We start from the raw sequence: 114,467 nt of genomic DNA on the forward strand, positions 1-114,467 counted from the left end.
CGGTCGGTTAAAACCGCTTCATCTTCCCCTTCAATTGAGAATTGCAATCTTTTTTGGATAAAATAATTTGCTTGCGTACGAACAACAGATTGCACAATTTCTTTTAAAGAATATTCTTGGAGTAAATAATCTCGAGAAAAGCTGTCCAGTCTAGCATAATATAGGACTTGCTCGACATATTCATCAATTTTCCCTAACTCATTTTCCAATAGATAATATTTTTTCTCTGGAATATCATCTTCGACAGATTGTACCAGTAACGTGATAGCCGCTAGGGGGACTTTGATTTCATGAACCCAAGAGTCAATGTAATCTTTTTGGTCCTGTTGGTTGTTAATTGCTTGCTGCATGGTTTGTTGGTGCTCTTGCAATAAACCGTTAATATACGTTTGGACAAGTAGTTCTTCTTCTTTTTCTGCTGTATTCAAATATTCTTGTAAAGAAGGCGGCTCTTTTTCCGTTGCCAACGAAAGCCACCACTTACGTTTTAAATAATAATCAATTGTTAAAAATAGCGATAAAAAAACACTTTGCAGTAAAAAGATATAGCCAACCACTGTCCAATCTAAGCGGACATTAGGAGCCAACCATAAAATAAAACAAGTTAAGAACAGAAAAAATAACCAACCAATTAGTAATAACCAGCGATCTTTTAAATACTTTAGAATGGTCATTGTCTACTCCTATCTAGGGCACCATATAACCGACGCCCACTTTGGTTTCAATATAGCCAGCAATCCCTGCTTGCTCAATTTTTTTTCGTAAACGATTGATATTTACCGTCAACGTATTGTCATCCACAAAACGTTCATCGTCCCATAAAGCGCGCAATAGTTTTTCACGTGTTAAAATTTTTCCGTGCTTTTTCATTAAAAGATACAGTAATCGGTATTCATTTTTACTTAAATCGATCATTTCGCCTTTGATTTCCATTCGTCCATTGTCCACATTTAAAGTAATGCCATTATGTGAAAGCACTTCACTATCCGTATCGGAATAGTTATAAGAGCGGCGCAACAAAGCATTGATTTTAGCAATTAAAACATCTATCTGGAACGGTTTTGTAACAAAATCATCCGCGCCCATGTTCATCGCCATAATCATATCCATATTGGTACTACGACTCGAAATAAAAATAATTGGTACTTTAGAAACTTCACGAATTTTTTGACACCAATAGTACCCGTCGTACACAGGTAAATTAATATCCATCAAGACTAATTGAGGATTCTCCTCTTGAAAATCATCCAATACATCATTAAAATCGGTTGTTCCAATCGTTTCAAATTGCCATTTTTGTAATTCCTCGCTAATTAATTCTCGAATGGTTGTTTCATCTTCGACAATCATGATTTTAGCCATGCAATCCCACCTCTTTTATTTCTAAATTTTCATCTTTCTTATCCTAACAAACTTCATTCTTTTTGGATATAGGACTTTATGATGATTTTTACACTATTTCAAAAATAGGCGCTAATAATTCCCATTCTGATAACATGATGAATTTGCCAACGAAAGCAAAAATACCATCTAATAATAACACAGACATATTAATTCCTAATACAATAGAAGCTTTTTCGACAATTGGCATGGACTTTTTATTTTTCAAAATAAGATATAAAACAAAGTTCGTTCCATAAGTAAAAACTGTTAACAACACAATTAACTCAATCATTTTACCACTTCCTATTTTGGACTTTTCATTTTTCCTTCAATAATTTACTACTCTTAATTATAGCATAATCTTATAAAAAAATCGGCAGAGTCCTAACCATTAAGTAAACAACATAATAGAAGTGGCTTCTTTGGAACTCGCAAGAATCGAGCCTTTTTTAAGAGTTGAAGGTCTTGATCCTTAAAAGACAAGTCCTTCAACTCTAGTATGTTCCATGTATTGGAATTGATACCAACGTAACGAAGTGTAGTCGATCAGACAACCTCAGTTTTTCTAATGATTATATTTGTCATACACTTCTTTTAACTGGTTTAAATCTATTTTTTTCATTTGGTACAATTTTTTGGTCACTTCATTTGCTCTAGCTGGATTTGAGTCAGATAAATAACGTTTCAGTTCAGGATTGCCTGTTTGCCAACTGACCCCAAATTGATCTTCCATCCAGCCACACGGCCATTCTTTCCCTTTAGCAGTCACTTGTTGCCATAGCCGATCTATTTCCTCCTGATTTTCACAATCTTTTTACTTCGTGAAACTGAATAAATTTGTATGTAAAAACCTTATTAAACAGGCTTTTCCATTATTTTATTACTATCTTCAAAACCTCTGAATACCACTAATTTGGTAGTCAAATGGTAGTCAATTTCATACCTAGACGAATAAAAATAATCTTAATATAATATAGTTAACTACTAGCAAGGAGTTGATTTCTATGAAACCAAATTATGTAGGAACAATTCATAAAATCAAGGTATTAACCACTTATCCAGAAATGTTAGTCCGATTTTCTTTGCAAACTCAAAAAGAGACTATCAATTGCATTATTTCAAAAAAAGAATTGGCGGATGAATTACTCATGTTACCTGATGGCACAGAGCTTGCTGTTTATGGTAGGTATAATCAAAAAAGGCAACTAGTTGTGGTGAAAATGTGTGTGCGGAAAATACAAAAACTATTCCTTAAAAAGGAATAGTTTTTATTTTTACATATATTGTTCTACATGTTCAATTTCTTTTTGTAATTCTTTTTCATCGTACTTATCATACTTACCAGCTTCATGTGCAATCTTTTTAATTTCATGCATAGCTCTTTTCTCAACAAGCCATTTTTTCATACTATGTTTTTTTGCATCTTCATTTAGAGAATCTAACTCTTCTAAATTTGAATCCAGCTTGTTCAAAACATCTGCAATTTTCACTAATGCTTTTGCTTCTTTTTCTTCATAGTTTGACATAATAGATAACACTCCTTAAGCATTTGATACTTTAAGTGTACTCCTCTATTATTTTATTTGCAAATAAAAATATATGGACCATACAGGACTCGAACCTGTGACCGAACGATTATGACCCGTTTGCTCTAACCAGCTGAGCTAATGGTCCAAGTAAGAACCACCTTATTGGGGATAAAATAGTTCTTACTGGTTATAGCTTGATATATAATAATTTTACTTTACTGATTTTCAATTTTCAACAAAAAACGACCACCTTATTGAGAAAAGGCGGTCTGCGTGAAAAAATAAGAGTTTATATGTATAAATATTTTACAATATCTTTTTTTTGAGTTCAATATTTTTTATGTAAAAAGATGCCGCCTCATTGGGGAGAGACGGCAAGAGGTTAAAATGAAAAATAAAAATTGTTTGGTGAATATATTTTACCACTTTCTTTTCTATATTTCAATAAAAATAAGACTCTCTATATAAAATAGAGAGCTACGTGGAAATTAAGAACCCAGGTGACCTTTATCAAAAAGGTCTACTACTATTCTATACCAATGTTCACTATACTTCAATACAAAAACACTCCTATCTTTAGGACTTGGAAAAAGATAGGTGCACCCTTCTTTTACTCTCATAAAAGAAGGTCAAATATGGAAATATCAAAAGGTAATTATATTTTAAATCAGATATTTTTTATTTTCAACCGATTTTGCAAAAAATCAATAGCTCAATGTTTGACCAGGATAAATCAAGTTAGGATTTGCTAATCCGTTTAATGCAGCTAAGGCTTGATAATTAGTGCCGAGTTTGGCTGCAATACTAGATAAATTATCGCCGTATTTAACCGTGTAGACATTACTTGTTGCCGATCCATTGACTTTCAAAACTTGACCAGGGTAAATTAGATTTGGTTTAGCCAATCCATTTAATGCCGCCAACGTTTGATAATCTGTTCCGTATTGGTAAGCAATACTTGATAATGTTTCGCCGTATTGTACTACGTGTGTTGCTTCTGGTTGCTTATCAGGAACAGTTACCGCATCTGGCAATAATTCAATATCGCCTTTGCTGATCCATGACAAGATACCTTCAAGCAATACTCTGCTCTCAGTTACTTCTTGTACTTTATAGCTGTTTCCTTTTACCCATTGCGGAATAGCTTCGCCAGTTGCCCAAGCATCAACACTAAATTTCACTTTAACAGTGTCGCCCACTTTAACATCGGAACTTGGCGTATTTTCTACTTCTTTACCTTCCTCAATAGCTGGTGTGTTTGTTGCTGGTTGGTTATTCTTTGTATAACCATTATCAGTAATACCTGTTAAATCAACGTTACCATCTAGCCCTCCTGCAACGTAGGTTGACGTGAACTGAAAAATACCGATATTTTCAAATGAAGGAAAATAATTGTAATTTGGATAAGGTGTCACTTCATAATCTGGATATTCTGCCATCCATAATTGATACTTCTTTGCAATTCGTGATAAATCATAAGATGAAGTAAGATACCCTTTGTATCCGTAAAGCATCGGTGTATATCCAGCCTCTTTGATATAGTCTAACGCCCATAGCGTTACATCCGTCGATTGAACGCCGTCTTCCGCATCTAAGGCGACAATTGATCCCTTTGGTGTTTGAACTTTAGGTAAAAAGTAATCTAATACTTGCTTTGCATTTTCGTAGGTAAGGACGTTTTGCCACCATACATACGTATGCGCTCGTTTACCTTGAGCAATCGTACTAGCTACTTGACTAGAATAAGTAACTTGATCATAAATCCCATAGTTGTTTTGCCCACCAATTTGTGAAATTGAGAATTTATCATGTGCATAACCAAATGTTGCTTGATACCCATTCCAAATAGACAAATCAACGCCTTGGTCTCCTTTTGCAGCAAATGTGCTAATTGGTGATACAAAAAATAAGACTACCAGTAACGTTGCCAATAGTTTCTTTTTCATTTATTTATCTCCTTTCCTATCTGATAATCCAGGTGTTGTGGGATCTGTCACAATACCTAGAATAGTTAGCACAACAAATAATGCATTAACAACATCTAACAGTTGCTTATTAATCATTTCAATTTGAAATTTATATCCAAAAGGAACTGCTACTACTTGAATTAATAATAGAACTGCTGGAATAATCGAAAGCCAAAATTGTTTGTTCTTTATTCTTGATTTCCAATTAATCATTTTTATTTCCTCCAATCCCTCTAAAGAGGGTTTTATTTTGCTCTTCCAATCGGCTAATGCGTATTTCATGGTTATTTAAACGTTCAACAGCTTCCTTTAGTTCTTTCATGCTATCTTCTAATTGAGAAAAGACATGATAAAATTTCATTAATGCGAAAATAATTCCCCCTAAGAATGTAATCACTGCTAACCATTGTTCTACTGTTAAGTTCATCCTGCACCTACTTTCTACTTACAAGAAAAACCGCTTAGCTTTCGCTAAACGGTTCTCCACAAATTTTTGTATATTCTTCTTTTGTTAAGCAATTCATATTCACGTAATCTACTAAATCTTGTTTTGTATAACAATTCCAATCATACAACTGTTTAATATTATCGAAACCTGGAAAAGCATTCGTTTTCATCTTATTCCGCTCCTTTCGTAAGTTCAGCGACTTGTTTCATCAATTCGCCAGTCATTCTTTGTGTTTGTTGAATAACTTGATTCTGCTGAGAAACTTGCTTCATTAATTCCGCATTTTGCTTTTGTAAAAGTTCCAATTCCGTTGGTGGTGCTGGCTCTGGGTGTGGTGCATTTTCTGGATCATGAATCAATTGTGCGCCATCATAACGCCAATTCATAAAATCAAACGGTTCTTTTTTCACTTCAAGCTCAACATTATCTGGTTGTTCCATTGTAGAATAACCTTCTAAATAGCCAATTCTATTTTCAATCCAAATTTTCATAGCTAACTTTCTCCTTTCTTAAATTGCATACACCCGTGTCAATACAAAAGTTTTTGAAGCAGTATTATTATTTTTATGGCCTAAAATTTGCGTATTGCTTATATAAATATATTTGTTGTATTTTGCTCCATTCAATGTTTCTAAATGATGAACAACCGCACGACCTCCAAATTCCACTATATGCGTTTTTGGAACAAATACATAGTTCAAATCCCAATTGTCTCCTAGGCTTGTACTTGTGTTATATGGTTGATATAAAAATAACCAGCCAGAAAGACATTGATCCAATGGTAAACTCGGATTAATTGATTGATTTTCCCCCATATACCATGCTCCTGACCAAACTTTTTTACCTACATTTAAAATATTTGTTTCAGATAACTTATTTAGTAACTTTTCAAGACTATCAAAATTTTCTTCAATAGCTTCTGCTCCGTTCTCCATCCCTCGATAAATTCTGGTTAATTCCATATTCTCAACATCCTTTCTATATAATTAAATCAAACACTATGGATCGACTATTTTTTTCATCTATAAGTAAATATTTATATTCATTAATTTTTACTGGTAAAAATTCCGTTGTATAATCCAAAGGAATAGATACAATGCACTCTGAAGAATTAACATGTCTTACAGTGCTTTGAATTGATTGAGAAGCACTACCGCCAAATAACCCTGTTGGTTCTGTACCTAAAGGCAGTACACCTATACCATGTGTCCAAGTACGAACATTAACGACTGGTTGAGCTCCTAAATTGTGAACAATAGTTACATCAAAACCAACTGGAATTACAGAAGCAATAATATTTTCAAAATATTCTAGCCGTTCATCCAACGTTTTAAAATTCCCCAAACGTTCACTACTTCGAGCATCGATAACTTCGCTATCTGTTGTAGCATTTGCGATTACATCTTTAAAACGTTCCTCTAAATTGGTTTGACGTTGTTCTACTTTAGATTGGCGTTTTTCTGTATTTTCAGAAATAGCCTTTATTTTATTAAATAAAACACTGGTATACTCCATCATACGAGCTAAAGATTCTCGAACATGTCGTCGATACATCTTTGTTCGAATCCACAAAGCGAACGTTTGAGAAATAGGATCAATCACACCGTTTTTTATTTCATCTTGCACCTCATCGACATCGGTCGGGTCTTGATAATCAACTGTTGTATTTGGTTCATTTGTTGGTCGAGTATCCTTAAATTCTTGTGCCAACCGTCTCACCTCTCTTATTTTTCTAATTTCTCTACGCGCTTAATTAAATCGTCTAACGCCTTTTTCATCTCAGTTTGAGCAGTACCTACAGATTCGACTGTATTTGTTAAATCACTTGCTAATTGTTTAAAGGCTTCCGTCGATTCTGTCACGGTTGTTGATAATTCACTGGTTAAGTCTTCCAAAGAACTAACTTTACTACTTTGAACAGATAAATCATTGTCAAATTCTTCCTGTCTTTTTATCAACTCTGATATGTTTTGAACTCCTGCCGTCGCAAATTTTTTTACGTTTACTAAATTGGATTGAATAGCTTTTATTTCGTTTTGATAATCGGTCAGTTTTTTCTTTTTCGAACCAATAGTCAAAGTAACCTTTTGCGGTTCTAAAATACTAAATTTTTTCTCAATCACTTGTAATCGTTCTACAGCATAAATAAATTGATTATCTACTTTATAACTGTTTCCTAAAGTGATTAATTCATACCGTTTATCCAATAGCCCTAACTCAATGGCTTCAACTGTCCAAGTTACCAGCATCAAGCTTTGGTCTTTTAGCCATTGCAACCCTCGACGTTTTAAAATTGATGGGTCTTTGACATTTGAAAATTCTACAATGCCCGTGTTTAATCCAAATTTTTTCATTAACGCTTCATCATCAAGGTAATTCTTACCGCCATTTACTTTTTCGATGGTGTATTTAGGTCGTGAAAAATCTGTTCCCACTTCAATATCAGTATTTGACGTATCTTCAATATCTTGACCGACGGGCACAATCCTTGTAAACAATTCAGAAATATCAATATCTCGAGTAGCACTTTTTAGATTTTTGATTAACTGTAAAGGAGTTTCACTGTTCACACCATAATTAGATAGATAATCTAAATAATTTATATTTCCAACGCGTCGAAGTGTTAACGTACCGCCCAGCCTATCCAACAATTTTTCTTTAATGGTATCAGCTGTACTTTGATAGCCTAATCCTCTTAGCAAGTCCCCATTATCTACAACATTCACTTCACCAAGCCGAAACTGCTTATGCGCTTCAACTTGTTTATTGTGTGCATCGAGTATTTTTTGTAAATAAGCAGATACAGTCATCCGTGTTGGTTTCATATAGGTTTGAACAGAATCATATAAAAAAGCTTTCTCATCCTCCGCTAAAAGAGTTTGAGAAAAGCTTCCTGATGCTTCCATTTTATTCGTGATTTTAGCAACTCTACCATAAAAAATTTCTTTATTTCTTGTAACATCCAGAATCTGGATAAAGTGAATAATCGGCTCAATCTTTTGATAGTATTTATTGTTAATATTAAAGGTAAATTCAAAAGTAGAAATTCCTAATCCGTTAAGCGATAAATATACTTCACTATCTTTGATTTTCTCACCATAGCTATATGGCTCATGAATAATCTTTGGATTCTTTCTGTTCGGATTATCAAACAATAATACTCGATACATTAGACCATCACCTCACTAGACATAAAGAAAGAGATATGACCTTCGCCATAAATAGTTAAGTGGTTGGTCCCTCTTTTTAATTTAAAGAAATAATCTTGCGATTCGCCTTTCGGAACTTTTATTGTTGTTCCGTCATCAGTAGTTAATTGCATTGTAGACGTTGCCTTTATTGTTGGACTAGAAGCATTCGCTCCCATATTGATAAGAAAAATTTCTCTTTTTCCGTGAATATAGTAGCCTGTCCAATTGTCGGCGCTATCGTCTGTGAAATAGTCCTCGTCAAAGACATCGGAATAAGAAATATTTTCCCTTAAAGCAAAAGGATACACGTCAAATTCTACGGTTAACGTTAATGAATTACTTGACGAGTCATCTTCTGCTTTCACACTTTTGCATTTTCCATACCAGCGAAGCCCTGAACGTAACCAAGAATCATCAATGTAATCAATTCCATCCATCATCAACTCTTCTTTTACTTTCGCCTCTAATGCCTTTCGTTCTTCGTATGGCGTATTAGGTCGCCAAAAAGTAACAGTGACAATGCGATTACTAAAAATTCGTTCTCCTGTAAGCATGGAAAAATCATACTGACCTTGCATGAAAGGGATCTGTTCAATAATGTAGAAACCATGTTCTTTGCTATTAAAACGACCTTTGGCCATATATTCTACAATTTCAATCAACTACGATACCTCCCATCTTGCTTTTGTTGTTCTGCTAAATTAAGATTCATTGGGCTACCTAGCGCTCCTACTACTTGACCAGTATCCATAACAACAGTTAAATGTCGTATTTCTTCTAAGATTTCTACCATTTTTCCCATTGGTGTATTATCTATAGAATGTTTTACCTCAATTGCATTTGAACGTTTCATCAAACGGCTACCCGTAATGGATTGATGGATACTTGAAATCATATCTTTTGCACTTTGTACGGCAACTGACGTATCTTCTCGAATACCTGCAGCTACACCTTGTGCAAGGAAAACACCAACATCATATTTCAATAGGCGTGATGGTGATTTAATTTTTGCTTTTTTCTGTGCTTCTGCATTAACTGCGGCTACTAAATTTTGCATAGCAGCCACTGCTTCGCCCTGACTTGCACGAATACCAGAAGCAACACCTCTAGCCATATTTGAACCTACAGGGCTCATATCTACAGAACCTGCACCCTGACTTACCGCATTTCCTAAAGACCTTCCAGCATTATTTGCAGGGGGTAACTGAGTTAAATATCCTTGAATCGTTGCCGCACCTAGCTGACTTCCAGAATTCTTAGCATTTCCTTTTTCAGAATTTATTCCAGCATTTGTCTGTTGAGCATTGCTTTTACCAGCATTTTTATGTTCATTACTTTTACTTCTTGTTCCAGAAGCAGCTGCACTACTATTATCAGCGGCAGCTTTCTTAGAATTAGATTTTTGCGAAGATTGACCACTATTCATCGAAGACATCAATTCTTTACCAACATTATTAAGTTGTGTTTTCCCAGAGTTTAATCCATCAATTAACTGGTTTTTTCCGTCTTGACCATTTCTAAATAAGTCAGGAGGCAACGCTTGTAAAGTATTCACAATGTCAGCTCTTGACATATTCGCCCACTTCGTTGGATCATTACTTTGTAATCCCTGAACTAGTCCGTTAGAGCCATCAATCCCTCGTTGACGTAGCATTCCTGCCAATAAAGCCATTTGTTGGTCAATGCTAGCACCATTATTTACATAAGATTGATAAATGCCTAAAAGCTGTTGGTCTGTAACGCCTTTAAGTTGTGCTAAATTATCAGCTGTCACTGCAATTTTATTTGCACCATTTTGTGAAATAATCGATAGAAGTTGAGCTCCTTGCTCTAATTCACTTTGTCGTATTTGAGCATTTTGCGTTTGTAATTGTGTAATTTGATTTTGGAAAGCTGCTTTTTCAGATTCTGTTTTTGCTTGGTTCTTTTGTGTTTCTAGTTGCTGAATTTGGGCGTTATTTTCTTGCACTTGTTGCGCTTGAATTTCCCCAAGCGTTCGCAAGCTTGTCAAAGTTTGTTCTTTTTCTTGCTCGCTTAATGCTTGTTTATTAGCCAACTTATTCATACCAGCCTCAACAAATTGTTGGTTCTGTTGTAATAATTGATCCCGAATAATATTCGTTTGATTTTGTAAAGTAGCTCTTTGCTGTTCTGTCAATTCTTGACCCTCTACTGTTTTATTATTCTTCAATTGGTTAGAATAATCAGTATATACCTTCAATAAATCACTATTATTCGTTTGAACAGCTTTCATATACTGGCTTGAAGCATTGGCAAAAATCTTTTGCTTCTCTGCTTCTGATTTTCCTTCTGCCGCTTCAATTTGCTTGTTATAGGTTTCAACAGCCTTTTTCTGTTGTTCCTTTAAATTCGTAACTAAATCAAGTGTATTCTTGAAATAAGTTTCTACGCCAGCAGTACTACCATTTTGCTGTGAGAAAAGTTCAGTCATTGCCTGTTTAGCTTCATCAAGTTTTGAAGAATAATTTTCAACACTTGAAGAGGCTTCTTCCATATTTAACGAAATTGCTTTCGTAGTGTCTTTGGACTTTTCACCTAATTCTTCGGTGCTTTTAGCAGCCTTTTTTAAGGCAGAATCAGAAAACATTGTATCCCAATCTTTTTCTATATCAGATAAGCTTTTCTTCATATCTTTAAATGCTTTATCAGCACCTTTAGAATCGCCTTTTAATCGTTTCCAAAGTCCTTTTACACCGTTTGAAATTGCCATTATTGCATTTACTACCGTTTTTCCTACAGTAACGATAGCACGTAATCCATCTACAAAACCTGCTATTGCAAAAGTGACACCAACAATTGCTCCAGTACCTAACCATTTAAAGGTATTTCCTAATCCTTTTATTGTTTTAGTAACACTCGAGGAGCTAGGAAGTACACTTTTAAACGATTTTACTATTCCGCTAAAAGCAGTTTTCACGTAGCCTTGAATGTTCATAAAATTGGATTTCCAAGCTTGCACTACACCAACTATCGTAGCGGTTATTGCTACTAAAATTGCTGTTATGGGATTGCTCAACATAGCTCCTGTTAAACTAGCTATAGATCGTATACCCGTTACCGCAAATGTTCTAAAACCTCCACCTGCTTTTGAGGCAGCTACGCCAAGCCCTGATAAAACCGTTCCCGATTTGCCAGCTGCAGAGGATAGGTTTCTTAGCGACCCTACAGGATTAATAACAACAGAGGCAAATTTCGCTAACTTACTGTTAGATAATTGTAAAGAAGCAGAAAAAGAACGAAAAAAGTTAGTAACTTTATTCCCTTCTCCTAGCATATTTAGCTGTCTTTGGCTTGCTCGTAGATTTGCTCTAAATGTATCTAACGTAGGAAAAAGACCTGAAATAGTCTCTCCTAACGTGGTAAATCTTGTTAGTACATTTACATTAACTCCCGCATTTTCAAGCCCAACCAGATTTGCTTTATATTTAGAAACAAACCCTTTTACAGCTTGTAATGCGCTATTAGAACCCCTAATAATAGGATTATTGATAAATTTCTTCCACTTGCTATCGATATTTCCCGCGGTTTCAAACATTGTTGAAATTGTTTTTCCAAAAATGCTTGTCATTTTTCCAAAGACTTTTAACACGGGACCAACTGAAGCTGCTAACGCAATCATTTTCATTATATATTCTTGAGTTTTAGGATTGGCCTCTGAAAAAGCTCTTGCCATCTTTCCTAAAGTTTCAACTAAAGGTTTAGAAGCCTGTAGTGCACTTCTTAATGCATCTACAAAAGGACCACCTAAATCTATTCCCATATTTACGAATTCATTTTTTAACATTCCAAGTTTTGCTTCAGTTGTCTCGTAACGCTTACCAGCTTCATTTGCTAGAGCTGTATTTTCTTTAAAAGCTGAATTACCTCGTTTTACAGCACCTTCAAAGACATCACTTGCATTAGCCGCACGTAATAAACTATCACGTAATCTAACTTCTGTAATTCCCATATCATCTAGCACTTTAATAGCTGATATTCCGTGTTTTTCTGAGTCTTTTAAGCCCTGGATAAATTCAATTAATGCTTGAGATGGATTGCTTTTGAATAATTGTGCAAACTCTTCTCCAGTTCGACCTGTTACATTCGCGAAATCTTCCAGACTACCTGAAGCTTTGCTGGCTTCTTTATACATTTTTTTTAATTCTGAGGTAGGCATTCCCATTTGCTTAGAAATTGCCGTCAGTTCTTTTCCACCCCAGTTTACAGCATGCACAAAAGATTCCCAAGACACGCCTTGCTCCGCTACTGCTTGTTTCAGCGGCGCAAAAGCTTCAACACCTGTTTCTGTTGCTAATTGCATTTGAACCATTAACCGAGAGAACGCTGAACCACCCGCTTCGGCCTCTATACCAACAGATGATAACGCCGCCGCAAAACCTACAATATCTCCTTCAGTCATACCAATTTGTTTTCCTGCACCAGCTAAACGTAAGCCCATCTCTGTAATCTCTGATTCGGTAGTCGCTAAATTATTCCCTAAGTCAACAATCGCTGAACCAAGGTTGCTAAATTTATCTTGTGACATCCCTGTAATGTTAGCAAAACGGGCTAAGGAAGTAGCTGCTGAATCGGCTGACATGTTTGTTGATTCGCCCATATCAATCATAGTTTTGGTAAATCCTACAACTTTATCAGTTTGGATACTTAATTGCCCCGCCGCTTCCGCAACGTTTGCAATTTCTTTGTGACTTGCTGGCAATTCTTTTGCTAAATCTCTAAGGCCTTTTTCTAAATCATCATAAGAATAAATGACGTTACCGTTAGAATCGACCATCTCATCGTTGGTCTTTTTAACTCCAGTAAAGGCGCTTTCCCATTTTACCGCTGCGGTTGTTACTGCACCAACGGCGCCCGCAATTGGAAGTGTGATACCTTTAGTCATAGAGTCGCCGACTTTTTCAATGCTTTGACCGATACTTGCGGTTTTATCACCGAAACTTTTCATCGCACCATTCACTGTATTCAAATTACTAGGAATATCAGAAGCATTTGAATTAAGTTTTTTTAGCGAAGACACAGCACCATTCATCGCACTGGTAAAATTGTTATCACGTGCTGTAAGTATAGCTGTTACCGTTTTACTTTGTGTCACGTTGTTTCCTCCTTTCCTCAACAATTTTTCTTGCTTGTTCTAATCGACGAGCGTTTTCTTCTAGCTCACTTAGCTTTTCCACTTCTCGTTGCGAGATTTCCCCTCGCACATCGCGTTCAAGCTTTTCAAAGTCATAGACATCTTTCACTTCGTTAAAAATATAGCGTTGCCCCTTTTCATCTGGTGTTGTAAAAATACGTGTAGCTAACGCGTTAACGTATAGTTTCCTTTCTTCGTTAATTGCACGTAAATTTACAGCTTTTATCCGTAAATTAAATTCATAAGGAGTCATACGCTCAATTTCTTTTAAAGTGATATTGGGGAAATGTTGAAAACAAGTGACAACTATTTCGTCATAATCTAGGCTGTCGTTTCTTGTTGATTGGCTTGTATCTGTTCCATGTAAGCCATGATTTTTTTGATTGCTTCTAGCGCTTTTTTCGTCCGAAGAGCCGTTAACGGTGCTTGCTCCAAGAAAGAGATAAAATTTTCAAACAACGTTAAAGCCTCATCTGACGTTTCTAAGTAGTCGTCAATTTCTTTCGTTGTTAAGTCATCATAAGTAATTAATGCTGCGTGTATTAATTTTTGAAAGGCAAAAGCGTCGCCATCTTGTAATCCGCCAACCAATTGAACGAAGCCGTCCACTTCTTCAACGTCAGGTTTTAATGCGTTAATTTCGTTTAAAAATTTAAAACCGAAAACCAAAGGATATTTTTTTCCGTTAATTGTTGCGACAGGTTTTACGTTTGTTGACATGTAAAATTCCTCCTAAAAAAGCGACAATGCCTTCACATTGCCGCCTACTTCCTGATTTTTAATTATGGTACTAATGCTAATAAATCTGTTTTCGTTGTTTTTCCTGTAAAATCAATACTGTGAGCAGTTAACCATTCTTTGATTTCAGGAATCGTATTTGCTTCTGTTGGTTTATTTTCCAAAGAGCGCCCCGCCAATACAGTAAAAGCTGGAATAGCTACTTTTTCAGATTCTTTTTCATCTTGCACACGTACAATATGGTACGTTCCTGCTGCTACTTTTGCTCCTGCATCAAGTCCTGTAATAGTTAATGGACTTGCTCCTTCAACCACTTTTTCACTACCTTTATAAATACGATAAGTAATTGCCATGATTATTCTTCCTCCTTCACTTTTACAACGGCGCCATCTGCTGTTGGCGTTACACTTTCAACTTTAGGCACTTCAATTGTTTTTGGTGTGTATTTTTCTACAGGTTCTTCTGGTTCCGCACCAGCCACTGTGTCGTAGAAGAAAGCACGTGCAAGTTCTTCGTTTTCGGTGTCAACCGTTGCCCATCCTTCCACTAGGTCACCATTTAAAACTAGGGTTGGTTTAATGCTTGAATTAGAGTCAGATTCAGCAGAATCTCCGAATGAATCCAATAAACCTGTGCCAAATTCTGCTTCGTATTTTCCTGTTTTTGGGTCTTTTTTATCAAAATTAATGCGCCATACATCAATTTCTAGCCCGTTACGGTACGCATATTTCAACATGTTGTAAGTTTCTGTGCCTGTCCGTAAAAATTCCATTTCGATGGAAGCTGACGGCATTCCAGAAGTTGGGACATTCCCATCTTTTGTTGATTGCGTATCTGTTTTTGTTTCTGACTTATATTCGTGTGAAATTTCTAAAGCTAATAACTTCGCTGCTGTTGTCGCACGTTCACGTGTTAATCGAAACATTAACTTGATTTTTTTACCTTGGATTGCTTTCTCCATTTCTAGTTTCCTTCTTTCTTTATTCAAATTCTAACGTGATGTCAAGTACACCGTGTGCAAGGCTCGTACCAAAATTAGTTGTATTTTCGTAAATCACTTCTGTACTACTTTCCGTTACTAACCAATTAAAGTTCTCAGTTTGATGCAATTCATGAACGATTTTTCGTACATCGGCTAATACTTGATTTAATTCTCGACGTTTGTCGTCATGATCATAAACATGAATCATAATATTGGTTGAACCTAACGTTCTTGTTTTTGTTTGTCTATCCTTAGACCATTGTTCACCTAAGAAAACAAACGGATAAGAAGCCTCATCATCTGGCAAATGCGCATAGATTTCATAGCCTGCTTGTTCCAAAGTGCCAAATAAGGCTTCGTAAAGCTCTGAATACGGGTCTTTAAAGGTCATTTTACTAACGCCTCCATATTATCAAGAAATCTTTTAGCTGCTGCTGTATGCCCTTTTTTCATATAGAAACGTCCGTACATATAACGCGTTCCATATTCTACATATGCTGAATAGTCAGCCATCGCTTCGACTTCACCAGTCATTCCATCATCTTTAATAGAAGGTGTCTCACTTCGTTTTAAGTATCCACTTCTGACTGGTGTTTCTTCTGCAATTTGATTTGCCATATAAGCAGTATCATTTTTGACGACCTCTTTTACATCGTCTAGCTTTTTCGCTTCTTCAATCGCTTCGATTAAATCATCCAATCCTGAAATATCTACTCGGTAAGTCATCGATATTCACTTCCATAAACCGAAGTTCCTTTACTAACACGCAAATTTTTAACAACGGTAAATTTTCGATTTTTTTGTTCTTCTTCGTCGTAGTATTCAAGAAAACCTGAACGAATGGATAAGCGGTCTCTAAAACGAAAAATGACCATCTGCTCCTTTATGTTAGGGAAAATGGTCATTTGTTTTTCCGTTCCGACTTCGGTTACACTGCCTATCAGTTTTTCCGAAATCAGCTCGTGCTTTTTGTTGTAGTAATTAATGCAGATTCTCATAAAAAGGACACCTTCCTTTTACGAATCAAGCCTTGTTCTTCAAGATAATCGTTAATCTCATCTTGAAATTCCCCGAAGTCGTCCAAATTATAAGAAATTGTTTCTTCTGATTGAGAATGCTGTTCCATGCCTTCAAAACCTAAACGGTTGTAACGTTTCACTACAATTGATGGAACAATATAGTCCAATTTTTCTGGTATCTCATCTGTTTTTAGCTTTACTAGCAGTTGCTTTTCAGTAATGTCCCAGATTTTGATAATTTTTTCCTCATCTTTTTTGTAGGTATCATCTGAAATATCCAGCAATACACGATATTCTGAACGAAACATTTTCTCACCTACTCTGCTTCAATAACTGCCCCATCTGCCGTTGGTGTTACCTTTTTAACGGTCGGGGCGCTTACTTTGAATCGTAAGAAACGTAAATGGCAGGGCGAGCTTTTTCAGTTACAATAGCATCGTAGTAGTTCAACCCTTTAATAGTGTCTCTGTAGCCGTCACGGTCTTGTGAAGCTGGAATTAGATCAATAGAGTTGTATTTTTCAACTGGCGAACAAACCATCAAAGGCACAAGAATATAATTAATTTTCTTCGTAGAATCAACTTGTAAGCGAGATTTAGCTACTTTTTGAATAATAGTATCGGAACCGTCTAACTGCGCAACTTTACGGTTAATACCTGAAATTTGTTGCTCGTTCGTAGTAAATGTTTTTGAAACACCTTTTGCATTTTTTAATGCTGAATAGTAGTCAGTGGATGCAAACATAATAAACGGACCGACAATTTCTGCATCTGTCATATACGCTTCTGCCGCATCATATGAAGCCAAAGCATTTTCTGTAGTAATGGTTTCTTTTACCGTTTTTCCAACGTATTTTCCTTCGCTATCATCATCCGCTGCTTCCGCAAATGCCGCTTCCAATAAGCGTTGTACCGCAACGCGATCTTTTTCAGGAATCGCAACTAAACGAGTGTGTTCTTCCACAATCGCTTGAACTTCATAGGAAGCATTTTCTGATTGATCTAATGTGTCTAAGTCATAACCAAACCAACGTTCTTTCTCTAGTTTGACCGTTTCTTTTGCCACATCAATTTTAGAACGTTTATTGTCTTCGTTACGTTTATAATCACTAGCAGTAAAACCTTTCATTTTGTTGATGCGGACTTCTTTTGCGCCTACAAAATCTGCTTTTGTTACTGCAGCAGCTCCACCTTTCAATAAATCCCAAACTTGCGAGCCTGCGGCAAATTCTTTGTCAATTGCTTTTAAATCTTTGCTATCTAAAATAACTGGCATAATTTTTCATCTCCTATTTCTTTTCTAAATTTTTAGTCAAATTGCTGCGCCAATCGGTCTCTTTTGTTGCTGTAGCAACGTTTACAGTTTGACCTTTCAGCAATTCTTTTTGGATACCATCTCTAGCTTTTGAAATAATTTGTTTTAATTCATCTACAGCTTTCTTTGTATCCTCGTCCGTATCTTTCACAAGCAATAAATCGGCTTGTGCAGCACTTACGTAGTCGGAAAGACCATTCTCGGATAAATCGTTACGAACAGATTCGGCACGCGTTAAACGATCGAGACGAGCTTGTGCTTCCTTTTCTCGTTTTTCCGCTAAAGCTTCTTTTTCTGTAGCTTCTTGTTCTTTCGCCTTAACACGTTCTTCCGCAGTCATTTGCTCGTAAGATTTTTGCTTTTCCCAATCGGATTTTGCTTGCGCCACAGCTTTTTTAGTTTCTGCTGCGACCATCTTGGCAACATCATCACGGGTAAAAGTCTTTCCAGTTTCTTTTCCGTCTGGATTTTCATTTTTTGGATTTTGAGAATCCTTTGTCGATGAATTCCCAGATTCGTTTGAATTATCAGAGTTTGGCTCATCAGAATTTGGCTCATCTGCAAAAAATTGTAAATCCATCGGTAATAATAAGTGTTTTTCTTCGTTCATGTTAAAACCTCCAACCATTACGTGGCTAATCGAAATTAATAGGTTACGCCTATCAATCGAAACAGCTTTCTCTTTAACGCCTGTAAGCAGTAAGAAGGCAAATAAAAAAGCCTAACTTTCGCTAGAACTTTTTGTCTTTATAAGCAGGTGCAGTACTACACCGACACCAGTTGTGAATAGGACTTGCATTGATTCCTGGGCTCATTTCAGAAACCTTATGTGGATTTGCACTTGCTATTCCTACACAAATAGGACAAGCGCTTGGTTCTACAATTAGGTTGTATTCTTCATACCCGTATTTTTCGTAGCTTTGCTTTTGTACTTCGCTTTGTATTCTTGCAGATTCACTAATCATTAGCCGACGTGCGACATAATCAGCCGTTTCCTTTCCTCGCAAGCTGTCAATCACAACTAATTTGCGTAATTCCCTAGCTAGAATATCTGGATGTTTGCCTGCTGATAGACCAACTGTTAACAAGCGATCGATACTTGCTTTCAAAACATCTTGATTCACCCACAAACGTTGAGAAAATGTCGCGTTATGAAACGACCCCTCAATAATCGCTTTAGCAAACATTCGGTAGGTTTCTTCGGAAAGAATGGACCCGCCTAATATCCCTGCCTGTCGCACAAACTCCGCTATAGCTTCCTCTGTTAACATTGTCGTAAAATAGGTCTGTAGCTGATTCGTATTGTCTGTTAAATACAAACCTATTTTCGATTTTAAAAGCTCTAAACGATTAACCTTCATCGTTAAATTGTATAACCTTAATTGCTCGTTAGCTTCTTTTGAAAAATCTCTTGTTTGTACATAACGTTTCGCTTTTTCCGCGAAAATTTGTACGTCATGTTTACTTGCACGTCGTTTCGCTTCATCAATGCTAATCTTCTCTTTCCCTGCATAAGCGACGTAAAACTGCTGAATTTCTGCTTCTATCGTTTTCCATAACTGTAAATACCGTCTATGAATTTCTTGTTCGTAATTCACATGTCGTTTCAGCATTTCTTCGATATGTTTTGCTTCTCGTTCCGCCCAATAATTACTCATGTTCTTCGGTCACCTCTTCCGTATTTCGAGTAAATTTACCGAAATCAACTTGTGGATTTAAACGTTCGTCCGTTTCTTCGTCCTTTATGCGTTCCATTTCTTGAGTTACGTCAGGAACAATCGATAATACGCCTAATTGCGTTTCTCTTGAAACAATCCCTTCAAGTTTTTGTGCAGTTTCCGCTTCGTCTTTAATATTGCGCGGAATATTAAAATCAAAAGTGTATTCTAAATTAAACCATTCCTTAGCTTTATTGGCAGGTACATTCGTAGGTAATGAAAAAATCATTTTGTACATTTGCGCATATGCTTTTTTAAACTTCCTAGCTTTCGCTTGTGCTAAATTCCTAGGATTTTGCATTTTAAATTCTAGCGAAATTCCAGAAGCGTTATTGCTAAAACTTTCATCGTTTGCATTATAAGTCATAGACATTTGATAAATTAACCGCTCTAATCGGTCTAATAGATTTTCTTGTGTTGTATCTGAACTAGGTTTATCCAAAAAATTAATATCTACCGATTCACCTTCATTTAAAGGCTCGGCACTGTTAATCACTCGGTTATCACGTAAATAGGCAGCGACGTTTTCGTCAGCTAAATCTACCCCTATCATTTTTAAGTAGGCATCCGCAAAATAACTCACATCATTCGCTTTTTCTGATAGAGCTTCGTTGTAATTATTAATCAGCGACCACACAGATTCGATACGTCCTTGTCGTTCGTCGTTTTCCATAAACTCAATCATAGGCACTTCACCGTACGGATTAGCGATTGCCTCTTTTCCACCTAGCAAATAAGACAAGGCTTTCTGAAAAACGGTCGGTCCTTGTTTACTCTCTAACCGTTTAGAAGTCTTGTCTTGTGTAAAAATAAACGTTTCTGTGCTGTTTTGTGGATAAACAGTTGCTGTTAGCTCGTCGTTTGTCATTTTGTTGTAAAGCACGGCAAACATAGGCGCTTTTAATAAATCATCTGCGTAAACAATAAATCCTTGTGTAGGTTTTAAATAAGTCACGCACGTTTCCGCTTCTTCGTTTTGGTATAAAAGCTTATAAGCATGCCCATAAATAGCAGTTAACTTAGAAAGCTCCGCGTCGTTGTCTTCTTCATCGTTTCGTTTACGGAAATCTTGAACAAATTCCTTTAGCTCTTCGTCTGGATGAGTAATTTTTGTTGGTTTACCGTTAAAGAAAGCTGCAGAACTATCTACAACATAACGGGCAAAGTTAACCGCGATACGATGGTCGGGCTTTCCAATCCCTTTGCCTTTTTGATAATAAATATCGTGTTGACCGTTGTAGAGCTTTTCTAATTCTTCGTAAAAGCCAATTAGTTTCCGATGCTTATTGATGTATTTATCCACCAAGCGCTCGTCAATCTTTGCGTTTTTATCACAATAAAAGACACGATTTCCTAAAAGGTCAACAAATTCTCGTATTTTACCTTCCGTGTTCGGTCTACTTACTCTGTCTGTCATCAAATAACCCCCTTCACACTTTGTAATTTAATTCCACGTGCTTTTTTACTACGATGTTCAACTGCGTATCGTAAAGCATCTATCACGTGATTATAGCTATCAATAGGTTCATTGGTGTACTCCCCTGTTTTCTTGTCTTTAGCCCACGTGTAGTTTTCTAATTCCTCAATCAGTTTTACGCAACGATCGTCTACGATTAGCTCGTATTGCAATAAAAAAGAAAGCCCCTGTCGTATTGAATCAGGACCTTTCTTGGCTGCACGTATTCTAGTAATTCCGTTCTTCTTGATTTCTGCAATAGATTTCTTTTCAGCTGAATCCGCAGTGATAACTTCTTTTGCATAGCCTAAATCTTTAATAACCGTTGAGATTTCATCATTCAGCAAGCCTTTTTTGACGTATTCTTCAAGAACATAAATACGTTTGTTCTTCTCGTCTACCTTTGCATGCACAAAAGCGGAAGGGTCGTTTACATACCCAAAGTCTAAGCCGAAATCTGAATCAATCTGTCTTAACAGTTCGTCGTACTTGTCTAATCGTTTTCTCTGATAGTTTGGAAATACAAGTTTATCTAGCGTAGCAAATTCTCCTAAAGCATATATGCGATAATACGCTGGGTTTCGTTTGGCTAAATCCTCAATCACCTTTTTATTTTCACTATCAAGAAACCGATTGTCTTTATAGGTGCTGTGATAAATACCCGTTCTTCGTTGATCGACTTCTGCTTCCTCATCAAAGAAAGACTTATACACCCAATTCAGTTTAGAAACTGGGTTAAACATTAAAAAGATTTGACGTTTCACATGCTTACGTTCACGTAAACGTAAAGTAAGCTGCGTATAATCTTCTAGCGTAAATTCTGTCGCTTCTTCCATCACGACATCGGACAACCCTTTGATGGATTTTATTTTCTCTGGGTCGTCCATTCCCTTGAAAAGGAACTCTGCGCCGTTTGGTAACGTGATTCTAAAATCAGTGTTATTTACTTTACACTTGTCTAGCAGTCCCCAATCAGAAAGACACGCTTTCACATCCTCAAAAATAGAATCTTTTAAGCTACGCCCTACTTTTCTTGTAAATAAAATCTTTCTTGGTTTCTTCCATCTTTGACAGGCTTTAAAAACGACCTTTTGAACGACACCGTGACTTTTGCCAGATGAAGCGCCGCCCCAATAAACCTCGGTGAATTTAGAATAATCCACCAATCGATCATAAAACGATTTGTTAAAAACTCTTGACGGGAAGTTAAACTCTAAAACGATATTACGTTTCTTCGTCTGCATCCCACTCACCAACCTTAATCACAATATCGCCCGTTTGTAAATCGACTTTATCAGTGAACAGCGCATGACGTTTACCAAGAAGCTCGGCTGCTTTTAAACGGTCTTTTGCGCCCACATCGATGTCTACAACGGCTTGTGCGCCTTCGCCTACACCAATTAGCGTTGCTTCTTTGTACTCACCGCGCATAACAGCTGTTAGGTACTCTAGCACCTCTTGGGCATCGGCTGTTCGTTCGTTTTTCAGTTCTGCGAGGCGTTCGTCTATATAAGCTCTGAGGTCAGGTTTAGTCAAGTTTTCCTGTCCTATCTGCTTTGCAGTCTTTTCGCTATATCCCGCTCTGATAGCAGCCTCTTTGGCATTTCCTGTCTCGATGTAAAAGTCACAAAATCGTTTCTGTTTCTCGGTCATTCGCATGTTATTCACCACCTTTCTGTATAAAAAATAAGCTAAATCAATCTTTTTAACGTTTTAAACGTATCACTTAGTAACCACATGTTGTAAATTTGCGAACAATCTTTTAAAAACGTAGTGCTATTTTTTACCCCACGTTTATCTTCGTAATAGACTTTAATTTCGTTTTCTGTGATGGTAACAGAGGTTACACCATCCTCAATGTGTTCGGCTTTCTTTGTTCCTTCTTCGTTCAATCGCATTGCATATTGTAAAATCATAGCTATTCTTCCTTTCTGTCTAAAAAAGACACCCTCCCATTTTTTTGGGAAGATGCCTTTTTGTCTCTATTTACTCTTATTTCACACTACCATAATAACACAGAAACACCGTTAATTTTTTCAACATTTTTTTAACATTAACTGAAGTCAATTGCCTCTATACCAAACAAAAGGACCGACATATCTTTAATCGCTAATTTTGTATCTCGGTAAACTGTCCCCTGCTCTATATGAAATTCTTCGCATAATTCTTTGACACTTAATTTATTTTCTATCAAGTATCGTTTTTGAAGTACTTTAAATCTTCTTTGTTCTTCGATTGATCCTTTGGCACAGTTCCACTCATAAGCAGTAAGCATTCGGTCAACATGATTCAGCATTTTAAAAGTTTTTTTACGGTATATACTTAGGCTTTCTAAAGTTAGGTTTTCTAAATCAAATTCAGGATAATCCACGGGTATTTCTTCTTGTAAAGTCTCATTACACAAATCTTTTAACTTGGTGTAGTTCTTTAATAACAAGCCCGTATTTCGCAAATTTCGCTTTTTTGCTTCTTTTTTCACACGCTTATGTTTTTTCTCATAAGCTCGGATTGCTTCCGTTGTGGCGGCACTAGCGATAATTTCAAGCTGTTCTTTTGTTAAATGGCTTTCCATTGCACTTATTACCTCCTGTACTCCTCAATTTTGGCTTTCACTGCAGCCATTAGCGCTGATTGCCCTTGTTCTTTTGCTTGTAAAGCTTTGATTACTTGTTCGTCAATAGTTCCTTTCGTCACTAAGTGATGAATAATAACAGGCTGTGTTTGTCCTTGGCGGTCTAACCTGGCATTGGCTTGTTGATAAAACTCCAAAGACCACGTAAGCCCAAACCATACGATAATGTGCCCGCCTTTTTGTAAATTTAGGCCGTGCCCTGCTGATTGCGGATGGGCTAAAAGCAACGGAATTTTTCCCTCGTTCCATTTCTCAATATCCCCGTCAGACACATTTAAAGACTTTGCTTGTTTAAATCGTGCTTGGATTCTTTCTAAATCATGTTGGTATTGATAAAAGACTAAAACCGATTGCCCTTGTGCGTCCTCTATAACGCGTTCTAGCGCATTTAACTTTTCTTGGTGTATTTCCCTTCCGTCGCCGTTTTCGTCGTATACAGCGCCGTTAGACAGCTGTAAAAGCTTGTTTGATAGTGTAGCCGCATTACTAGCTACAACGTCTGTTCCTTCGAGTTCTAACACGTATTCCCGTTCTAGCTCTTTGTACTGTTTCCAGCTTGTCGGGTTCAAGTCTAGCTCGATAATATTTTCCGTTCTCGGTGGGAGTCGCAAATAATCTTTTGCTTTCATACTCACGCATATATCGCTTATTTTGTTGTAAATCGCTTCTTCTGCTCCTGGGATTAATTGCCAAGAATACACGATATGCCCGTTTTTTTGTGCGGGGACAAAATATTTATTACGGTATTGTGTGATAGTTTTTCCTAGCCGTTCGCCTTGGTCCAATAAATACATTTGCGCCCACAAATCCATCAAGCTGTTTGGGGAAGGTGTTCCTGTTAGCCCGATAACACGTTCCATCTTCGGGCGTACTTTTCGTAATGCTTTAAATCGTTTGGCACTACTTGACTTAAAACTGGATAACTCGTCTATAATCACGGTTTTAAAGGGCCAGTTTCGTTGATAGTAATTGACTAACCACTCCACATTTTCACGATTGATTAAATAGACATCTGCCTTTTTGAATAAAGCTTCTTCGCGTTGCTTTGGGTTTCCTAACACTTTTGAAAAAGTGAGGTGCTGTAGATGATCCCACTTTTCGATTTCATCGGTCCATGTCTTTTCTGCAACTGATAACGGGGCAATTACTAACACATTCTGAATAATTTCAAACGTGTGTAACAACTCGTCAATAGCTGTCAAACTGGATAAGGTTTTCCCTAGTCCCATATCTAACAGCAAAGCACAGTAAGGATGATCAAGAATAAAATTCTTAGAGTATTCCTGATAGGGATGTAACGTTGCTTTCAAACTCAATCACTCCTTTTTATGGGACATATCAGGCATAACTCTTGCTATACCGCTTTGCATTGCGTAGATTAACGTATCCACTCCTTGCTTGCTGTCAATGACAAACACTGGGATAAGCTGCTCTTTGAATTTCTCTATAATTTTTAACTGGTCTTTTCTTGATTTACCTCCAGGCCTCTTTAATTCAACGAAAAACACGTTGCCTTGATATAAAATAATCCTGTCAGGAACACCCCTAGTTCCTGGGGAAGTGAATTTATAACATAAAGCTCCTGTGCGTTTTACCTGCCTAACCAGATACTTTTCAATGTCGTTTTCAATTTGCATTACTTCGGCCTCCCATCCGATAAGATATTGGTTGATATGTTCCATCATTTCTGTTTTCTTCAACCTCCGTTTAAAAATACCGTGTCACATGTAACACAAAAATTCTTCAACTTATATATATTTCCCATGTACATATATACATATATAGTGCGTATATGTATATTAATTATTTCTATATATGAATAGAAAATAGTGTTACAGGTGTTACGATTGTTCTTCATTCTTACTCTCCCAAGGTGTAATAGCGTAACACTCCCTGTAACACCAACGGGAAATAAGGTGTTACAGGTGTTACAGTAAATATTTTAGGTGTAACACTCGTAGCTTTTTTAGGTGTTACACCTAACCCCGCGTCATTACTACCTTTTTGTTTTAAGGTGTAACACGTAAATAGGCTACTTGTACTCCATACCCAGGGCCAAATCTTAAACGTCCTTTATTACCTTTGCTGTTTTTCTCCCAACCAGATAAATGGCTTAAAACTTGACGAATTTCTGCCGCTTTTGCAGGATGTATGTTTTTAGAATCACCGTTGTACAATTCATTCCAAACCTCCGCAATACATATTTTGTTTCTAACAATCTCGCCTTCTTCCTGAATATCCGTCCCCCACCCCTGAATATACTCTCGTCTTTCTTGCTTACTTCGTTTGTACCAATCTTCCGTTATTGGGATTTCCAAATATTCAAGGATTTCGCCTTCCATGCTAGAGGTTTCCGTGTGCATTTCTTGGGCTTCTAGCGCTAGTTTTTCTTGTTCGTCTGTTAAATACAAAGGTTCTCCTGCTTGCCACAACTTAACGGCTTCTGCCCATATCTGGTTGCGCGTTTCGTCAGTCATTTCCCACACCTTATTTTTAATCGGTTGAATGCCAACATCTACTGGCCAAAAACGCCGATTTCCTGTTTTATCTCTTAGAAACTCGTTGTCGTTCGTTGTTCCCCAAAAGACACAACGGCGTTTAAAATAGGACTTATGCCGACCGTAAGCAACGCGGAAAATGTCTTCTTGCTTGCTAATAAAATGCTTGGTGGCTTCAATGTCTGCTTTTTTTGTCGCTGACAATTCGCCCATTTCCATGATCCAAACACCTTGCAACGCTTCGTAAGAGTCTTTCCCCGTCACACCTTCTAAGCTGTTAGAAAACCAGTCTCCCGCCAATTTTGCAGGCAATAGTGTTTTTCCTATTCCTTGCGGACCGCTAGTCACTAGCATGTAGTCAAACTTAATCCCTGGCACAAAAATACGCCCTACGGCAGCTGTAAGAAATTTTTTCGTAACTACTCGATTGAACGGTGTATCTTCTGCACCTAAGTAGTCTATTAGCAAAGTTTCTACGCGAGGCACTCCGTCCCAGTGCAAGCTCTCTAGGTATTCTTTTACAGGGTCATACGAGTTTCTTTCAATTTCTTGGACTAGCGCATCATCGATTTTGCCACGATTCACAATACCGTAAATTTTTTCGATGTATACACGTAACCCCGCATCGTCGCTGTCCTTCCACATCTTGTTTCGGTCTAATTTTCGCCAAGGTAGATTTTCTTTCACCTCAATACGATTAGAAAAACTGTTCATAAAAATTTTCTTTTTGAGGTTCGGGTCGTTCAGCATAATGACTTCTAAATTTTTCGCGGAAGCCATAATCTGACCGTATTCATCAATTTCGAGGTCCAATTTTGTAAACCAGTCTTTGTCGTCCTCTTCCAAGTCATCTAATTCGCCGTCAAAGTCTTCTAGTGCTTGTGACAGCTTTTCACTCTGAATCAAGGTCTTAACTTGCTTGTCTTCCATTGCGAACTCTCGCATCGCTTTAAACGATGGATAACGGTCAATCCGAGTCGTCGGTTTGACATCCTCATCTAAATCGCCAAACAAATGAATGCGGACAAGGTCAAACGCGTTCACCAGTTGATCGCCTACAGGATCCGTACCGTGGTGAGAATAAGCGAACTTATCATCATAAATCACTAACCCACCACTAGTAGAACCTTCTAAAAATGTCCAACGGTCTTCTCTTCCTGTTGGTCCGTAGATGTCAGGTAAAAAGGTTTCAATCGCTGAAATGATGTCATACGTGCGACAAAACGCCCCGACAATCCCTTTTTTCTCTAAAGGATCTCCTGCTTTTTTTGCTTGTCTTTCACGAATTGAATGCCCTCGTGAACTTTCTGGCCAAAAACTTGCATCTCGCCAGTCTTCGTATTGGCTTAGAATTTCGTCAGGAGCGACCCACGGCAAATCGATGTTATCGGTGAAATATTCCCCGTCTATCGAATGACTGGGCCAATACATCAAACGTTCTGCCTGATAGGTCGTATCATCGAAGTTATCCATGCCGAAAAACTCCGCAAGCTTTCTCGCTAGGGGCTCATACTCTTCGGCGGTCACTGGGCGACTTAACGGAATAATCAAGCGATAACGCGGACCTTTCACTAAATGGCTGTGTGTCGTGTAGACAGCTGCGGCATGGTCAAATAACAGCTGTATATCGTCCCAAAAGTCTAACGTCGTGCTGTCGGCATCTAACGTAACAAGGCTACGCTGTTGCGTGTTTCCTCTTTTCCGTCGTCCTTCTTTTAACCAACCACCAATAAACGCTCCAACGTCTTTGACCTCGCCCTGCTTAGACTTCGGCATTTTTTTGTAGTCTTCGACAGTCTCTTGTGTCACTGTCGGAGTCTTTAGCCGTTGAATAAAATCAGACCAAGACATCTGCCGATTTTTCCATTTTTTCTCGGTTTTTGAAGCACCAACTGCAAGATGGATTTCACCATCATAGGCTAATTTGATGTTTTTTTCTGGCTGTTCCATCTTTCCGCTTCCTTTCTTTTATTGTTTAAGGATGAAACCTAAACAGTCAAGCCATCCTTTTTGATAATCACTTGTGGGTAATTCCCGCTCATAATTAAGCGAAGCGCTTATCGCTTTCAGGTATTTACGAATGCCAACAAAATAGCCTAACAAAAAACAAATCGCAAAGCTTGCTAGTATAAGTATGTTGTTTTCCATTTATTCGTCATCCTTTACATATTCGTATTCATGAATTAGATCAGTTAACCAGCTATAATCTAGCTCTTGCTCTTCGTCAAACTCCTGTTCGTTAACATAGGCGGCAAAATCTACGACATTTTCGATACGTACCTCATCATAAAAACCCCAACTCCAATAAAAAGCTTCGATGCGAACGAGCTCGCCGTTGTCTTTTTCAAAAACAAAAACGGGCTCATTAACCATTGCAACTCTCATACAAAATTCACACGTGCCTACTTCTTCTTCGTGAGGGTTAGTTTCAACATCAACTAGTTTTAGTTTCATTTTCTCTCGCTCCTTTTTCTAACAACTCTCTGATTCTTTCTTCCGTTAAACAAATGTTTTCATCGTTATAATAATCGCTAAACTTGAAACTCATTTTTAATCAACCTTTCTTCGGTCTGCGATATATCTTCAAAGGTTATACACTCAATAGCCTTGATAGGAATAAGCGACATTGATGGTAGATTACCTATTGAAATCCATTCACTCTTATCATCTAAAAGCCCATCCAGCCAACGCTCTATTGTTTCTTGATCTATATCCAATTCAAGGTAAGAAATAACTTTGCCGCTTCTCAAATGTATACTTATTTTAATTTCCATCTATTCTTCCTCCTCACTTAATACGACCGCATTTTTTACATTTTAAATATCCGTGACTGTTGTATATTCCATAAGTACCTTTTTGCCTATAGTCATGTACACAGAACGTTTCTTTAACTACCTGTCTTAACCACAAAATAAAGTCTCCTATCATTCCGCTTCCTCCGTCTAATCTTTCATATAATATTTCGTTTCAAATCCTTCGGCATTCAACGGTAAGCCTTCTGCCCAATCAGGAACTATAGACATGATTTCGTTCATTTCTTCAATGGACTTTTCACCATCTGGCACTTCGGCTACTGCCTCATCGTGCACGTGAAAAACGATAGGGTATCCTGCTTTTTCTAAACGGACCATCGCTTCTGCTAAAACATCTCTTGCCGTTCCTTGGACAATGTTTTCCACCAATTTACCGCCGTAAGTTTGCTGTTCCGTGAAAGCGACTTTATCGCCTTGCCCTTCATAAAAAATAGCAGGACCGTAGTCACCTTCTTTTAAATGCGCTTTTGCATACGCTAGTTTTCGTCCGCTTGGTAGCTGAATAAACAAGAATCCTGCTTTTTTGTAGAACTTCAACCCTCGAGGGCCTTTTTTGATTCCGCCGTTTTGCAGGCAGTCAATCACAGCTTTTTGGGTTTCATGCCAAAAATTCTTAATGCGTTTATTGGCTGTACGCCAGCGGTCCACAATGTCTTGTAATTCGTGTTCTTCAATACCATTTTCTAATGCGCCCATCGCTTTAAGCGCCCCTGGTCCGCCTTGGTAACCAAGCGCCAATGTCGCCACTTTTCCACGTTGGCGCATGTCTTTGCCTTCGTGACTTTTCCAGTCGTAGTCTGCTACTTCGCCTAAATGGAACATCTGCGCCGCTGTTGCTTCGTAAATTTTGCCGTGTGTGCGGAATACTTCTAGCACCCAATCTTGTTTGGCGTACCAAGCAATCACTCGAGCTTCGATAGCTGAAAAGTCAGACACAATGAAACGGTGCCCTTCTTTGGCCACTAACCCTGTTCGGATAAGTTGTTTCAACGTGTCTGGTACATCTTCATACATTAGTTCGATGCCTTCGACATCTTTTGCTTTTACAAGCTGACGGGCAAAATCAATTTCACCTAAATAGTTTCTAGGCAAGTTCTGTACTTGTAATAATCGCCCCGCCCACCTTCCTGTGCGGTTGGCACCGTAAAATTGTAAAATGCCATGAATGCGATTATCTGAACAACGTGCATTATCCATCATCAAATATTTTTTTGTACTTGAATTGGATAAGCTAAGGCGCAATTTTAGTACTTCCGCCACGTTATCAGGCAAGTTTCCTAATGATAAAGCCTTTAACACAACCTCTTTTCCTAACTTCTCGAAAGGCGTTCCCTGTTCTTCTAGCCACTTTTTCAGTTGCGCTAAGCTGTTAGGATTTTCTAATCCTGTTAATTCCTTCATTTCGTTTAATCCCGCTTCACTTAAATCGGCCATAATGTCAATAGCGGCAGTTGCTAACTCGTGGTCAATTTCTGCCCCTCGGTCATTAATTCGTTGATCCAGTGTGTAAAGCTTCCACTCACTTTCGGGGACAGGGAAGCGATTCAACTTATTCGCGATAGCCATTTCGACATTGACGTCTTGAATACAATACTCTATAAACGTTTGCCATTTTTCGGGAGCGTGTTCAGGTAAATTTCTTGTGCGCATACCGTTTTTCTTTGTTGGCTTACATGGTTTAGAAAAAAAGTTAATCAGTTGCGTACCTCTCGTATCTTTTTGCTGTTCGATGTTTAAATATTTCGCACACTGACCTAACGAGGCAGGCAACCCTAATTCGTTTGCGTGAACCATCGTACAGTGCCATTGTGCAGGGTCTAGGTAGTACGGAACACCTAAATACTTAGACAAACAAACGCGCTCAAATTGGGCATTAAATGCAATTTTAAGCACGTTCTTATCTGTTAGCGCAGTCACTATCTCGTCAGGTATTTCGCTAATTGTTAAGTCCTCACATTCAACGGGCTGCCCATCAACTGAATAAGCAAAAAGTAAAATTTCAAAGTTGGGGCTATCAGCGTATTTATAAACCCCAACTTTGGTTAAGTCTTCATCCGAATACGTTTCAATATCAATATTTAATGTTTTCATTTGCTATCAGCCGTTTCAGATGGTAACCGCAATTTACTTTTATCAACGGCAATCATGGGAAGCTGCGCTTCTTCCTCTTTAAAAACATCAACATTGAATCCTAGTTCTTCAAGATAAGCCACCCCTTGTTTAGCAGGCACTCTTTCTACATTTGCAACAATCGCATTGTACGTTTCTCTTACCTCTCGGATTTCTTGATCGTAAACAGCTTCTACTTTCGCAAGCCCTTTTATTGAATCGTACCGAAGTTTGTCAAGAAACCATTTCTTATAGGTTTCAAAATCTCTAGCATCCGTATCACGATAAAAGCTCCACATTTCCAAACTGTTTTCTTCTAACAAATCGACAAGTTCATTTTTTAAGTTTTGGCGAATCTTGAGTGAGCTGAAATATCTACGTAATTTCTCAAATTCGGGATCAATTTTCAGCCACTCCGATTCAATATGTGCACGAATAGCCTTCGTCTTTTTTACTCTTATTTCTTTTTCCACTGAATTTTTTAAGGTATCCACATAGTTTCTTAAACGCGCTTTAGTTGGTTTCATTTTTTCCTACCTCCTGATCTTCTACTGGTGTATATTCTTGTTTGATATAAAAATTAATATTTTTAAGGTCTTCAAGACTAAATTCTCCATTTGCAACATTATCCAAACAGCCACAGTTTTCAAAATACAGATTTTCTACTTCACCATTTTCAATTAGTTCAAAAACATCGTGTAATTCGATCGGTAAATAAATTGGCCGTTTACTCATTTTGTAACCTCCTCAAAATCCATAGGTTGAACTTCAATGTTAGATAATAAAGCTTCGGTTATTTTTCTGGGTGATACTTTGTGCTTATTGGCTAAATATTCAACAATCATTGCTGCGCACACCATATTTTCCGCATCGTCTGCATCCACCCAAGATTGTATAAAATTAGTTCCGTCTCTCTCCACCCATCTGAAACCTGCAACTACTCTCTTACTCATTTCAATTTCTCCTTTCAAAAGAAAAGGGGCATTTTAGCCCCTTATTCAATTTTTAGCTAAACATGTCGTCTTCTTCGTCTTCCCATTCTAAATCACCAAAATCGGATTCAGCATTGGCGCGACCACCTAAGAAGTCCCCTTTACATAACGTTAAAATGTTGTTTAGCCCAGCGGTAACCCCTTTGTTTCCTGCGGTACTGTAAGCATAAAAGTTAATAGAAACATTCGCATAAACACCTGAATAAACTTCGTCTGGATCGTCTGTTTTTACAAGCACGCCATCTTCGCGTTTTACAACTTGTGGTTTCGTTTTACTTGATACATTAATAAACATTGCGTTTTCAAATTCTGGGCGTTCTTCGGTATCCATTTCTTCATCGCCATCGCGTAAGGTTGTTTTTAAACGGTCAAATTTAACGCCTTTTAATTTGTCCCCTTTTGCGCCTTCATAGGCGGTTTTGATTGCTTCTTTCATCGCTTTAAGTGTTTCTTTATCGTCTTTTGGAATAATCAACATGCAAGAATATTTTTTCTCTTGTCCTTCTTCCATTGCGTGAGGTTCTAACACATGCACAAAACTTAATCTCACTTGATTTGTAATTACTTTCGTTCCAGTTACTTTTGCCATTTTAAATTCCTACTTTCTTATATTTTTTAGTTGAATAATTCGTCTTCTTCTAAATCATCTAACGAATTAGAAGCTTGTTCTGTAAAATACTGTTTAATGTCCGAGATGATTTGTTCTTTCATCTCTAAAATAGATTCTTTATAGGTTTTTAGGTTCATTGTCCACGTTTCATCTACAAGCAATGAGTTAGTAACTAACGACGATAACGCCGCTTCAATCGTGTTAAAATATCCTTTAAATAACACTTTATTCTCACTGAATACATAAAGCCCAACATTGCGTGTATCTTCTCTTGTGATGTAATAACCTTTCCCGCTAAAAATCACAGGCTTTTCTTTACATGCTTTTTGAGGCATTTTACTCAACCCCTTCAAAATCATTAAGCGCATTTTCTACGCTGTTTAACGCTGGTCGCTTGTCACTTTCAGGAACAAGGACAGGCTTTCCTTCTGGTTTGATAATGAAGTCTGCAGCTAATTCCGCAAATTTTTTCTTGCCAACAACTTTTTCTAGTTGCCCAATGGCTTTCAGTTCCTGCGGTTTTAAAATGTCTTCATCTTCAAACCCTTCGGCTTCTAAAACCATCAGCAACCCTTCATTATCTGAAATTTTTCGATTACTTCGTCCAGCAACTACTTTCCAACCAGGGAACTCTTCGCCTTCGTCACGTGCTTTCTGTAAAGCGTAGGTTTCCACATGTTCCAACCATTTCTTAATTTCTGGTGCACGTTCTAAAATTTCAGCAATTTCTTCATTGGTTAAAAGCGGTGCTTCTTTCAGCTCGTGCTTGTCAATCAGCTGAAAATTTCTCTCCGCACGCGGTCTTAGTTGGGCACGAACTTTTGAAAACTTCACAACGTCGTCTGTAATCGTCCACTCTCCTGTACCTTCCCAAGCCTGCACTGCTCGAGGTGCCACGTAATTATCTGCCCAATAAAGCAACTCTTCTTTTTCAATTTCAAAGGTTGAAATATTGTCTAAACGAGGTTGAATAATCGTCATTCGTACGGTTTCAAATTCGTAAATGATGTCGTACTTATCCACCGCGCCAAGCGCGTATAACATCAGTTGAGGGTTTAAATACGCATCAACAGGAACACCTTTGCCGTATTTCAAGTCGATAATTTCAATCGTCTTATCTGATAAGACAACCACGTCCGAAGTTCCAAATCCTTCTGGGACCCATTTTGAAAAATCTACTTTTTGTTCTAATTCGACTGTGGCATTTTCGTATTGATTGACACGTTCTTCTACTAAATCGCAATAAGCAGCGACGTATTCTTTCATAGATTCATCACAATACGGATGGTCTTGTTCAAAAAATTTCAATCGAGAATTAACCGCTCTAGCGGTTAATAGCTTAAACCGCTTCGCCAAATACAACTCTGCTAATTCATGCGCAGTTGTTCCCTCCTCCGCATAAGAGCTGCCGCGATCTTTTACTTTTTCTTCTAGTCGTGCCAAAGGTGGGCATATTAGCCACCGATGCGCACTACTCGCCCCTAACAAGGCATGACTTCCTACTGGCATGCTTATTCACCTACCAGCGTTTCTAAGTCAGTGATAAATTTACCGTAATGTTCTTCTTTCAAGTCTGAAAGTTTTTCTGCGTTGTAACGGCCAAAGCACATTTTAATCCGATCACGATTGCCGTTTGCCATTGCTTTTTTCATTGCTGCTTGCACATCTGCTTTTGTGGCCCCTGGGTGTAAATCGGCTGTTGCTGATACTTCTTCTGTTTCTGAATCAGTAGGCGCGACTTTCTCCCCAGTTTTCGATGGTTCGGTGTCTGAGGTTGAGGCCGTAGAAACTTCTTCTTTCTTCTTCGCAGTTGCTTTTTTCTTTTTTGCAGGTTCTTTCTTCGCTGCTTTTTCCTTATTTATGAATTCCTCATACTGTTCTTTTGTACGAGGATCAAAACAATCTTTTTCTAAAAATTCTAATGATTCCCCTTTTTCAACTTTGATAAATTCGCCCGAAGCATCATGCTCAAAGTACATCGTTTCAGTTGCAATATTTTCAGTTGGTACATATAAAGATTGCGTTACTTCTACAACGCTTCCCGTTGCTAATTGAGATAAAATTTCTTTCATTTCTGTTGCTGAATCTGCTTCAATTGCTAAGTTAATTTTTGGCATTTTTTATTCCTCCAGTTGTTTTTAATCGGTTAATGTCTTCATCTGTTACATTGAAAATCGCTTTAAAATTTGCGTGATAATGCAACGGTGGATCTACGTTACGTTTTTCATAAACTTTTATCAGCTTCACAGGAAGTAGCATTCTTTTTGCTAATTCTTCTTGTGACATGCCCGCTTTTCGCCTAATTTTCTTGTACGGTGATAACATGAGTTGCTACACTTCCTATCTGAGCCAGTTCTAGAGTTAGGCACTCCCACGCTTCAAATGCTTGGATTCCCTGTTTTCTAAGGCAATTAACAAGTGTTGTTTTTCCCGTAGGCCCCTGCGAACCTGTCACAATGATTGGTTTTCCCCATTTATATGCTTTTAATATCTGCTCTTTTTGCTTCGATGTTAAAAAGTCAGGAAGGATTATCTTTCTATTACTCATCAACTTGCACCGCCAATTTCCGATAAAATTCAGGTACTTTTTCTTTTAGTTCTGTTTCTGTGAAACGTTGTTTTAGCCAAGTATGTTTTCTACTAGCAAACCATTTTTTATCTTTATAGCTTAGATACTGAACTTCACCATCCGTTGTTTTTAAACAAGACAAAGGAATTTCATACATCGGTTCTTCTTTCACTGTGTAACCATCAAGAATCGCACGTGTATGCAGTTCTTTGTTTTCATGTACTTCGTTCGTCCACTTGGAGCCTTCCGAAGTAAACAACAGTTCATTTGTAATAGGATCTTCCAACCAGTGACCCCATCCCATCTTATTAATTTGCCAAATACACCAGTTCTTATAAGAATCGTTATATAATTCTTTGACCTTCTGTACCCACTCATCAAATTCTTTTGAGACTTCAATTTTCTCTTTTGAAGCAACTGCTGGCCATTCAATCAAACTTACACCGTCAATTTCGATAATTAGTTTAGATGTATGAGTATCCATATACTTTAATTTCTTTTTCTTTCCGTCTACCTCTATAACTGTTGCCGCTTCAAGTTTATGAAAAATATCAAATTCCGTTGGCTTGTCGCCGGTAGTCCATCTACACCCTAACGTTTCCAAAATAGCCATTAAACTATCGTATGCTTCTTGCGTTTTTACGTGATAATAGTTTTTCATTTGCGTTTCTCCCCCTAAACCTTTGACAACTTAATCGTTGTTTGTACTTCGTAAACTTGACCACCCAATTGTTCTGCTACAAAATTGGCGTACTCTAGTCCGTTAGAGCTAACAACTTGAACAGTTCTTCTGTCGTATCGTTCATTTTTTACAGTTGTAACAGGTTCATCTTCGTAAAAACGTTTTGCCTCGTTTACGTCACTGGTAAACCCAAAGCCTAGGTACTCACGGCTATTCCCTTGATAACTTCTTTTGATATAAAGTTTTCCAATTTTAATGACAAATTCTTTTTCCATGTGTTACACTTCCTTTGTATAGAATATTTATTTAATGGCTTACTTCGTTGGCGGACGAGGTAGGCTCTTTTTGTTTCAATACAGCAATCATCAACTAACACCCCACTTCGTTGAGCATTTTTTGATAAGCAACTTCGTAACGTTCTAACTCTGCTTGAAAATGCTTTAGCGTGCGGAGGTCCTGCATTGTCGGATGCTTTGCACTTTCGTGACGTACTGCATCTCTTAACGTTTCAATCTTTTCTCGTACTGCTTCGCGTACTAAAAAAGCTTCATTAGCTGTTAACATTTATTTCACCTCTTTTTGATATTTCACTTCGTCGTGATGTACCCACAACAACGCAGCCACAGGTCCGCAAATTAGTAACAGAATATTTAAACTTGTACTTTCCCTTGCGATAATTCCAAAAAGAAATGCGGCAAATAAGGTCAACGCCAAACGAGATTGATAAACTTTTTTCAATGCTTTCACCTCCCTAATACCATCACAGAACCGTTAAAATTTCGAATTGCTTTTGCTTCTGGTAACCGTTCATCGCCGCCGACAATTTCATTCGTTCGATGGTTATACACTCGTTTTTGCCCTTTAAACAACACAACTGAAATGTTGTCATAGGTGCTACAAGTCTCTTGCACTTTTAAATCTTCGCCTTTGTAGCAAATAATCATTTTGAAAAACCTCCTTAAGTAGTTATTAATAATCAGGTAATTCGATATATAGCCGTTTTAAAAACGGTCTAATGCGTTCAGCATCAAACAGCCATTGTGCATTTACACTATCACTTTCTTTTTTAGCTAGCTTATTCTTTTTTACATATGGATCATCAACAATGTTTTGCATAATCCACGCCCGTTTATGTCGAGTGATTTTTTCCATATCTGACATTGTGTACCATTCAGGCTGTAAAAATTTTCTACAATAGTGTTCAACATATTCTTTTAGATGTTTATCAAGATATTGATTATCCACTTGTACGTTAACCTGTACTGGCACTTCGGGTTGCGAAAACATAGTTACACCCCCTATCTAATTTTGTAGTAAGAAATAATATCGGTCATTTGCTTCAAGTGTTTTTCTGGATTGTTTAGAATTTTTCGCAAATACTGTTCTGTGATTCCTAAAGCAGTTGCTACATCAGGAATCTCCCATTGATTTTTTTCAAAGTGATCCAAAATTTTTTGACGTGTTTCTTCGGCCTTCGCCATAGTTGCAAACCTCCTTTTTCTAAATTAGTAAACAAGTTTATCAACTATTTTCTAAATTCAGTTGACACAAATAGAGTTTTATTCTATAATCAAAGCGTAATTAAATAAGACATTAAAACATTGATTTATAAGCTTTCTTGGCGGTTAGCATTTATTTATCAATAGCGTTTTTTGTTGTCTTTTTAGTTGATTAACTTGTTTACGAAATAAAGTATAGAGCTTTAACTCTAATTTGTCAACCGAAAATAGAGTTTTTTTCTAAACTTTTTTTGTAAGCATTCAGAAAGGTTGTCAAATCAATGAATACTTATGAAATAATAAAAGAATTGGCAAAAAGAAAAAAGATGTCCATTCGACAATTAGAAATTACTCTAGGCTACTCAAATGGTTATTTTAGCAAATGGAAAAAGGTTTCCCCGAACTCAGAAGGCCTACAAAAAGTAGCAGACTATTTTGATGTATCTGTAGATTATCTCTTGGGACGTACAGAAAAAAAGAAATACTACGATTTAACTGATAAAGATGAACGTAGTATACAAAAACAATTACAATCATTAATAGATGATTTATCTAACGATGGCGCTTTGGCCTTTTCAAAAGAAGATGGGGAAATGAGCGAAGAAACAAAAGAGGCGTTAATCAGTTCCCTTGAAAATGCTCTTAGAATTTCAAAAATAGAAGCGAAGAAAAAATACACGCCTAAAAAGTACCGTAGCTAAAAGGAGCTGTGTTCTTTATGTATTTACCACAAATTGATGAAAAGATTAATAAACTGGTTAAATTATATCAAACACGCGATCCTTACAGACTTGCAAAAGAGTTAAAAATACTAATTTTAGAAGAACCTTTAGGTGAAATATACGGTTATTATAGTATGTTTAACCAAATAAAAATAATTCATATAAATTCAGAATTAAGCGATACCGAAAAGCGTGTAACTTGTAGTCATGAACTAGGGCACTGTATCTTCCACCCTAAAGAAAATACACCTAAGCTCTCTAAAAACACGCTTGTTTCTGAATTAAAGATTGAAAAAGAAGCAAACTATTTTGCTACCCATCTAATTTTAGACCCTACGACAGAAGGGTTTGAATACATGACAAAATATGAAAAACTTATCTGCTTTGGATTACCAAATGAGTTTGACAGATTCTTGTGAATAATAATACAATGATTGTTATGTTGCGTAATAAAAAACACTATCTAGATAGATTGGTGTTTTGAAAATAAATATTTTTAGAAATGAGGATTATTACATGAAGAAACTTTCACTTACATTTTTAGGAATTATTTTTCTTTCAGCTTTTATCTCAGGATGCAGCACAGCTTCTGACCAAACGTCAGAAAGAAGTTCCGAAGCCAAAACTTCAAGCTCCCAAACCGATATTACTGAGCCATCAAATGAGTTATCAGTAACTTCAGAAACTGCCAATAATACAGAGCCATTACAAACCAACTCATCCAATAGCAATATTGATAGTTCAGCCTACTCTTCCACTTCAAACGAAAATGAGTTTGAAGCCAATGCAAAAAAATACCCTGCTGATTCTGTAGCTACTTTTGAAGGTGCTAAATTTTCAGGCATGAAATATCTATATTCAGGCAAAGTGTTAACAAAAGTAACTGCAAATTCTGTTAGTAATTTGATTTCAACTTCATATTTAGTTGAAAATGATCGCGGTTATAGAATGTTAGTTACACCTCCCTATGAAGTAGAAATACCTGACGGAGTAACTTTAGAAGTAAAAGGTACTCTAAACGGAAACGTCTACGATTTAGAAAGCGCTAGTCTAAGTGGAATTAATAAAAAAGCTGGGTTAATTAATGGGAGTACAATAATTATTAACGGCAAAACCTTAGGGATTGATTATTTTTCTCCAAGTGATTTGTAGCATTTTTTAAGCCTTCGGGCTTTTCTTAAAAAGCAAAAAACGAACGTAAGTTCTTTAAGAAAGTGAGGTAACTAAATTATGGCAAGTATTAAACAACAACCTAACGGAAAATGGCGCTATCGCATTCGATACAAAGAAAATGGAAAATTTAGAGAGGTTTCAAAAAGTGGTTTTAGAACTAAAAGAGATGCACAAGCTGCAGCAAACGAGCTAGAAAGAAAGCTAAATTCAGGACTAGTTGTACAACACAACAAGGATATTTTAGTTCAGGAATATTTGAATAGTTGGATAAAACTAAAAGAAAAACAAGTAAAAAAATCAACCTCGGCAAAATTAAATAGAGCAATTCGTTTACACATTCTACCCAAATTTGCTTATTATAAAATAACAGAAATTCGTCGTATAGATTGCATAAATTGGGTAAACGAGATGTGTTCTCATCTATCGATTGAATCAGCTAAATCCTATTGTTCAACTTTTAATAGTGCTTTAGAGGATGCAGTTAACGACTTTAAATTAATAGATTCTAACCCTATGAAAAATATTAAATATCCTAAAACAGAAAAGAGAAAAACAGCAATTCAGTTCTTTGAAAAAAGAGAGTTACAAACTCTTTTAGTCACTGCTGAATCTTATAAAGGGACAAAGCCTTTCATTAACTATCAATATTATGTACTTACTTTTTTACTTGCTCGAACTGGATTAAGGCTAGGTGAAGCGTTAGCGTTAAAATGGGAAGATGTCACAGAAGATAAACTCACAGTGAGCAAAACTCTATACCGTGAAAACAATCAAAATTTTATTACCACACCCAAAACCATATCAAGCTATCGAACAATTATGCTTGATAAAAAATGTATCGAACTCTTGAAAAGCTTTAAAATAAAGAAAATTGAACACTCTTTAAAATCAAACGCTTTCATATTGAATAAAGAGTTTTTATTCACAGATTCAAAAGGTGACTTCTTAAAACAGTGTAATTACAGAACGTATTTTACGACAATATGTACATTAGCAGATATTTCTAAATTATCCCCGCACGCACTAAGACATTCGCATGCTGTGCATCTTTTAGAAAGTGGTTCTGATATAAAATTTGTTTCAGAACGCTTAGGCCATCACACAATCAATATGACCGCAAACGTTTATCTACATGTATCTAAAAAAATGGAAACAGATTCCATTTCAAGATACGAAAATTTTTTATAATTTTTTTGTGGCAAATTTGTGGCAAGTAATTTAAAACATCGATACAAACCTTTATTTATAAAGGTTTTCAACGATTTACGCTATTCGGTTGATGAACCTTGGTTACAATTGCAACAGTTCACATTCTAATATGGAAAGTCAAAATAGTCAATGAAAGCCCTGTTTTACTTTGCACTTATTTGCAGTTTTCACCTCTCATGCATTGTTTCGTGCCTTTTTCTAGTCATTTTTTACTTTTTTAAGCAATCTTTATTCGCAGAAGTTCCTCCCTCTGGTATAATGGACAATAGCGATTCAAAGGAGGAGCTCAATGAACATTCACTACTATCTTATTATCAACGAGCAGGCAAGTAGCGGCAATGGCCGAAAAGTCGCTAGAAAAGTGATTCAACAACTCAAGCAACAAGAACTTAAATATACGGCTCTTTACACTGATTACGCTGGACATGAAAAAGAATTGACGAAGGAACTTGCAGAAACAACTTTACTTCCTTGGTCTGAAGACTTAGACGTTTCAACTTTTCCAATCCTAGTCGTGCTAGGCGGCGATGGCACACTACATAATGTCATTAATTCATTACTTCCATATGATTCAGCTATTCCTTTAAGCTATATTCCATGCGGCTCTGGAAATGATTTTGCACGAGGGGTGGGATTATCAAGGAATATTGATAAAGCATTGCATCAAATCCTGCGCACCAGACGACCAAAAGAAATTCAAACGATTCATTATGTAGAAGCCAACCAAGAAGAAATCGGCTTAGCCACCAATAATGTTGGCTTAGGGTTAGATGCGGCAATCGTGGAAAAAACCAACGAATCGTCATCAAAAAAAGCCTTAAATAAATTTAAGCTTGGCTCGCTTTCCTATATTTCTTCAATCATTCATGTCTTTTTTAAACAAAAAGGCTTTCCAATTTTAGTTGAAATGAATGGTAAACAATACACATTTAATCGTGCTTTCCTATGTACGGTCACAAATCATCCTTATTTTGGCGGGGGCGTATCAATTATGCCGACGGCCAATCCTCGCAAAGCAGTCGTGGACTTAGTTGTCGTGGAACGAATCAATATTTTTAAAATTTTGTGGCTTATTTTCCTATTGCTTCGCCAAAAACAAGGGAAATCTAAGCATTTTCATCATTTTCAATCAAGCAAAATTCGAATTGTTTCGACGATTCCACAAACCATTCACGCAGATGGCGAGATTTTAGGCAAACGAAGTATTGATATGGTTTATACCACACAAAAACGTTTGTTTTGGTTTTAACTGAGTCCCTTAAGGTTGAAAAAGAGCCTGGGACAAAAATCACTTTGGATTTTTGTCCCAGGCTTAAAAATTGATAAACAGCGGGAACAGAAGCAACTCCTTCGGAAATAAGCCGAAATTCTCCAAAAATTATAGAACAATTTTCGGAAATTTCTTCTTATTTCTCGGAGTTAAACGCTTCTGTCCCGACCTCTTTCCTCTTCTCACATAAATTGATAAGGCGTCGTATCCTTCATTCCAATCATTGGATCAACAGCATTTGTTTGAATAATTTCGACTGTTAGTCGTGGTTCTTTTGGTAATGATTCTTCGACAACTTTTGTCGCTTTATTTACTGTTTCTGGGGTTGACTCTTCCCCTTCATCAGCAAATAGTGAAACTTCTTGTACCGTTGTTTCAACTAATTGCTCGTCTGTTTCTTTTATCTGATCGGCTTTCGTTGATTGCTGTTCAGTTTCATAAGAGACAGCTTTTGTTTCCTTTTCAGTAAATGGATGGTCTGCCGTTAAACCTTCTTCATAGGCTTCTAACTGAGTTCTAGTCGTTAAGGTCATTTGTTCTGCGTTCACGATTCGTTCTTTTAGCATCGTCATGCGACTAGCCGATTCGTTTTTGACACATGTTTCAAAAGCAGAAACCTCACCTAGTAGAATTAATAATTCTTTACTACGTGTCACTGCTGTATACAGCAAATTTCGTTGCAGCATTCGGCTATACTGATGAACCATTGGCAGTAACACCATGCGGAATTCACTACCTTGCGCTTTATGAATCGAACAACAATACGATAGCGTAATTTTATTCCATTCATTTCTTTTATACGTTACTTCATTATTATCAAACTGTAAAACCAACTCGTCCACTTTGTCCTCTGAGTCTTTGGCTAAAGTAATTCCGACGATTTCTCCCATATCTCCATTGAACACATTTAATTCTGGCGTATTGACTAGTTGCAAAACTTTGTCCCCAATCCGATAGACGGTGTCATTCCATTTGACTTCTTTTTTCTTACCATCATTTGGATTGAAGATTTCTTGCATCATCTTATTCAAGGCATCAATGCCGGCTGCGCCACGATACATTGGCGCTAAAACTTGGATATCTTGTGGCGTAAACCCTTTTGCTTTTGCCTTTGTGACGATTTGTCGAATGTATTCTTCGATATGACCAATATCACTTGCAAAGAACGAGCGATCCTTTTGATTTTTTTGAAAATCAGCAGGCAACTTTCCTTCTTTAATTTCATGGGCAAGAGGAATAATACTTGAACCGTCTCCTTGACGATAAATTTCGTTTAGCTCACATTTGGGAATTTCGTTAATTTGCAATAAGTCATGTAAGACTTGACCTGGACCGACAGACGGTAGCTGATCCTTATCACCAACAAAAATCACTTGCATGTTTGTCGGAATAGCTTTTAATAACGTATTGGCTAACCAAGTATCCACCATTGACATTTCATCTACAATTAGCAAACCGCCTTCTAATTCTTTGGCGGTTAAACTCGGATTTTTTTCACGACCTGTCAAGCCTAACAAACGGTGGATGGTACTTGCAGGTAAACCTGTCGTTTCGTTCATGCGTTTCGCTGCTCGCCCAGTTGGCGCCGCTAGCAAGATTGGAAACATCTCCTGCGTGTAGTCTTTGAGATCTAATGAAAGACCATTTAGTTCCGCAAACAACGAGACAATCCCATTAATAACAGTTGTTTTCCCTGTTCCGGGCCCTCCAGTTAAAATAAATAACGGCGATTTAATCGCTTCTTCAATCGCTGCTTGTTGCGAGTCGCCATACTGAATATTTAAACGTTTCTCAATCATTCGGATATTTTTTTGGACTTCTTCTTCCTCGTAATGAATTTCTTTTTTACGAGAAAGTAAACGTTGAATCGAAGTACCAATGCCCCATTCAGAAAAATAGAGACTGTTCTCAAAAAGTTTAGTCTCTTCTTGTTGGATTTTTCCATGTTCGACTAACGTAATGATTTCATTGGCCACTTGATCAGGTGAGATTTCCACTGGGCGACTTGCTTCCAAGGTCCGAATCGCTTCTTCTAACAAAACATCTGCTTGAACATACGTATTGCCTGAGCGAATGGAGTGTTCAAACACTTCATGTAAAATCGCTGCCCGAATTCGAACAGCAGAATCCGCCTGAATGCCGATTTGTTCAGCAATATTGTCCGCTCGTTTAAATCCGACTCCCTCAATATCTTCAACTAACTGATAAGGATTTTCTTGAATCACAGAAAGGGTTTCTTCTTGATAGGTTTGATAAATTGAAAAAGCTAACTGACTACCGAAGCCGTATCGATTTAGTCCCACAATCACTTGCTCCATCCCGTGATTCAAACGAATTGTTTCGACGATTACTTGACGTTTTTTTTCATTTAAAACAGTAACTTCTTCCAAAACACTCGGGTCATCAATAATTCGGTCAATCGCACTTTCCCCTAATACTTCAACAATTTTTTCAGCGGTTCGTTTACCAATGCCAGGAAATTTGTCACTTGATAAATAGTTAACCACCCCACTAGCCGAAGTCGGTCTTTCTTGCTGATAACTATCCACCTGAAACTGTCTGCCATAACGAGGATGGTCCACAAAATGACCAAAGAAACGGTAGGGTTCCTCTTCTTGAACTTGGCCAAAACTTCCAGTTACTACAATTTCTTTTTCTAAATAATCTGTATTTGTATCGGTCACATTTACAAGAACGACTTTATAAAAATTACTGGGATTTTCAAAAAAGATTGCTTGTACAGTCCCAACAATAAAGGCTTTTTCTTCGTCCTCACCAAAAAGTGTTACCACTACAAGCCCTCCTTTCTGTTGTGCGCTTATTGTACTTTTTCTTTAGCTAAAAAAGACGTATCATTCCATAACGTTAAGTCGTACGGCATGTTCCTTGATGTCTCTTTGGTTTCAAGGATTGAAAGGCTATTGTTTAACAGCCCGCCCATTGTCCGTAATTCTGATAATGGTTTACCAGCCATCGCTTGGATTGCCGCCGTCAGCGCTGCTCCGTGTCCGACAAATAGAACTGGACCTTCGTGCTGTTTCGCCGCTTCAGCAACTGTTTCTGAAATCCGTTGAATCGCTTGCTCGATTGGTTCACCATCAAAAATTGTTGGATCATACAAATCTAAACGATGCCGTAAATGATCTAATTCTTCTCCATAAAAATTACGCATTTCTTCAATATATTGTCCTTCTAGACGCCCTAAACCTAATTCTTTTAAGGTATCTGTATAAACAATTTCAACTGGATGATTCAATTCTTGTTGAATTCCCCGCGCAGTATTTTTGGCACGTAATAGCGGACTCGAATAAATTTTTTCAAACGGAATATCTTGTAAATATTGGCCTAATTGTTTAATTTCGTCATAACTAGTTGGTAATAACGGCGAATCTCCTGTCATTCCTTGAAATCGTTTCTGTTGATTCCATTCAGTTTTTCCATGTCGTGTAAAATATAATTTCATGTAACTTCTCCAAACTTCTTTATCTCTTCATATGTCTTTCTAGTTTATCACTTCCCTGCGAAAATATCCATGGAAGTTTCTAGTAATCCAAGCAAAATAAGCCTAGAACAAAAATCTAAATTGTTTTTTGTTCTAGGCTTGGAAATTGGCCAACAGTATAAATAAAACCACTTTCTTCTGACATTTTTGAAAAAAGCGCTACTGTCTTAACTTTTTTTAATCCAATTTATCATTTTCATAATGATGCGTCAGTTCTAAGTTCGGAAAATTTTGCTGACGTAAGGCTTCATAAACAATTAGTGCGGCAGTGTTAGAAAGATTCAGTGAGCGCACATGTTCATCATTCATAGGAATTCGGATACACTTTTCTTCGTTTTCTCGCATAAACGTTTCTGGTAAGCCCGTTGTTTCTTTTCCAAAAAGGAAATAATGGTCCTCGCCATCATTATAATTGACCTCGCTGTATGTTTGGTGAGCAAATTTGGTTACTAAATGCAAGTGTTTGCCTGCCACATGGGCTAAAAAGGCAGCCAAATCTTTATGATACGTAATATTTACATCATTCCAATAATCTAATCCGGCACGTTTTAAGTGTTTATCATCTGTTGAAAATCCTAAAGGTTCAATTAAATGCAACGGTGTATTCGTCGCTGCACATGTCCGTGCAATATTTCCAGTATTTGCCGGAATTTGTGGTTCAAATAAAACAATATGGTTCGTCAACTATCTTCAGCTCCTCAAATATCAATCGTGTTCATTTTAGCATAAATTCAAAATAAATAGCGCCCACAATACTTATTTTCAAAAAAAACCGCATGACGCGATGATGTCAGGCGGCAGCTATTCTAACCAATAAAAAAAACGTACCGTCTCGGTGTCTAGCACGGCGAGTCGTTACGTTAGTGAAGGTCTCTTCACTAACTTTTATCAGAACAGGACCCTGATAAAAACCAATGAAAAAACAACTTGTAAGTAATATAACACCAATGTCACTTTATTGCAAGACTTTTTTAGGATTTTCTTCACAAAAAAGTCTATCTTTTACGACCTACTAACAAGCGGACGTCAATCGTGATTTTTTCCAATGGTCGCTGTTGTAGCTCGGCTTTAACTTCTTGAGAAACTTGCCACTCTAATGGCGACATTTCTAATAAATCCAACCGTCTTTCCTCGGGAATGTCAAAGCAATAAGTTATTCGTTCATCTACTTCCACTGCTAATTCCTCGGCAAAACGTTGGACTACTTTTTGATTGGAATAACTTTGTTTCTTTTCGTCATTGGGATAAAAAGCCGCTCGTAATTCCTTTAAATAATTCTCTTCAGGAATAATTTTAATCACAGTCCCGTCAGCTTTTAATACTCGCCGAAATTCTTGATAATGTGAAGGAGAAAAAATATTCAAAATCGTATCAAGCCCTTCATTCGCAAATGGCAAATTCGTTAAATCCGCCACACACCAAAACGCATCAATTGGCTGATTACTTGCTAAATAGATTCCTTCCTTTGATAAATCAAACCCGATTTTCAGTCCAGATAAGCCTGCTTGACTTAACTCAGCTAGAAAACTCCCTTCACCACAACCAACATCGACTACTGTTTTATTTTGAGGAAGATAGTGCATAATTTTGTTTAAAACAGGCGCGTACATGTCACTTTGAATCATTTTTCCTCGAGAAGTAAACATTTTTTTATTATATTCTGTCTGAACGCCATGATTTAGAAAGTATAGCGTACCTTTCTTGGATAAATCAAATTGATGCCTCTGTTGACAAATCAGACCAACCCCTTCTACATGCATTGGTTCATGACAAGTTGGACAGCGAAATACGGCTGCTTCTTTTTTCAATAATTGTTGTGCTCGTTCAATTTTCTTTAACATTTAAAACTCCTTACGTTCATCAAATGAACATTTTCTCTTATAAAAAGTTGCACTCTTTTTTTCAGGGCTATGGTAGTAAGCAGAATTATGGTACAATGCCTGTGAAGAAAAAGCAAGGAGCGATAAGAAATGATTAAAGAATTCTGTGCCGAAAATTTCACTAAGATTCCCCAAGCCATTCAAAAAGGTGCGAATCGCATCGAATTATGCGATAACTTAGTCGTAGGTGGAACGACGCCAAGTACTGGTGTTATTGAAGAAGTCTTAGCATACGCTGGCGAACATTCTGTACCAGTGATGACAATCATTCGTCCTCGTGGCGGCAATTTTGTCTATAATGATATTGAATTAAAAATTATGCATACCGATTTAATCGAAGCAAAGAAATTAGGAACCGACGGCATTGTTATTGGCTGTTTAACTGAGGACGGTTGGTTAGATGAAGAAGCTTTGGACTTATTCATTGAAACAGCTGAAGGCTTGCAAATCACTTTCCATATGGCTTTTGATGCCTTGTCGAAAGAAAACCAATTTAAGGCGATTGACTGGTTAGCTGAGCGTGGTGTGACGCGTATTTTAACTCATGGCGGGCCAGCTGGTACCCCTATCGAAGGCAACTTTGATCATTTAAAAGAATTAATTGCCTACGCAGATCAACGGATTCTTATTTTACCAGGTGGCGGTATTTCCACAGAAAACGTTCAAACTGTGATGGACACTTTAAAAGTCACAGAAGTCCATGGCACAAAAATTGTTTAATTTCTTGTATCTAAAAAAGTGAGGTAGCCGTCGTATTAACGGCTATCTCACTTTTTTGATTTCAAGCAAACCAACGAATCCTTTTACCTCAGTCTCATGATAAATAAGTGCAATTTTTTAAACAAAATAACGCATAAACATGCTGGCAATATTGAAATAAATTAATACACTGGTTAAATCACTTAAGGTAGTAATAAACGGGCCACTGGCAACTGCGGGATCAAACCCTAATTTATCCATTAACATCGGGATTAAACTCCCTGCTAAATTCGCCACAGTAATTGCACAGAGCATTGCCATCCCAATCACAAATCCAAGCGGAAGATTATGTTGCCACACGCCAACCACAATCATAATGGTTAAACCTGTCACAGCCCCCGTCACTAGTCCCGTGAGTACTTCACTTAAGATTAAGCGACCAAAATTACTATCCTTTTCATCTTTCATAGCCAAACGGCGTACCGCGACCGCCAATGATTGTGTTCCGGCATTGCCGGCTGTTCCGGTAATTAAAGAAATAAAAACGGCTAAAATACTCGCTTCGCTAACTAACGACTCATAATTACTGATTAACGAGGCCGTAGACATCCCTAAAAACAGCAGCGTAATTAACCAAGGTAATCGTTTAGAAGCGGCTTTTAAAGGGTTCTCACTAACTTCTTCAACGTCGACCCCGGCTAAACCAGAGTAGTCGCTAGCGGCTTCATCATCGATAACATCAATAATATCATCAACTGTTACAATCCCCAACAAATGATCATCATAATCTGTAACTGGCACAGCTAAGAAGTCATAGTCCCGAATTGTTTGCGCGACATCTTCTTGGTCATCGCCAACATGAACTGAAATAACCCGTTCATTCAAAATATCAGCAATCAAGGTATCATCATCATTAACAATTAAATCCCGCAACGAAATAACGCCGACTAAATGATTTTCTTGGTCGACTACGTAAACGTAATAGATTGTTTCCGCCATGTCCGCTTGATTCTTTAAGACGTACATCGCAGAACGCACTGTTTGATTCGCCACAATCGAAACAAATTCGGTGGTCATAATCGCCCCAGCAGTTTCATCTTCGTAATGAAGTAACTCTTTAATTTCGCCTGCTTCTTCACTACTTAACAAACTAAGATATTTTGCCTTTTGACTCTTATCTAACATATTTAGTAAATCCACCGCATTATCGGTATACATCTCAGCTAACATATCGGCTGCATAACTTGGACGCATTTCAGCTAAATAATCTTTCATATTCTCATTATCTTCTTCGATAACATCAAACATATCCGCTAGTTCTTTCGGAGATAGGTAATTGTATAAATGTTGTCGGTCTTTTTCATCTAACGATTGGTAAAATTGTCCTTGTTCATAAATGTGTAACGCTAAAAATAGCTCACGAAATTCGTTCATTTGTTGATTTTTTAGCGTTTCTAAAAGAAGGGCAAATTGCTCTTCCATTTCTTGGCCTTCATTCATCCTACACTTTCCCCTCCTGCCTCTTTATTATTATAACGTATCATCTACACTTTTCATATCCTCCGCTAGTGGGGAAATCAGATGAACCGTTTCTTTGGTAAAAGGATGAGTAAAAATTAGTTCCATGCAATGCAACGCTTGCCGCTCAATTCCTTGATCCATCTTTCCATGATACATCTCATCCCCTAACAATGAACAGCCAATTGCTTCAAAATGTACCCGAATTTGATGTGTTCGTCCTGTATGGAGCTGAATGCGCACAGCTGCTGCTTGGGCTCCTCTTTTTGCGAGCCAATATTCTGTACTAGCAAATTGACCTGTTTCGATAACTTGGCGTTTTAATAAAGAGGACAAGTCGCGCCCAATTGGCTTTTCAATCAATTGATGCTCGTTTAACTGCTCAATCGCTCCACCAACAAGGGCATAATAAATTTTTGTCACCTTTTTTTCTCGTAATTCTTGGTCAATTAAAGCATGAGCAAAGCCGTGTTTCGCAAATAACATCAGCCCAGAAGTATCTCGATCTAAACGAGTCACGACATGAATGACTTGATTCACGTAATTTTGTCGCTTGTAATAGCCCTTAACACGATTCGCCATCGTTCCTGAAGGATGATACTGAGCAGGTATTGAGGCAATGCCAGCAGGCTTATTAACTACTAAAAAATGATCATCTTCAAACACAATTTCAATCGGTTCATCATCTGTTAATAATGTCTCATGTTCCGCTTCATATGGAATCGTCATTTTAACGACATCGCCAGTTTGTAAAGGATAGATGGCATTTTGAACGGTCCCATTCACTTGAATTTTACCACCCTGAAATTTCACCTTAGCTAATAACCCTTTTGAAACGCCTTGTTCCTTTAAAAAATATTTCACTTGTTGTGTTGTTTCTTTGTCATATGTCCATTGAAATTCCATCGTTTAATTAATCCTCACCAATAAAGGCATCTTTCACTCGATGCCAAAAATGCATGTGCCGATAAGAGGCAAAATGAATCCGTTCGTCTGCAATTCGATAGCAGACAGAAGCGATATTTTCTTGATAAATATCTAATTGGTCCACCGTGACAAAATAATCATCACTTTCCTGTAATTTAATCTCCAGCCACTCCGTATGTGCGATTACAATCGGTGACCCCAATGTTCGAAAGACACGATTGTTTAAGGAGGCGATTTCGGTTAACTGAAACGCATTAATGCTAGGATGCAAAACAGCCCCACCAATACTTTTATTATACGCAGTAGAGCCGGTTGGGGTCGAAATCGACAACCCATCACCACGAAATCGTTCAAACAGTTCGTCTTTAATAAACACATCGCCCACCATCGTCCGGTTTCCTCGTTTAATTGTTGATTCATTTAATGCTAAAAAATGTTTATCTGGTTTCCCATCTCTAAACCGAATCCGCACATCTAATAATGGATAACTCGTACTTTTTTCACGATGAATACACAAACTCTCAACTAGTTCTTTTAATTCATAATCACGCCAATCTGTATAGAAACCCAAGTGTCCGGTATGTACACCTAAGAAACTTACTTCGTTTAACAGATGATTAAATCGATGAAAAGCGGAAAGAAGCGTACCATCTCCGCCGACTGAAATCACAAGTTCAGGTTGACGATTGTCTATTTGAATTTGGTTTTGCTCTAATAGTGTTGTCAGTTGTTTTGTGACTTGTTTCGATTTTTCTTCCGAGTTATGAACAATCGCCACTTTCATAAGCAGACTCCTTTACTGATTTTCTGGTGTTTCGTTTTTAATTTGCTTATAGTATTCGTTTTCTAGCAATCCACGGCCATGAGAGAAGTAATGTTGTGCTTCTTGAATTTCTTCACGAATAGATGACATTTCTTCATCTAATAAATAGGCTGCCTCTGCCGCTCGCTGAAGGCGTTCTTTCATTTCTTCAGGAAAGACACCTTGATATTTATAATTCAAAGAATGTTCAATCGTTGCCCAAAAATTCATGGAGAGTGTCCGAATTTGGATTTCGGCCAAAATAATCTTTTCCCCGGTGACTAATTGCACAGGATATTCCACCACCACATGGTACGAACGATAGCCACTTTCTTTTTTATTTTCAATGTAGTCCCGTTCTTCCACAATTTTTAAGTCTTTACGATTTCTTAAAAGTGCGACTACCTGGTAAATGTCTTCCACAAATTGGCACATAATCCGCAAACCAGCAATGTCTTGCATTTCTTCTTCAATCCGATTTAAAGGAATATGCCGAATAGCCGTCTTTGTCAAAATACTATCTACTGGTTTCACACGTCCTGTAACGAATTCAATTGGTATGTGTTTATCTTGCTCCCGAAATTGTTTACGAATACCTCGTAGTTTTACTTTTAATTCGCTGACCGCCTGTTCATATGGCGCTAAAAACAGCTCCCACTCTCGTTCCATGGTAGATCCCTCAATTTCCTTGAATTTCATTCACTGATTATTTTACCACAGTCCTCCCTAAAATAGGGTGTTATTCGCTATTTGATTTCCAAACGCCTTTCATTAGAAAAAATTTTCACAGAGAAGACCACTTTTCTTGACGGAAACCTATATAATATGTGAAAATTGGAGTGATTTAAGAAAGAGAGAGAACCCCATGAGTGAGCACTTAGAAATTGAATTTAAAACATTAGTTAGTCCGAAAGATTTCAAACGATTAATCGACCATTTTGCTATTCAAAAAACGGACTTTTTTACGCAAACAAATCATTATTTTGATACGGACGATTTTCAATTAAAAGCACAACGAATGGGCTTAAGAATTCGCGTATTAGCAGATCGTGGTGAGTTAACCTTAAAAGTTCCTGCGCCAGAAGGATTATTAGAAATCAATGACCCTTTATCGCTTGAGACGGCGAACCACTTTATCAAAAGGAATCACCTCCCTACTGAGGGGGCTGTGGCGAAGAAATTACAAGAATTAGGTATTGAAATCGCCTCGATCCATTTAATTGGTTCATTAAAAACAGCACGTGCAGAAAAACAAATTCCTCAAGGATTACTTGCGTTAGACGAAAGTTGGTATAACCAACAGCACGATTTTGAATTAGAGTTAGAAGTTACTGAAGCTGAAAGCGGCAAGCAAGCGTTTCAAACATTAATGGCTGATTTGAACATTCCCATTACGCTTGCACCTAACAAGATTCAACGCATGATGCGGACCACTGCCCCTTAGTATTCGAAGCACTGACGTTCTGGCACCTGTATTTGAAAAAGCATGGCATTGGAGGAAGTATGAATGGTTGAAATTTATTTGTTCGTCAATCCTTTAGGCGGCGTCTGTTTAGAAATTGAAAAAGAAATTATACAATTGTCTGTTAACGACAAGAAAAAAATACAATTGCGCTTTATCCCTTTATTAAACATGAAAACGATCAATGAATTTTTGAGTCGTCAACATATTCCGATTAATGACATTAAACGACGGAATCGAATTTTTGAAGATTTATACTCAGCCGCTCTTGACTATAAAGCAGCACAGTTACAAGGCCGAAAAAAAGGCCGACAATTGTTGATTGGCTTACAAAAAGCAGTAGCTGAAGACGGTCTAGCTTACTCTCCTGAGTTATCAGAAGAACTACTTCTAGCGGCCGGCGGGGATATTGATATGTATCGTAAAGACCGACAATCCGATTTTGTCAAAGAATCTTTCCAAACCGACCAAAAAGTTGCTCGAGAAATGGGGATTAAACAACATCCTACCGCAGTCGTTTACAACTATACTTGCGAGAACGATTTCGGCATTTTAGTCGAAAATTTTGAAAACATGGATGAAATTAAACAACTTTGTCGTGTCCATCCACATAACGAACCGTTGCTGGACCAAGGTGACGCAACCTTTGAATTTAAACGTCGCTCCAATTATCATTTTCCAAATGGACATTTACATTTATTATAAAAAAGAAGGACCAGTTGACTGGTCCTTCTTTTACTATTTTCACCATGTTCTATAATAATAGATAAAGTCTAATACTACTACATTTGATGCTTTGTTCTTATAAAAGACAGCTATGGAATGGGTCCATGTATATATATTATGTACTCTTAAATATTAACACCGAAATTTGTATCAACCACCAATATCTATTTCAGTTCATCGACTAATCTCTTGGAACGCTATCAGACAATACTCGCCGATACTAACTCAAAAAATCGAGTAAATTTTATTCGGTTTAACACAAGCTAATTTATTTCTTCCCATTTATTTTTAGTCTGTTTATATAATATGGTTAGTTCTTTTTTATCCTTATCTAAATTTTTATTTATTAATTCCTGAATCTCATAAGAAAATTTATTTCTTTGATTTACATTGTCAAAGATGAATTCTTTATCAAAAGATAACTCTAACCCATTTAATGCTCCTGTTGTCCAGTAAATTTTTATATTCGAATCATCACCGCTATAATACATATTAAACTTTTCGTTTTCAGAGATATACGAACTCATTAATTCCAATTCTTCTGGAATTGTAAACAGATTATAATTATCAATTTTAACCACATGATATTGAATGTTATCTTCTATTAAATTATAAGTTTGACCATTTTGATTCCATTCTTTGACACCGCTATACAAATTATTCAGACGAAGTTGTAAAATAGTAAAATATCCACCTATACATAGTACTATAATTAATAATATTAAAAATAATTTTTTGTACTTCTGTCCCTCTCTAATATCTTTCGAAAGTTTCTCCACCATCGTATTGTCCTCCTTCAATAATCGATCCAAGGTCATTTCATAAAGATTACTTAGTTCAATTAAACAATCAATATTAGGATATGATTTATTATTCTCCCAGTTAGAAATTGTTTGCCTAGTAACGTATAATTTCTCAGCAACCTCTGATTGTGTCAATCCTAATTCATTTCTTCTCATTTTTAATGAATTCCCTATGTTCAAAAAAAAACCTCCTTTTATTACTCTAAAGATAATAGAAGCTTGATATAAAAGAAAGCAAAGAATCTTTGCTTTCTTTTATATAACAGCAACAATCTATTTAATTATATAACTAAACCTGGTTTTACACAGATATATTTACTATTCTGTATAAAACCAGGTTTATATTTTATGTTTACTAAGAAGTTACGACTTATAATTTTTCAACCAAAGCTTCTAATTCCGTTAAACGTTCTTCAAAAACTTTCATTGCATCTTCGATATACGCGGCTTGTGTCATATCCACGCCCGCTTTTTTCATCACTTCAATTGGGAAGTCACTACTTCCTGCTTTCAAGTAGTTAAGGTAGTTCTCTAAAGCTCCCTCTTCTCCAGCTAAAATATGTTTAGACAATGCCGAAGCGGCTGAGAAGCCAGTTGCATATTGATAAACATAGTAATTGTAATAAAAATGTGGAATTCTCGCCCATTCGTAACTGATTTCTTCGTCTCTAACTACTTCTGGTCCATAATATTTAGCATTGAGCTCGCCATAATACTCACTCAAATATTCACTCGTTAATGGCGTGCCTTTAGCATCTTCCGTGTGAATAAAATGTTCAAATTCCGCAAATTGCGTTTGACGGAAAATGGTTCCCTTAAAGCCGTCTAAATAGTGATTTAAGACATACGCACGTACTTTAGGATCTGTTTCTGTTTGTAATAAATATTCTGTTAAAATATTTTCATTTGTGGTTGAAGCAATCTCAGCTAAGAAAATTGAATAGTCGCCATAAACATACGGCTGATTATTTCTTGTATAGTAACTATGAACACTATGGCCCATCTCATGGACTAATGTAAATAGTTGATCCAAACTATCATGCCAATTCATTAAAATGTATGGGGCTGTATCATAAGCTCCTGAAGAATATGCGCCGCTTCGTTTTCCTTGATTTTCAATCACATCAATCCAACGACTTGAAAAAGCTTCTTTGACAATAGATAGATAGTCTTCACCTAGTGGTTTTAAAGCCTCAATTGCTTTTTCTTTTGCTTCTTCATAGCTGTAACGAATTGGTGCTTCACCTAGCAAAGGCGCATACAAGTCGTACATGTGTAATTCTTCTACGTTTAATAATTTTTTTCTTAATTTTACATAACGATGTAGCAAAGGTAAATGTTTATTTACTACAGCTACTAATGTTTCGTGAACACTTTCAGGAATATGATTACTTGCTAAAGAGGCTGCCCGAGCAGAATCATAATTTCTAATTTTTGCTTTATAGTTATGTGTTTTAACATGTGCACCTAAAGTTGAGGCTAATGTATTTCTAAATTGTTTGTATACTTTGTACAACCCTTTAAATGCTGCTTCACGAACAGATGGATCGACACTTTCCATTAATTGACCATAAACGCCATGAGAAAGTTGAATTGTTTCGCCTTCAGCATTTTGCACAGTTGGAAATTCTAAGTCTGCATTATTTAAAATTGAAAATGTATTACTTGAGGCACCAAAAATTTCACTAGCCCCCGCCAGTAAAGCTTCTTGTTCCATCGATAAAACATGGGGACGTTCATCTAAAATATTTTGAATATAGTGACGATAAACAGCTAATTTCGGCTGCTCTTCAAAATATCCCCAGATTTGTTCATCACTTAATGTTAAAACCTCTGGGTCAAACCAAGAAACAGCTTCACTAACTTGTGCAAATAAAGAACTAGCTCTGGCATATAAAGCTTGGTAAGCTGTATTTGTAGTGTCTTGATCATTTTTTAAATGAGAATAGACATATAATGTTTCCACTTTTCGATAGACATCTAAAACGTATTCTAACGCAGCTAGAAAAGCTTCTGCACCATTCCCTAAGGTACCTTTAAATGATTCTGCTTGATTTAGCTCTTCTGTCAACTGATTATACGCAACATCAAAAGCAGCATCATCTTTAAAAATTTTGGTTAAATCCCAAGTCAATGGAGTTGGAACTTCATCACGTGTTGGTAATTGTTTAATTTCGCTCATAGTTTACTCTCCTTTAAGAAACGTTTTACTCATTATACTATCATAATTTAACACGTGTGACTAAAAAAATGTTGTTTTTTCACTTTTTTTAGCCAATGAATGAGCTTTTCAGGATCTTCTCTTAGGAAAATACTAGTTATTAGGTACTTATTGTTTACTTTAATTAACACATAACATTCTTGTAACCAGCTCAATAATCTATTCCCCACGATTTTAAAAAGCTTTTTTAAGCCAATATTCGGCAGTGGCTGCCAAACAAAGTTCCCTTCTTCCAAAAAAATAGCTTCCAAGATACGCCATAGTTCCTGTTTGGTCACTAAACGCTCTTCTTCGGTTTTTAGTGCTTCCCAAACAAGCATTTTTAAATGAATATCTTCTTCAGAAGAAGGTAATAGCTTCAATCCAGGATAGTAAAACCAAGGAGGTAACTGGAGAAGGTGACAACCTTTCGTATATAAAAAGCTCTGTGTTCTAAGCAACTGAGCATTTCTGTAACCAAGTTGTTGCGTCAATTTTTGATAATAATCATGCATCAATTGACCAGTGTGCCGTCTATTTGGCAGTAAATTTAAATTAGCGGTCGGTAGTCGGAAGATTTCTAGTAATTTTTTTTCGTAAAAATCCCATGATTGTTTTCTTCTATAAAATTGTTGACATTGACTCTCTTCAATATGACAAAGTAATTCTATTCGTTCTTGCTTCTTATTGGCCGTCCATAAATAAAATCCCAAGGACTCCGAAAAGTAAAGGAATTGTTTCGTTAATTGCGTGAGCTTGTCTTTAGGCACTAATCGTTCACCTAAAATCCAAACAACTTGATAGCCATGAGCTTGATAAGTCTCCGTCCGTTCCACCAAATGTTTAATTGGCAATGGACTACATTGAATTTCAATGGCTATCTTGCCAATGAGTAAATCTGGGCGTTGCTTCAAGGTGGGTAAGTATGCCTCAACTTGAAAGGACAGCTTTTCGCGTAAACACTTTTCCGCAAAAAGCTGCTTCAAGCGGAGGTGTTCTTCTGTTTCAGCTTCTGCTTCGTACCAACAACTATTCTTTTTACGATGAGCAAAATGGGGTATTTTAATGGGGCCTGCCTTCAAAATGACCGATTGATAACACATTGGACACACAAAAGCTTGTTCGCTTCGTATCTGTGTTAATTCATCAATCGAGCAATCGATTAAAGAAAATAATTCTTGGTTGTCTGCCGTTAAAGCTGTTAACATGATTTTCACCTCTCATAAATAAACTACGCAAAGTTTCTTAATTTTCATCAAAAAAAAAAGCAAAAACTCGAAAGTTTTTGCTTTTTTGCTTAATCATTAAAGTAATAACGTGTTAACTCCAGCGCACTGCGTTCCATAATACAAGTGCCATATTCGACTAAAGTATCCTGAGTGACAGTTGTTTTATGAGCGAATTCTAAAATCTGTGCAATTTCATTGTCAACATTTGTTTTTTCTAATTCATCGGTTAAGAACAAAACTTGTAAGTAATAACGATCGTTGTACGTGTATAAGTTAGTCAAAACAGATTGCATGAAGACTTCTTTGGATAATTGGATCATCGCTTCAAAATTATCTAATTCAAAGATTACATTTCTGTTTGTTTCATCTGTGGCTTCCATCTCATCAAGTTCATCGGCGGCTGCTTTGTCTGCTTCAATTTGTTTGCGAATCAATTCGCTAACATCTGCATTGACTTCGCTCAGACCTTCTAAGGAAGACAAGTCGTCCATAGCGACATTTTTACTAATAAACAGTTCTAAGCCATCATTTTTAGGCAAGACTTGGAAAGTGACTGCTTCACTACCTTGGAATTCATCTTCGACATCAACTTCTTCTAAAATACTATAAAAGAAATTTTCAACATCTTTGTGGTTTCCTAGTAAGTCAAGAAAAGTAATCCCTCTATCCGCCAGGTCTTCGTTGCCAATTAACACACGAATCGTATTTTCATTAATATGTTCCATTTCCATAGCGCTACACCTCTCTTTGCTTCAATCAGGAAACTTCTTACGTTCATTGTAGCGAAAACTACACAAAAGTAAAGTGGAAAGTCTGTAAATCCTCGAAAACTAGCGAACGTTTTATAAACTTTGAACTTTTTTAACGAGTGGTTTTTCGCTCCTTCTACCTCTTCATCTTAACGCAGTCTCTCCAAAAAAGATACTATTTTTCCTTGACCACGTTCTGCCAAATCAAATGAATACAAGTTCTAAATATGTATTAAAAAGCCAGAGATAAAAATCCCTGGCCCTAAATTCATATGAATCGTTCTTTATTAAAATTAACAAATAAAGAACAAAATTTTATATTTTTTATAAACCTGCCATTAATTGTGCTTGGCGCAATTCCAGTTGTCGAACATCTCTTGGTAAGAATCGGCGAATTTCATCTTCGTTAAAACCGACTTGTAATCTTTTCTCATCAATCATAATTGGCCGACGCAACAATCCAGGGTTTTCTTGAACCAACTCTAATAAATCTTGAAGTGGAAGCTCGTCCAAATCCATATTTAATTTTTGGAAAACTTTAGAGCGAGTAGAGATAATCTCTTCTGTTCCATCTTCTGTCATGATTAAAATTGCTTTTAATTCCTCAATATTTAAAGGTTCAGAAAAAATATTTCTTTCTTTAAAAGGAATTTCGTGCTCTTGCAACCAGGCTCTAGCCTTACGACATGACGTGCAACTTGGGGAAGTATAAAGTGTCAACATTGTGCATCACTCCTTTTCGCGAATCATCGCGTTTCTGAAACAGGGAACTGTACTGTTCCTCTATTTAAAACCAGTATACCTAATTTCTAATAAAAATACTAGGGGTTTTTAAACATTTTTTATTAACTTTGTTTATTTTTCCTTCATTACATCCGTGTAAAATTAGGGTTAATTTTTATGAAATTTTATGGATATTCGTTATGATTCTGTAAAAAAGTAATACAGTTTTCTATTTTTATGGTTGCTGTTATAATTTACTTCTCTTGGTAATTTTTCAAGAAGTTCCCATGTATTTTTTTCTAATAAAATGTATAATAGAACTATTCACTATCTTAAGTCTAAAGTCAGGTGGTTATTTAATGAAAACAATTTTTTCTGGTATTCAGCCCAGTGGTACTCCGACAATCGGAAATTACATTGGTGCAATGAAACAATTTATCGAATTACAAAATGAATACAATTGTTATTTTTGTATTGTAGATGAACATGCCATTACCGTTCCCCAAGAACCGCAAAAGCTACGCCAACAAATTCGTAGTTTAGCAGCTCTTTACCTAGCGGTTGGTTTAGACCCACAAAAAGCAACAATTTTCATACAGTCTGAAGTGAGTGCGCATGCAGAAGCTGGTTGGATCATTCAGTGCAATACTTCTATTGGTGAGTTAGAGCGAATGACACAATTTAAAGATAAATCGCAAAAAAATGGTCGTGCTGGCGTAAGCGCTGGTCTTTTAACATACCCTCCATTAATGGTTGGTGATATCGTGTTGTACAACGCTGACTTAGTGCCAGTCGGAGATGATCAAAAACAACACTTAGAATTAACACGTGATTTTGTGGAACGCTTCAACAAACGTTACGCCCAAAAAAATCAAGAAATTTTAACGATGCCTGAAGTAAAAATCGCTGAGCAAGGTAGTCGAATTATGAGCTTACAGGAACCAACGAAAAAGATGAGTAAGTCTGATACAAATGTGAAGGGCTTTATTTCAATGCTTGATGAGCCAGCAGTGATTCGCAAAAAAATCCGCTCTGCCGTAACTGATTCAACTGGTGTAATTGAATATAATAAAGAAGAAAAGCCTGGCATTACTAACTTACTAAATATTTATTCTGCTGCGACAGGTCAAACTGTTGAGGAACTTGTTCAAGCATACGAAGGCAAAGGCTATGGAGACTTCAAAGCAGATTTAGCAGAAGCAGTAGTTGCCTTATTAGAACCTATTCAAGTGCGCTACCAAGAGCTTCTAGCTTCAGAAGAATTAGATATGATTTTAGATGAGGGTGCAGAAAACGCTCGCCAGGTAGCCAACAAAACACTTCAACGAATGAAAAATGCTGTTGGTTTGGGAAGAAAAGTTCGGCGCTAACTAAACATAATAAAAACCCGCGAAGTTTTATTCGCGGGTTTTTTATGTTCTAAATTGAGCATCGTACAGCCGACGATAGTGGCCTCTTTGCGCGTACAAAGTTTCATGTGTTCCATCTTCTAAAATTCCTTGGTCACTCACTACGATTATTCGATCAGCATGTTTAATCGTTGCCAGTCTGTGGGCAATAATTAATGTTGTTCGCCCGTCAGCTAACGAGTTTAATGACTCTTGAATCACTTGCTCTGTTTCTGTATCTAATGCAGAAGTCGCTTCATCTAGAATTAAAATCGGCGGGTTCTTCAAGAACATTCGCGCAATTGCCACTCGTTGCTTTTGACCGCCCGATAATTTCACGCCACGTTCGCCAATAATTGTGTCCAAGCCATCTGGCATTTGCTGAATTACATGTTCTAAATGTGCTAATTTCACCGCTTGTTGAATGTCTATTTCTGTAGCATTTAAATTCCCATAAGCAATGTTTTCTCGTAATGTTCCAGGGAATAAAAACACATCTTGTTGAACAATTCCAATTTGCTTACGTAATGAAGCCAAGGTCATTTGCTGGATATTTCTACCGTCAATCGTAATTTCACCACTACTGACTTCATAAAAACGAGGCAACAGATTGCACAAGGTCGTTTTTCCTGAACCACTTTGTCCAACGAAAGCAACGGTTTCACCAGGTTGAATTTTTAAATTGATATGGTCTAAAACTTTTGTGCCATCTTCATAAGCAAATGAAACATCTTTATAGGCAATCGTTCCTTCTAAATGTGAAACAGCAACAGCTCCTGGCAAATCTTTGATGGACGGTTGTTTGTCCATTTCTTCCGTAAAACGTTTAAAACCAGCAAATCCTTTGGGATAACTTTCAATCATATTGTTGACTTTTTCAATCGGCCGAATAAAAATATTGGCTAATAAAATAAATCCTACAAACTGACCTTCTGTAATTTCTCCTTTAATTGTATAATACGCACCAAAAATTAATGAAAATAAATTTATCAAACGAATTAATAAGTAATTATAGGCGGAACTGACACCCATCACCTTATAAAAATATAATTTCGATTTTCGATACATTTGATTTAAATAATTAAACTGTTCTCGTTCAAATGGTTCATTTGCAAAAGATTGCGTGACACGTATTCCACTTACTGACGCTTCAATCCCAGCATTAAATTCACCTAAATTATCGTAAATATCCGTATTCGCTTTTGTCATTTTTTTATTAAAATAGCCTAGCGCAATCGTGATAAATGGCAATAAAATAAACGTAGCGATGGCTAATTTCACGTGAATGGTTAACATTAATAAAAAAGAACCTGCTAACGTCATAATCGTAATAAAGACGTCTTCTGGACCATGATGCGCCACTTCCGAAATTTCAAAAAGATCAGTGGTCAAACGGCTCATTAATTTCCCTGTTTTTTGATTATCATAATACTCAAACGGTTGTGTTTGAAGATGTTGATATAATTCTTCACGCATATCTGTTTCAATATTCACGCCTAACATATGACCAAAATAAACCACAATAAATTGTAAAAACGTATTGATTATATAAAATGCAAATAAGCCCGCACTAGCTAATGCAATGAGGCGAAAATCTCCTTTTGGCATAATCTTATCAATTACTTGGTTGACTGCTACTGGAAAAGCCAACTCTAACAGCCCCGCAAAAACGGCACACCCAAAATCCAAAATAAATAATCGACGATAAGGTCGATAATACCCAAAAAAACGCTTTAACATAACTCCCTAACTCTCCCCCTTCATTCTCATTCATTATACGGAAAAAGACTGTCTCTTGCAAAATTCTAACTTCTATCAGAACACGTGTTATTTAAGTAACTTTGACTCAAAATCATTTTCACAAACTTTTCATTATCAGAATATTTTTTCATTTATCGTTTCCATTTTTTCGGTAAAAATAACTATAATTGTCTTTTCCCGCAAGGCTTTGATTTCTGTACAAAACCTTGAAATACAGTGAAAAATACTCTATTTATTTGTGAAAATATCGGCTACAATATAACATATGAAAAGTTTTGTAAAAAAGTTAAGAGGTGCACTTGTTAAATGAGAACCATTGTTTTTGATGTTGATGACACGCTGTACGATCAGCAACAACCCTTTCGAAATGCGATGACTAAAATTTTCCCGAACGTTGCGACAGAGGATATGCATGAATTGTATCTTCGTTTTAGACACCACAGCGATGAAACGTTTCCGAAAGTTTTAGCCAATGAATGGTCCCTAGATTTCATGCGGTTTTTCCGAATGAATGAAACATTAAAGGATCTAAACTATCCAGGAATTTCACAAGAAGAAGGAAAAATTTTCCAACAAGTTTATGAAGAAGAATTGGATAATATTACGATGCATCCAGAAGTTACTAAGCTTCTTGATACTTTACAAGAGAAAGAAATTCCGATGGGGATTATTACAAATGGTCCAACAGACCATCAATTTAAAAAAGTTAAACAATTGAATCTTGAAAAATGGGTTCCAAGCCAAAATATCATTATTTCTCAAAGTACGGGTTTTCAAAAACCTGAAAAGGAAATTTTTGATTTAGCCTGTAATCAATTTTGTATGGAACCTGAACATACTTTATATGTTGGTGATAGTTATGACAATGATATTGTAGGCGCACGTAATGGTGGCTGGCATTCTCTTTGGTTTAACCACCGCTCTCGTGAACTACCAAGTTGCCAACCTGCATCACACCTTGCAGAAGTCACTTGTTTCACCGAACTTTGTCCGACTGTGGAGAAATTATTTAATCTTTAAAAAAAAGCCGCTCTTCAAATTGAAGAGCGGCTTTTTTTATTTATTTTTTTGTTTTTTCAGACGTAAAATGATGAACAGGCAAATTATCAGTAAAAGGATCAATAAACCGATTAAGAGATAAATAAGTTTAGATTCCGTTTTTTTGACGGTTACATCTTTCTCATTAAATGTTTTTGCTTCCTCTTTTGAGATCGTAAATTCTTTCGTAAATTGCCATTTTTTTCCTGAGCCTTCCACAGTCATTGCCAATACATACGTCCCAGCTTCCATTTCATTTTCTTCATAAGGAATAGGGAAATTAAAAATTGAATTGGGCGCCATTTGCATATCTTCTTGTTCTTTCTCTAAAATAACGTTATTTGTTTTCTTATTTTTAACATTTGCCGTTACTTTCATTGATTGAAGATAGGCTGCTTCATGGTTTAACAGTGTTGCAGAAATAACACTGCGCGCATTTCTTTGCGTCGGTTCAACTTTCTCTAAAGACAATTCTGGTTGTACAACTGTTTCATTTTCTCGAAGTAAAACAGCTACTGTATAGGCATAGCGATTTTCAATTGCTAAGCCGTTTGTATTTTCTTTTTGCTTGTCTTTCGTTTCATCGACTTTTTCACTAAACGTGATCCCGCCCGCTAGTTGCCCTGAAAACTCTTCTTTAGGCATCTTCACTCGCAATTCAACTACTTTTTCACTTTTAGCAGGCAATTCAACACTCTCACCGCCGTCTTTCAGTTGAATGATTTCTGATAAATCTGCTGGTGCAGATTTATCTAATGCTGTCAACGACTCACCATATTCAATCACTCCGTTGCTGTTTGTTGTGGCCGACTTCACACTAACATCAATCACTAAATTTTCATCTGTACTATTGGCCGCTCGAACTTTCAAAATTTGTTCTTGGTCTGGTTTCATCATTAAATCAAAATATGTTTTTGTTTTATCTATTTGGTTTTCTGGAATTTCTGTTTCAACACTAAATCGTAATTCTGCTGCTGAGGTTTCAATCCCAAAAGCAAAGAAATAAAAACTTAGGATCATCAGAATAAAATATCTATTTTTCATTTCGCTCTACACTCCATTTCTATGTAAAGGAGAAAGGCTGAGTTCCCCTCTTCCTTTCTCCAAAAAGGTTCTTTTTATACTGGCGTATTAGCTAATGTCCAAGTAATTGTTGTTTTGTAGGCATCGTTTAATTTAACTGATTTACCTGGCACTTTTAATTGAACATCTTTCATTACTTGACGGCCGTCAACTTCAGCAATTGAACTAGCATTGCCGTATAAGTATGACCATTTCCCAGCACCTTGATCTGTTGCGGCTACCATCACGTTATGACTTTCACCAACTGTACCAAAAGTTACGCTCGCTAAACTTGTTGGTGCAGCGCTTTGTCCTGCTGTCACAGCTGAAGCATTTTGAAAGACAATTTCAGTTCCTTCAAGCGTCTGACCTTTTGTAGCAGAAGTAAATGCAGAATTTTGTTTTGCAGATAAAGTCCAGCCTTCTAAAGTTCCACGATTATCTGTAATTTGAGCAAATAAGGGGCCCGTTTTTTCAACATTATTTTTATCTTTTAAAACTTGTGCTGATGCAAAATAGATTTCATCTTTTGTGCTGATGATATTTTCACCAAAGTTTAAACTTGAAGCATAGTCCAAGGTTAAGGGGCCTGTAGAACCTTCATCAACTGGTTTGTCAGGATTTACTGGGTCGATAGGTGTCACAGGATCTTTGCCGTCTTTGTCTTCTGGATCCACTACAGGATTTTTGCTGTTGGGGTCTTTTTCATCTGGTGCTTTAAATTTTACAATAGCATCTGTGTCGCGATTAGCCACTTCCTCTGCTTGAACTGGTAGTGTGCCTACCGCGATGGTTGCTAAAATTAAGCTGCTTGCGATGGTCATTTTTTTCATGTTAGTGCTCCTTCTCTTCTATTGTTATAGTTTCAATAATTATACGCTTGGTAAATCAGCGATTGTCCATGTTAAAACAGTTTTGTATTGAACAGCATCTTTTGGTGTTGCTCCTGGTACAGTTAATGTGATCGCTGTATTTTTATCTACGCTTTCACCGTCAACTTCCACTTTTTCAATCCCACCGAACGCACTAAGCCAAGTTCCAGAACCTTGACCTTCAGCGGCAGACATCACATTTGATGAATCGCCAGCTACTAAAGTTACTTCATGCGCAGTTGGTGTGACTGCTTTGGAATTAGACACTGCTTTGTTTTGACTTAATTTAATTTCTGAACCGTCTAAAACTTTATTTAATGTTTCTTTTGTCGCTGTTAATTGTGTTTCTTGTTTAACTGTTAAGGCCCAACCGGCATTCGTTCCGCGTTTGTCGGAAATTTGTACATAATTTGGTTTAGGATTAGTCAAATCAGGACCAGAACCGTCTGCCAAGAAAAAGTATTGTGGATTTGCATAATATTTTTCATCTTTATTTGAAATTTTATTTTTGCCAAAGTCTAAACTAGAAGCATAATCGATACTTAGTGGACCAGTTGTTCCTTCATTTGGCTTATTACCAGTGTCTGGTGTCGTTGGGTCAAAGGGTTCAACAGGTTTTTCGGTATCTGGATTCACTGGATCGACAGGTTTGTTGATAGAGGTATCCGGCGTAAATTCTACGATGGCATTTGATTCATAGTTTTTTTCTTCTGCATTCACTTCTGGTGCAATAGCCACGCCTAAAGTGATAGCGGGGATTGTTGATAAGATAATTTTTTTCATTTTATTGTTCCTTCTCGTAATATATATTTTGAAACGACTTCCATCGTTTCAGTCACCCCTTAGGGCTATTCCTTATTAAATAACTTTTAAACCTTGGCTATTGAATTTTGTTCCTGGATAATAGACTTATGGAAACGGTCTATCGGAACACTGCTAATTTCCTTTGTAGCTATGACTACAGCAGAAAGCCTGCATCCCGACTTATTGATTATCATGCCTCAAACCCATTAGCTGTACCGTTCACTTCTTAAACTATTTCTAGTAGGAAATAGGGTGGCTTTTAAGAGGTAAACAATTGAGTACTATTAAGCGAGATTGCGGTTATTCAATAAGATTCAGGGATAAACTTCAATAGCTAAGTATTCCAAAAAATTTATGAAAGGAGGACCTTCCATGAAATTATTTATTGGTTTAGACGTTAGTTCTCAAAAATTAGATACTTGCTTTTTAACAGACTCCAAAGAGATCTTGTTTGAAGGTTCACTTAGCAACGATTTAATCGGAGCTAGCGAAATCAAACAAAGAATTCTCGACTACCAAGAAACCTTTGGTTTCTGCCGAATTGTCATAGGTATGGAATCGACTTCTGTTTATAGTTTTCACCCAGCAATGTTTTTCTACTTAGATGAAGATTTAAAGCTGTTACCTGTCGAAGTTACTGTAGAAAATCCTTATAGAATCAAACAGTATTCAAGAATGTTCGATCAGGATAAAACAGATAAAATTGATGCACAGATCATAGCTGATTATCTACGAGTAGATCTCCATACATTGTCTCCTATTAAAGAAGAAGTTTATGTTGGACTTCAACGACTAACAAGATCTCGTTATCAATTAGTGACACAAATGGTAGAAGCAAAACAACATTTTTTAGAAAATTTGACGTATAAATGTAATACTTTATCAAAAGAACTTGCGAATGAAGACAATAAAACTTCCATATTCGGAGCTTCAATTATGAATCTACTTACAGAAGGTATTACCTTAGATGAATTTTCGGAAATGCCTCTTGAATCAGCCGCTGAATTACTTCAAAAGCTAGGAAAAGGTCGATTCAAAAATCCAGAGCAACTTGTCAAAAGTATTCAAAAAGCTGTACGTAGTTCTTATCGTTTAGGTAAAGTAACCAAGAATTCCATTGACCTTGTATTAGGTATAATCGCCAACGAAATCAAATTTCTAAAAAAACAGATTAAAGAAATTGAAAAAAACATTACTGCTTTACTTGAAACAATTCCAGAAGCCCAATGCTTATTAAGTGTCCCAGGATTAGGAGCTGTTTATACTGCAGGCTTAATCGCTGAAATTGGTCAAATCGAGCGATTTGATGATCAATCCAAGTTAGCAAAGTATGCCGGGTTAACTTGGTCTAAAAATCAATCAGGAAACTCTCAATCTGAAAACACGCCACTAAATCGTTCTGGAAATCGCTATTTTCGTTACTACTTAATTGAAGCCACCAATCGAGTAAGAAGTACACTTCCAGAATTTAAAGAGTACTACCAAAAAAAGAAAAATGAAGTACCTAAACACAAACATAAACGAGCGCTCGTCTTAACCGGAAGAAAATTTGTGCGCTTGATCGATGCGCTACTACGCAACGGTCAATTCTATCAGCCGGCGAAGGTGGTGATAGAAAAATAACATAAAGTTATTTGCGAAAATCTTCGTGATTACCCCGAAAAAAATTTGATTTTAGTCGGGTCTAGTTCAGTGCGGTCTAATTTTTCAAAATCTAACTCATATTTTAAAATTTATATCTTGACTTATTACCATTAGGCTTTCTTTTTTTTAAAATAAAACTAGCCATAAAGATGACTATTATTCCGAGATAATTAAACATTTGTTGCTGTTTAGTACCAGTTCGAGGTAAGAAGCCTGAGCCTTTTTGATCAACCGTTTTACTTGTTGAATGCTTCAATGATTCTCCACTCACTGCTGGTATTGCTTCCGACTGCTTGGGGAAACGCTGTGGTATCTTACCATCTGGTTTTTCTTTGTTGGCTGGTGGCTCATACTCGCCATAAAAAGAAACTTCTGCATTTGTCGGATAGGCATTTGTTTCAGCAAATACATCAACTGATGAAATCAATCCTAATAGCAATACACCGCTAACTATTTTTTTGATAAGACTCACCCCCTATTTTGCACTGCCATCAGGTACGTCCATCAAGTGCCAAGTTAGTTTTGCTTCGTATTCTTCTGCTTTGGCCGTCCCTCCAGGAACAGATAATAACAACTCTTGGTCATTTTCTTTCCATTAATCAGAAATATTTGTTTCTTGATGTCCATTGACTTGGTTGTGAACAAGAATCGATTGGCCTTCTGGAATGTCCTGTAAGCGATGGTTGGTTCTAAATTTTAAAATATTCGGCAACGTAGCACCTGATTCAGATTTGAAATCAGAAGTAACGGTTAGTGCAAGCGACCAATTATTCCCCGTTTGACGAGTATCCCGTATCACTAATGGTTGATCCATGGAAACAATTGGATATTGGGTCGTGCTACTAGCGATTTGCAGCTCATTCCCAAAGGAAATCGCTGTGGGTACCGTTTTGAACCTGACAGAGCCAACCACAGTGACTGTTAGCGCTAATTCATCAATCTTGTAGCCTTTATCATAGACTTCCACGACCAACTGCTGTTTTCCATAAGTTAGTTCTGGTAATAACAAGGCTTTTTCCTTAAATGTTTTAGAATTAGTGGTTGTTTCATCTGCTAATTTCTGGATTTCTTGGCCCTCTTTTTTGACAATAAATTGTAATCTATTCCCAGCATCGACATCTTGCCAATAAAAAGGCAGGGCTGTTTTTTGAAAGTCATCAATATCGATTGTTTTTTCCATCGACTTTTCTATACGCTCTTTTGACCAAGATAGTTTCGTTTCACTTAAGAAAACTTCTTTGACAGGTTGGACGACTGTTCCAGAAAAGTTCCCTAAGTATGCTTTATCTGTTGATTCCCAGATATAAGAAACGCCTTCATGAGCTTTGGGTAAATTCCATTCAAACAGTCCTTTTGTGGCATCGTAACTTCCATAAGGGCTAATCGTCAGCGGTGGAAATAGTTGACCATCACGAGATACCACCTTATTTTTTAATTGCAGTGGTTTCCCAGCAATATAATCGACAGAAGATAAGATAATCATTTGATTAGATACATCTAGCCCTGTAATGGCCGTTAAGCCTTTTAACGGACTGATATCTGAAATTTGATTTTCTCCCACATCTAAAACTGTTAGATTGAGTGTTTTCTCTAACGGTGCCAAGGAAGAAATTTGATTGTTTCTTGCATACAGTACACGCAGATTAGGAACAGTGCTTAAAGCTTCCAGACTAGCAATCGTTTGATTCATAATACTCAACTCTTCTAGACGTGGCTTATTCGCCAAGGGCACAATTGTTTTTAATTGATTATTTTCCACATAAAGACGGAGTAGGTTATTTGCTTCCGTAAGCCCATCTAAAGTAGCAATCTGATTATTGGCAGCCCAAATGGTTTCTAAATTACGAAGAGAACGAAGCGGGTCGAAGGAAGTCACTCGATTATTCGGCGTGATTTTTGACGGATGATCTGTCGTATTTTGGATACTTAAATTTTTTAAAGCAGCCATTCCTTCAAGTCCATTTAATGTCGTTAATTGATTGTTCTCAACATACAAGCCTTCTAAATTAATTAATCCTGCTTGACCTAACGGACTAAGATCAGCTATTTTATTGTTTCTCATATATAAAAAACGTAATAGCTTAAATTCACCTTTAGCAAAAGGACTCAAATCTGTTACATTGAGTGAATCTTGAAAAGATAATTCTTCTAAGTTTCTTAGGTATTGAACTCCTTCCACATTAGAAACAACGACATTTTCTAAAATAACTTTATTCAGTTTATCCAATTCTGCTTGGGTGACAGTATTAGAGGTCCGAGATTTGCTTAACTGTTTTCTGATATTTTCCGCAAAGGCTGGATCAGGAAATAGTGTACTGATAGGCGTCGCTTTATCTAAGACAGCACCTGCGTATAATTGGGGCATCATCAGTTGTGCTTCCGTTATCGCTAGTGCTTCATTTGGCGGCTCTTCACTTGTTTCAACAGTCGTTAACTCTTCTGATTGGGGAATCTCCGAACTACTGGTTGCTGAATTTTGCTCTTCTGCCGATGAAGTTTCTGGAATCTTTTCTTCTGAAACAGATGAAACATTTTCTTCACTGGAGGATGCGATTGTTTCGGTCGTTTCGGCGAAAGTTGTTACAGGAAGTAGCAAACTATTAGCCAAAAGTAAGGCACTAACTGCGAAGATGCACATTTTTTTCATAAACTTCACCTCCTGATATTTTCTTAATTATAGTGAATATCAACTGAAAATGGGTTCAATTACGACAAACTGTCCAAATTAATTTGTATAGACAAGACAACCAGAATGTATTATGACAAATTCTCAATTATGCCTAGTTTTCTTTTATTTCTTTTAAACTATCCTCTATTTTTTCCAATTGCCCAGCAAAAAATTCTTGTTTGGCTTTTGGTAAAAACAATGTGATAGATAAGAGGATTTGTTCTTTAAAGATTGACCAATCTGCGAATATTTCTTCATTGGTTAAAATCATTTCTATTTTTTCTGCTATTTTTTTCCAGAGGATCATTCGCCAGTTATTTTCACCCACTTCATATTCTTTAAACATGCTTAATACATGAAGAATATGGGGAACATTTTGGCTGACAATCGCCGCAAATAAAAAATCAATAATTACTTGCTCGATAATTTCTAGTGAGCGAATATCAATAATTTCCCGCTCATTGACAGATTGTAGTACACGAAAAAGTAACGAAGTTGGAAACGGCTGCAAGCCAACGTTTTTTTGTAATGCTAAAAATTTCAAATTAAAAATAGTATACACATCGGCATTAATTAATCGTTCCAGAATCTGATTTTCTAATGCAATAATTTCCTCTTTTGTCACAACCGTTTGAGGGTTAAAAAGATATTCCAACGCCAACATCGAATACATTACTTCTTGCTTTCCTAAAGCAAAAGACGATTTATCATAATACGCCCGATAATCTGCAACGATTCGACTACTTTCTTGAAAATTTTTACTAAAGATTGCTTGATTAAACTGCTCCTTAGCTAAAACTGTTTTGGACATTGGCGTTAATTTTTCTGTCATTTCCATCAGCGAAATAGACAAGATTTCGACAATAATGGCTAAATCCGAAATACGCAATTCACTATTTCCTTGGACAAAGCGTTGATAACTTCGACTAGAAACACCATTTTCATCAAAGACACGCAGAGGAATATTTTTTCCTTTACGAATCCGTTCAATTTCTTCACCTAGCGGCCGATATTCCATATATTCTTTTTGTTTCAAACGAATTACTCCATTTCTCTTTAAATAAGATAGCAACTAAGTTGAACGGCTATTCTCCAATGCTTAAAATTGTGCGAATATCTTCTTCCGTCATTTTCGCTAATTGCTCTTCATTTCCTTGAATCACTTTTTGGAACAGCTCGCGTTTTTCTTGCTGTAAGGAATTCATTTTTTCTTCAACCGTTCCTTCTGCAATCATCCGCCACACTTCAACAACCTTTTTTTGTCCCATGCGGTGTGCCCGACCAGCCGCTTGTTCTTCGACTGCGGGATTCCACCATAAATCGTATAAAATAACGGTATCTGCACCAGTTAAATTTAGTCCGGTTCCCCCTGCTTTCAATGAAATTAAGAAGACATCTTTTTCTCCTTCATTGAAGGCATTCGCCATCGTTAACCGATCTTGAGGCTTCGTACTTCCTCGTAAATAAAACGTCTCTAAGCCTAATTCATTCAATTCTTTTTCTAAGATAGAAAGCATGCTTGTGAACTGAGAAAATAATAGGACACGACGATTGTTTTCTTTGGCAGCCACTAAAAAGTCTTTGACTTGTTCCACTTTGCCAGAACCTCCCGTGTAATCCTCAATAAACAAACGCGGATCGCAACAGATTTGTCGTAAACGGGTCAAGCCTGCTAAAATACTCATGCGATTTTTCTTGAAGGTCGCCTGATCCATTTGACTGACATCTGCTTGCATTTGTTTTAGATAGGCCAAATAAACCGTTTTTTGTTCTTCTGTTAAGACACTGTACATATTATTTTCAATTTTTTCTGGTAAGTCTGCGAGCACCGTTTTCTTGTCTCGTCGTAAAATGAATGGTTGAATCATTTTGGCAATTTCTTCCGGCTTAATTTCTCGAAAGGCTTTTTTGCCTGGGAACAATCCCGGTAAGATCATTTGGAAAATTGACCACAATTCATCTAAATTATTTTCAATTGGTGTGCCACTTAATGCAAAACGTTGGGGTACTTTTAAACTTTTTAAGGCTTGCGCCGTTTTAGTCCCACTATTTTTAACCATTTGGGCCTCATCTAGAATCAAATAGCCGACACGCATTTCCTGATAAAGCTGAACATCTTGTCGCATACTTGCATAAGAAGTAATCAGAATATCTTCGGTGCTATTTTGTAAAAGCGCTGCTCGTTCTTGGCGGTTGCCAGAAACCACTTGAACATTTAAGGTTGGCGCAAAACGTTTGACTTCGGCTAACCAGTTATAGGTTAAACTTGCAGGAGCGACAATCAAAGCTGTCCCTTTCAAGCGCTCTTCTTCTTTTTCCGAAAGTAAATAGGTAATGGTTTGCAGTGTCTTCCCTAAACCCATTTCATCAGCTAAAATACCGCCAAATTGATAATGGCTAAGCATTTTCAGCCATTTATACCCTGTTTCTTGGTAATGGCGTAACGTTGCTTGTAAGGATTTGGGGACTTGCGCTTCAAAGTTTTCTGGATGCGTTAAATCCGTGACCATTTTTTTAAAGGAATCTGAAAAATGTGCTCGCTCATTGTCTTCTAATAAACTTTCGATCATGAGGCCTTGGTTTTTGGGCACATGAATGACATTGTCTTCTTGATGCATATTTTTTCGCAGCTTCGTTAAAATTGCACTTGTATGGAAAAATTCCTCTGAATCAAAAGCAAGAATTTCACCACTTTTTAACGTATAAAAAGCATCATTACGTAGCAGACTAGTCAATACTGCATCAATTTCGGTTTCATCAATGCCAGTGACATCAAACCGAATATCTAACCAAGAATCCCCTTCCGCAACTTCAATCGTTGGCTGATGATGCTGGGCATCTAAATACAATTCCCGTAATTTCCGTCCCATCCGAACTTCTCCTAATTGACGGAAAGCTGGAACTTCGGCTTTAAAGAAATAATACAAGGACTCTCCAGCAGGTAAGACCTTTTCAAAGCCTGTGGTTGTTTGCTGATAGGCAAACTGTTGAAATTGCTGCTTAATTGCTGTTTCTTTTGCTTTATCTCGAACAATTTCTTGATTAACTTCAGGTAATTGAGCATATTTCGGGTTTGTCGAGAAAATGACTTCTCCATAGTGATAATCAATCCGAGCGTTAATCCGACCTTTAATTTTCTTAAAAATAAAGACTGCTTTTAAAGGATGATGGACGACTAATTCTTCAACTGATTCTTCAACAGACACTCGACCAATTTTTTCCAATAATGGTAACACTTCACTAAATAAATCAGAAACTGTTTCTTTTTCATAAATAATTGACGGCTCTTCCAAGCGTTTCATTAATTGAAGTAACGTGGTGTAAATGGCTTCCTGCTCTTCTGTTAGTAAATAAACCGTTTGATCCGCAATCGCCCAGTGATAGTGGGCTAGAAACGTTGTAATAGGATTCTGAATAGTTAATTTGAAGCTTTGTTCCTCGGTTTTTTGCACTGTAAACGTAAGTGGCAAACTGGTTTCTTTGAACGTTAGATAGCGATACTTATGAGTTTGATTGGTCAATATAAACTGACCCGTTCGATTCATTTTTTCAACTAACGATTGACTGCGATCAATTGGTAATAATAGATAACGTTTGTCGATTTTCCCTTTAACTTGAATACCGTTTGCACCTAATAATTGGCTGGTATGATAAATTGCCGCAAGTTCTGTTAAAATTTCTTGAATCTCCATTGAAAAAGAATCATGTAGCAAAGTAAATTGGTGTTGTTTATTCACCATAAAAGTCATTTCTTTTTCATATGCTTGTAAAAAATCACCAATATTTTTCACAATATATGTTTTAGGTTTGGTCCCTTCCAAACCAATTTTTAAAGAAAGACCAATCGTTGATAATTCTGGATAGTAATTATTCGTTTCAATCACATCTAAATGAAATTCTAAACGTAAAGGCTGCAAGGGAACTTCGGCAGAAGCTTTGCTTAATTTGGCAAAGCCTTTGGTAAACATTTCAGCTGTTGATCGATTTGTTTTCTCAAAACTGACTGTTTGATTCGCTTGAATAATTCTTGACACGCCTCGTTGTTTCAGTGCCAGTTCAACTGCCACTGTATGCTTGCAATAGCCATGTTCCATCCAATATTGACATTCACAAACATCTTGTTCTTTGGCGGTACCATCCAATTCAACAAGATAAAGTTCTTCCCCTAAAACCTCAGACAACCAGATCCTTTTTTCTGGATTTTGAACGATAGATAAGACCCGGCCTTCTTGCATATATTCGCGCCCTTGTTCAACGATTCGCTCTGGAATACTCCATTTCATCGACTCACCTCCTCTTCTACTAAGCTAGCTGATAGTGAACGGTACTTTGACCATTCCCATTGCTTTTTATTTGTAATTGTTGTGGAATTCGTGCTTTTAATTCGCCAATATGACTAATAATCCCAATCATGCGGCCTTCATTTTCAATCGTTTCTAACGCCTCCATTGCCATTTCCAATGCTTCTTCATCTAAGGAACCAAAGCCTTCATCAATAAACAACGCATCAATTAAGACTCCGCCTGCTTGTTCTTGAATCACTTCTGCTAAAGAAAGTGCCAAAGCTAACGCTGCTATAAAACTTTCCCCGCCTGATAACGTGTGAGCGCTGCGCACCGTCCCTGAATTGTCATCATAAATATTGATTTCTAGCCCCGTTTGATTCCGATAACTACCTGCTTCGTGATTCAATTCAAATTGATAACGACTATTGGTCAGGCGGTCTAAACGCTGATTAGCGACTGTCAGCACTCTTTCTAAATACGTTTGTAACATATACCGTTCAAAACTAATTTTTTTAGGATTATTGCCATTCACCGTATCTGCCAATTGTTGTAGTGCAGCAACTTCCTCAAACTTGTCTTCAATTGTTGTTCTTTGCGCATTAATTTCTTGAACCAACTGTTGGTTGTTCAGCATTTTTTCATGCAGTTGATAGTATTTTTTTTCTTGTTCTTCAATTTGTTGTGTTATTTGTTCAATTTCTGTGGTGATTAAAGATAATTCTGGGAACGTATCACTAGATAATTTTTTTTCAATTTCAGCGAGTTGGATAGTCAGTTGGGTTTGCTCTTGTTCAAATAAAGCAATTTGTTCTTGCTGACTTTCTAGTGTCGGTACCTCTTTCAACCACTCCGTCAATTGGTCCTCTGTCACTCCTTGTTCCGTTAAAACTGCGTTTAACTGACTCTCAAGTTGTGCGACTGTTTGTTGAAGTGTTTGTTGTTCTTTCTCCAAATGCGTCAACGTACTTTCAAGGATCATTTCTTCTTTCTTCAAGGTTTCTCCTTGTGTCGTCACGTTTTCTTTTTGACGTTCAAATGCAGAGAGTTCTTCTTGAAGCAAAGCTTGTCGTTTAGTCATTTCTTCGTATGTGACGGTTGCATCCAATAATTGGCTAGCAATCATTTGCTGCTGGATAGTGATTCTTTCCAGACTTTGTTGCATTGTTTCTACTTGTTGTCGGAGCACTTCAAAGCGTTGGGAATTTTCAGCTACTTGTTCTTCTAGTTCCGCCAGACGGTCCTTTTCGACTGAAATTTCCGTTAGTTTTTGTGCTATTTGTTGTTTTTCTTTAGCTAATTGCGACTCAACTTCCGCAATTTCTGCAGGTGTTACTTGTGAAAAAGTTAGTCCTGTTAACGGCAACTGCAAGTCAGCAAACTGCGCTGCTAATTGTTCTTGTTCCTCAGTATACGCAGCTTCCTGTTCTTGTAATTGGCTTTCTTTCTGTTGCTTTTCCGCCCCTAATGCAGAGAGCGTTTCAGTAAATCGTTGAACCGTTTTTTCAACTTCCGTTAATTCCCGTTCCGCTTGATCAATCTCTTCTAAGGAAACTTCTTGATGAGTTTGTTGTTTTGGATGTTCTAAAGAGCCACAAACTGGGCAAGGTTCCCCCTCTTCAAGTAACAAGCTTAATCGTTGGATTTGTAAAGAGGCCCATTGACTTTTCTTTGTCTGCAACTTCGCTTCTTCGGCGCTTTTTTGTTGCTGTTCAACTGCAAACCGTTGTGTCAACTCGTGCAATTCCCCTTGGTTTTGACTAATTTTTTGCCAATCTTTTTGATTTTTTTGCCAACGTTCTACAAAATTTTGCCAATGATCTGCTACACTAGAACATTCAAAATTTGCTTTTTCAAGTGTTCCTTCTTGTTCAATAAATTGTTTGGCTGTCGCCACTTTATCCGCTAATGTTGTTTTTTCCTGTTGGCAAGATTCATACTCTTTTTGAATGGCTTGATAATTGGCTTGTTCTGCTATTTGTTGTTGGGCTAACTGTTCATATTCTTGGTATTGTGGTAATTGACGTTGAATCGTTTGAAGACGTTCTTGTTTTTCAGCAATCAATGGTTGTTGTTCTTCCAACTCACTCATGATTGCTTGCCAATCTGTCAATGCTTGTTGCGTTTCCATAAGAGCTTGTTGTTTGGACTTTGTTTCTTGCTCTTTTTGTTGTTTTTCGCTTCGTTTTTCAAAGACTTTTTCAGCTAAAGATTGCTGTTTTTGGCTCCATTTTAATTGCTGAATCTGTTCCTTTAGCCGCTCAATGACGGTTTCCTGTTCAGCTTGTTTTGCTTTCTTTTCCAGTAATTCTTCTTTTTGCTGTTGCAAGTTTTGCCGTTCTTCAATGGCATAACGAACTTGCTCTTTTGCTTGTTTGGCTTGTTTTAAGGTTGCAATTTGTTCTCTTTCAACTAATAGTTGTTGCTGAGCCTCTTGTTGTTGGCTTTCTAATAATTGAAGTTTTTCAAAAAGTGTCATTGTCGGTTCAGGTTCTTCTGACCAATGCAACTGTTCTGTTTTCAGTTCAATTTTTTGCTGGGTTTCTTGAATCTCTTGATTGGCAATTTTTAAGCGTTCTTTTAAATTTTCGCTGAACAACTGATACAATTCTGTTCCGAATAAATTACGCAAAACCTTTTCTTTTTCATCACTTTTAGCAATTAAAAAAGTCCGAAACTCTCCTTGTGGTAACAATACAATTTGAGCAAATTGATTGGCATTCAAATGCAATAATTCTTGAATGAGTTCGTCCACTTCGCGTCTTTTAGAATAGGCTCGTAGTTCTTTCCCTTGAGCATCTTTGACAATTAAAGAAATTTTGGCACTTTGTTTACGGACTCCTGTGCCACGTTTTTTAAAAAGTTCTTGTTCGGGAAGGCGGTTCAGTTCATAGAGATACTCGTTATGTTTAAAAAGCAAAGTAACTTCAGTGGCTTCTGAGGGGTCAGCAAATGTGGAACGCATTTCTTTGCCTAAACGTAATTTCCCAGAACTTTCACCAAACAAAGCATAGCTCATTCCATCAAAAATCGTTGTTTTCCCAGACCCTGTTTTTCCACTAATTAGAAAAAGTGAAGAATCTTCAAACTTCGTAAAATCAATGGTTTCATTAATATACGGTCCGAAGTTTTTCAATGTTAAAGATAATGGTTTCATCCTGTTACTTCCCTCTTTCTAATTGATTAAGTGTACTCAGTTCTTCTTGGACCCATTGTGCTTGTTGTTCTGTCAAGGCCTCTCCTGTCACATCGTTAAAAAAGTCATGCAGATGTTCTTCTGGTGAACGTTGTTCTATTTGTACCACTTTTTTCTGATTTCCGTTGCTTGTTTCTCGACCATTCAAACGTTCCAACCCAATAATTTTGGGGTAAATTTTTCGCAATTGATTCATCATGTTGGGAATGATCGCTCGGTCGGTTAATTGGACATGTAAATAATTTTCCCGATTCACTTCTTGATAAAAAGCGGGATCCGTTAACTGCTGAAACGAGCCCGTCAATTGTTGAATGTCTCGCAATGGTTTCAAAGTACGGAATTTAAAATGAACTTCAGCTTCTGTTTCAACAAGCCAAACACCCTTTTCTTGTGTCATTTCTGATAAAGAAAATTTTACAGGCGAGCCACTGTATCGAGCATTAGGTGCCTGCAACGCATTTTTTCCATGTAAGTGGCCCAACGCGACATAATCAAAAGGCTCTAACAAAGCCGTCGGTACAACATCCAAACCACCCACTGTTAATTTTGTTTCAGAATCAGTTTTTTCACTGCCAGCGACAAAAAAATGACTAACTAACACTTGTTTTTTGTTGGGGAGAAAAGATTCCTGCATTTTCGCGACAACTTTTTCCATCGCCGCCTGAATCGTTCGAATCGTTTCATCTTCAAAATATAAGCGAGCCGCAATCGGTTCAAAATAAGGCAACAAATAAAATTGGGTATTGTCGATTTCAATTGGTTGAAAGGCTTGTTCTAAACGCGTATTCAAATGAAATTGCGTTTGGTTAAACCAAGGGCCTCCTGTTTCTAAACGAGTGCTGCTATCATGGTTTCCCGAAATAGCTAACACGGGGAAATGCTCTTTGAGATTCATTTGAATCATCATTTCATTAAAAATCTCGACTGCTTCAACTGCTGGAACAGAGCGATCATACAAATCTCCAGCGATCACAACAGCATCCACTTGCTCTTCTTTCGCAATTGCTAAGATTTGTTTAAAGGCTTCCCTTTGTTCTGCCAACAAATCAAAACCATGTAATTTTTTGCCAATATGCCAATCTGCTGTATGTAAAAATTTCATTTTTTCACCGCCTAAAAAAGTCCTTCTTATTATTATAACAAATTTCTGGTATTTTTTAAGAAAATCGGACAGAAGAATTAGATTTTTAACAAACTTTTTTCTTAATGCAAGAAAAAAGACAGGGAGCATCATCTTTTGATGAGACTACCTGCCAGTAACATTCCTATTCTGTAGCGGTTTGTTTTATTCTTTTTCTGTTGATTCATATTTAAAAGTTGGATCAATTTCTTTATCTAACTGATCAAATGCTTCTTGCATCCGACGTTCCACTTCAGCTAAACCGTCTTTATCCATTTTTTTAATATCGCTAATATCGATTGGCTCCCCAAAACGAACCGTTACTTTTTTACGTTTAAACAACTCTTTTAAAGTTAACGGACCTTGATAAACAGATGGCACGATAGGTACTCGCCCCATTTTAGCAATCAAGGCTACCCCACCTTTTAATTCTGAGGAATGACGCGTGCCACTAGGGAACATAATCAAACTTAAATCAGAATTTTTTAAAATTTTGACAGGTGTTTTAATCGCGCTGGGACCGGGCTTCTCACGATCCACCGGAAACGCATTCGCATGTTTTAAAATGAAACGTAAAACAGGATTTTTAAACAACTCTTTTTTTGCCATAAAACTAAACTTCTTAGGACTGCCAGCAACAGCTAAATACAGCGGTTCCCACCATGTTCGATGCGGCGCAACTAAGACATAGTTTTGGTCTTTTGGTAATTTTTCTTTATTTTCATAATGTGCATTTCCATTAATCACAAATAAAATGACGCGAACCACGCCACGCATAAATGTAAAAAACATAATTTTCTTCCTTTCTTCTCTCCGCTTTCTAGTATGCCGAAAGCTCTACCTTTTGACAAGCTTTTTTTACGTCTATCAATCAGAGAAATAACATGTTCCTACTAATCTAGCGAACAGATTTTGTCATATGGGTTTAAAAGTAGTATAATACATGAACAATCAGATGAAAAGTTGGAGGTTCTTAATCTATGTTATTATCCGGCGAACGGATTGATCAATTATATGCGGATGATATTCAAATTATTCAAAGCAAAGAAGTCTTTTCTTTTTCCATTGATGCAGTCTTATTGGCTAATTTTCCGCAACTACCAAAAAAAGGCAAGATTGTCGATTTGTGTGCTGGCAATGGCGCGGTCGGCCTCTTCGTTAGTCGGAAAACAGCTGCAAAGATCGACCAAATCGAATTACAACCTCGTTTGGCAGATATGGGTCAACGAAGTATTCTATTAAATAAATTGGAAAAACAAGTAACGATGTATGAACGTGATTTAAAACAAGCGACAGAGGTCATCAAAAAAGATTCTGTCGATTTAGTACTATGTAACCCCCCATACTTTAAAGAACGACCAACTAGCCAAAAAAATCCAAACCCGCACTTAGCGATTGCCCGTCATGAAATTCACACGTCTCTTCAAGAAGTGGTCACTGTGTCGGCGGATTTATTAAAAACAAATGGTCGCCTCGCAATGGTTCATCGTCCTGATCGTTTCCTGGATATTTTACATGCCATGGAAAACGCCAATATTGCGCCGAAAAAAGCTCGGTTTGTTTATCCGAAGCCAGGCAAAGAAGCTAATGTTTTACTAATTGAAGGCATTAAACAAGGCAAAAAAGACGGTTTTCGTGTGTTACCACCTCTTTTTACATACAATGAAAAGAACGAATACGAAGCAGAAATGAAGGCTATGCTTTATGGAGAATAAGAAATCCCATTATTTTTATGTTTTACTTTGCCAAGATGGTTCCTTTTACGGTGGCTATACAACTGAGCCAGAACGTCGATTAACCGAACATAATAGCGGAACTGGTGCAAAATATACTCGATTAGCCAAACGACGGCCAGTCAAAATGATTCATACAGAGAAATTTGAAACACGTAGCGCGGCCACCAAAGCCGAAGCCGCCTTTAAAAAATTAACGCGCAAACAAAAAGAACAGTATTTAAAAACATTCCATTAAATGACAATAAAAGAGAAAGAAACAGCCATCATTTCATTGATGAAATGATGGCTGTTTCTTTCTCTTTTTAAACTAAGTTTTCGACAAAATGAATAACCATTTCGGCTGATTTTTTCCCAGCTTCATCGATGAATTCGTCAAAGCTTTGAGTTGCTTCGCCATCTGCTGTATCACTCATTGCCCGTACAACTAAGAATGGAATATTGAACTGTGAAGCGGCTTGGCCAATTGCTGCGCCTTCCATTTCACAAGCTAAGGCTTCAGGAAACTCTTTCTTAATTTTGGCGATTTTCTCAGCGCTATCCACAAAAGTATCTCCAGTAACAATCAATCCTTTACGAATAGCTAAACCAGTTTTTTCAGCAGCTTTCGCAATTTCCATCCGCAAGTATTCACTTGTTTCAAAATACAAAGGCACACCACCAGGCAATTGTCCATAGGCATAACCAAAACCAGTGACATCAACATCAAAGTAAGCTAATTTGTCTGCAATGACTAAATCGCCGACTTTTAGTCCTTCACCGATACCACCAGCAGAACCGGTATTAATCACCATATTTACGCCATATTGATGAATCAATAAAGTCGTGGTCACAGCTGAGGCCACCTTACCAATTCCTGAACGAACCACAATCACCTCATGTCTTCCTAACGAACCAGAAACAAATAAAGCGCCTGCTCGTTCCCATGACATCGTGTCTGTCAATTTTTCTTTTAGAATTTTGACCTCTTGATCCATTGCTCCAATAATTCCAATTTTCATAGTGATTCCTCTTTTCTATAAATTCAAAACGATATACGCCACAACGGCTAATAAAATCGCTACAATAATAATTGCCTTGTTTAACCAAGTACTCCGTTCTCGACGCTTTGAGTATTCTCCTACTCGTGACTTGTTGATTGGTTTTTGTTTTTTCTTTTCTTTACGATAAAACGTCGAAATTTCTTTTTCTTTTCGCTTATACGCTTTTTCCGCCAGCTTCTGCTCTTCCTGCTGACGACGTTCCGCTTCTTTTTCTTCTGCTTCTCTGCGTTTGCGAAGTTCTGTCCGAGTGACTAACGGACCTTTGCTCATTGCGTGTCCTCCTTAAACTGTCTTTGCAGTAAATACAATTCCCAGTATTGTATAGCAAAAAGTGTTTTGGCATCACAAATCGTGCCCTTTGCCACTTCTGCTTTGGCTTCAGCTATTGTTAGCTCGTAAAGTTCCAAGATTTCATCTTCATCTTGAGGACGCGGATTTTCGACTTTCTGCAAATCCGTTGCCAAATAGAGAGCCAATTTTTCATTAGCAAATCCTGGTGACAGATACATTGAATTTATGTAGGTGAGCTGACCTGCACGATACCCAGTTTCTTCTTCTAATTCCCGCATAGCCGTCATTTCCAATTGATTTTCTTCTCCAGGATCAATTTTTCCCGCCGGAATCTCTAAAATCACTTGTTCCAAGGGTTTTCTAAATTGTTTAACTAAGACGATTTTTCCTTCTGCGGTTAACGGAATCATAGCTACTGCGCCTGAATGGAAAACCAATTCGCGTTTAGCTGTGCCGCCTGTCGGTAAAGCCACGTCATCCAAAAAAACATCAATAATCTTTCCTTTAAAAATTTCTCGACGTTGAAGTGTTTTTTCTTCGAAGTCCTCATAATTTAACATATCTTTCACCAACCTTTCTTGTTTATCATACCCTAAAATGATAAAAATCGCACCCCTTCTTCTCTAGTTAAACCCTTTTCAAAGAAAAAAATTTATTGCTTTAGAAAAAAATTACATTTTCGAAAAAAAATAGACATAAAAAATTCACAACTTCCTTGTATTATTTAAGCATACCAACAAACAACCCTAACAAAACACTTTTTCATTTTTAACTCCTTTCCCGTCCTACCCCCAATTAGGACGGGTCTTTTTTTGCGTTTTATACTTTTTTCTTAGGATTTCACTAAATCATAAAATACATCTTCCGCTGTATGTCTTTTCTCTCACAGAGTATGCTAAAATAACTATTGTAACGAGAGCTGACTCTTTCGAGGATTAGATAGATAGGAGGAACTATATAAATGAACAAATTAAATACAAAATTACTGATTGGCTATATTCTTTTAGGAGCCTTAATCATTGCTGTCGCTAGAGAATATGGCTTCTTCGCTTTTGTGATTCTGGTAGGCTTTTTAGTATTCGTTCTCTATCGAAAAAAGAAAAATGCCGCCGACAAGAGCGATCAAATGCCTTACTTAACGAAAGATAAAGAAGCCCATTATCGTGAGTTGGGGTTATCTCCACAAGAAATTGATTTTTTCAGAAGTACAATGAGCACAGCCAAAAAACAAATCATACAATTACAAGAAAACATGAATCGTTCAACTAAATTACGGGCGATTGACTTACGTAATGATACAACGAAGGTTTCTAAAGCTCTGTTTAAAGAGTTAGTGAAAGAACCTAAAAAGTTACACTTAGCCAATCACTTTCTCTACACACATTTACCAAATATCGTTGACTTAACAAGTAAACATTTAGAAATCGAACAACATGAAGTAAAAAACAAACAAACGTATGAAAAATTAGAAGAAAGCGCACAAATCATTGACCAATTGTCAAAATTAGTTAAAAATGATTATGAGGAAATCGTTTCCGATGACTTAGACGATTTAGATGTCGAAATGTCGATCGCTAAAAGCAGCTTGTCGCAAAAAGCTGCAACTGAGGAATCACCTCAAGTAAACGAAGACCAGCAATAATCATTAGGGAGGAAAAAAAATGACTGAGCAACAACCCAAAGAAACAACATCTGTAACCAATACATTGGACGATTTATTAAGTAATCCATTTTCATCAATGGATGAACTAACACCAACGCAACAAAATGAACTATCTGAGTTAAAAGAACAGCAAGCAGCTCCTCGTTTAATTGATAAATTACCACAAGAACGTCAAGCCCAAGCAAAAGAGTTAGCTTCAAAAATTGACGTTCAAGATTCACAAGCAGTAATTACCTATGGTTCAAATGCCCAAATCAAACTTGGCGAATTTTCGCAAGCGATGTTAAACCACGTTCAAGCACAAGACATTGGTCCTGTTGGTGATTCACTGACCGATCTAATGTTTCGTTTAAATGAAGCCAATCCCAATGAATTACGTGCTGGCGAAGGCAACTTTATTCAAAAAATGTTAGGTAAAGTCAAACAATCCGTTTACGAAATTACCGCCAAATATCAAAAAATTGGTGCGCAAATTGACAAAATTGCTGTCAAATTAACCCATGAAAAAGATGGTCTTTTAAAAGATAATGCCATGTTAGATCAATTGTATCAAAAAAATAAAGATTATTTTGATGCCTTAAACATCTATATTGCCGCTGGGGAATTAAAAGCAGAAGAACTACGGACGCAAATTATCCCTGAAGCCATGAAAAAAGCGGAAGAATCTGGGGATCAAATGGATGTCCAAATTGTTAATGATTATAACCAATTCCTAGACCGTTTAGAAAAAAGAACCCATGATTTACGCTTGGCTCGTCAAATTACGATTCAACAAGCCCCACAAATTCGTTTAATCCAAAATACTAACCAAGCTTTGGCTGAGAAAATTCAATCATCGGTGAATACAGCGATTCCGTTATGGAAAAACCAAGTAGTCATCGCCTTGACCTTACTCCGTCAAAAAGATGCTGTGACTGCTCAACGTCAAGTCTCTGAAACCACCAATGACTTACTGAAGAAAAATTCAGAAATGCTAAAAATTTCTGCAATTGAAACAGCAAAAGAAAACGAACGTGGCCTAGTCGATATTGAAACATTACAAAAAACACAAAATGATTTAATTGAAACTATCCAAGAAACATTACGTATTCAACAAGAAGGAAAAGAAAAACGCCAAGCTGCCGAAATCGAACTTGGCCATATGGAAGAAGATTTGAAAAATAAATTATTAGAATTAACACAATAAACAACGTTTAGAACAAACTTCTTATAGTACAAGCCTGGGACAAAAATCCAAAGTGATTTTTGTCCCAGGCTTGCTTTTCTTTTTACGCTTGAATATTGTATTTCAGCCACTTAATGATACAATAAAAGAAAACCATGTTTCTTTTTGAAAGGAGGAGCAATTGTGCCACAATTTGCTTCTAAAGCCGAAGAAAAAAATTATTATGAACGCCAAGCTAGCTTAGAAGAGTTTTTAACTTGGTATCATCAACAAGAATTACCTGAATATGAAAAACCCTCTTTAACCGTTGATATGGTTCTTCTTTGTTACAACAAGGAAGCCGATCAATTGAAAGTCTTACTGATTCAACGTAAAGGTCACCCCTTTAGAAACTCATGGGCGCTTCCTGGCGGTTTTGTTAATCGTAACGAATCTACTGAAGATAGTGTTTTAAGAGAAACAAAAGAGGAAACTGGTGTGGTGATTTCTCAAGAAAATATTGAACAATTACACAGCTTTAGTCGCCCAGATCGTGATCCTCGTGGCTGGGTCGTGACAGTCAGCTATTTAGCTTTTATTGGTGAAGAACCTTTAATTGCTGGCGACGATGCCAAAGAAGTCCACTGGTTCAATCTTGAACGGCATGGTCAACATATCACGTTATCTCATGAAGATGTGGAAATTACTTTAGACTTGAAAACAGCGGCCTCTCTTGGTAAAGATACATTAGCCTTCGACCATAGTGAAATTATAATTAAGGCGTTTAATCGTGTTGTTGATAAAATGGAACATGAACCGCAAGTGCTTCAAGTCTTAGGAAAAGATTTCACCATTACGGAAGCCCGTAAAGTTTTTGCGAAGTTCCTCGGCGTTGATTATCGTAGCATTGACCATTCAAATTTTAAAAAAGCCATGACACAATATTTTGAAGAGTTAGGTGAACGTCCCGTTGGCATTGGCCGCCCTTCAAAAATTTACCAATTGAAAACAACAACAGGTTTCTAAGAGGAGGGAATATTTTTTGACTGTTTACTTAAGAAAAGCAGAACCTTCTGATTTGCCTGACATCCTTGCTATCATTGAAGATGGACGCCGCACCTTACAAAAAAGTGGCATTCCCCAATGGCAAAACGACGATGGCCCGAATCAAGAAATTTTAGCAAAAGATATCGACCAGCAAACTTGCTATATTTTAATGGTTGATGATGCCTTGGCAGGCGTTGGTGTTTTATGTTCGGAGATTGATCCTGCTTATGAAGCGATTTTTAATGGTTCTTGGCAACCTCATTCTCAAGCTACGTATACAGCAATTCATCGTGTTGCTCTAAAAAGTTTCTTTCAAGGTCAAGGACTGGCTTTGGTGCTTTTGCGCTCACTGGTTACAGCCGCTCGTTTGCAAGGTGCTACTGATATTCGAATTGATACACATCCACAAAATCTCGCTATGCAGCACCTGATTAAAAAAGCTGGCTTTGTTTATCAAGGTGACGTGATTTTAGATGTTAACGATGGCGAACGTTATGCTTATCAGATGATATTGAAATAAAAAAGTTAGGGATAACTGCCAGATTGACAGCTATCCCTAACTTTTTACATCTTATGAACACTATGAGCGCTTTGAATGCCCTCACAGGCTTCTTTACAAGCTTGATTAATTAATAAATAAGAGGATTCTTTTTGGCGGATTCCTAATTGATATTTCAATTCATCTGTCACTTGGCAAGATTCACTTAATGCCTCTAACCAGAAAAATACTCCTTCTTTATACGTATCTAATCCTTCTAGCAAGATTTTCGTTGCTTCTTTATCATAATACGGCTCTAAATTTTTACGAAACATCATTTCTTCTGTAAAAAAACGATTCACATTATTTCGGCAAAACATATAAGTGTCACGGCCTCTCCGATGTGCAGCCTGATTACAACCGTATTCTTGAACTTCTTTAGAGATGGCTTTGAAAATTTCGTTGTATACTTCAATTCTTTGCATAATTGACAAAATGGTATCTGTATAACTAAACATAACTCCTTGCTCCCTTCCCCTTCTAAGTAACAAAAATTTGCTTGTTACTTTCATTATAAAGGGAATGTTGGGTTTATATCAAATGATACGCTGTTTCCTTGCTAAAATCCTTCGTTTTTTCCTTAGAAGAATAATAAGTAAGCGGATTATTTAATCTGTTATGTTCGGATTTTCTACACTTGGAAAATAAATTATTTTATAAAGCCATTTTCCGTTTTAACTGATGGCAACGGGCCAGTCTGTGTATTGCCAGGAACACCAATATACGTATTGCCGTTGATGGAAGTCATTTCGTTTTCCTCAGCTGCTTCATCTTGAACGGTATAATCACTTTGATATAAAAATTCACCGTTCGTATGGAAGACATAGCCGTCTTGATCTCGTTCATCTGGCTTTTCTAAATTTAAAGACACACGTAATTGATGACGGACATTTTCAATACTATCTGGATATAGTTCAACCATACTGCGCCCTTCATTACTAAAAGTGCGCCAGTCAAAAGAAAGCTGTTGTTTATCATAATTGGTCCAAGTCAAACCTTCTTTGACTAAATGAGTCAATTCATTGGAATCCACATCAGTTTGAATGTTTCCATTTAACGAATCAATAATGTCCATTATTTTCATGATTGATTGACCAGATTTCAACTTGTCTTCAACTGCTTGAATAATTTCTTGTTGTCGGAATCCACGCATAATATCGTTATCGCTATGTCTTTCACGGGCATAAGATAAAGCTTTCGTACCATCTAAATGCTGTTTCCCTGCATCAAAATGAATGGATCCTGGCCCGTCTTTGGTGACACCATCAAACGCCTGCTTGACATTGACATCTATGCCACCAACCGCATCAATTAACTTAATAAAAGATAAAAAGTTAAACACAACGTAATGATTGATTGGAATATTCAATAATTTCTCAACTGTGTTAACAGAAGCTGTTGGTCCATCGTAGGTATAGGCGGCTTCAATTCGCTGCATCCCTTGGTAATTTTTCGCATCAATTTGAACAAAACTATCCCGTGGCAAACTTAAATAGGTTATTTTCTTCGTCTTGTTATTCACGGTAATCACCATCATAGCATCAGTCCTAGTTGTGCCTAATTTCCGTTCAATTGTATTGTCTAGACCCATGACCAAAAACGATTGACTATCTTTATTTTGCGCTTCAGTATAATCATTTTTTATGGGGACATAGCCTTTATCAATCGTTTTCTTTAAATAGCTACCCGCTACAGCAAAGTATGCTGAGCCGACTGTGACAAAAAACAAAATGATGACTAAACTAATTAAGCTGATTTTTCGCTTCCTACTCATTGGCTGTACTTCCTCTCTCTTGAAAAGTCTCCACCATCATTACTACTCCTCTAAGCAGACAAGAGACAAGTCTATCTTACCAGTCCCCTTCAAAACTAAACATAGCAGAATTTATATAGGGGTATAACCTAGAGGAAACAAAAAAGAGGGGCTTGTTTGTTTAAAAGCCTCTCTTTTTTGTTATTTATTTTTGTGTTCTTTTTTGAACAATTCCACCATTTTTTGCTGTGGTTTTGGAAAAACATACTCTGAAAATTGTTGTGCTGCCACCCATCGCTGCGACTCTAGTGTGGCTAATTCGCCTGTATTTCGGCCATAAAAGACTAAGATATGCCATTTTAAATGACTGAAAATATGAACGACTTCGCCTAAGGCACGTTTTTGCCAGACAACTGTGTCATAGTCAGCAAAAACATTGACAGGTTCTTCAGCAACCAAAGGCTCTGTTACAGGATCTAACTCTAAAGTTAATTGTTTTTCCGTTTCTGCTGGTTGCGCCAGTTTTTGCAATTGTTGAAATTGTTTTTTGCTAATTTCTTCAATCGGAAACAGCCACATATTGGCTAACAAACCGGTTTCAGGGCGTTGTTCTAATAAAAATTCTTGCTTTTTATTTTCAATAATAGTGCCGACATAATACACATCTTTCGGCTTAACTTTTTTTGATTTGACTGGATAAGCGGTCATTTTATCTGCCTGATAGGCCGCACAATATTGCTGAAGCGGACAGCTTTCACACTTAGGTGAAGTTGGGGTGCAGACGGCTGAGCCTAGATCCATTAAGGCTTGATTAAAATCCCCTGGACGCTCACGATCGATGATTTTAAGCATCGCCGCTTCAAATACTTTACGACTACTCGCTTTTGCAATATCTGCATCAATTTCAAATAAACGGCTCACTACCCGCATGACGTTACCGTCAATTGCTGGTTCGGGTAAATTAAAGGCAATACTGCCAATCGCACCAGCCGTATAGGGGCCGATTCCTTTTAAACTCCGAATATCTTCGATTGTGTCAGGCATTTTCCCACCAAATTCTGAAACAATCTGTTGCGCTGCCACTTTTAAATTACGCGCTCGTGAATAGTAACCTAACCCTTCCCAAGCTTTCAACAACTTATCATCTGGCGCTTCCGCTAAATCTTGAATCGTCGGAAACCATTCCATAAATCGATAAAAATAATCAATGACTGTATCTACGCGAGTTTGTTGTAGCATAATTTCAGAAATCCAAATACGATACGCATCTGTATTCGCTCGCCAAGGTAAATTGCGTTTTTCTCGTTCATACCAAGCTAAAAAATCTTCCTGGAATGAACTAACTTTTGCGGGACTCCACGCCTCCCAAGGCTCTTTATTCGTCATGTTCTACTTCCTTTTCGCTAATAAATTGCTGAATCAAATCATAGTCAAACCCTTTTTGGAATAAGCTTTGTTTGACTTTTTGGACTTTTTTAGAAAAATCAAATCGCTGATTGGCACGCCATAAACGTTCGCCTTCCTTGTTTAACGCTTGTTGTTCTTGTTCTTCGTCCTTTTCAAAAGCTAAAGATTCCAAAGCTAGATCAATGATTTCATTTGTAAAGCCCTTTTGCATCAGATGCAGACGCGTTTTCTGTAGTGCATCTTTAAAACTTTTAGTTCGATAGCGTTTCATGGCCTTTTCTGCAGTTGCTATGGCAACATTAAGCTGTTCATCTAACGTATAAAAGGTCAAGCCATGCTGAATATCTTCTTCACTAATGCCTTTTTGCTTTAATTGTTGTGCCACATTTCGTGGTCCTTTATCACTGGTTCGCATAGCTGTCCGTACGTAACTTTCACTAAAAATTGCATCATCCAACAACCGCAGCTCTTCTAAACGTTGAACGATTTTTACTCGATCTTCAGGTACAATTTCTTTCTCTTTTAAATAAGTAAAAATCTCTTTCTTTGAACGTAATTGATAGCTTAAATAATTCATCGCCATTTGTAACCCGACATCATAAGAACTGGCTTTTTTTATTTCTTCTATTAAAGTATCTGATAACTCTTGGCCTTTTAGCAGACGCTGCCGTACTAAAATATCTTCCGAGACACGCAGTTTTTCGCCTGAAGATAGCCAAAGTAGATAAAATTCACCTTTATCTTTACTAATTCGTGTGATTGTTGTCATCTTATTCTCCTGCCCCTCTAAATCAGAACATATATTCTACTATACCATAGAATCCTTGGAAGCCAAATAAATAAAAATGTGCTAAAATGGGAGGAAGTGAAAAATGTGAGATGACTAAAGGATGAAAGAATATGACCCAACAACTAGTAAAAAAAGGCCAACAAATTTCTTTAAAAATTAAACGATTAGGAATTAATGGCGAAGGTATCGGCTATTATAAAAAATTAATTATTTTCGTTCCTGGGGCGCTACCGAAAGAAGAAGTGACTGCCACGATCACAAATGTTACACCAAAATTTGCTGAAGGAACCCTTCAATCTGTCAAAAAAGCTGCTAAAGATCGCGTGGTCCCTCCTTGTCCTGTCTATGAAACATGTGGCGGCTGCCAACTACAACATTTAGCCTACAAAGCACAATTAGACTTTAAAAAAGATTTATTAAAGCAGGCGCTTAACAAATTTAAACCAGCCAATTATCAAAACTATGAACTACGAAAAACAATTGGGATGGAGAATCCTTGGAATTATCGAAATAAAGCCCAATTCCAATTACGCCAAATCGATGGACAAGTAGAAGCTGGTCTCTATCAAGCTGATTCACATCAATTAGTACCGATTGATAACTGTTTGGTCCAACAGCCTGCGACAACCAAGGTGATGAATACATTAGTTGATTTATTGAATGACTTTCAATTACCAATTTATGATGAACGTAAAAATAGTGGTATCTTTCGAACATTAATGGTTCGAGTGGGCATCCAAACTGGCGAAGTCCAAGTAGTGTTCATTACACAATCGCAGAAATTTCCACAAAAAGAAAAAATGGTTCGCGCAATTAATGAACAATTACCAGAAGTTGTTTCTATTATGCAAAATGTCCAAAATAAAAAAACCTCTCTAGTAATGGGTGATGATACCCTTCACTTATGGGGCAAAGAAAGCATTGAAGAACACATTAACGACGTTGTCTTTGATTTATCGCCGCGAGCATTTTTCCAATTGAATCCAGAACAAACGGAAGTTTTATATAATGAAGGAATCAAGGCCTTAGATTTACAACCAAATGAAACTGTTGTTGATGCTTATTGTGGCGTCGGGACCATTGGCTTAAGTTTAGCGAAACAAGCGCATCAAGTTCGTGGTATGGATACCATTCCCGCCGCAATTGACGATGCTAGATTCAATGCAAAACGACTTGGTGTTACGAACACACATTATGCTGTTGGAACAGCTGAAGACTTATTACCTAAATGGTTCAAAGAAGGCTTTAAACCTGATGCCATTGTAGTTGATCCCCCACGGACTGGTTTGGATCGTAAATTATTAACGGCCCTTTTGAAACAACCACCTAAGAAAATGGTGTATATTTCTTGTAATGTATCCACGTTAGCACGTGATTTAGTTCAATTAGCCAAAGTATATCAAGTAGACTATTTACAATCTGTTGATATGTTTCCACAAACCGCTCGTTGTGAAGTTGTCGTAAAATTAACGAGAAAATAAAAAAAGGAGCGTGGGACAAAAATCACTTTGGATTTTTGCTCCACGCTCAAAAACTGATAAACGGCGGGAACAGAACCAACACTACGCGTTGCTCCGATCTCAACAACTTCTAAGAGCTAAAGCTCTAAGAGTTGAAGGTCCTTCGGAAATAAGCCGAAATTATCCAAAAATTAAAAAGCAATTTTCGGAAATTTCTTCTTATTTCTCGGAGCTAAACGGTTCTGTCCCGACCTCCTTTAACTAATTAAACAATTATTTACTTAATTAGCTATTTTTTCGTCCGAAGAAGAATGAAACCACAGCAACTAAAATTACTGCCCCAATAATTGATGGCACAATTGCCATACCTGCTACGTGAGGACCCCAGCTACCTAAGATTTTTTCTCCGATAAATGAACCAACTAAACCGGCAACGATATTCGCAATCCAACCCATTGATTGACCTTTGCTTGTAAGCGCGCCAGCGATAGCACCGATAACAGCACCAACGATTAAAACCCATAAAGTATGCATAAAATAATTCCTCCTAAATGCTTTATCTAGCGAATAATTCGCTATGTTACTATTATGGACTACTTTTATTAGATAACAAAATAGTTTGCTTGTTTCCATGAAAAAAAAGCAATAATTTCTGATAATTTCATTAAAAAAACTCAGAACAGGAGACCGAAGTGCACTGTTCTGAGCTTTTATTTAAGAAATTGTTGGTCGTTTTACTCGTTCATGTGCGACATCCGCTGCTTGAATCTCTTTATTATTAAAAGGTGTTAAGCGGAATGCCAATTGGAATTCTTCAAACGTAGTCCGGTATTTTTCTAATTGCCACTGGCCACAAGAGTAGCTACCTAGGGCGTTTTGTTTGTAATCGATATTTAAAACAACATACTCACTTTCTTGTAATTCATTGGTATGCTTAGCAACATCTAGCGCTTGTTCTTCAAAATAAGAAACACTAAAATTATATGAATCAGCCGCTGTTGCTACTACCCCTTGGCCACGATCATCCGTGAATGCGGACCATTTAGTCGCCATGTGGTTACCATTGGCTTGTGGAACAACATAATTAGTGAACATTTCCGCTACTGTAGCATCATAAACGCCAAGTAAACCAGCTTCTTGTGAATCTACATAGTTTTCTCTCGGCCCTTTACCGAAATATTTTACTTCTGATAGAGACTTGTCTAAATGGAGAGTCACACCCAAACGTGGTAACATATCTGGCGCATTTTCAATTTTACCGGCAGGACTACCTTTTAAGTCGAAGAAAATTTCGCCATTTGGTGCAATTAAATACTGATAGGTACATTGATAATGCCAAGCACTGTTAGTCGTTCCGTTAATTGTTTTTACGATGACTTGGATAAAATCATCAACTTTTTTCCACTCAAAAGAACGGACAATTTCATGCTCTAAATGTAAGAAATATTTCTTCTTCATTTCATCAATAATTTCCATATCATTACTGATCGGTGCCCGCCAAAATGTAAATTTCGGCCCTCTATGCAATAATTTTTTACCATCTCGTGTCACATTCGTTAAGGCGCCCTTCACTTTATCAAAATTAATTGAAAAGTTTGGTCCTTCAATGTATAAATGAGGGCCAATTTCCTTTGCCATCATCGTGCCAACTGGTGTGATCTCGATCCCTGGTGTTGCAATTGGCAACTCAAACTGTGCGGTAGCTAATTCATGACCAGCAGATGCATAGGCGGTCGTTTCTTTCAATTGATATGAAAGAGTTAAATAATAGGCGGCTCCTGCCTTTTTAGGAAAATCTAAATGATAAGGTAAGTGCAGTCTTCCTTCTGCTCTAGCAGCAATTGCTGGCACTGCTACTGTCCCTGATTGAATCACTGTTTGATCTTCAGTAATTGTATAAACCAGCTTAAAGATAGCCAAGTTTTCAAAGTCAAACCGACTCAATAATGAGAATTCACCTGACAGAACGTCAATAGCGCTAGTTGTAATGGGTTCAATGACTTTTTTGTATTCATACAAGCTAGGAGATGGCGTACGGTCAGGCATCAACATCCCATCAATACAAAAATCTTTGTTACTTGGATCATCGCCGAAATCGCCGCCATAACGATAATAAACTTCACCGTTATCTGTTACAGATTCAATGCCATGGTCAAACCATTCCCAAATAAAGCCACCTTGTAATTTATCATGAGCATAAAATAGCTCTTGGTATTCTTTTAAATTCCCAGGGCCATTCCCCATCGCATGACAATATTCACATAAAATATGCGGTTTTTTTGAATTTTCAATAATCGTATTCATCAGTAATTCTCTAGTTGGGTGTTCCAACCAAGTATACATTGTAGAATAGACATCCGTGACCTCTGCCTCAAAATCACCTTCATAATGAACCAAACGTGTTGGATCCATTTCTTTTGCAATACGGGCCATTTCAATAAAGTTATGACCAAACGCAGATTCATTTCCTAACGACCAAAAGAGAATTGATGGATGGTTTTTATCCCGTTGAATCATCCGTACCATCCGAGAAACATAAGCCGTTTCCCATTCTGGATCGTTACTAATCCAATCATATTCTCCAGTTAATTCAAAGCCGTGACATTCCAAATCAGTTTCATCAATCACATACATTCCATATTCATCACATAAATCATAGAAATAAGCAGATGCTGGATAATGACTGGTTCGAATGGCATTAATATTAAATTGTTTCATTAAACGAATATCTTTTTCAATTTCTTCACGACTAACCACTCGACCATTTTTCGGATTATAATCATGACGATTCATTCCTTTTAGTTTAATGGCCACACCATTGACTAAGAAAGTCTCACCAGATACATGAATATTTCTGAAACCAACTTTTTGCGGAATAACTTCGACGACTTCCCCTTCAGAAAAAACAGTAATAAATAGTTGATACAAGTATGGTTTTTCAGCTGACCAAGCAGTGACAGACGGTAAACTTGCTGAAAATTCAACCGTACCTTGATTTCCTGCGACAGTCTCTTTAAGAACCGTTTTTCCCTGCTGATCCATCAACTCCAATTGAACTTGTTGTCCTTTGTCTTGCCAAAATTTACCCGTAATTGCCAAGTGGCCATTTTGATACGAATCATCTAAATCGGAAATAATAAAGAAATCTTCCAGCCCATTTTCTGGTACACCGAGTAATTCAACATCACGAAAAATACCACTTAACCACCACATATCTTGATCCTCTAAATACGTACCATCTGACCATTGATAGACTCGCACCGTTAAATCATTTTTTTCACCAATTTTAGCGTAAGGCGTAATGTCAAATTCTGCTTCATTTCGTGCACCTTTACTGTAGCCAACTTCATGGCCGTTCACCCAAACATGATAAGCTGAATCTACGCCACAAAAACGTAAAATGATTTTTTTATCGTGAAATGTTTCATCTATAGCAAATGTCCGTTTGTAAATACCTGTTGGGTTTTCCGTTGGTACATACGGCGGATTAATGGGAAAATTGTACCATAAATCAGAGTAATGCATTTTGCCATATCCTTGGACTTACCAATTTCCAGGAACAGCGATTTGATCCATTTGGCTTGTATCAAAGTCCGTCGCAAAAAAGTTTTCTGGGCTGTATTCTGGCGCTTCTAAAAAGAGAAAATGCCAGCATCCGTTTAAATTTTTGTATGCTTGTGTATATTTATTTTCATTTAATAACGCTGTTTCTTTCGAAGGAAAGCTCGAAAAATGTGCTCGTCCAGGCAACCGATTGATACTATCTACTTTATAATTTTCCCAAGTCTTCATAATCCATTTCTCCTTTACCAACTTCATTTTTTTCTTTTGTTTCATATCGTTTCCAACAAATCCAAGCAAAGCCCATAAAGACAATTAACCCAATAATGTTATACGCCAACATGCCCAGTGGACTAGCGGTTCCTTTCGGTAACGTGCCATTGATTTCTTCCATGATTAGTTTTGGATCCGGCACAGTTGACATAAAGAATACAAAGATAAAAATGGCTAATAAGAAAATCCCCGCAATTAAGCCAAAGGTTCGATTACCAAACCGGAAACTTCTCGGCATTGTTTCTTTTTTCCAACGAAGCCCAATATAGGCGATTAACAAGAACAAGACAGGCACTAATGACGTAGAAGCTGTCATATTAATTAACGTTTCTAAAAAGCTATCCATATTTCCAATTCCTAGTGCTGGAATGGCAACTAAAATCGTCACAATAATTCCTTGAACTAACAAAGCATTGGTTGGATTTCCCTCTTCGTTCGTTTTCACTAGCCACTTACCGAAGACCCCATCAGGAATTTCTGAGAAAAATACTTTAACTGGTGCTGCCGTCCACAGAGCCAAAGAACCAAGACTTCCGACAAATAAGATAATTCCTACTAAGCGCACCATCATTGCTGCGGGAATATGGAAATACGTACCTAAAATTTTAAAGATATCAAAAATACCATTTGAAAAATTTCCTTTTAAGACGTCCGTTGGCACTACCAAACCTACAGCAACGGCACCAAGAATATACATGATACCGACCGCAATCGTTGCACCAATCATCGTGCGGACAAACGTTTTATTGCCGCCTTTAACATCCTTAATATATACACCGATACTTTCACCACCGCCAACAGCTTGTAAAATCCACGCCATCGTCATGAAAAAAGTCCAATTAAAAGTTGGCATAATTGACGTCGTGGTAAACTCTTGTGCTGGCTCATTGCCAAAACCAAACACGACGACAAAGGCTAAAACCACAAAAGCTACGCCCATAAATAAACGAGCACCACCCGCTAAGCTAGTCACTTTCGAAATCCACGAAACCCCTTTAATACAAACCCATGTCATTAACCAAAATAACAGGATAGAAATCACTGCAATTATTTTAGTACTATGGTTTCCTTGAAAAACGTTTTGACCTAAAAAAGCGTATGAACCATAAATCAATGTATTCGGTAGTAATGAACAGAAGAAAAACAAGTTGACAAAGAAATATGACCAAGCGCCTAAAAATGCCCATTTAGGTCCTAACACAGATTCCAACCAACTGTGAACACCTGATTCATTTTCAGAATTAGCAGAAGCAAATTCTGCAATCATTAGAATAAATGGTAAAAAGTAAAAAATAGAGCCGAATAAATAGCCTGGAATAGTTGCTAGGCCAATCTGAATACTGTTGTTAACAATGCTGGGAAAGGCAAAAACCGCTGAAAAAGTCATGAGCATCAATGCGACAGAACCTAATCGTTCCCGTGAATGTGTTGCCATTTTACTACATCCTCTCTTTATCAAATTAATTAGTACTCACACATTGTAAAACGCTTACAGTTTTTTAAAAATAAAAAATGTTGCCTATTTCTTGTAAAGATGTTGACTTTTAGAAAGCCTTTACATACTCTTATAAAGAGGTGATAGCATGCAAAATGTTTTTACAAATAATGTCAGCATCCTGATTAATGATCAACCTATTAGCCAAGAATTTCATCTTTATGAAGCTGGCTATGAAAAATGCCGTCCGACAAAACCAACTGAGTTTGCCCCCATTAATTATTGGGTTTTGCATTATTGTAGCGATGGTGAAGGCTATTTTTCAACACCCTTTATGGAAAAACAACACATTACCGCTGGCGATTTGTTTATGATTCCAGCCAATTGTCGCAATATTTATTATCCTAATCGGCAAAATCCTTGGACCTATCATTGGGTCGGTTTTGTTGGAGATCTTTCGTCTCAGTATTTAGAAAAAATAGGCCTGACTACCGAAAATTGTATTTTAAAAGGAACTGTTGATAAGAAATTAGAAAGTTTATTTAAAAATATTTACCAAGAAGCGAAGAAACATAATCATTTTGGCAGTTTAAGTGAAAGCTTTCAATTGTTGAATTATCTAGAGCATCATTCCGTTACACAGCACGAAAACCAAAGCCAACAATTATTTAACCAAATTAAAATGGCTATTCACGAAAATTTTTCAAACAATCTTTCAATTAGTCAATTAGCTTCCGAGTATAACATTGATCGTAGCTATTTATTTAAGCTGTTTCAGCGTTATGAACAAACAAATCCTAGTATTTATGTACAAAACTTAAAATTGCAAAAAGCCTGTTCTCTGTTAAGAAAAAGTTCCTTAACCATCACGGAAATCAGTTTTGAAGCAGGTTTTTCTTCACCTTCTTATTTTTCAAAATTTTTCTTCCAGAAAAAAGAGATGACACCTCGACAATATCGTCAACAGTTTTTGACTTAAAATAAATTGTTACTTATCTGTAGTTAAAGTAAAAAACGATTTATTTGATAATTTTCAAATTTAGGTAGTTCTTATAACTTATCTATTTTATAATTAATTAGGGTTTTATTATAGGTGGGAGTGTGATATATAGACTAATCAAAATCAATAAATAATTTACAAGTTTTAGCAAATAAACAATATTGGAGAGAAAAATGAAACATTTTATTAAAGAAAACAAAGGTTTAGCCATCTACAGCTTTTTAATTGTCTTTGCTACTTATGGTATTAAACTATGTAACAATACTTACGCTATTGATACTATGCACTTAATGACTAACTACAGAGGCTACTTAAAACATTGGGTTTCGATTGGTAGACCAGGATTAGTAGCTTTAAAGCTTTTAACATACAACTATGTAAATGTTTATTTTTTAAATTTGTTAGCTATTATTTTCTTTGCTATCGCCACTATCTTGTTGTGCTATTATGTTGATCTTTCAACTAAGCAGATTTATAACAAAAAGTATTTATATATTATCCCAAGTATTTTTCCAACCAGTCAATTATTTAGCGAACAATTTTACTTCGTCCTACAAAATTTTGAATTTTCATTAGGTATCTGTTTGGTTATACTTTCTCTCATTGCTATTTACCATATTCCCAATAAAATTTTTAAATTATTCGGCTTTTTGTTGCTGACATTTACACTTACTATGTACCAATCATTCTTTGTATTTGCGTGTACCTTAATTTTGTTCAAGATTTTAATGACATTGTATTTTGCTCAGTTGAATGACCTTAAAATTTCTTTTAAAGACTATGCCTTCAAAATTGGTCATTTTATTCTACTAGCTATTTCATCTCTCGTTCTATCTCAACTAATGACGGTGTTAGCGAAAAAAGTTTTAAACGTTGAAAGCTCCTATCTAGATAATATGATTCTTTGGGGTAAACGTCCCTTGATAGATTCTATCAATGATATTAAAGATTACGCCAAAGAACTATTCTTCCCTCCAGTCGGAGACACTTTTTTTACACCGCTGTTTTTGATATGTGTTCTTTTACTGGTCATTGTATTAATTAATATGTCCTATCTGAAACGAAAAAATGTTTTCTTCATCTTTATTACCTTGTTAGGTATTGTAATCACTCCACTCATGTTTACAATTTTAGGTGGAAAACGTCCGGCAATTAGAGGTGAAGTACCTAACTTCCCTGCTGTTTTAGCATTATTACTTATCTTTATTATGATTTACTGGGGATACAACTTTGTGCTTAAACATTTATTAATTGGCATAGTAATTCTCTTTACTTTTATTCAAGTTCGGGAAACAACCAACCTAGAATATTCTGAGTATCTAACAGCGGAAGAAGATTTACGTACTGCGGAAATGATTACAAATAATATTTATTCAATGGAAATTGAGAATCCAGAATCCTATAAACTTTTAATGTATGGAAATCGTTCTCCTCGGAATGTTTCAAATATAAAAGGTGAAACAAATGGTGTCTCATTATTTGAATTCATGCCTAACTCGGTGCATACTAGTTTAAATACTTTACTCTATATGAAAACATTTGGATTAAATTTTAATGATCCTACACCAGAAGATTTTGAAAAACACAAAGCTTTACAAGCAGAAATGAATGTCTGGCCTAGCAAAGATTCTATCCGAGTGGTAGATGATTGTATTGTTGTTAATTTGTCAAAGTAGACAATTAAATTTTATAGATATTTTACTAGCGGTAGTTGTTTTAGCAAAAGACAACTACCGTTTGCTATAAAAAAAGAACCCTTGCCACACAAGGGTTCTCGAACATTCAAAAGTTGAATGAATTATTTTACTGTTACTGAAGCGCCAACTTCTTCTAAAGCAGCTTTTAAAGCTTCTGCTTCTTCTTTAGAAACAGCTTCTTTAACTGGTGCAGGAGCGCCATCAACTACAGCTTTAGCTTCTTTCAAGCCTAAGCCAGTTGCTTCACGAACTGCTTTGATAACTTTAACTTTTTGATCGCCAGCTGCTGTTAATTCAACAGTGAATTCAGTTTGTTCTTCTGCTGCTCCACCTGCTGCTGGTCCAGCTACTGCTACAGGAGCTGCTGCTGATACGTCAAATTTTTCTTCGATAGCTTTAACTAATTCGCTTAGTTCTAAGATAGTTGCTGTTTCTAACTCAGCAACGATGTTTTCAATGTTTAATGCCATTTTGAATTTCCTCCATTTAAATTAAAATTGTTTGTTTTTTATTTGTTTGAATTAGACTGCAATTAAGCAACTTCTTCGTTTTTCTCTGCCACTGCTTTGACAGCGTAAGCCACGTTGCGGACTGGCGCTTGTAATACAGATAATAGCATAGATAGTAAACCTTCGCGGTTTGGTAGTTTTGCCAACGCAGTAATTTGTTCCACTGAAGAAACTTTTCCTTCGATGACGCCACCTTTGATTTCTAATGCTTTTGCATCTTTAGCAAATTCGTCGATGATTTTAGCTGGTGCTACTACATCGTCGTTGCTGAATGCGACAGCAGTTGGGCCTGTAAAGACTTCGTCTAAGCCGTCTAAACCAACTTTTTTAGCTGCACGAGAAAGGATTGAGTTTTTGATGACTTTCATTTCTACGCCTGCATCACGTAATTGTTTACGTAAGTTAGTGACTTCTTCAACTGTTAAACCACGGTAGTCCACGATTACAACTGATGCTGCTGATTCAAATTTCTCAGCGGCTGCTTGAACTAGGGTTTCTTTTTTAGCGATTGCTGCTTCACTCATTTATTTCACCTCCTGATTTTGATGGTGGAGTTGGACTTGGTTTACGTTATGTAAAGTAGAAGAATCAAATGAAACTTCGCTCACTTCGTTCGCCAAGTATTGTTTTACATCGGCTTTTTTTCAAAAAGTCGTGTAAAACAACAAAACTCCATGCCACCGTAGACATAGAGGGACCGAATTGTATATAACTCAACAATTGTCCTCGGTAGGAAATTAAGACTTGCGTCACCTACTGTCTTCGGTACAGTTAATTATTAACCTCACTCACTTTACCATAGGGTAAGTGAGTGAGTCAAGAATTTTTTAATTATTTTCTTTCAAATTAGAAAGAAGCTTGGTCAACGTGGATTCCAGGTCCAAATGTTGTTGTTACTGAAATGTTTTTGATGTATTGACCTTTAGCAGTTGATGGTTTAGCTTTCAATAATACGTCGTTAATTGTGTTGAAGTTTTCAACCAATTTTTCGTTATCAAATGAAACTTTACCGATTGGTACGTGGATGTTACCAGCTTTGTCAACGCGGTAAGTTACTTTACCAGCTTTAACTTCTTCAACAGCTTTTGTAACGTCCATTGTTACAGTACCAGTTTTAGGGTTTGGCATTAAACCTTTTGGTCCTAAGACACGGCCTAATTTACCAACTGTAGCCATCATGTCAGGAGTCGCAACAACTACGTCAAAGTCGAACCATCCACCTTGGATTTTTGCAACCATGTCGTCGTCGCCTACGAAATCTGCACCAGCAGCTTCAGCTTCTTTAGCTTTTTCGCCTTTAGCGAATACTAAAACAGTTTGTGTTTTACCAGTTCCGTTTGGAAGCACAACTGCTCCACGGATTTGTTGGTCTGCTTTTTTAGGGTCAACGTTCAATTTGTAAGCAACTTCAACTGTTGCGTCAAATTTCGCGATGTTTGTATCTTTTGCTAAAGCTACTGCTTCTTCAACTGAGTAAGCTTTTGTAGCATCAACTTTTTTCAATGCTTCTTGCATTTTTTTGCTCTTTTTAGCCATTTTGTTTCCTCCTTGATTGTGGTTATAACGGTTGTACCTCCCACGTCTTTCATATCTTTAAATATGAAACGAACTGAGAAGCTACTTCTTTGAGTAAGTGTGGAATAAAAATTATTCTACGATGATACCCATGCTTCGTGCAGTTCCTGCAACCATGCGCATTGCTGCTTCAACGTCAGCGGCGTTTAGGTCTGCCATTTTAAGTTCAGCGATTTCTTTCACTTGATCGCTTGAAACTGTTGCAACTTTAGTTTTGTTTGGTTCACCTGAACCTTTTTCGATTTTTGCAGCTTTTTTCAATAAGACTGCAGCAGGTGGTGTTTTAGTAATGAATGTAAATGAACGATCTTCATATACAGAGATTACTACTGGAATAATCAAGCCTGCTTGGTCAGCTGTACGAGCATTGAATTCTTTAGTGAATCCCATGATGTTGATACCTGCTTGACCTAACGCTGGACCTACTGGTGGAGCTGGTGTTGCTTTCCCCGCAGGAATTTGTAATTTAACGATTTTTTCTACTTTTTTAGCCACGAAAATACCTCCTTAAGTTCTCGTGCGTGGTTAATGGGGTTGAGATTTCCCCTCCCACTCAACGTACATTTAAAACATACCCTATTACTATACAGGATTCCCTTTACTTTTTCAAGATGTTTTTATGATTTCAAGACAATTTTTTTATCTGTTATTTTCTTCATGAAATGTGCATCATGCTCAATCACTAGCATTGCAGGCTTCACAGATAAGATTAGCGCTTCTAATTGTTGATGATTAAACACATCCAAGTAATTAAGGGGTTCATCCCAAATATAAAGTTCAGCTGATTGAGACAATGATTTGGCTACTTCGACTTTTTTCCGTTGCCCCATACTCATTTGTTCAATTCGATTAGTGAAAACGGCGCGCTCCATCCCAAGTTTTCGTAAGTTATTTAAAAATTGAGTGTAATCTAACTGATTTTTCTCTGCAAATTCGGATAAAGTTCCTTGATTGTCTTCATAATCTTGGCGCACATAAGAAATGGTTAATTGGTGAGCCAAAGTGGCTTCGCCTTCTGAATCTCCAGAAAAATTCCCCAACAAATACTGAATCAAGCTCGATTTTCCTGAGCCATTTTTTCCTGTTATTCCAACAATTTCTCCCGCGTTTATTGAAAAAGAAATTGGCGCAAATAGCCAATTTTTCTCGTAGCCTAGACGAAGCTCTTCCACCGTCAATAATGTTTTGTGATGCGTTGGCTGATAATCCATTGACAAAGGATCAATATACTCAAGATCTTTTAATAGTTTTTCTTTTTCTGCTAATTGTGTTTCGGCACGTTGTTGAATGTGTTTCGAGCGCTTCATTACGCGCGCTGCCCGGGCACCAATGGCTCCTGTATCAAAAATCGCCCCGCTTCCTTTTTCTTTAGCATTGCCGTACTTATCACCTTCACGGTTCATCGACCATTCCGCTTTTTTACGAGCGGTTTCTTTCAAGCGATTGACTTCTTTTTTGATTTTTTCATTTTCTGCTAGTTCAAAAGCATCTCTTAATTTTTTTTGCTCTTCATAAATAGAAAAATTCCCTTGATACAGCGTCAATTGACTTTTTTCAATCGCCAAAATATGATCAACCACTTCATCAACAAATGCCCGATCGTGGCTGACTAAAATAAATCCATGTTTCTTTTTCTTCAAATATTCAGCCACTTGTTGTCTGCCAGCTAGATCTAAATGATTTGTTGGCTCGTCAATTAAAGGAAAGGCATTTTCTTCAATAAAAAGAAGACCTAATAAAACTTTCGTCTTTTCGCCGCCTGATAAAGAAGAAAAGGGCCGCCATAAAACTTCAGGATCAACGTTTAAAAGCGTTAATTCTCGTTCTAATTCCCACTGTTCAAAAGAAGTCACCTCTTGTAAGACATAATAAGTGAGCTGTTGTTCTTCTGCAACTGTTTGTGGAAAATAGACGAAATCGACTTGATGAAGAATCTCTCCTTGGTAATCCAACTGCTTTTGTAACAATCTTAATAAGGTTGTTTTCCCACGGCCATTGCGGCCAATCAATCCTAATTTCCAATTGGTATCCATCGTGATATTTGCCTGATCAAAAAGCAACGCTTCTTGATTATCATAGGCAAAAGATAGTTGTTTTAGTTCAATTTTCGACATAAATATACCTCCATAAAGCAAAATTGATGCAGCTTTACGGAAATCAGCGGCATCAATCCAAGGTATACAAAAAGACCCGTGGCTGAATTCTTTAAGCTAATTTCCGAAAATCCGCACACTCCACCCGTTATAATCAGGCAAAGTTATACAGTTTCTCTAAAAAATTAACTTAAATTTTCAACGCACGAATCCCTCTTTTCGTCTTTTATTATCTAGAATTTAGCATCTCTTCACTGATTTGTCAACGAAGGCCCCTTGCTTTCATTCTGATAAAAATTTAAATTATTCGCTAAAACACAAGCGATTGCCTAGTTCCCCGCCATTTTTTGTGTTAGACTTCCAATGAAAACATATTCTAATGAAGAAGGTGCTGAAATGGAAGAGTTACGCTTTAATAGTGTTTTTGATATTATCGGACCTGTTATGATTGGTCCAAGCAGTTCTCATACAGCTGGAGCGGCAAGAATTGGAAAAGTGGTTCGGAGTATTTTTGGACAGCAACCTGATAGCGTTGACATTTATTTATATGAGTCTTTTGCTAAAACTTATCGTGGTCACGGAACAGATATCGCCTTAGTTGGCGGCCTTTTAGGTATGGAACCAGATGATGAGCAACTAGCCAATTCTTTGGAAATTGCTTATGAACAAGGAATGGAAGTTTGTTTTATTCCTAAAAGTGAAAAAGCAGACCACCCTAATTCCGTTAAAATTGTGGTTTCTTCTGGCGACCGAAAACTATCTGTGACAGGAATTTCAATTGGTGGTGGAAACATTCAAATTTCTGAATTAAATGGCTTCAAATTGTCTTTAAGTATGGGCACGCCAACATTTATCGTTGTCCATCAAGATGTTCCTGGCATGATTGCTAAGGTGACCAACATCCTTTCAGCTAGCGATATCAATATTAGTACAATGACCGTTACCCGAGAATCTAAAGGGGAAAAAGCGATTATGATTATTGAAGTTGATCAAGCCGAAGTCGGTGACATTGTCATGCAATTAGCTGAAATCCCTCATATATATAGCGTCAACTATTTTGACTAAATGAACGTAAAGGAGTAATACGATGTTTTATTCAATTGAAGATTTGGTAGCTCAAGCGAAAGAGTACCCTTCTGTGAGCGAATTAATGATTGCAACAGAAATGGCTCATGGCGGGTATTCTCGTGAACGAATTATTGAAACAATGGAAAAAAATCTAGCCGTTATGAAACAATCTGTCGCTGAAGGAATCGCTGGTGTTACCTCAGTAACAGGGCTAACTGGTGGCGATGCAACCCGCTTAAATGATTACATACATTCAGGCAACTTTTTAAGCGGTGAGACCATTTTACAAGCCGTGCGAAATGCGATTGCTGTTAATGAAGTTAATGCAAAAATGGGCTTGATTTGTGCTACACCAACCGCAGGCAGTGCCGGAGTAGTTTCTGGCGTCTTGTTGGCAGTTATTGATCGCTTAAAGTTAACGCATCAGCAACAATTGGATTTTCTATTTACCGCTGGGGCTTTTGGCTTAGTGATTGCCAACAATGCCTCAATCAGCGGTGCCGAAGGTGGTTGTCAAGCTGAAGTCGGTTCTGCTAGTGCAATGGCGAGCGCCGCTTTAGTTGCGGCTTCTGGCGGTACGCCTGATCAATCTGCTCAAGCTGTGGCCATTACGATAAAAAATATGATGGGCCTCATTTGTGATCCTGTTGCAGGACTTGTTGAAGTCCCTTGCGTGAAGCGAAATGCATTAGGTTCTTCTCAAGCCTTCATCTCAGCTGATATGGCTTTAGCGGGGATTCGAAGTGTCATTCCGCCAGATGAAGTCATCCACGCAATGTACCAAGTGGGACGCCAAATGCCACAAATTTTCAAGGAAACCGCTGAAGGCGGTCTTGCGGTGACACCAACTGCACAACGTTTAAGCAAAGAAATTCTAGAGAAACAAAAATAGAAATAACTATAGCAAGAAGCTTACAGAAAAAAACGTCCATTCGTTTTTCCGTAAGCTTCTTCTTTAATAACTTGTTCCGCCTAAACCAACCACAGCGACAATTCCATTCATGACATCTTTCATCGTTTCACCTACAAATGAAACAGTTCTACCATCAATGCGTTTAATCATTGGTAACATTTCAATACGATCTGCTTGTGCTGTCGTCACGCATTGCAATTTTACAGTTGCTGGTGTTTGCAAGGTATATCGGGGTAATTCAGACAACGAAAAGGAAGTTAACACCTGACTTGTAGTTGCTACGATAGCTTCCCGAACTTGTTGCATGGGTCTATTTTTGATTGCATAACGTCCCAGAGATTCTTTGGTGGAAACAAAGGGAACTTCGGGCATCATTTTTTCTTGAAAAAGTTGTTCCTCTAAGCCTGATTCACCGATAATTAAACCAACAGGGACACCTAATTCGCTAGCGTAAGCTGCATTAATTGTCGTTTCATTCATCGCTAAGTCGTTTATTTTTAAATCATAAGCAACACTAGCGCTATACCCATGATCCATATTCCCTTTTTGTTTGCCAATACCGGCATGATAACCTAAGAAAAAGACCACATCATAGCTACTATCCAAGCCACTCATCATATAATCCATGCGAGGAAAGCCGCTCACTAAGGAAATTCGTTCATCCATTTCTGCCAAGCGCGCATAAGCTAAATTCAATCCACGGCTATGCGAATCGGCAATAGTAATTTCTGTAATTTGTTCATTTTTGGCACTCTTTTGAATCCCTTCAATCAACCAAGCCACATGTTGGTGATATAATTCTCGAAATAAAACGGTGTCTTCTTTTTCCATATCAAATGTCGCAATACCTGCTAATCCTTCAATATCGCATGATACATAAATCTTCATTTGTTCCACTCCTTTGACAATGGCTGAACCAGTGCTTGAATTTTGTCAGCATCTAAATTTTTGATTAATTGAATGACTAATTCTTTCGCCGCTTGGTAATCTTGAAAATCTACATAGCAATGGGGTGTGTGAGCGTAACGGACAGGAATTCCTACAACAATCGTCGGGGCTCCTTGAACTTGTGTAATCGCCATGCCATTGGTTCCACCACCACTTCGAACAGAAACTTGAACAGGAATTTTGTGTATTTTAGCAATCTCTAGTGCATACTCTTGAAATTCCGGATTCGTAATCATAGAAACATCAAAATAACGTAACATCGGTCCTTTTCCCATTGCTGATTGAATCATCTCTGGCGTTTCTGCCGTATCATCAGCCGGGCAGCCTTCGAAAACAATAGCTAAATCAGGATTGACTTGCTTTGCGGCAATAAGTGCTCCTCTTTCGCCAACTTCTTCTTGTGCAGTTACTGTCGCAACTAACTTGAATGGAAGTGTCTCTTCTTTCAACTCCTCCATGACGTCCACTAAGCAAGCACAGCCAATACGACAATCAAAAGCTTTTCCTAAAAAAAGATCTGTCTGTTCGTTGTAACAACACGTCACATCTGGAATGACCGGTGCACCAAGATCGATTTTGTACGTTTCAATTACTTCTTCTTTTGAGGTAGCACCAATGTCGATCGTCAAATCAGCAATGGTTAATGGCCGCTGACGTTCCTCTGGTGTCATAAAATGAGGGGGCCGACTAGTAACTACGCCTGGCAGATAGGCGCCTTCCCGGTTACGAATCCGAACTTTTTGTGCAGAAATCGTATTAGGGACCCAGCCACCTAACGGAAGAAAACGCAACAAGCCGTTTTCTTTAATTGCTTGAATCATAAAACCCACTTCGTCACTATGGGCATCAAAAAGCACAACTGGACCTTCACTTAGATTATTTTTCTTCTCAAGATATAAATTTTTAATGGCATCTAGCCGTTGAATAGTAAAATCCGCAGTTGCATGTTGAAGGATTCTAACGACTTCTGTTTCAAAGCCTGAAACACCATTAGCATTTGAAAGTTCCTGAATTAATTGAACAGCTTGACTTTTTTTCATTTTTTCCCAACCTTTACTTGTCACTGATAGAGACTGATTTGTAATAGCCTGAACCTAATGGACCATAGACTAAATTTTGGACAGAATCGTCCACTAAGCGTGCTTCTGTTAATTGATAAAGAGGAACTAGGGGTGCTTCTTCCGCAACCAATTGATCCGCTTTTTGTAATGTTTTCCAACGTTCTTCATATTTGTTTGCATAAGTTACGTTTGCTTCTTGAAGCAACTGATCAAAGGTCTTATTAGACCATTTACCAAAATTATTGGAATTTTTTGATTGCAGTAAGTTTAAGAAATCGATTGGATCAGCATATACTGGCGTCCAGCCACCAACCACAATGTCGAAATCTCCGCTGCGACTTTTTTCTAAACGATTATTAAAAGGAACTGGTGAAACATTGACTGTTAAATTTTCTAAATTATCTGCTAAAGCTCCTTGAACATACTCACTGATTTTTTTAGCATTTTCTGTATCCGAACTTAAAATGGTTAGCTCCGCTTTTTCAATTCCTAATTCTTTTTTAGCCATTTGCCATAACTCTTTCGCTTTTTCTGGTTCACTAGGATTTAAATCTCCTAATTCCTCTGCAAAATCTTTTTGCGTTTCTTGATTAGTGAAACCTGTTGGCACGAAGCCAAGTGCTTTTTTTGAGCCATCATTTAAAACATTTTTAGCTAAACGTTCAGAATTTAATGATAATGCTATTGCTCGACGTGCATTCTTATTTGCCAAAAGATCTTTTTGCGTATTTAATTGGATATAATACGTTCCAGGAATTTCACGAATTTTCAAAGCTGCATTGTCTTGTTCTTGTGCAACAATTTCTCCAGAAATTTTTACAACATCTAATTCTTTCCCTTCGAAAAGATTTTTCCCAGTATTGACTTCTTTAACTACTTGGACATCCACCTTATCCAATGAAACATTCGCTTGATCCCAATAATTTTTATTCTTCACATAGGACCAAGTATTATTCGTGCCATCCCAACCTTCTAATGTGAAGGCGCCATTGTAAAGTGTTGACTCAGCTGATGTACCATAGTTTTTGCCCGTTTTTTCGACAAATGCTTCATTTAAAGGATAAAAAGCTGGTACCGCCAATAATTGTTGAAAATAACTCATAGGATAGCTTAGCTCTACTTCCAAGGTATGGTCATCAATGGCTGTTACCCCTAACTCTTCTTTAGATTTGCCACCGTCAACAATAGCACGATAATTTTTTAGCCCTTCAAAGTAATACGCTTGCGGGGAAGCTGTTTTTGGGTCCACTGTGCGCTTCCAAGAGTATTCAAAATCATTTGCTGTGATTGGCTCGCCGTTACTCCATTTTGCATCTTTTCGAATCGTAAAAGTATAGATTAAACCATCATTGGAGGGCTGTACTTTTTCAGTTGCCAATGCTGGTTTAGCTTCTCCTTTTTCGTCAAAGGAGAAAAGTCCCTCCCCTACTTGGCTCATTACATCTGCTGCTGTATTATCCATTGCCAACGACACGTCTGCCGTTGATAATTCCGAATCAATCCCGACCCGTAATACCTGTTGTTCTTTCTTTTTGGTTTCTTTCCCAACACTTCCACAGCCCGAGAGAAGTAGAACCATGATTGCTGCCAAAGACAGCCTTTGCTTTGTTGCCCTTTTCATAAAAACACCTCATTTTTTATTTTTTGATACCTTTTTCCCACAAAATTATTTATAATCTGATAAAGGAGGTTTGCTCATGAACTTAGATTACTTAAAAGAAACGTATCATTTAACAAAAACAGAAAGTCAGATTTTGTATTATTTGGATCAACAAAGTACGAACGCGGCCGATTTGAGTATTCGAGAAGTTGCCAAACACTGCTTTTCTTCGCCTAGTTCCATCATTCGTTTAGCCAAAAAATTAAATTTATCAGGTTATAATGAACTTATTTACAAATTAAAAGAAGCCCATTTTTCTCAGCCAATCCCTTATGAAACAGCACCTTCATTTGAAACAACCAACGAGTTTTGTCGACTGCTTGCCAAACACAAGAATCATTTATTTGTTATTTTAGGTCATGACTTTTCACGACATTTGGCGGCTTACATTAGTGAGGTTTTCAATTTTCATGGCATCCCCAGTATCACAACAGCCCATACTCATTCGATAAATAGTCAAAATAATCTGAATTTTCTTTTTATCATCCTTTCACATTCTGGTGAAGAAAAATACTTAAAAGAAACAGCTCTGCTTGCGAAAGAGAAAAAACATCCTATCATTTCTTTTGTTGGTGCCAAAAATTCAACTCTTGGTCGACTGGCAGATCTCGTTTTTTCAACTGACTCTTACAGCCCGTTTTCAACAAGTGTCGCTCAGCCACAAATGTTTTTTGGCCAAACATTAATCACCTTTGAAGCCTTGATTTGTGCTTATTTAAATCATGAGGATTCCATTCCAATATCTCCTAAAAATAAATAATTTTATTTATTATAGCTGAAAAAAGCTATTTCGCTAGCCAAAGTATAGAAAAAGGCACATGTTCCATTTTTTATGGAACATGTGCCTTTTTGCTATTTTTTACTCGGCCATAGAAATTCGATTAGCAATTGATCTACTTCAGGATTTTCATGTAATTGACTATGTTGTGCATTTTCTCCTTTAATAATCTGGCTAGTGACTTGAGTTCCTCGCTGTCTTAGCAAGGCGTTGACTGCTAAGGCACTAGATAACGGCACCGTTCCATCACTTAAATCTGTTGCACTTAATTGACCACCAATTAATAAAATGGGCAGTTTTTCTGGAACAACATTAATCATCTCTTGATAATCCAAATAGCGGCTACTTTTTTCTGTGGGGCCGTTTTCTAGTTCCGTTTCGATGGTTTGCTGTTGACTCGTATCAATAAAATCATTGAAAGGTGCTCCAATGCTGACGAATTTTTTAATTTTAGGTAACGATGCGTCTTGCCCATAGGTTCCTAAATAACGTAAACCACTAACACCACCCATAGAGTGCCCGACAATATTCGCTTTGTTCACTTGATAATTTTTTTGTAAATAGAGTAATGTGTTTTTTATCCATTCTGTTTGATTCCATTCATTGTTTTTATTATCTTCAAATAGAACTTGAACACTGGGATTCGTCGCTTTGCCACTTAAAGCTCCTCGCTCTTTAACCACGGTCCCATCAGGTTTAACGAGTAGCACTAATTCTTGAGTTGTGGCACCTTGTTTCTCCAAGCGATGCAGTAACGAGCCAAACGAATTTTTAGTTCCCGCGTAACCATGAAAAAAGAGCGTTGGTGTTGTTGTGCGGTTTAACTCAACGGTTGCTTCTTTTGTGGCGGCTTGATTGTCATTCTTCGTGGTTGCCCCAATTTGGCAAGCACTTAATAATAGAACAAGACCCATTAGCAAAGAAAAATAACGATATTTTTGGGCATGTTTCATTTTTTTCATTCCTTTCTGCGATGAACTAAAAAAGGGCTTGGAAAAGAAGTCAGTTGACTGCTTTTCCAGACCCTACAATCTGTATCAATCAGCTGAACAATAGTTTGTCAGCTTGTTTATTAATCAATGTTATCGACTTGTTCAAAGTCTAATTCTGTACTTGTTTCACGACCAAACATATCGATGTTTACTTTTAATTTTTGTTTTTCTTCATCGATTTCTGTCACAACACCTTCAAGACCAGAAAAGGCACCTTCGATAATTTTCACTGTATCGCCTAGCGCTACTTCTAAGTCTGATTGACGGGTGCTCATGCCAATTGAACGTAAAATGTGGTTAATTTCTTCTTGTAATAAAGGAGCGGGTTTACTACCAGCACCATGTGAGCCTACAAAACCAGTTACGCCTGGCGTGTTACGAACAATATACCAAGAATCATCGGTCATAATCATTTCCACTAACACATAACCAGGGAAAGTTTTATGAACGATTTCTTTTTCTTTACCATTTTTGACTTCTTTTTCTGTTTCTTCTGGTACAACGACACGAAAAATATAATCGCCCATCCCCATGCTTTGTGCACGTGATTCAATGTTTGCTTTTACTTTATTTTCATAGCCTGAATAGGTGTGCAATACGTACCAATTTCTTTCAAAAGTTTCCATTACTGATTCGGCTCCTTTAAATGTTTTAGTTTATTTTTTTCGAGCAAATAAAAAAAGCTCAGTTTCCCGAAGCTTTTTCTCGAATACTATTATAGCACCCCTCGTCGGGAAATACTAGAATTAATTATTTTAAAATCCAGCCAAATGCCGTTTGGATAACAGTATCCATGATAAAGAACAATGCTGCAAATAAAATAGATGTTTCAATTACAACTAATGTATCTTTACGCAATTGTTTTTTTGTTGGCCAAGTTACTTGCTTCATCTCATCAGCAACGCTGCGGAAAAATTTCATGTTGATACCCTCCTCTAAATCTATTTCGTTTCTTTATGTAACGTGTATTGATTACAATATTTACAGAATTTATTGATTTCTAAGCGTTCGCCACGTTTACCTTCACTAACGGATTTAGAATAGTTGCGAGAGCCACAAACGGAACAAGCAAGAGCTGCTTTCTTTGTTGCCATGTTCTTCGACCTCCTCTATTCACAAATTTACTTCTTAACAGTACCATTATTCGAAAAAGTTGTCAAAGTTTAATTTACTTTTTAAAGAAGCGCTGTGCCGATTCTTACGTAATTTTTTACCATTATCGCGAATACGTGCTTGATTTCTTTTATAAAATATCTGATTTTTCTTTATTTTCTATTTATTTTAACAAAATTGCTTTTATTCTGAGGTCTCAGCTATTGTTTTCTGCTAAGTTATGATATGATAAATTTATTAAAAATGAACCCTTAGGAGGCCTGTTTATGTTATTAAAATCTGTAGTTATTAAAAAAGATAATTTAACAACAGTCAATGAATCTTGTACTCTAGAAGAAGCTCTTTCTATTTTAGAAGACTCAGGTTACCGTTGTGTCCCAATTTTAGACGAATCTGGAAAAATTTTCCGAGGAAATATCTATAAAATGCATATTTACCGCCACAAAGCAAACGGTGGCGATATGAGTTTACCTGTTACCTATTTGTTAAAAAATGCCACAAAATTTATTTATGTCAACACTTCATTTTTCAAGGTATTTTTTACTATTAAAGAACTACCTTACATTGCTGTTTTAGATGAAAATAATTATTTTTACGGCATTTTAACACACAGCACCTTATTAAATATTTTAGCGCAATCTTGGAATGTAAAACAAGGGAGCTACGTTTTAACAATTGCTTCAGTTGGTCAACAAGGCGACTTAGCAGCCATTTCAAAAATCATTGCCAAATATAGCAGCATCGCCAGCTGTATTACATTGGATGTTGATAGTGAAGAATTTGTTCGTCGCACACTTATTACTTTACCAGCCGGCACAACTGCCGAAACGTGTACAGCCATTGTAGAACATTTAGAGCGGAAAAACTTTAAAGTTGTAGAATTGGAAAATTTAGAAGACGAGTAAAATTTACGACCTTTATCTTAGGATTTAAAGCTAGGGAGGCAAGTCAAAATGACTTGCCTCCCTAGCTTATTTTTTAGACTTCTTCACCAATAATTCGAACTTCTGTTTGCAATTCAACATCAAATTTTTCTTTAATCACTTCTTGGATATGTGCAATTAATTCCACATAATCTGTTGCGGTTGCATGATCGATGTTAACAATAAATCCCGCATGCTTTTCGGAAATTTGAGCACCGCCCCATTTTAAGCCTTGTAAGCCAGCGTCTTGGATTAATTTTCCTGTAAAATGACCAACAGGGCGTTTAAAGACACTGCCACAAGAGGGATACTCTAGCGGTTGCTTCAGTTCACGAAGTTCCGTTAATTCATCCATTTGGGCTTTAATTTCTGCATGGTTTCCTTTTTCTAAAGCAAACGTTGCTTGCAAGACAATACAATGTAATTCTTGAATTTCACTATGACGATAACGGAAATTCAGGTCTTCTTTCGTCATTGTTTGGATAGTTCCATCTGCCAACAGCACTTCTGCAGACTGGAAAACATCTTTAATTTCCCCGCCGTATGCTCCAGCATTCATATAAACAGCACCACCGACACTTCCTGGAATGCCACAAGCAAATTCAAAACCAGTTAAATCAGCTGCTAAGGCTTCGTAGGTTGTATCAATCAGCTTGGCACCAGCATCCACAATCATGGTGGTACCGGCTACTTTGATTTCTTTCATTTCTGTTAGCATAATCACGACATCGCGAATACCGCCATCACGAACAATCAAGTTGCTAGCATTGCCTAATACTAACCATGAAAGTCCTTGTTCTCGGCAATACGCCACAATCTCTTCGACTTCTTTTTTTGTTTTGGGTAAGGCCAACACATCAGCTGGGCCGCCTGTTTTGGTAAAGGTTACGTTTTTTAATGGTTCATCTACTAATAAAGTAATTTCGTTTAATGTTTCTAACATAGCTTTAGTGTTCACGAAAGTTAGTCCTTTCTTTTCAAAATATCTGTCTTATTCTAGCATGATAGAAAGAAAGTTGCTAGTCCTCTTTAAAGAACATGCCGTTGTTGTTGGCGTAGCATTTCTTCACATAACGCATGACTTTCATAGACTTTTTCTTGCTTTAACTCTTGCTCTTGCGGTTTTTGAATGGCCTGAATGAAAGCAGTAACCATTTGGTAAAAACCTCTTTTTTCCAATGTCGGCGTCCAATCCCCCATCTCTTTTACTTGGTATTCTTCTTCTGTTTGGATGGTCAAATGCGTTAAATTTTCCAAGCGATAAGTAC

General features: G+C 37.1%; 124 protein-coding genes, 1 tRNA gene, 3 pseudogenes and 1 other annotated feature (2 of these 129 running past the window's edge). Of the genes and pseudogenes, 25 read left to right on the forward strand and 103 right to left on the reverse strand.

Going from position 1 to position 114,467, the window contains the following annotated elements:
- The 4 genes and pseudogenes from sapS to IGK86_RS11150 all read right to left on the reverse strand — a co-directional run.
- On the reverse strand, nt 1-674 hold the 5' portion of the coding sequence (sapS, locus tag IGK86_RS11135) for a two-component system sensor histidine kinase SapS (protein ID WP_085406493.1). It extends 352 nt beyond the left edge of the window; 674 of the gene's 1,026 nt are visible here — the first part of the coding sequence; the start codon lies at nt 672-674; its stop codon lies off the left edge, out of view.
- Nucleotides 675-687: 13 nt separating this feature from the next.
- On the reverse strand, nt 688-1,362 hold the full coding sequence (gene sapR / locus IGK86_RS11140; RefSeq protein WP_002355809.1) for a two-component system response regulator SapR: 675 nt from the start codon (nt 1,360-1,362) through the stop codon (nt 688-690).
- 88 nt (nt 1,363-1,450) lie between these two features.
- Nucleotides 1,451-1,675, reverse strand: a complete 225-nt coding sequence (locus IGK86_RS11145; RefSeq protein WP_002355808.1) for a hypothetical protein — start codon at nt 1,673-1,675, stop codon at nt 1,451-1,453.
- Nucleotides 1,676-1,948: 273 nt separating this feature from the next.
- A pseudogene (locus IGK86_RS11150) lies at nt 1,949-2,194 on the reverse strand (VOC family protein); the annotation flags it as partial.
- Between the two features lie 193 nt (nt 2,195-2,387).
- Between IGK86_RS11150 and IGK86_RS11155 the strand changes: the two are divergent.
- Nucleotides 2,388-2,648, forward strand: a complete 261-nt coding sequence (locus tag IGK86_RS11155; protein ID WP_057086635.1) for a hypothetical protein — start codon at nt 2,388-2,390, stop codon at nt 2,646-2,648.
- 9 nt (nt 2,649-2,657) lie between these two features.
- Here the strand turns inward: IGK86_RS11155 and IGK86_RS11160 are convergent, their stop codons facing one another.
- The 51 genes from IGK86_RS11160 to IGK86_RS11410 all read right to left on the reverse strand — a co-directional run bounded on the left by IGK86_RS11160 (nt 2,658) and on the right by IGK86_RS11410 (nt 37,283).
- Nucleotides 2,658-2,909, reverse strand: coding sequence for a hypothetical protein (locus IGK86_RS11160; RefSeq protein ID WP_002403783.1), 252 nt, complete (start codon nt 2,907-2,909; stop codon nt 2,658-2,660).
- 74 nt (nt 2,910-2,983) lie between these two features.
- Nucleotides 2,984-3,057, reverse strand: a tRNA-Met gene (locus tag IGK86_RS11165).
- A gap of 559 nt (nt 3,058-3,616) precedes the next feature.
- The gene (locus IGK86_RS11170) at nt 3,617-4,858 is read right to left on the reverse strand and encodes a LysM peptidoglycan-binding domain-containing protein (RefSeq protein WP_438742461.1); all 1,242 of its coding nucleotides are present in this window, start codon (nt 4,856-4,858) and stop codon (nt 3,617-3,619) included.
- A complete protein-coding gene (locus IGK86_RS11175; protein ID WP_002384371.1) occupies nt 4,859-5,092 on the reverse strand; it encodes a phage holin in 234 nt (77 codons plus the stop codon).
- A complete protein-coding gene (locus IGK86_RS11180; protein ID WP_002364191.1) occupies nt 5,085-5,306 on the reverse strand; it encodes a hypothetical protein in 222 nt (73 codons plus the stop codon). Before IGK86_RS11180 ends, IGK86_RS11175 begins: the two co-directional genes overlap by 8 nt.
- Nucleotides 5,307-5,340: 34 nt before the next feature.
- Entirely contained in the window at nt 5,341-5,496 is a 156-nt protein-coding gene (locus IGK86_RS11185) for an XkdX family protein (protein WP_002364192.1), read from the reverse strand.
- Nucleotide 5,497: 1 nt separating this feature from the next.
- Nucleotides 5,498-5,818, reverse strand: a complete 321-nt coding sequence (locus tag IGK86_RS11190; protein WP_185777021.1) for a hypothetical protein — start codon at nt 5,816-5,818, stop codon at nt 5,498-5,500.
- 18 nt (nt 5,819-5,836) lie between these two features.
- A complete protein-coding gene (locus IGK86_RS11195) occupies nt 5,837-6,289 on the reverse strand; it encodes a hypothetical protein (protein ID WP_002363384.1) in 453 nt (150 codons plus the stop codon).
- 16 nt (nt 6,290-6,305) lie between these two features.
- On the reverse strand, nt 6,306-7,046 hold the full coding sequence (locus tag IGK86_RS11200) for a hypothetical protein (protein ID WP_002363383.1): 741 nt from the start codon (nt 7,044-7,046) through the stop codon (nt 6,306-6,308).
- A 5-nt stretch (nt 7,047-7,051) separates the two neighbouring features.
- Complete coding sequence (locus IGK86_RS11205) at nt 7,052-8,497, reverse strand: phage tail spike protein (protein WP_438742463.1); 1,446 nt, start codon at nt 8,495-8,497, stop codon at nt 7,052-7,054.
- The gene (locus IGK86_RS11210) at nt 8,497-9,180 is read right to left on the reverse strand and encodes a hypothetical protein (RefSeq protein ID WP_438742465.1); all 684 of its coding nucleotides are present in this window, start codon (nt 9,178-9,180) and stop codon (nt 8,497-8,499) included. Before IGK86_RS11210 ends, IGK86_RS11205 begins: the two co-directional genes overlap by 1 nt.
- Entirely contained in the window at nt 9,177-13,631 is a 4,455-nt protein-coding gene (locus IGK86_RS11215) for a phage tail tape measure protein (protein ID WP_438742466.1), read from the reverse strand. The genes IGK86_RS11210 and IGK86_RS11215 overlap by 4 nt, the downstream gene beginning before the upstream one ends.
- Nucleotides 13,618-13,923 carry a hypothetical protein gene (locus tag IGK86_RS11220; RefSeq protein ID WP_002364305.1) on the reverse strand — a complete coding sequence of 102 codons (306 nt, stop codon included), beginning with the start codon at nt 13,921-13,923 and terminating at the stop codon, nt 13,618-13,620. The genes IGK86_RS11215 and IGK86_RS11220 overlap by 14 nt, the downstream gene beginning before the upstream one ends.
- A gap of 68 nt (nt 13,924-13,991) precedes the next feature.
- Complete coding sequence (locus tag IGK86_RS11225) at nt 13,992-14,390, reverse strand: tail assembly chaperone (protein ID WP_438742047.1); 399 nt, start codon at nt 14,388-14,390, stop codon at nt 13,992-13,994.
- Nucleotides 14,391-14,452: 62 nt separating this feature from the next.
- Complete coding sequence (locus IGK86_RS11230) at nt 14,453-14,761, reverse strand: hypothetical protein (protein WP_002381737.1); 309 nt, start codon at nt 14,759-14,761, stop codon at nt 14,453-14,455.
- 2 nt (nt 14,762-14,763) lie between these two features.
- Nucleotides 14,764-15,369 carry a phage major tail protein, TP901-1 family gene (locus IGK86_RS11235; protein ID WP_010706883.1) on the reverse strand — a complete coding sequence of 202 codons (606 nt, stop codon included), beginning with the start codon at nt 15,367-15,369 and terminating at the stop codon, nt 14,764-14,766.
- A gap of 19 nt (nt 15,370-15,388) precedes the next feature.
- Nucleotides 15,389-15,781, reverse strand: coding sequence for a tail completion protein gp17 (gene gp17 / locus IGK86_RS11240; RefSeq protein ID WP_048943430.1), 393 nt, complete (start codon nt 15,779-15,781; stop codon nt 15,389-15,391).
- Entirely contained in the window at nt 15,778-16,116 is a 339-nt protein-coding gene (locus tag IGK86_RS11245; RefSeq protein ID WP_002363372.1) for an HK97-gp10 family putative phage morphogenesis protein, read from the reverse strand. Before IGK86_RS11245 ends, gp17 begins: the two co-directional genes overlap by 4 nt.
- Nucleotides 16,113-16,388: a hypothetical protein gene (locus IGK86_RS11250; protein WP_010706885.1), complete on the reverse strand. Its 276-nt coding sequence runs from the start codon at nt 16,386-16,388 to the stop codon at nt 16,113-16,115. The genes IGK86_RS11245 and IGK86_RS11250 overlap by 4 nt, the downstream gene beginning before the upstream one ends.
- Nucleotides 16,385-16,717 (reverse strand): phage head-tail connector protein, encoded by a 333-nt coding sequence (locus IGK86_RS11255; protein ID WP_016619125.1) that lies wholly within the window; start codon nt 16,715-16,717, stop codon nt 16,385-16,387. Before IGK86_RS11255 ends, IGK86_RS11250 begins: the two co-directional genes overlap by 4 nt.
- Nucleotides 16,718-16,787: 70 nt before the next feature.
- Nucleotides 16,788-17,684, reverse strand: a complete 897-nt coding sequence (locus IGK86_RS11260) for a capsid protein (RefSeq protein ID WP_438742043.1) — start codon at nt 17,682-17,684, stop codon at nt 16,788-16,790.
- Nucleotides 17,685-17,697: 13 nt separating this feature from the next.
- Complete coding sequence (locus tag IGK86_RS11265) at nt 17,698-18,333, reverse strand: hypothetical protein (RefSeq protein ID WP_438742468.1); 636 nt, start codon at nt 18,331-18,333, stop codon at nt 17,698-17,700.
- Nucleotides 18,334-18,454: 121 nt separating this feature from the next.
- Nucleotides 18,455-19,381: a minor capsid protein gene (locus IGK86_RS11270; protein WP_438742470.1), complete on the reverse strand. Its 927-nt coding sequence runs from the start codon at nt 19,379-19,381 to the stop codon at nt 18,455-18,457.
- Nucleotides 19,374-20,858 carry a phage portal protein gene (locus IGK86_RS11275; protein WP_438742472.1) on the reverse strand — a complete coding sequence of 495 codons (1,485 nt, stop codon included), beginning with the start codon at nt 20,856-20,858 and terminating at the stop codon, nt 19,374-19,376. Before IGK86_RS11275 ends, IGK86_RS11270 begins: the two co-directional genes overlap by 8 nt.
- Nucleotides 20,858-22,141, reverse strand: a complete 1,284-nt coding sequence (locus IGK86_RS11280) for a PBSX family phage terminase large subunit (RefSeq protein WP_010815232.1) — start codon at nt 22,139-22,141, stop codon at nt 20,858-20,860. Before IGK86_RS11280 ends, IGK86_RS11275 begins: the two co-directional genes overlap by 1 nt.
- The gene (locus tag IGK86_RS11285; protein WP_002364295.1) at nt 22,122-22,556 is read right to left on the reverse strand and encodes a terminase small subunit; all 435 of its coding nucleotides are present in this window, start codon (nt 22,554-22,556) and stop codon (nt 22,122-22,124) included. Before IGK86_RS11285 ends, IGK86_RS11280 begins: the two co-directional genes overlap by 20 nt.
- A gap of 32 nt (nt 22,557-22,588) precedes the next feature.
- Entirely contained in the window at nt 22,589-22,813 is a 225-nt protein-coding gene (locus IGK86_RS11290; protein WP_010717873.1) for a hypothetical protein, read from the reverse strand.
- A 137-nt stretch (nt 22,814-22,950) separates the two neighbouring features.
- A complete protein-coding gene (locus IGK86_RS11295) occupies nt 22,951-23,469 on the reverse strand; it encodes a hypothetical protein (RefSeq protein WP_010815233.1) in 519 nt (172 codons plus the stop codon).
- A gap of 8 nt (nt 23,470-23,477) precedes the next feature.
- Nucleotides 23,478-24,845, reverse strand: a complete 1,368-nt coding sequence (locus IGK86_RS11300) for an SNF2-related protein (protein WP_025188982.1) — start codon at nt 24,843-24,845, stop codon at nt 23,478-23,480.
- On the reverse strand, nt 24,846-25,166 hold the full coding sequence (locus tag IGK86_RS11305) for a VRR-NUC domain-containing protein (RefSeq protein ID WP_010815235.1): 321 nt from the start codon (nt 25,164-25,166) through the stop codon (nt 24,846-24,848).
- A gap of 372 nt (nt 25,167-25,538) precedes the next feature.
- Entirely contained in the window at nt 25,539-27,977 is a 2,439-nt protein-coding gene (locus tag IGK86_RS11310) for a VapE domain-containing protein (protein ID WP_438742476.1), read from the reverse strand.
- Between the two features lie 18 nt (nt 27,978-27,995).
- On the reverse strand, nt 27,996-28,175 hold the full coding sequence (locus IGK86_RS11315; protein WP_010815237.1) for a hypothetical protein: 180 nt from the start codon (nt 28,173-28,175) through the stop codon (nt 27,996-27,998).
- Nucleotides 28,176-28,481, reverse strand: a complete 306-nt coding sequence (locus tag IGK86_RS11320) for a hypothetical protein (RefSeq protein WP_438742478.1) — start codon at nt 28,479-28,481, stop codon at nt 28,176-28,178. It abuts the gene before it with no gap.
- Between the two features lie 77 nt (nt 28,482-28,558).
- Nucleotides 28,559-28,801, reverse strand: a complete 243-nt coding sequence (locus IGK86_RS11325) for a hypothetical protein (protein ID WP_438742480.1) — start codon at nt 28,799-28,801, stop codon at nt 28,559-28,561.
- A gap of 168 nt (nt 28,802-28,969) precedes the next feature.
- The gene (locus IGK86_RS11330; RefSeq protein ID WP_438742482.1) at nt 28,970-30,931 is read right to left on the reverse strand and encodes a DNA polymerase; all 1,962 of its coding nucleotides are present in this window, start codon (nt 30,929-30,931) and stop codon (nt 28,970-28,972) included.
- Nucleotides 30,928-31,476, reverse strand: coding sequence for a hypothetical protein (locus IGK86_RS11335; protein ID WP_438742484.1), 549 nt, complete (start codon nt 31,474-31,476; stop codon nt 30,928-30,930). Before IGK86_RS11335 ends, IGK86_RS11330 begins: the two co-directional genes overlap by 4 nt.
- Nucleotides 31,463-31,684 (reverse strand): hypothetical protein, encoded by a 222-nt coding sequence (locus IGK86_RS11340; RefSeq protein WP_438742486.1) that lies wholly within the window; start codon nt 31,682-31,684, stop codon nt 31,463-31,465. Before IGK86_RS11340 ends, IGK86_RS11335 begins: the two co-directional genes overlap by 14 nt.
- Nucleotides 31,681-31,902 (reverse strand): hypothetical protein, encoded by a 222-nt coding sequence (locus IGK86_RS11345; RefSeq protein ID WP_438742488.1) that lies wholly within the window; start codon nt 31,900-31,902, stop codon nt 31,681-31,683. The genes IGK86_RS11340 and IGK86_RS11345 overlap by 4 nt, the downstream gene beginning before the upstream one ends.
- Nucleotides 31,903-31,954: 52 nt before the next feature.
- Nucleotides 31,955-32,530, reverse strand: coding sequence for a DUF2815 family protein (locus tag IGK86_RS11350; protein WP_174096956.1), 576 nt, complete (start codon nt 32,528-32,530; stop codon nt 31,955-31,957).
- A 26-nt stretch (nt 32,531-32,556) separates the two neighbouring features.
- On the reverse strand, nt 32,557-32,886 hold the full coding sequence (locus IGK86_RS11355) for a hypothetical protein (protein ID WP_260682200.1): 330 nt from the start codon (nt 32,884-32,886) through the stop codon (nt 32,557-32,559).
- A 1-nt stretch (nt 32,887) separates the two neighbouring features.
- The gene (locus IGK86_RS11360; RefSeq protein ID WP_438742491.1) at nt 32,888-34,060 is read right to left on the reverse strand and encodes a DUF2800 domain-containing protein; all 1,173 of its coding nucleotides are present in this window, start codon (nt 34,058-34,060) and stop codon (nt 32,888-32,890) included.
- Nucleotides 34,061-34,062: 2 nt separating this feature from the next.
- Nucleotides 34,063-34,668 carry a hypothetical protein gene (locus IGK86_RS11365; RefSeq protein ID WP_438742492.1) on the reverse strand — a complete coding sequence of 202 codons (606 nt, stop codon included), beginning with the start codon at nt 34,666-34,668 and terminating at the stop codon, nt 34,063-34,065.
- On the reverse strand, nt 34,655-34,837 hold the full coding sequence (locus IGK86_RS11370) for a hypothetical protein (protein WP_002416137.1): 183 nt from the start codon (nt 34,835-34,837) through the stop codon (nt 34,655-34,657). Before IGK86_RS11370 ends, IGK86_RS11365 begins: the two co-directional genes overlap by 14 nt.
- A gap of 13 nt (nt 34,838-34,850) precedes the next feature.
- Nucleotides 34,851-35,099 (reverse strand): hypothetical protein, encoded by a 249-nt coding sequence (locus IGK86_RS11375; RefSeq protein WP_438742494.1) that lies wholly within the window; start codon nt 35,097-35,099, stop codon nt 34,851-34,853.
- Nucleotides 35,092-35,781 carry a DUF1642 domain-containing protein gene (locus IGK86_RS11380; RefSeq protein ID WP_438742496.1) on the reverse strand — a complete coding sequence of 230 codons (690 nt, stop codon included), beginning with the start codon at nt 35,779-35,781 and terminating at the stop codon, nt 35,092-35,094. The genes IGK86_RS11375 and IGK86_RS11380 overlap by 8 nt, the downstream gene beginning before the upstream one ends.
- Nucleotides 35,782-35,795: 14 nt before the next feature.
- Nucleotides 35,796-36,077: a hypothetical protein gene (locus IGK86_RS11385; protein ID WP_002399700.1), complete on the reverse strand. Its 282-nt coding sequence runs from the start codon at nt 36,075-36,077 to the stop codon at nt 35,796-35,798.
- Nucleotides 36,078-36,171: 94 nt separating this feature from the next.
- Nucleotides 36,172-36,366, reverse strand: coding sequence for a hypothetical protein (locus IGK86_RS11390; RefSeq protein WP_002399701.1), 195 nt, complete (start codon nt 36,364-36,366; stop codon nt 36,172-36,174).
- Nucleotides 36,367-36,549 (reverse strand): hypothetical protein, encoded by a 183-nt coding sequence (locus IGK86_RS11395; RefSeq protein WP_438742499.1) that lies wholly within the window; start codon nt 36,547-36,549, stop codon nt 36,367-36,369.
- Nucleotides 36,546-36,746 (reverse strand): hypothetical protein, encoded by a 201-nt coding sequence (locus tag IGK86_RS11400; RefSeq protein ID WP_002379963.1) that lies wholly within the window; start codon nt 36,744-36,746, stop codon nt 36,546-36,548. Before IGK86_RS11400 ends, IGK86_RS11395 begins: the two co-directional genes overlap by 4 nt.
- Nucleotides 36,747-36,771: 25 nt before the next feature.
- On the reverse strand, nt 36,772-37,089 hold the full coding sequence (locus IGK86_RS11405; RefSeq protein ID WP_025193982.1) for a DUF771 domain-containing protein: 318 nt from the start codon (nt 37,087-37,089) through the stop codon (nt 36,772-36,774).
- A gap of 11 nt (nt 37,090-37,100) precedes the next feature.
- Nucleotides 37,101-37,283: a helix-turn-helix domain-containing protein gene (locus IGK86_RS11410; RefSeq protein ID WP_010815249.1), complete on the reverse strand. Its 183-nt coding sequence runs from the start codon at nt 37,281-37,283 to the stop codon at nt 37,101-37,103.
- 299 nt (nt 37,284-37,582) lie between these two features.
- Between IGK86_RS11410 and IGK86_RS11415 the strand changes: the two genes are divergently transcribed.
- The 5 genes from IGK86_RS11415 (at nt 37,583) to IGK86_RS11435 (ending at nt 41,654) form a co-directional block, all read left to right on the forward strand.
- On the forward strand, nt 37,583-38,002 hold the full coding sequence (locus IGK86_RS11415) for a helix-turn-helix domain-containing protein (RefSeq protein ID WP_010815250.1): 420 nt from the start codon (nt 37,583-37,585) through the stop codon (nt 38,000-38,002).
- A 17-nt stretch (nt 38,003-38,019) separates the two neighbouring features.
- Nucleotides 38,020-38,442 (forward strand): ImmA/IrrE family metallo-endopeptidase, encoded by a 423-nt coding sequence (locus tag IGK86_RS11420; protein ID WP_010815251.1) that lies wholly within the window; start codon nt 38,020-38,022, stop codon nt 38,440-38,442.
- A gap of 97 nt (nt 38,443-38,539) precedes the next feature.
- Nucleotides 38,540-39,175, forward strand: a complete 636-nt coding sequence (locus IGK86_RS11425; protein ID WP_010815252.1) for a hypothetical protein — start codon at nt 38,540-38,542, stop codon at nt 39,173-39,175.
- Nucleotides 39,176-39,253: 78 nt separating this feature from the next.
- Nucleotides 39,254-40,384 (forward strand): tyrosine-type recombinase/integrase, encoded by a 1,131-nt coding sequence (locus IGK86_RS11430; RefSeq protein WP_438742503.1) that lies wholly within the window; start codon nt 39,254-39,256, stop codon nt 40,382-40,384.
- Between the two features lie 310 nt (nt 40,385-40,694).
- The gene (locus tag IGK86_RS11435) at nt 40,695-41,654 is read left to right on the forward strand and encodes a diacylglycerol/lipid kinase family protein (RefSeq protein WP_002356498.1); all 960 of its coding nucleotides are present in this window, start codon (nt 40,695-40,697) and stop codon (nt 41,652-41,654) included.
- Between the two features lie 203 nt (nt 41,655-41,857).
- Here the strand turns inward: IGK86_RS11435 and recD2 are convergent, their stop codons facing one another.
- The 4 genes from recD2 to IGK86_RS11455 form a co-directional block, all read right to left on the reverse strand.
- The gene (gene recD2 / locus IGK86_RS11440) at nt 41,858-44,467 is read right to left on the reverse strand and encodes an SF1B family DNA helicase RecD2 (RefSeq protein WP_016617097.1); all 2,610 of its coding nucleotides are present in this window, start codon (nt 44,465-44,467) and stop codon (nt 41,858-41,860) included.
- A gap of 26 nt (nt 44,468-44,493) precedes the next feature.
- The gene (locus tag IGK86_RS11445; RefSeq protein ID WP_016617098.1) at nt 44,494-45,138 is read right to left on the reverse strand and encodes a histidine phosphatase family protein; all 645 of its coding nucleotides are present in this window, start codon (nt 45,136-45,138) and stop codon (nt 44,494-44,496) included.
- Nucleotides 45,139-45,354: 216 nt separating this feature from the next.
- The gene (trmL, locus tag IGK86_RS11450; protein ID WP_002356493.1) at nt 45,355-45,861 is read right to left on the reverse strand and encodes a tRNA (uridine(34)/cytosine(34)/5-carboxymethylaminomethyluridine(34)-2'-O)-methyltransferase TrmL; all 507 of its coding nucleotides are present in this window, start codon (nt 45,859-45,861) and stop codon (nt 45,355-45,357) included.
- Between the two features lie 311 nt (nt 45,862-46,172).
- The gene (locus IGK86_RS11455; protein ID WP_016617099.1) at nt 46,173-47,018 is read right to left on the reverse strand and encodes a methyltransferase domain-containing protein; all 846 of its coding nucleotides are present in this window, start codon (nt 47,016-47,018) and stop codon (nt 46,173-46,175) included.
- A gap of 129 nt (nt 47,019-47,147) precedes the next feature.
- Here IGK86_RS11455 and cutC point away from each other — a divergent pair, with 129 nt between their 5' ends.
- A complete protein-coding gene (gene cutC / locus IGK86_RS11460) occupies nt 47,148-47,777 on the forward strand; it encodes a copper homeostasis protein CutC (protein ID WP_438742506.1) in 630 nt (209 codons plus the stop codon).
- Nucleotides 47,778-47,894: 117 nt separating this feature from the next.
- On the opposite strand, the gene mgtE is transcribed toward cutC, so the two are convergent.
- The 4 genes from mgtE to IGK86_RS11480 are packed head-to-tail and all read right to left on the reverse strand — an operon-like array spanning nt 47,895 to nt 51,672.
- Nucleotides 47,895-49,256: a magnesium transporter gene (gene mgtE, locus IGK86_RS11465; RefSeq protein WP_002362548.1), complete on the reverse strand. Its 1,362-nt coding sequence runs from the start codon at nt 49,254-49,256 to the stop codon at nt 47,895-47,897.
- Nucleotides 49,257-49,286: 30 nt separating this feature from the next.
- Nucleotides 49,287-50,180: an RluA family pseudouridine synthase gene (locus IGK86_RS11470; protein WP_016617100.1), complete on the reverse strand. Its 894-nt coding sequence runs from the start codon at nt 50,178-50,180 to the stop codon at nt 49,287-49,289.
- A gap of 7 nt (nt 50,181-50,187) precedes the next feature.
- On the reverse strand, nt 50,188-50,985 hold the full coding sequence (locus IGK86_RS11475; RefSeq protein ID WP_002356486.1) for an NAD kinase: 798 nt from the start codon (nt 50,983-50,985) through the stop codon (nt 50,188-50,190).
- Between the two features lie 12 nt (nt 50,986-50,997).
- A complete protein-coding gene (locus tag IGK86_RS11480) occupies nt 50,998-51,672 on the reverse strand; it encodes a GTP pyrophosphokinase (RefSeq protein WP_002356484.1) in 675 nt (224 codons plus the stop codon).
- A gap of 196 nt (nt 51,673-51,868) precedes the next feature.
- On the opposite strand from IGK86_RS11480, the gene IGK86_RS11485 reads away from it, so the two are divergent.
- The gene (locus tag IGK86_RS11485) at nt 51,869-52,447 is read left to right on the forward strand and encodes a CYTH domain-containing protein (RefSeq protein WP_010823910.1); all 579 of its coding nucleotides are present in this window, start codon (nt 51,869-51,871) and stop codon (nt 52,445-52,447) included.
- Between the two features lie 63 nt (nt 52,448-52,510).
- The gene (locus IGK86_RS11490; RefSeq protein WP_002356482.1) at nt 52,511-53,170 is read left to right on the forward strand and encodes a ClpXP adapter SpxH family protein; all 660 of its coding nucleotides are present in this window, start codon (nt 52,511-52,513) and stop codon (nt 53,168-53,170) included.
- Nucleotides 53,171-53,454: 284 nt separating this feature from the next.
- Here the strand turns inward: IGK86_RS11490 and IGK86_RS11495 are convergent, their stop codons facing one another.
- From IGK86_RS11495 to spxA, 5 genes are all read right to left on the reverse strand, one after another.
- Complete coding sequence (locus tag IGK86_RS11495) at nt 53,455-54,174, reverse strand: helix-turn-helix transcriptional regulator (protein ID WP_010713157.1); 720 nt, start codon at nt 54,172-54,174, stop codon at nt 53,455-53,457.
- 190 nt (nt 54,175-54,364) lie between these two features.
- On the reverse strand, nt 54,365-56,176 hold the full coding sequence (gene pepF, locus IGK86_RS11500) for an oligoendopeptidase F (protein WP_016617102.1): 1,812 nt from the start codon (nt 56,174-56,176) through the stop codon (nt 54,365-54,367).
- Between the two features lie 47 nt (nt 56,177-56,223).
- Nucleotides 56,224-57,402 (reverse strand): competence protein CoiA, encoded by a 1,179-nt coding sequence (locus IGK86_RS11505; RefSeq protein WP_016617103.1) that lies wholly within the window; start codon nt 57,400-57,402, stop codon nt 56,224-56,226.
- 89 nt (nt 57,403-57,491) lie between these two features.
- Nucleotides 57,492-58,154 (reverse strand): adaptor protein MecA, encoded by a 663-nt coding sequence (locus IGK86_RS11510; protein ID WP_002356478.1) that lies wholly within the window; start codon nt 58,152-58,154, stop codon nt 57,492-57,494.
- Nucleotides 58,155-58,496: 342 nt separating this feature from the next.
- Nucleotides 58,497-58,895 (reverse strand): transcriptional regulator SpxA, encoded by a 399-nt coding sequence (spxA, locus tag IGK86_RS11515; RefSeq protein ID WP_002356477.1) that lies wholly within the window; start codon nt 58,893-58,895, stop codon nt 58,497-58,499.
- Nucleotides 58,896-59,254: 359 nt separating this feature from the next.
- Between spxA and trpS the strand changes: the two genes are divergently transcribed.
- Nucleotides 59,255-60,265 carry a tryptophan--tRNA ligase gene (trpS, locus tag IGK86_RS11520; protein ID WP_002359559.1) on the forward strand — a complete coding sequence of 337 codons (1,011 nt, stop codon included), beginning with the start codon at nt 59,255-59,257 and terminating at the stop codon, nt 60,263-60,265.
- A 42-nt stretch (nt 60,266-60,307) separates the two neighbouring features.
- Here trpS and IGK86_RS11525 read toward each other — a convergent pair whose 3' ends face one another.
- A complete protein-coding gene (locus IGK86_RS11525; RefSeq protein ID WP_016617104.1) occupies nt 60,308-62,023 on the reverse strand; it encodes an ABC transporter ATP-binding protein in 1,716 nt (571 codons plus the stop codon).
- Nucleotides 62,024-62,350: 327 nt separating this feature from the next.
- Here IGK86_RS11525 and IGK86_RS11530 point away from each other — a divergent pair, with 327 nt between their 5' ends.
- On the forward strand, nt 62,351-63,064 hold the full coding sequence (locus IGK86_RS11530) for an HAD family hydrolase (protein WP_002356474.1): 714 nt from the start codon (nt 62,351-62,353) through the stop codon (nt 63,062-63,064).
- A 36-nt stretch (nt 63,065-63,100) separates the two neighbouring features.
- On the opposite strand, the gene elrE is transcribed toward IGK86_RS11530, so the two are convergent.
- From elrE to elrC, 3 genes are all read right to left on the reverse strand, one after another.
- The gene (gene elrE / locus IGK86_RS11535) at nt 63,101-64,126 is read right to left on the reverse strand and encodes a transmembrane protein ElrE (RefSeq protein WP_002376547.1); all 1,026 of its coding nucleotides are present in this window, start codon (nt 64,124-64,126) and stop codon (nt 63,101-63,103) included.
- Between the two features lie 74 nt (nt 64,127-64,200).
- Nucleotides 64,201-64,977: a WxL domain-containing protein ElrD gene (gene elrD, locus IGK86_RS11540; protein ID WP_002362542.1), complete on the reverse strand. Its 777-nt coding sequence runs from the start codon at nt 64,975-64,977 to the stop codon at nt 64,201-64,203.
- A gap of 39 nt (nt 64,978-65,016) precedes the next feature.
- Nucleotides 65,017-65,799 carry a WxL domain-containing protein ElrC gene (elrC, locus tag IGK86_RS11545; protein WP_002362540.1) on the reverse strand — a complete coding sequence of 261 codons (783 nt, stop codon included), beginning with the start codon at nt 65,797-65,799 and terminating at the stop codon, nt 65,017-65,019.
- A gap of 393 nt (nt 65,800-66,192) precedes the next feature.
- Between elrC and IGK86_RS11550 the strand changes: the two genes are divergently transcribed.
- Entirely contained in the window at nt 66,193-67,443 is a 1,251-nt protein-coding gene (locus IGK86_RS11550; RefSeq protein WP_438741968.1) for an IS110 family transposase, read from the forward strand.
- A 103-nt stretch (nt 67,444-67,546) separates the two neighbouring features.
- Here the strand turns inward: IGK86_RS11550 and elrB are convergent, their stop codons facing one another.
- From elrB to IGK86_RS11585, 7 genes and pseudogenes are all read right to left on the reverse strand, one after another.
- Complete coding sequence (elrB, locus tag IGK86_RS11555) at nt 67,547-67,936, reverse strand: LPXTG anchor domain-containing protein ElrB (protein ID WP_202484679.1); 390 nt, start codon at nt 67,934-67,936, stop codon at nt 67,547-67,549.
- A 3-nt stretch (nt 67,937-67,939) separates the two neighbouring features.
- Nucleotides 67,940-70,111: pseudogene (elrA, locus tag IGK86_RS11560) on the reverse strand (enterococcal leucine-rich protein ElrA).
- Nucleotides 70,112-70,244: 133 nt separating this feature from the next.
- Complete coding sequence (elrR, locus tag IGK86_RS11565; protein WP_438742623.1) at nt 70,245-71,150, reverse strand: Rgg family transcriptional regulator ElrR; 906 nt, start codon at nt 71,148-71,150, stop codon at nt 70,245-70,247.
- 67 nt (nt 71,151-71,217) lie between these two features.
- On the reverse strand, nt 71,218-74,415 hold the full coding sequence (locus tag IGK86_RS11570) for a DEAD/DEAH box helicase (RefSeq protein ID WP_002356465.1): 3,198 nt from the start codon (nt 74,413-74,415) through the stop codon (nt 71,218-71,220).
- A gap of 19 nt (nt 74,416-74,434) precedes the next feature.
- Complete coding sequence (locus IGK86_RS11575) at nt 74,435-77,572, reverse strand: SbcC/MukB-like Walker B domain-containing protein (RefSeq protein ID WP_016616633.1); 3,138 nt, start codon at nt 77,570-77,572, stop codon at nt 74,435-74,437.
- Between the two features lie 4 nt (nt 77,573-77,576).
- Nucleotides 77,577-78,845, reverse strand: a complete 1,269-nt coding sequence (locus IGK86_RS11580) for an exonuclease SbcCD subunit D (protein ID WP_002397872.1) — start codon at nt 78,843-78,845, stop codon at nt 77,577-77,579.
- 51 nt (nt 78,846-78,896) lie between these two features.
- Nucleotides 78,897-79,523 carry a lysophospholipid acyltransferase family protein gene (locus IGK86_RS11585; RefSeq protein WP_002356461.1) on the reverse strand — a complete coding sequence of 209 codons (627 nt, stop codon included), beginning with the start codon at nt 79,521-79,523 and terminating at the stop codon, nt 78,897-78,899.
- A gap of 188 nt (nt 79,524-79,711) precedes the next feature.
- Between IGK86_RS11585 and IGK86_RS11590 the strand changes: the two genes are divergently transcribed.
- Nucleotides 79,712-80,446, forward strand: a complete 735-nt coding sequence (locus IGK86_RS11590; protein ID WP_002356457.1) for a tRNA1(Val) (adenine(37)-N6)-methyltransferase — start codon at nt 79,712-79,714, stop codon at nt 80,444-80,446.
- Nucleotides 80,436-80,702 (forward strand): GIY-YIG nuclease family protein, encoded by a 267-nt coding sequence (locus tag IGK86_RS11595; protein ID WP_002356455.1) that lies wholly within the window; start codon nt 80,436-80,438, stop codon nt 80,700-80,702. The genes IGK86_RS11590 and IGK86_RS11595 overlap by 11 nt, the downstream gene beginning before the upstream one ends.
- Before the next feature lie 67 nt (nt 80,703-80,769).
- On the opposite strand, the gene IGK86_RS11600 is transcribed toward IGK86_RS11595, so the two are convergent.
- Genes IGK86_RS11600 through IGK86_RS11610 form a run of 3 tightly spaced genes read right to left on the reverse strand, consistent with a single transcriptional unit; the run spans nt 80,770 to nt 82,358 of the window.
- On the reverse strand, nt 80,770-81,465 hold the full coding sequence (locus IGK86_RS11600) for a 5'-methylthioadenosine/adenosylhomocysteine nucleosidase (RefSeq protein ID WP_002356454.1): 696 nt from the start codon (nt 81,463-81,465) through the stop codon (nt 80,770-80,772).
- Between the two features lie 15 nt (nt 81,466-81,480).
- A complete protein-coding gene (macP, locus tag IGK86_RS11605; RefSeq protein WP_002356451.1) occupies nt 81,481-81,777 on the reverse strand; it encodes a cell wall synthase accessory phosphoprotein MacP in 297 nt (98 codons plus the stop codon).
- Nucleotides 81,774-82,358: an NUDIX domain-containing protein gene (locus IGK86_RS11610; protein ID WP_002367189.1), complete on the reverse strand. Its 585-nt coding sequence runs from the start codon at nt 82,356-82,358 to the stop codon at nt 81,774-81,776. The genes macP and IGK86_RS11610 overlap by 4 nt, the downstream gene beginning before the upstream one ends.
- Nucleotides 82,359-82,759: 401 nt before the next feature.
- Here IGK86_RS11610 and IGK86_RS11615 point away from each other — a divergent pair, with 401 nt between their 5' ends.
- The 4 genes from IGK86_RS11615 (at nt 82,760) to IGK86_RS11630 (ending at nt 86,172) form a co-directional block, all read left to right on the forward strand.
- The gene (locus IGK86_RS11615; protein WP_002356448.1) at nt 82,760-83,440 is read left to right on the forward strand and encodes a 5-bromo-4-chloroindolyl phosphate hydrolysis family protein; all 681 of its coding nucleotides are present in this window, start codon (nt 82,760-82,762) and stop codon (nt 83,438-83,440) included.
- A gap of 19 nt (nt 83,441-83,459) precedes the next feature.
- Complete coding sequence (locus IGK86_RS11620) at nt 83,460-84,647, forward strand: toxic anion resistance protein (RefSeq protein ID WP_002356447.1); 1,188 nt, start codon at nt 83,460-83,462, stop codon at nt 84,645-84,647.
- Nucleotides 84,648-84,809: 162 nt separating this feature from the next.
- On the forward strand, nt 84,810-85,631 hold the full coding sequence (locus tag IGK86_RS11625) for an NUDIX domain-containing protein (protein ID WP_002372290.1): 822 nt from the start codon (nt 84,810-84,812) through the stop codon (nt 85,629-85,631).
- Between the two features lie 16 nt (nt 85,632-85,647).
- The gene (locus IGK86_RS11630; RefSeq protein WP_010776053.1) at nt 85,648-86,172 is read left to right on the forward strand and encodes a GNAT family N-acetyltransferase; all 525 of its coding nucleotides are present in this window, start codon (nt 85,648-85,650) and stop codon (nt 86,170-86,172) included.
- Between the two features lie 44 nt (nt 86,173-86,216).
- On the opposite strand, the gene IGK86_RS11635 is transcribed toward IGK86_RS11630, so the two are convergent.
- From IGK86_RS11635 to recX, 4 genes are all read right to left on the reverse strand, one after another.
- Entirely contained in the window at nt 86,217-86,702 is a 486-nt protein-coding gene (locus IGK86_RS11635) for a hypothetical protein (protein ID WP_002356444.1), read from the reverse strand.
- A gap of 137 nt (nt 86,703-86,839) precedes the next feature.
- On the reverse strand, nt 86,840-87,964 hold the full coding sequence (locus tag IGK86_RS11640) for an LCP family protein (protein ID WP_002368824.1): 1,125 nt from the start codon (nt 87,962-87,964) through the stop codon (nt 86,840-86,842).
- Nucleotides 87,965-88,144: 180 nt separating this feature from the next.
- Complete coding sequence (gene mutY, locus IGK86_RS11645; RefSeq protein ID WP_016616635.1) at nt 88,145-89,329, reverse strand: A/G-specific adenine glycosylase; 1,185 nt, start codon at nt 89,327-89,329, stop codon at nt 88,145-88,147.
- The gene (gene recX, locus IGK86_RS11650) at nt 89,319-90,119 is read right to left on the reverse strand and encodes a recombination regulator RecX (protein WP_010713146.1); all 801 of its coding nucleotides are present in this window, start codon (nt 90,117-90,119) and stop codon (nt 89,319-89,321) included. Before recX ends, mutY begins: the two co-directional genes overlap by 11 nt.
- 131 nt (nt 90,120-90,250) lie before the next feature.
- Between recX and rlmD the strand changes: the two genes are divergently transcribed.
- Nucleotides 90,251-91,621 (forward strand): 23S rRNA (uracil(1939)-C(5))-methyltransferase RlmD, encoded by a 1,371-nt coding sequence (gene rlmD / locus IGK86_RS11655; protein ID WP_002359466.1) that lies wholly within the window; start codon nt 90,251-90,253, stop codon nt 91,619-91,621.
- Between the two features lie 264 nt (nt 91,622-91,885).
- Here rlmD and IGK86_RS11660 read toward each other — a convergent pair whose 3' ends face one another.
- The 3 genes and pseudogenes from IGK86_RS11660 to IGK86_RS11670 form a co-directional block, all read right to left on the reverse strand.
- Nucleotides 91,886-92,134 carry a GlsB/YeaQ/YmgE family stress response membrane protein gene (locus tag IGK86_RS11660; RefSeq protein WP_002356434.1) on the reverse strand — a complete coding sequence of 83 codons (249 nt, stop codon included), beginning with the start codon at nt 92,132-92,134 and terminating at the stop codon, nt 91,886-91,888.
- 180 nt (nt 92,135-92,314) lie between these two features.
- Nucleotides 92,315-95,437: pseudogene (ebgA, locus tag IGK86_RS11665) on the reverse strand (beta-galactosidase subunit alpha).
- Nucleotides 95,370-96,869: an amino acid permease gene (locus tag IGK86_RS11670; protein ID WP_002359464.1), complete on the reverse strand. Its 1,500-nt coding sequence runs from the start codon at nt 96,867-96,869 to the stop codon at nt 95,370-95,372. Before IGK86_RS11670 ends, ebgA begins: the two are co-directional and overlap by 68 nt.
- 148 nt (nt 96,870-97,017) lie before the next feature.
- Between IGK86_RS11670 and IGK86_RS11675 the strand changes: the two genes are divergently transcribed.
- Both IGK86_RS11675 and IGK86_RS11680 read left to right on the forward strand, forming a co-directional pair.
- Nucleotides 97,018-97,848: an AraC family transcriptional regulator gene (locus IGK86_RS11675; protein ID WP_002356429.1), complete on the forward strand. Its 831-nt coding sequence runs from the start codon at nt 97,018-97,020 to the stop codon at nt 97,846-97,848.
- A gap of 194 nt (nt 97,849-98,042) precedes the next feature.
- Nucleotides 98,043-99,545, forward strand: a complete 1,503-nt coding sequence (locus IGK86_RS11680) for a glucosyltransferase domain-containing protein (protein ID WP_016616639.1) — start codon at nt 98,043-98,045, stop codon at nt 99,543-99,545.
- Between the two features lie 122 nt (nt 99,546-99,667).
- On the opposite strand, the gene rplL is transcribed toward IGK86_RS11680, so the two are convergent.
- The 5 genes from rplL to lsa(A) form a co-directional block, all read right to left on the reverse strand.
- Nucleotides 99,668-100,036: a 50S ribosomal protein L7/L12 gene (rplL, locus tag IGK86_RS11685; protein ID WP_002356427.1), complete on the reverse strand. Its 369-nt coding sequence runs from the start codon at nt 100,034-100,036 to the stop codon at nt 99,668-99,670.
- Between the two features lie 62 nt (nt 100,037-100,098).
- Nucleotides 100,099-100,599: a 50S ribosomal protein L10 gene (rplJ, locus tag IGK86_RS11690; RefSeq protein ID WP_002356426.1), complete on the reverse strand. Its 501-nt coding sequence runs from the start codon at nt 100,597-100,599 to the stop codon at nt 100,099-100,101.
- Between the two features lie 130 nt (nt 100,600-100,729).
- Nucleotides 100,730-100,859, reverse strand: a sequence feature (ribosomal protein L10 leader region).
- A gap of 62 nt (nt 100,860-100,921) precedes the next feature.
- A complete protein-coding gene (gene rplA, locus IGK86_RS11695) occupies nt 100,922-101,611 on the reverse strand; it encodes a 50S ribosomal protein L1 (RefSeq protein ID WP_002356425.1) in 690 nt (229 codons plus the stop codon).
- Between the two features lie 111 nt (nt 101,612-101,722).
- Complete coding sequence (gene rplK / locus IGK86_RS11700) at nt 101,723-102,145, reverse strand: 50S ribosomal protein L11 (protein ID WP_002356424.1); 423 nt, start codon at nt 102,143-102,145, stop codon at nt 101,723-101,725.
- A gap of 122 nt (nt 102,146-102,267) precedes the next feature.
- Entirely contained in the window at nt 102,268-103,764 is a 1,497-nt protein-coding gene (gene lsa(A), locus IGK86_RS11705) for an ABC-F type ribosomal protection protein Lsa(A) (protein WP_085406395.1), read from the reverse strand.
- A 375-nt stretch (nt 103,765-104,139) separates the two neighbouring features.
- Here lsa(A) and sdaAB point away from each other — a divergent pair, with 375 nt between their 5' ends.
- Both sdaAB and sdaAA read left to right on the forward strand, forming a co-directional pair.
- Nucleotides 104,140-104,808, forward strand: a complete 669-nt coding sequence (gene sdaAB / locus IGK86_RS11710; protein ID WP_002414070.1) for an L-serine ammonia-lyase, iron-sulfur-dependent subunit beta — start codon at nt 104,140-104,142, stop codon at nt 104,806-104,808.
- A 22-nt stretch (nt 104,809-104,830) separates the two neighbouring features.
- A complete protein-coding gene (sdaAA, locus tag IGK86_RS11715; protein WP_002367199.1) occupies nt 104,831-105,703 on the forward strand; it encodes an L-serine ammonia-lyase, iron-sulfur-dependent, subunit alpha in 873 nt (290 codons plus the stop codon).
- A gap of 63 nt (nt 105,704-105,766) precedes the next feature.
- On the opposite strand, the gene IGK86_RS11720 is transcribed toward sdaAA, so the two are convergent.
- Genes IGK86_RS11720 through IGK86_RS11730 form a run of 3 tightly spaced genes read right to left on the reverse strand, consistent with a single transcriptional unit; the run spans nt 105,767 to nt 109,354 of the window.
- Nucleotides 105,767-106,612 carry a M55 family metallopeptidase gene (locus IGK86_RS11720; protein ID WP_016616642.1) on the reverse strand — a complete coding sequence of 282 codons (846 nt, stop codon included), beginning with the start codon at nt 106,610-106,612 and terminating at the stop codon, nt 105,767-105,769.
- The gene (locus tag IGK86_RS11725; RefSeq protein ID WP_085406396.1) at nt 106,609-107,712 is read right to left on the reverse strand and encodes a M42 family metallopeptidase; all 1,104 of its coding nucleotides are present in this window, start codon (nt 107,710-107,712) and stop codon (nt 106,609-106,611) included. Before IGK86_RS11725 ends, IGK86_RS11720 begins: the two co-directional genes overlap by 4 nt.
- Before the next feature lie 13 nt (nt 107,713-107,725).
- Nucleotides 107,726-109,354: a peptide ABC transporter substrate-binding protein gene (locus tag IGK86_RS11730; RefSeq protein ID WP_016616644.1), complete on the reverse strand. Its 1,629-nt coding sequence runs from the start codon at nt 109,352-109,354 to the stop codon at nt 107,726-107,728.
- A 76-nt stretch (nt 109,355-109,430) separates the two neighbouring features.
- Between IGK86_RS11730 and IGK86_RS11735 the strand changes: the two genes are divergently transcribed.
- Complete coding sequence (locus IGK86_RS11735) at nt 109,431-110,153, forward strand: MurR/RpiR family transcriptional regulator (protein WP_016616645.1); 723 nt, start codon at nt 109,431-109,433, stop codon at nt 110,151-110,153.
- A gap of 92 nt (nt 110,154-110,245) precedes the next feature.
- On the opposite strand, the gene IGK86_RS11740 is transcribed toward IGK86_RS11735, so the two are convergent.
- From IGK86_RS11740 to rpmG, 4 genes are all read right to left on the reverse strand, one after another.
- Entirely contained in the window at nt 110,246-111,133 is an 888-nt protein-coding gene (locus IGK86_RS11740) for an alpha/beta fold hydrolase (protein WP_016616646.1), read from the reverse strand.
- A gap of 110 nt (nt 111,134-111,243) precedes the next feature.
- Complete coding sequence (gene nusG, locus IGK86_RS11745; RefSeq protein WP_002384070.1) at nt 111,244-111,789, reverse strand: transcription termination/antitermination protein NusG; 546 nt, start codon at nt 111,787-111,789, stop codon at nt 111,244-111,246.
- A 124-nt stretch (nt 111,790-111,913) separates the two neighbouring features.
- On the reverse strand, nt 111,914-112,084 hold the full coding sequence (gene secE, locus IGK86_RS11750) for a preprotein translocase subunit SecE (protein WP_002356409.1): 171 nt from the start codon (nt 112,082-112,084) through the stop codon (nt 111,914-111,916).
- A gap of 20 nt (nt 112,085-112,104) precedes the next feature.
- Complete coding sequence (rpmG, locus tag IGK86_RS11755) at nt 112,105-112,257, reverse strand: 50S ribosomal protein L33 (protein ID WP_002356408.1); 153 nt, start codon at nt 112,255-112,257, stop codon at nt 112,105-112,107.
- Nucleotides 112,258-112,542: 285 nt separating this feature from the next.
- Here rpmG and cbpA point away from each other — a divergent pair, with 285 nt between their 5' ends.
- The gene (gene cbpA / locus IGK86_RS11760) at nt 112,543-113,181 is read left to right on the forward strand and encodes a cyclic di-AMP binding protein CbpA (RefSeq protein ID WP_002365057.1); all 639 of its coding nucleotides are present in this window, start codon (nt 112,543-112,545) and stop codon (nt 113,179-113,181) included.
- Between the two features lie 73 nt (nt 113,182-113,254).
- Here cbpA and murB read toward each other — a convergent pair whose 3' ends face one another.
- The gene (murB, locus tag IGK86_RS11765; RefSeq protein ID WP_002387193.1) at nt 113,255-114,142 is read right to left on the reverse strand and encodes a UDP-N-acetylmuramate dehydrogenase; all 888 of its coding nucleotides are present in this window, start codon (nt 114,140-114,142) and stop codon (nt 113,255-113,257) included.
- Nucleotides 114,143-114,228: 86 nt separating this feature from the next.
- On the reverse strand, nt 114,229-114,467 hold the 3' end of the coding sequence (locus IGK86_RS11770; RefSeq protein WP_002359452.1) for a Gfo/Idh/MocA family protein. Its footprint extends 676 nt past the window's final position; the window shows 239 of its 915 coding nt (coding positions 677-915); the start codon falls outside the window, past its right edge — the gene reads right to left on this strand; its stop codon occupies nt 114,229-114,231.

It is taken from the genome of Enterococcus sp. DIV1206, from assembly GCF_051712485.1.
Taxonomy (GTDB): domain Bacteria; phylum Bacillota; class Bacilli; order Lactobacillales; family Enterococcaceae; genus Enterococcus; species Enterococcus faecalis.

Excerpts from the sequence above, each read along its gene's own strand:
- IGK86_RS11275 (WP_438742472.1), bottom strand. The coding sequence starts at position 20,858 with ATGACAGACAGAGTAAGTAGACCGAACACGGAAGGTAAAATACGAGAA.
- IGK86_RS11525 (WP_016617104.1), bottom strand. The coding sequence starts at position 62,023 with ATGTTAAAGCGTTTTTTTGGGTATTATCGACCTTATCGTCGATTATTT.
- cutC (WP_438742506.1), top strand. The coding sequence starts at position 47,148 with ATGATTAAAGAATTCTGTGCCGAAAATTTCACTAAGATTCCCCAAGCC.
- IGK86_RS11290 (WP_010717873.1), bottom strand. The coding sequence starts at position 22,813 with ATGATTTTACAATATGCAATGCGATTGAACGAAGAAGGAACAAAGAAA.
- IGK86_RS11260 (WP_438742043.1), bottom strand. The coding sequence starts at position 17,684 with ATGCCAGTTATTTTAGATAGCAAAGATTTAAAAGCAATTGACAAAGAA.
- IGK86_RS11220 (WP_002364305.1), bottom strand. The coding sequence starts at position 13,923 with ATGACTCCTTATGAATTTAATTTACGGATAAAAGCTGTAAATTTACGT.
- IGK86_RS11640 (WP_002368824.1), bottom strand. The coding sequence starts at position 87,964 with ATGAGTAGGAAGCGAAAAATCAGCTTAATTAGTTTAGTCATCATTTTG.
- IGK86_RS11145 (WP_002355808.1), bottom strand. The coding sequence starts at position 1,675 with ATGATTGAGTTAATTGTGTTGTTAACAGTTTTTACTTATGGAACGAAC.
- IGK86_RS11435 (WP_002356498.1), top strand. The coding sequence starts at position 40,695 with ATGAACATTCACTACTATCTTATTATCAACGAGCAGGCAAGTAGCGGC.
- IGK86_RS11160 (WP_002403783.1), bottom strand. The coding sequence starts at position 2,909 with ATGTCAAACTATGAAGAAAAAGAAGCAAAAGCATTAGTGAAAATTGCA.
- IGK86_RS11235 (WP_010706883.1), bottom strand. The coding sequence starts at position 15,369 with ATGGAGAAAGCAATCCAAGGTAAAAAAATCAAGTTAATGTTTCGATTA.
- IGK86_RS11675 (WP_002356429.1), top strand. The coding sequence starts at position 97,018 with ATGCAAAATGTTTTTACAAATAATGTCAGCATCCTGATTAATGATCAA.
- mgtE (WP_002362548.1), bottom strand. The coding sequence starts at position 49,256 with ATGAATGAAGGCCAAGAAATGGAAGAGCAATTTGCCCTTCTTTTAGAA.
- IGK86_RS11455 (WP_016617099.1), bottom strand. The coding sequence starts at position 47,018 with ATGTTAAAGAAAATTGAACGAGCACAACAATTATTGAAAAAAGAAGCA.
- IGK86_RS11365 (WP_438742492.1), bottom strand. The coding sequence starts at position 34,668 with ATGCCAAAAATTAACTTAGCAATTGAAGCAGATTCAGCAACAGAAATG.
- IGK86_RS11550 (WP_438741968.1), top strand. The coding sequence starts at position 66,193 with ATGAAATTATTTATTGGTTTAGACGTTAGTTCTCAAAAATTAGATACT.
- murB (WP_002387193.1), bottom strand. The coding sequence starts at position 114,142 with ATGTTAGAAACATTAAACGAAATTACTTTATTAGTAGATGAACCATTA.
- IGK86_RS11530 (WP_002356474.1), top strand. The coding sequence starts at position 62,351 with ATGAGAACCATTGTTTTTGATGTTGATGACACGCTGTACGATCAGCAA.
- IGK86_RS11230 (WP_002381737.1), bottom strand. The coding sequence starts at position 14,761 with ATGGCAATTACTTATCGTATTTATAAAGGTAGTGAAAAAGTGGTTGAA.
- IGK86_RS11385 (WP_002399700.1), bottom strand. The coding sequence starts at position 36,077 with ATGGAAAAAGAATTTGTCATTAAAATTGGAAAACTTTATATCAAAAGA.
- IGK86_RS11635 (WP_002356444.1), bottom strand. The coding sequence starts at position 86,702 with ATGAAAGTAACAAGCAAATTTTTGTTACTTAGAAGGGGAAGGGAGCAA.
- IGK86_RS11420 (WP_010815251.1), top strand. The coding sequence starts at position 38,020 with ATGTATTTACCACAAATTGATGAAAAGATTAATAAACTGGTTAAATTA.
- elrD (WP_002362542.1), bottom strand. The coding sequence starts at position 64,977 with ATGAAAAAAATGACCATCGCAAGCAGCTTAATTTTAGCAACCATCGCG.
- IGK86_RS11590 (WP_002356457.1), top strand. The coding sequence starts at position 79,712 with ATGTTATTATCCGGCGAACGGATTGATCAATTATATGCGGATGATATT.
- IGK86_RS11180 (WP_002364191.1), bottom strand. The coding sequence starts at position 5,306 with ATGAACTTAACAGTAGAACAATGGTTAGCAGTGATTACATTCTTAGGG.
- rplA (WP_002356425.1), bottom strand. The coding sequence starts at position 101,611 with ATGGCTAAAAAGAGCAAAAAAATGCAAGAAGCATTGAAAAAAGTTGAT.
- IGK86_RS11490 (WP_002356482.1), top strand. The coding sequence starts at position 52,511 with ATGGTTGAAATTTATTTGTTCGTCAATCCTTTAGGCGGCGTCTGTTTA.
- IGK86_RS11190 (WP_185777021.1), bottom strand. The coding sequence starts at position 5,818 with ATGAAAATTTGGATTGAAAATAGAATTGGCTATTTAGAAGGTTATTCT.
- IGK86_RS11205 (WP_438742463.1), bottom strand. The coding sequence starts at position 8,497 with ATGTATCGAGTATTATTGTTTGATAATCCGAACAGAAAGAATCCAAAG.
- rpmG (WP_002356408.1), bottom strand. The coding sequence starts at position 112,257 with ATGGCAACAAAGAAAGCAGCTCTTGCTTGTTCCGTTTGTGGCTCTCGC.
- sdaAB (WP_002414070.1), top strand. The coding sequence starts at position 104,140 with ATGGAAGAGTTACGCTTTAATAGTGTTTTTGATATTATCGGACCTGTT.
- IGK86_RS11480 (WP_002356484.1), bottom strand. The coding sequence starts at position 51,672 with ATGGAACGAGAGTGGGAGCTGTTTTTAGCGCCATATGAACAGGCGGTC.
- IGK86_RS11265 (WP_438742468.1), bottom strand. The coding sequence starts at position 18,333 with ATGAACGAAGAAAAACACTTATTATTACCGATGGATTTACAATTTTTT.
- IGK86_RS11255 (WP_016619125.1), bottom strand. The coding sequence starts at position 16,717 with ATGTTTCGTTCAGAATATCGTGTATTGCTGGATATTTCAGATGATACC.
- IGK86_RS11250 (WP_010706885.1), bottom strand. The coding sequence starts at position 16,388 with ATGAGAATCTGCATTAATTACTACAACAAAAAGCACGAGCTGATTTCG.
- IGK86_RS11330 (WP_438742482.1), bottom strand. The coding sequence starts at position 30,931 with ATGAAAACATTAAATATTGATATTGAAACGTATTCGGATGAAGACTTA.
- IGK86_RS11470 (WP_016617100.1), bottom strand. The coding sequence starts at position 50,180 with ATGGAATTTCAATGGACATATGACAAAGAAACAACACAACAAGTGAAA.
- IGK86_RS11485 (WP_010823910.1), top strand. The coding sequence starts at position 51,869 with ATGAGTGAGCACTTAGAAATTGAATTTAAAACATTAGTTAGTCCGAAA.
- IGK86_RS11295 (WP_010815233.1), bottom strand. The coding sequence starts at position 23,469 with ATGGAAAGCCATTTAACAAAAGAACAGCTTGAAATTATCGCTAGTGCC.
- IGK86_RS11155 (WP_057086635.1), top strand. The coding sequence starts at position 2,388 with ATGAAACCAAATTATGTAGGAACAATTCATAAAATCAAGGTATTAACC.
- rplJ (WP_002356426.1), bottom strand. The coding sequence starts at position 100,599 with ATGAGTGAAGCAGCAATCGCTAAAAAAGAAACCCTAGTTCAAGCAGCC.
- IGK86_RS11285 (WP_002364295.1), bottom strand. The coding sequence starts at position 22,556 with ATGCGAATGACCGAGAAACAGAAACGATTTTGTGACTTTTACATCGAG.
- IGK86_RS11175 (WP_002384371.1), bottom strand. The coding sequence starts at position 5,092 with ATGATTAATTGGAAATCAAGAATAAAGAACAAACAATTTTGGCTTTCG.
- IGK86_RS11720 (WP_016616642.1), bottom strand. The coding sequence starts at position 106,612 with ATGAAGATTTATGTATCATGCGATATTGAAGGATTAGCAGGTATTGCG.
- IGK86_RS11730 (WP_016616644.1), bottom strand. The coding sequence starts at position 109,354 with ATGAAAAGGGCAACAAAGCAAAGGCTGTCTTTGGCAGCAATCATGGTT.
- IGK86_RS11405 (WP_025193982.1), bottom strand. The coding sequence starts at position 37,089 with ATGTTTTCGCAACCCGAAGTGCCAGTACAGGTTAACGTACAAGTGGAT.
- secE (WP_002356409.1), bottom strand. The coding sequence starts at position 112,084 with ATGAAATTTTTCCGCAGCGTTGCTGATGAGATGAAGCAAGTAACTTGG.
- sdaAA (WP_002367199.1), top strand. The coding sequence starts at position 104,831 with ATGTTTTATTCAATTGAAGATTTGGTAGCTCAAGCGAAAGAGTACCCT.
- elrR (WP_438742623.1), bottom strand. The coding sequence starts at position 71,150 with ATGGAATATCGGCCGCTAGGTGAAGAAATTGAACGGATTCGTAAAGGA.
- IGK86_RS11410 (WP_010815249.1), bottom strand. The coding sequence starts at position 37,283 with ATGGCGAAGGCCGAAGAAACACGTCAAAAAATTTTGGATCACTTTGAA.
- rplL (WP_002356427.1), bottom strand. The coding sequence starts at position 100,036 with ATGGCATTAAACATTGAAAACATCGTTGCTGAGTTAGAAACAGCAACT.
- IGK86_RS11375 (WP_438742494.1), bottom strand. The coding sequence starts at position 35,099 with ATGAGTAATAGAAAGATAATCCTTCCTGACTTTTTAACATCGAAGCAA.
- recX (WP_010713146.1), bottom strand. The coding sequence starts at position 90,119 with ATGACAACAATCACACGAATTAGTAAAGATAAAGGTGAATTTTATCTA.
- IGK86_RS11660 (WP_002356434.1), bottom strand. The coding sequence starts at position 92,134 with ATGCATACTTTATGGGTTTTAATCGTTGGTGCTGTTATCGGTGCTATC.
- IGK86_RS11340 (WP_438742486.1), bottom strand. The coding sequence starts at position 31,684 with ATGAGTAAACGGCCAATTTATTTACCGATCGAATTACACGATGTTTTT.
- IGK86_RS11390 (WP_002399701.1), bottom strand. The coding sequence starts at position 36,366 with ATGTTAACAGCTAATGAAGCTTTTTTAGTACGCGAAGCAGTACGAGAA.
- IGK86_RS11170 (WP_438742461.1), bottom strand. The coding sequence starts at position 4,858 with ATGAAAAAGAAACTATTGGCAACGTTACTGGTAGTCTTATTTTTTGTA.
- IGK86_RS11620 (WP_002356447.1), top strand. The coding sequence starts at position 83,460 with ATGACTGAGCAACAACCCAAAGAAACAACATCTGTAACCAATACATTG.
- IGK86_RS11670 (WP_002359464.1), bottom strand. The coding sequence starts at position 96,869 with ATGGCAACACATTCACGGGAACGATTAGGTTCTGTCGCATTGATGCTC.
- IGK86_RS11415 (WP_010815250.1), top strand. The coding sequence starts at position 37,583 with ATGAATACTTATGAAATAATAAAAGAATTGGCAAAAAGAAAAAAGATG.
- IGK86_RS11380 (WP_438742496.1), bottom strand. The coding sequence starts at position 35,781 with ATGAAAAACTATTATCACGTAAAAACGCAAGAAGCATACGATAGTTTA.
- IGK86_RS11225 (WP_438742047.1), bottom strand. The coding sequence starts at position 14,390 with ATGTCAACAAACGTAAAACCTGTCGCAACAATTAACGGAAAAAAATAT.
- IGK86_RS11430 (WP_438742503.1), top strand. The coding sequence starts at position 39,254 with ATGGCAAGTATTAAACAACAACCTAACGGAAAATGGCGCTATCGCATT.
- trpS (WP_002359559.1), top strand. The coding sequence starts at position 59,255 with ATGAAAACAATTTTTTCTGGTATTCAGCCCAGTGGTACTCCGACAATC.
- IGK86_RS11350 (WP_174096956.1), bottom strand. The coding sequence starts at position 32,530 with ATGGCAAAAGTAACTGGAACGAAAGTAATTACAAATCAAGTGAGATTA.
- IGK86_RS11740 (WP_016616646.1), bottom strand. The coding sequence starts at position 111,133 with ATGAAAAAAATGAAACATGCCCAAAAATATCGTTATTTTTCTTTGCTA.
- IGK86_RS11270 (WP_438742470.1), bottom strand. The coding sequence starts at position 19,381 with ATGAGTAATTATTGGGCGGAACGAGAAGCAAAACATATCGAAGAAATG.
- IGK86_RS11280 (WP_010815232.1), bottom strand. The coding sequence starts at position 22,141 with ATGCAGACGAAGAAACGTAATATCGTTTTAGAGTTTAACTTCCCGTCA.
- IGK86_RS11610 (WP_002367189.1), bottom strand. The coding sequence starts at position 82,358 with ATGTTAAATTATGAGGACTTCGAAGAAAAAACACTTCAACGTCGAGAA.
- IGK86_RS11615 (WP_002356448.1), top strand. The coding sequence starts at position 82,760 with ATGAACAAATTAAATACAAAATTACTGATTGGCTATATTCTTTTAGGA.
- IGK86_RS11315 (WP_010815237.1), bottom strand. The coding sequence starts at position 28,175 with ATGGAAAACAACATACTTATACTAGCAAGCTTTGCGATTTGTTTTTTG.
- IGK86_RS11445 (WP_016617098.1), bottom strand. The coding sequence starts at position 45,138 with ATGAAATTATATTTTACACGACATGGAAAAACTGAATGGAATCAACAG.
- IGK86_RS11600 (WP_002356454.1), bottom strand. The coding sequence starts at position 81,465 with ATGAAAATTGGAATTATTGGAGCAATGGATCAAGAGGTCAAAATTCTA.
- elrE (WP_002376547.1), bottom strand. The coding sequence starts at position 64,126 with ATGAAAAATAGATATTTTATTCTGATGATCCTAAGTTTTTATTTCTTT.
- sapR (WP_002355809.1), bottom strand. The coding sequence starts at position 1,362 with ATGGCTAAAATCATGATTGTCGAAGATGAAACAACCATTCGAGAATTA.
- IGK86_RS11360 (WP_438742491.1), bottom strand. The coding sequence starts at position 34,060 with ATGCCAGTAGGAAGTCATGCCTTGTTAGGGGCGAGTAGTGCGCATCGG.
- IGK86_RS11680 (WP_016616639.1), top strand. The coding sequence starts at position 98,043 with ATGAAACATTTTATTAAAGAAAACAAAGGTTTAGCCATCTACAGCTTT.
- gp17 (WP_048943430.1), bottom strand. The coding sequence starts at position 15,781 with ATGACCTTTAAAGACCCGTATTCAGAGCTTTACGAAGCCTTATTTGGC.
- IGK86_RS11320 (WP_438742478.1), bottom strand. The coding sequence starts at position 28,481 with ATGAAACTAAAACTAGTTGATGTTGAAACTAACCCTCACGAAGAAGAA.
- IGK86_RS11580 (WP_002397872.1), bottom strand. The coding sequence starts at position 78,845 with ATGATGCTCCCTGTCTTTTTTCTTGCATTAAGAAAAAAGTTTGTTAAA.
- IGK86_RS11195 (WP_002363384.1), bottom strand. The coding sequence starts at position 6,289 with ATGGAATTAACCAGAATTTATCGAGGGATGGAGAACGGAGCAGAAGCT.
- IGK86_RS11475 (WP_002356486.1), bottom strand. The coding sequence starts at position 50,985 with ATGAAAGTGGCGATTGTTCATAACTCGGAAGAAAAATCGAAACAAGTC.
- rlmD (WP_002359466.1), top strand. The coding sequence starts at position 90,251 with ATGACCCAACAACTAGTAAAAAAAGGCCAACAAATTTCTTTAAAAATT.
- IGK86_RS11185 (WP_002364192.1), bottom strand. The coding sequence starts at position 5,496 with ATGAAAACGAATGCTTTTCCAGGTTTCGATAATATTAAACAGTTGTAT.
- spxA (WP_002356477.1), bottom strand. The coding sequence starts at position 58,895 with ATGTTGACACTTTATACTTCCCCAAGTTGCACGTCATGTCGTAAGGCT.
- IGK86_RS11335 (WP_438742484.1), bottom strand. The coding sequence starts at position 31,476 with ATGAAACCAACTAAAGCGCGTTTAAGAAACTATGTGGATACCTTAAAA.
- IGK86_RS11370 (WP_002416137.1), bottom strand. The coding sequence starts at position 34,837 with ATGTCACAAGAAGAATTAGCAAAAAGAATGCTACTTCCTGTGAAGCTG.
- nusG (WP_002384070.1), bottom strand. The coding sequence starts at position 111,789 with ATGGAAACTTTTGAAAGAAATTGGTACGTATTGCACACCTATTCAGGC.
- IGK86_RS11345 (WP_438742488.1), bottom strand. The coding sequence starts at position 31,902 with ATGAGTAAGAGAGTAGTTGCAGGTTTCAGATGGGTGGAGAGAGACGGA.
- IGK86_RS11310 (WP_438742476.1), bottom strand. The coding sequence starts at position 27,977 with ATGGAACAGCCAGAAAAAAACATCAAATTAGCCTATGATGGTGAAATC.
- IGK86_RS11245 (WP_002363372.1), bottom strand. The coding sequence starts at position 16,116 with ATGACTTACCGAGTAGATATTTCAGGATTGGATGATTTAATCGAAGCG.
- IGK86_RS11355 (WP_260682200.1), bottom strand. The coding sequence starts at position 32,886 with ATGCCTCAAAAAGCATGTAAAGAAAAGCCTGTGATTTTTAGCGGGAAA.
- IGK86_RS11510 (WP_002356478.1), bottom strand. The coding sequence starts at position 58,154 with ATGGAAATGGAACATATTAATGAAAATACGATTCGTGTGTTAATTGGC.
- IGK86_RS11575 (WP_016616633.1), bottom strand. The coding sequence starts at position 77,572 with ATGAAACCATTATCTTTAACATTGAAAAACTTCGGACCGTATATTAAT.
- IGK86_RS11325 (WP_438742480.1), bottom strand. The coding sequence starts at position 28,801 with ATGGAAATTAAAATAAGTATACATTTGAGAAGCGGCAAAGTTATTTCT.
- IGK86_RS11570 (WP_002356465.1), bottom strand. The coding sequence starts at position 74,415 with ATGAAATGGAGTATTCCAGAGCGAATCGTTGAACAAGGGCGCGAATAT.
- IGK86_RS11505 (WP_016617103.1), bottom strand. The coding sequence starts at position 57,402 with ATGTTAACAGCTTTAACGGCAGACAACCAAGAATTATTTTCTTTAATC.
- IGK86_RS11735 (WP_016616645.1), top strand. The coding sequence starts at position 109,431 with ATGAACTTAGATTACTTAAAAGAAACGTATCATTTAACAAAAACAGAA.
- pepF (WP_016617102.1), bottom strand. The coding sequence starts at position 56,176 with ATGAGCGAAATTAAACAATTACCAACACGTGATGAAGTTCCAACTCCA.
- IGK86_RS11425 (WP_010815252.1), top strand. The coding sequence starts at position 38,540 with ATGAAGAAACTTTCACTTACATTTTTAGGAATTATTTTTCTTTCAGCT.
- elrC (WP_002362540.1), bottom strand. The coding sequence starts at position 65,799 with ATGAAAAAAATTATCTTATCAACAATCCCCGCTATCACTTTAGGCGTG.
- mutY (WP_016616635.1), bottom strand. The coding sequence starts at position 89,329 with ATGACGAATAAAGAGCCTTGGGAGGCGTGGAGTCCCGCAAAAGTTAGT.
- IGK86_RS11725 (WP_085406396.1), bottom strand. The coding sequence starts at position 107,712 with ATGAAAAAAAGTCAAGCTGTTCAATTAATTCAGGAACTTTCAAATGCT.
- IGK86_RS11400 (WP_002379963.1), bottom strand. The coding sequence starts at position 36,746 with ATGATTATTTGCTACAAAGGCGAAGATTTAAAAGTGCAAGAGACTTGT.
- IGK86_RS11595 (WP_002356455.1), top strand. The coding sequence starts at position 80,436 with ATGGAGAATAAGAAATCCCATTATTTTTATGTTTTACTTTGCCAAGAT.
- macP (WP_002356451.1), bottom strand. The coding sequence starts at position 81,777 with ATGAGCAAAGGTCCGTTAGTCACTCGGACAGAACTTCGCAAACGCAGA.
- cbpA (WP_002365057.1), top strand. The coding sequence starts at position 112,543 with ATGTTATTAAAATCTGTAGTTATTAAAAAAGATAATTTAACAACAGTC.
- IGK86_RS11585 (WP_002356461.1), bottom strand. The coding sequence starts at position 79,523 with ATGTTTTTTACATTTATGCGTGGCGTGGTTCGCGTCATTTTATTTGTG.
- IGK86_RS11305 (WP_010815235.1), bottom strand. The coding sequence starts at position 25,166 with ATGCAAATTGAAAACGACATTGAAAAGTATCTGGTTAGGCAGGTAAAA.